Origin of the sequence: Pseudomonas sp. WS 5411 (assembly GCF_012985595.1) — a bacterium.
GTDB classification, from domain to species: Bacteria; Pseudomonadota; Gammaproteobacteria; order Pseudomonadales; family Pseudomonadaceae; genus Aquipseudomonas; species Aquipseudomonas shahriarae.
Map to the genome: position 1 here is coordinate 57,132 of NZ_JAARMC010000007.1, position 112,913 is coordinate 170,044.

Annotated in this window: 109 protein-coding genes and 1 pseudogene (1 of these 110 only partly in view); 53 read left to right on the forward strand and 57 right to left on the reverse strand. The window is 60.4% G+C overall.

Going from position 1 to position 112,913, the window contains the following annotated elements:
• Together HBR93_RS12950 and HBR93_RS12955 are read left to right on the forward strand one after the other, a co-directional pair.
• Positions 1–610: the 3' portion of a tetratricopeptide repeat protein gene (locus tag HBR93_RS12950; protein WP_169960442.1), read on the forward strand. 374 nt of this gene lie to the left of the window's left edge; only the last 610 of its 984 coding nucleotides appear in the window; its start codon lies beyond the left edge, outside the window; the stop codon is at positions 608–610.
• Positions 607–1,572 (forward strand): DMT family transporter, encoded by a 966-nt coding sequence (locus HBR93_RS12955; RefSeq protein WP_262377293.1) that lies wholly within the window; start codon positions 607–609, stop codon positions 1,570–1,572. The genes HBR93_RS12950 and HBR93_RS12955 overlap by 4 nt, the downstream gene beginning before the upstream one ends.
• A 452-nt stretch (positions 1,573–2,024) precedes the next feature.
• Here the strand turns inward: HBR93_RS12955 and glmS are convergent, their stop codons facing one another.
• The 21 genes from glmS to rpmH all read right to left on the reverse strand — a co-directional run bounded on the left by glmS (position 2,025) and on the right by rpmH (position 22,318).
• Positions 2,025–3,857 carry a glutamine--fructose-6-phosphate transaminase (isomerizing) gene (gene glmS / locus HBR93_RS12960; RefSeq protein ID WP_115129334.1) on the reverse strand — a complete coding sequence of 611 codons (1,833 nt, stop codon included), beginning with the start codon at positions 3,855–3,857 and terminating at the stop codon, positions 2,025–2,027.
• A gap of 10 nt (positions 3,858–3,867) precedes the next feature.
• Complete coding sequence (locus HBR93_RS12965; RefSeq protein WP_029290123.1) at positions 3,868–4,635, reverse strand: DeoR family transcriptional regulator; 768 nt, start codon at positions 4,633–4,635, stop codon at positions 3,868–3,870.
• Positions 4,636–4,863: 228 nt separating this feature from the next.
• Positions 4,864–6,231, reverse strand: a complete 1,368-nt coding sequence (glmU, locus tag HBR93_RS12970) for a bifunctional UDP-N-acetylglucosamine diphosphorylase/glucosamine-1-phosphate N-acetyltransferase GlmU (protein ID WP_169960443.1) — start codon at positions 6,229–6,231, stop codon at positions 4,864–4,866.
• Between the two features lie 123 nt (positions 6,232–6,354).
• Positions 6,355–6,771, reverse strand: coding sequence for a F0F1 ATP synthase subunit epsilon (locus tag HBR93_RS12975; protein ID WP_057439300.1), 417 nt, complete (start codon positions 6,769–6,771; stop codon positions 6,355–6,357).
• A gap of 44 nt (positions 6,772–6,815) precedes the next feature.
• On the reverse strand, positions 6,816–8,192 hold the full coding sequence (gene atpD, locus HBR93_RS12980; protein ID WP_015886645.1) for a F0F1 ATP synthase subunit beta: 1,377 nt from the start codon (positions 8,190–8,192) through the stop codon (positions 6,816–6,818).
• Between the two features lie 27 nt (positions 8,193–8,219).
• Positions 8,220–9,080, reverse strand: a complete 861-nt coding sequence (gene atpG / locus HBR93_RS12985; protein ID WP_057439299.1) for a F0F1 ATP synthase subunit gamma — start codon at positions 9,078–9,080, stop codon at positions 8,220–8,222.
• Positions 9,081–9,130: 50 nt separating this feature from the next.
• Positions 9,131–10,675 carry a F0F1 ATP synthase subunit alpha gene (atpA, locus tag HBR93_RS12990; protein ID WP_029290137.1) on the reverse strand — a complete coding sequence of 515 codons (1,545 nt, stop codon included), beginning with the start codon at positions 10,673–10,675 and terminating at the stop codon, positions 9,131–9,133.
• Between the two features lie 21 nt (positions 10,676–10,696).
• Positions 10,697–11,233, reverse strand: coding sequence for a F0F1 ATP synthase subunit delta (locus tag HBR93_RS12995; protein ID WP_057439298.1), 537 nt, complete (start codon positions 11,231–11,233; stop codon positions 10,697–10,699).
• A 12-nt stretch (positions 11,234–11,245) separates the two neighbouring features.
• Complete coding sequence (locus HBR93_RS13000) at positions 11,246–11,716, reverse strand: F0F1 ATP synthase subunit B (RefSeq protein WP_008439543.1); 471 nt, start codon at positions 11,714–11,716, stop codon at positions 11,246–11,248.
• 56 nt (positions 11,717–11,772) lie between these two features.
• The gene (gene atpE / locus HBR93_RS13005; protein WP_002555987.1) at positions 11,773–12,030 is read right to left on the reverse strand and encodes a F0F1 ATP synthase subunit C; all 258 of its coding nucleotides are present in this window, start codon (positions 12,028–12,030) and stop codon (positions 11,773–11,775) included.
• Positions 12,031–12,163: 133 nt separating this feature from the next.
• The gene (gene atpB, locus HBR93_RS13010) at positions 12,164–13,033 is read right to left on the reverse strand and encodes a F0F1 ATP synthase subunit A (protein WP_049710820.1); all 870 of its coding nucleotides are present in this window, start codon (positions 13,031–13,033) and stop codon (positions 12,164–12,166) included.
• Between the two features lie 16 nt (positions 13,034–13,049).
• Complete coding sequence (locus tag HBR93_RS13015; RefSeq protein WP_010565865.1) at positions 13,050–13,457, reverse strand: F0F1 ATP synthase subunit I; 408 nt, start codon at positions 13,455–13,457, stop codon at positions 13,050–13,052.
• A gap of 148 nt (positions 13,458–13,605) precedes the next feature.
• The gene (locus HBR93_RS13020; protein ID WP_057439295.1) at positions 13,606–14,478 is read right to left on the reverse strand and encodes a ParB/RepB/Spo0J family partition protein; all 873 of its coding nucleotides are present in this window, start codon (positions 14,476–14,478) and stop codon (positions 13,606–13,608) included.
• Positions 14,479–14,487: 9 nt separating this feature from the next.
• Complete coding sequence (locus HBR93_RS13025) at positions 14,488–15,285, reverse strand: ParA family protein (RefSeq protein WP_005792605.1); 798 nt, start codon at positions 15,283–15,285, stop codon at positions 14,488–14,490.
• Positions 15,286–15,303: 18 nt separating this feature from the next.
• Positions 15,304–15,948 (reverse strand): 16S rRNA (guanine(527)-N(7))-methyltransferase RsmG, encoded by a 645-nt coding sequence (rsmG, locus tag HBR93_RS13030; RefSeq protein WP_057439294.1) that lies wholly within the window; start codon positions 15,946–15,948, stop codon positions 15,304–15,306.
• Positions 15,945–17,837 carry a tRNA uridine-5-carboxymethylaminomethyl(34) synthesis enzyme MnmG gene (gene mnmG, locus HBR93_RS13035; RefSeq protein WP_169960444.1) on the reverse strand — a complete coding sequence of 631 codons (1,893 nt, stop codon included), beginning with the start codon at positions 17,835–17,837 and terminating at the stop codon, positions 15,945–15,947. The genes rsmG and mnmG overlap by 4 nt, the downstream gene beginning before the upstream one ends.
• A 552-nt stretch (positions 17,838–18,389) precedes the next feature.
• Positions 18,390–19,760 carry a tRNA uridine-5-carboxymethylaminomethyl(34) synthesis GTPase MnmE gene (gene mnmE / locus HBR93_RS13040; protein WP_057439293.1) on the reverse strand — a complete coding sequence of 457 codons (1,371 nt, stop codon included), beginning with the start codon at positions 19,758–19,760 and terminating at the stop codon, positions 18,390–18,392.
• A gap of 79 nt (positions 19,761–19,839) precedes the next feature.
• Positions 19,840–21,522, reverse strand: coding sequence for a membrane protein insertase YidC (yidC, locus tag HBR93_RS13045; protein ID WP_057439292.1), 1,683 nt, complete (start codon positions 21,520–21,522; stop codon positions 19,840–19,842).
• Positions 21,523–21,524: 2 nt separating this feature from the next.
• The gene (gene yidD / locus HBR93_RS13050) at positions 21,525–21,770 is read right to left on the reverse strand and encodes a membrane protein insertion efficiency factor YidD (RefSeq protein ID WP_010465488.1); all 246 of its coding nucleotides are present in this window, start codon (positions 21,768–21,770) and stop codon (positions 21,525–21,527) included.
• Positions 21,763–22,167, reverse strand: coding sequence for a ribonuclease P protein component (gene rnpA / locus HBR93_RS13055; RefSeq protein ID WP_029290189.1), 405 nt, complete (start codon positions 22,165–22,167; stop codon positions 21,763–21,765). The genes yidD and rnpA overlap by 8 nt, the downstream gene beginning before the upstream one ends.
• 16 nt (positions 22,168–22,183) lie before the next feature.
• On the reverse strand, positions 22,184–22,318 hold the full coding sequence (gene rpmH / locus HBR93_RS13060) for a 50S ribosomal protein L34 (protein ID WP_003213577.1): 135 nt from the start codon (positions 22,316–22,318) through the stop codon (positions 22,184–22,186).
• Between the two features lie 585 nt (positions 22,319–22,903).
• Here rpmH and dnaA point away from each other — a divergent pair.
• Genes dnaA through gyrB form a run of 4 tightly spaced genes read left to right on the forward strand, consistent with a single transcriptional unit; the run spans position 22,904 to position 29,113 of the window.
• Entirely contained in the window at positions 22,904–24,424 is a 1,521-nt protein-coding gene (gene dnaA / locus HBR93_RS13065; RefSeq protein ID WP_120734385.1) for a chromosomal replication initiator protein DnaA, read from the forward strand.
• A gap of 39 nt (positions 24,425–24,463) precedes the next feature.
• The gene (gene dnaN / locus HBR93_RS13070) at positions 24,464–25,567 is read left to right on the forward strand and encodes a DNA polymerase III subunit beta (protein ID WP_057439291.1); all 1,104 of its coding nucleotides are present in this window, start codon (positions 24,464–24,466) and stop codon (positions 25,565–25,567) included.
• Positions 25,568–25,587: 20 nt separating this feature from the next.
• Positions 25,588–26,691 carry a DNA replication/repair protein RecF gene (gene recF, locus HBR93_RS13075; RefSeq protein ID WP_029290195.1) on the forward strand — a complete coding sequence of 368 codons (1,104 nt, stop codon included), beginning with the start codon at positions 25,588–25,590 and terminating at the stop codon, positions 26,689–26,691.
• Between the two features lie 4 nt (positions 26,692–26,695).
• The gene (gene gyrB, locus HBR93_RS13080; RefSeq protein WP_057957871.1) at positions 26,696–29,113 is read left to right on the forward strand and encodes a DNA topoisomerase (ATP-hydrolyzing) subunit B; all 2,418 of its coding nucleotides are present in this window, start codon (positions 26,696–26,698) and stop codon (positions 29,111–29,113) included.
• Between the two features lie 99 nt (positions 29,114–29,212).
• Here the strand turns inward: gyrB and HBR93_RS13085 are convergent, their stop codons facing one another.
• Entirely contained in the window at positions 29,213–29,932 is a 720-nt protein-coding gene (locus HBR93_RS13085) for a response regulator transcription factor (protein ID WP_057439289.1), read from the reverse strand.
• An 843-nt stretch (positions 29,933–30,775) separates the two neighbouring features.
• Here HBR93_RS13085 and HBR93_RS13090 point away from each other — a divergent pair.
• Both HBR93_RS13090 and HBR93_RS13095 read left to right on the forward strand, forming a co-directional pair.
• Entirely contained in the window at positions 30,776–31,765 is a 990-nt protein-coding gene (locus tag HBR93_RS13090) for a FecR domain-containing protein (protein WP_057439287.1), read from the forward strand.
• A 6-nt stretch (positions 31,766–31,771) separates the two neighbouring features.
• On the forward strand, positions 31,772–34,090 hold the full coding sequence (locus HBR93_RS13095; RefSeq protein WP_057957874.1) for a CHASE2 domain-containing protein: 2,319 nt from the start codon (positions 31,772–31,774) through the stop codon (positions 34,088–34,090).
• Between the two features lie 155 nt (positions 34,091–34,245).
• On the opposite strand, the gene HBR93_RS13100 is transcribed toward HBR93_RS13095, so the two are convergent.
• The 4 genes from HBR93_RS13100 to glyQ all read right to left on the reverse strand — a co-directional run bounded on the left by HBR93_RS13100 (position 34,246) and on the right by glyQ (position 38,642).
• The gene (locus tag HBR93_RS13100; RefSeq protein ID WP_169960445.1) at positions 34,246–35,016 is read right to left on the reverse strand and encodes a lysophospholipid acyltransferase family protein; all 771 of its coding nucleotides are present in this window, start codon (positions 35,014–35,016) and stop codon (positions 34,246–34,248) included.
• 82 nt (positions 35,017–35,098) lie between these two features.
• Positions 35,099–35,638, reverse strand: coding sequence for a D-glycero-beta-D-manno-heptose 1,7-bisphosphate 7-phosphatase (gene gmhB, locus HBR93_RS13105; RefSeq protein WP_169960480.1), 540 nt, complete (start codon positions 35,636–35,638; stop codon positions 35,099–35,101).
• Positions 35,638–37,692 carry a glycine--tRNA ligase subunit beta gene (gene glyS / locus HBR93_RS13110; protein WP_169960446.1) on the reverse strand — a complete coding sequence of 685 codons (2,055 nt, stop codon included), beginning with the start codon at positions 37,690–37,692 and terminating at the stop codon, positions 35,638–35,640. Before glyS ends, gmhB begins: the two co-directional genes overlap by 1 nt.
• Complete coding sequence (glyQ, locus tag HBR93_RS13115; RefSeq protein WP_003213601.1) at positions 37,689–38,642, reverse strand: glycine--tRNA ligase subunit alpha; 954 nt, start codon at positions 38,640–38,642, stop codon at positions 37,689–37,691. Before glyQ ends, glyS begins: the two co-directional genes overlap by 4 nt.
• 81 nt (positions 38,643–38,723) lie before the next feature.
• Between glyQ and tag the strand changes: the two genes are divergently transcribed.
• Both tag and HBR93_RS13125 read left to right on the forward strand, forming a co-directional pair.
• Complete coding sequence (tag, locus tag HBR93_RS13120; RefSeq protein WP_169960447.1) at positions 38,724–39,281, forward strand: DNA-3-methyladenine glycosylase I; 558 nt, start codon at positions 38,724–38,726, stop codon at positions 39,279–39,281.
• Between the two features lie 40 nt (positions 39,282–39,321).
• Positions 39,322–40,209, forward strand: coding sequence for a lysophospholipid acyltransferase (locus tag HBR93_RS13125; protein WP_169960448.1), 888 nt, complete (start codon positions 39,322–39,324; stop codon positions 40,207–40,209).
• 136 nt (positions 40,210–40,345) lie between these two features.
• On the opposite strand, the gene HBR93_RS13130 is transcribed toward HBR93_RS13125, so the two are convergent.
• Genes HBR93_RS13130 through HBR93_RS13155 form a run of 6 tightly spaced genes read right to left on the reverse strand, consistent with a single transcriptional unit; the run spans position 40,346 to position 45,160 of the window.
• Positions 40,346–40,657, reverse strand: coding sequence for a hypothetical protein (locus HBR93_RS13130; protein WP_057439283.1), 312 nt, complete (start codon positions 40,655–40,657; stop codon positions 40,346–40,348).
• An 18-nt stretch (positions 40,658–40,675) separates the two neighbouring features.
• Positions 40,676–42,049: a Trk system potassium transporter TrkA gene (trkA, locus tag HBR93_RS13135; RefSeq protein ID WP_057957876.1), complete on the reverse strand. Its 1,374-nt coding sequence runs from the start codon at positions 42,047–42,049 to the stop codon at positions 40,676–40,678.
• Between the two features lie 23 nt (positions 42,050–42,072).
• A complete protein-coding gene (rsmB, locus tag HBR93_RS13140) occupies positions 42,073–43,383 on the reverse strand; it encodes a 16S rRNA (cytosine(967)-C(5))-methyltransferase RsmB (protein ID WP_115127074.1) in 1,311 nt (436 codons plus the stop codon).
• Positions 43,383–44,333, reverse strand: a complete 951-nt coding sequence (gene fmt / locus HBR93_RS13145) for a methionyl-tRNA formyltransferase (RefSeq protein ID WP_169960449.1) — start codon at positions 44,331–44,333, stop codon at positions 43,383–43,385. Before fmt ends, rsmB begins: the two co-directional genes overlap by 1 nt.
• Positions 44,334–44,390: 57 nt before the next feature.
• Entirely contained in the window at positions 44,391–44,897 is a 507-nt protein-coding gene (def, locus tag HBR93_RS13150) for a peptide deformylase (protein WP_005783383.1), read from the reverse strand.
• Positions 44,885–45,160: a hypothetical protein gene (locus HBR93_RS13155; protein ID WP_128593095.1), complete on the reverse strand. Its 276-nt coding sequence runs from the start codon at positions 45,158–45,160 to the stop codon at positions 44,885–44,887. The genes def and HBR93_RS13155 overlap by 13 nt, the downstream gene beginning before the upstream one ends.
• On the opposite strand from HBR93_RS13155, the gene dprA reads away from it, so the two are divergent.
• Both dprA and HBR93_RS13165 read left to right on the forward strand, forming a co-directional pair.
• Complete coding sequence (gene dprA, locus HBR93_RS13160; RefSeq protein ID WP_169960450.1) at positions 45,161–46,255, forward strand: DNA-processing protein DprA; 1,095 nt, start codon at positions 45,161–45,163, stop codon at positions 46,253–46,255.
• Between the two features lie 54 nt (positions 46,256–46,309).
• Complete coding sequence (locus tag HBR93_RS13165; protein WP_057957880.1) at positions 46,310–46,867, forward strand: L-threonylcarbamoyladenylate synthase; 558 nt, start codon at positions 46,310–46,312, stop codon at positions 46,865–46,867.
• Between the two features lie 122 nt (positions 46,868–46,989).
• Here HBR93_RS13165 and HBR93_RS13170 read toward each other — a convergent pair whose 3' ends face one another.
• Positions 46,990–47,967 carry an NADPH:quinone reductase gene (locus HBR93_RS13170; RefSeq protein ID WP_169960451.1) on the reverse strand — a complete coding sequence of 326 codons (978 nt, stop codon included), beginning with the start codon at positions 47,965–47,967 and terminating at the stop codon, positions 46,990–46,992.
• Positions 47,968–48,126: 159 nt separating this feature from the next.
• On the opposite strand from HBR93_RS13170, the gene hemF reads away from it, so the two are divergent.
• Both hemF and aroE read left to right on the forward strand, forming a co-directional pair.
• On the forward strand, positions 48,127–49,059 hold the full coding sequence (gene hemF / locus HBR93_RS13175) for an oxygen-dependent coproporphyrinogen oxidase (RefSeq protein WP_169960452.1): 933 nt from the start codon (positions 48,127–48,129) through the stop codon (positions 49,057–49,059).
• Positions 49,059–49,883 carry a shikimate dehydrogenase gene (aroE, locus tag HBR93_RS13180; protein WP_169960453.1) on the forward strand — a complete coding sequence of 275 codons (825 nt, stop codon included), beginning with the start codon at positions 49,059–49,061 and terminating at the stop codon, positions 49,881–49,883. The genes hemF and aroE overlap by 1 nt, the downstream gene beginning before the upstream one ends.
• Positions 49,884–49,930: 47 nt before the next feature.
• Here the strand turns inward: aroE and HBR93_RS13185 are convergent, their stop codons facing one another.
• The 3 genes from HBR93_RS13185 to betC form a co-directional block, all read right to left on the reverse strand.
• The gene (locus HBR93_RS13185; RefSeq protein ID WP_169960454.1) at positions 49,931–51,493 is read right to left on the reverse strand and encodes a SulP family inorganic anion transporter; all 1,563 of its coding nucleotides are present in this window, start codon (positions 51,491–51,493) and stop codon (positions 49,931–49,933) included.
• 81 nt (positions 51,494–51,574) lie between these two features.
• Positions 51,575–52,492 carry a choline ABC transporter substrate-binding protein gene (gene choX, locus HBR93_RS13190; RefSeq protein WP_169960455.1) on the reverse strand — a complete coding sequence of 306 codons (918 nt, stop codon included), beginning with the start codon at positions 52,490–52,492 and terminating at the stop codon, positions 51,575–51,577.
• Between the two features lie 19 nt (positions 52,493–52,511).
• Positions 52,512–54,026: a choline-sulfatase gene (gene betC / locus HBR93_RS13195; protein ID WP_115127082.1), complete on the reverse strand. Its 1,515-nt coding sequence runs from the start codon at positions 54,024–54,026 to the stop codon at positions 52,512–52,514.
• Positions 54,027–54,129: 103 nt separating this feature from the next.
• On the opposite strand from betC, the gene HBR93_RS13200 reads away from it, so the two are divergent.
• The 6 genes from HBR93_RS13200 to HBR93_RS13225 all read left to right on the forward strand — a co-directional run bounded on the left by HBR93_RS13200 (position 54,130) and on the right by HBR93_RS13225 (position 59,851).
• A complete protein-coding gene (locus tag HBR93_RS13200; protein ID WP_115127083.1) occupies positions 54,130–55,080 on the forward strand; it encodes a LysR family transcriptional regulator in 951 nt (316 codons plus the stop codon).
• 31 nt (positions 55,081–55,111) lie between these two features.
• A complete protein-coding gene (locus tag HBR93_RS13205; protein WP_057444830.1) occupies positions 55,112–55,438 on the forward strand; it encodes a DOPA 4,5-dioxygenase family protein in 327 nt (108 codons plus the stop codon).
• Positions 55,439–55,601: 163 nt separating this feature from the next.
• On the forward strand, positions 55,602–56,567 hold the full coding sequence (locus HBR93_RS13210; protein WP_169960456.1) for a 2-dehydro-3-deoxygalactonokinase: 966 nt from the start codon (positions 55,602–55,604) through the stop codon (positions 56,565–56,567).
• Between the two features lies 1 nt (position 56,568).
• On the forward strand, positions 56,569–57,189 hold the full coding sequence (locus HBR93_RS13215; protein WP_169960457.1) for a 2-dehydro-3-deoxy-6-phosphogalactonate aldolase: 621 nt from the start codon (positions 56,569–56,571) through the stop codon (positions 57,187–57,189).
• Between the two features lie 46 nt (positions 57,190–57,235).
• Entirely contained in the window at positions 57,236–58,384 is a 1,149-nt protein-coding gene (dgoD, locus tag HBR93_RS13220) for a galactonate dehydratase (protein ID WP_032857121.1), read from the forward strand.
• A gap of 150 nt (positions 58,385–58,534) precedes the next feature.
• Positions 58,535–59,851 (forward strand): MFS transporter, encoded by a 1,317-nt coding sequence (locus tag HBR93_RS13225; RefSeq protein ID WP_057957887.1) that lies wholly within the window; start codon positions 58,535–58,537, stop codon positions 59,849–59,851.
• A gap of 138 nt (positions 59,852–59,989) precedes the next feature.
• Here the strand turns inward: HBR93_RS13225 and trpA are convergent, their stop codons facing one another.
• Together trpA and trpB are read right to left on the reverse strand one after the other, a co-directional pair.
• Positions 59,990–60,799 (reverse strand): tryptophan synthase subunit alpha, encoded by an 810-nt coding sequence (gene trpA, locus HBR93_RS13230; RefSeq protein ID WP_057439273.1) that lies wholly within the window; start codon positions 60,797–60,799, stop codon positions 59,990–59,992.
• The gene (gene trpB, locus HBR93_RS13235) at positions 60,799–62,025 is read right to left on the reverse strand and encodes a tryptophan synthase subunit beta (RefSeq protein WP_057957888.1); all 1,227 of its coding nucleotides are present in this window, start codon (positions 62,023–62,025) and stop codon (positions 60,799–60,801) included. Before trpB ends, trpA begins: the two co-directional genes overlap by 1 nt.
• A gap of 109 nt (positions 62,026–62,134) precedes the next feature.
• On the opposite strand from trpB, the gene HBR93_RS13240 reads away from it, so the two are divergent.
• Entirely contained in the window at positions 62,135–63,031 is an 897-nt protein-coding gene (locus HBR93_RS13240; protein ID WP_057439271.1) for a LysR family transcriptional regulator, read from the forward strand.
• Here the strand turns inward: HBR93_RS13240 and HBR93_RS13245 are convergent.
• Positions 63,028–63,354 carry a DUF883 family protein gene (locus HBR93_RS13245; RefSeq protein WP_003170746.1) on the reverse strand — a complete coding sequence of 109 codons (327 nt, stop codon included), beginning with the start codon at positions 63,352–63,354 and terminating at the stop codon, positions 63,028–63,030. The genes HBR93_RS13240 and HBR93_RS13245 overlap by 4 nt on opposite strands.
• Positions 63,355–63,509: 155 nt before the next feature.
• Here HBR93_RS13245 and HBR93_RS13250 point away from each other — a divergent pair, with 155 nt between their 5' ends.
• Together HBR93_RS13250 and HBR93_RS13255 are read left to right on the forward strand one after the other, a co-directional pair.
• Positions 63,510–63,725 carry a dodecin gene (locus tag HBR93_RS13250; RefSeq protein WP_057439270.1) on the forward strand — a complete coding sequence of 72 codons (216 nt, stop codon included), beginning with the start codon at positions 63,510–63,512 and terminating at the stop codon, positions 63,723–63,725.
• A 115-nt stretch (positions 63,726–63,840) separates the two neighbouring features.
• On the forward strand, positions 63,841–64,065 hold the full coding sequence (locus HBR93_RS13255) for a DUF1161 domain-containing protein (RefSeq protein ID WP_057439269.1): 225 nt from the start codon (positions 63,841–63,843) through the stop codon (positions 64,063–64,065).
• 68 nt (positions 64,066–64,133) lie between these two features.
• Here HBR93_RS13255 and HBR93_RS13260 read toward each other — a convergent pair whose 3' ends face one another.
• Positions 64,134–65,135 (reverse strand): LLM class flavin-dependent oxidoreductase, encoded by a 1,002-nt coding sequence (locus HBR93_RS13260; protein ID WP_169960458.1) that lies wholly within the window; start codon positions 65,133–65,135, stop codon positions 64,134–64,136.
• Positions 65,136–65,347: 212 nt separating this feature from the next.
• On the opposite strand from HBR93_RS13260, the gene HBR93_RS13265 reads away from it, so the two are divergent.
• The gene (locus HBR93_RS13265) at positions 65,348–65,779 is read left to right on the forward strand and encodes an OsmC family protein (protein WP_169960459.1); all 432 of its coding nucleotides are present in this window, start codon (positions 65,348–65,350) and stop codon (positions 65,777–65,779) included.
• 149 nt (positions 65,780–65,928) lie between these two features.
• The gene (locus HBR93_RS13270) at positions 65,929–66,168 is read left to right on the forward strand and encodes a DUF1161 domain-containing protein (protein WP_057439267.1); all 240 of its coding nucleotides are present in this window, start codon (positions 65,929–65,931) and stop codon (positions 66,166–66,168) included.
• Here HBR93_RS13270 and HBR93_RS13275 read toward each other — a convergent pair whose 3' ends face one another.
• Positions 66,169–66,597 (reverse strand): hypothetical protein, encoded by a 429-nt coding sequence (locus tag HBR93_RS13275; RefSeq protein ID WP_169960460.1) that lies wholly within the window; start codon positions 66,595–66,597, stop codon positions 66,169–66,171. It abuts the gene before it with no gap.
• Between the two features lie 87 nt (positions 66,598–66,684).
• Between HBR93_RS13275 and HBR93_RS13280 the strand changes: the two genes are divergently transcribed.
• Positions 66,685–67,728, forward strand: coding sequence for an aminopeptidase (locus HBR93_RS13280; RefSeq protein WP_169960461.1), 1,044 nt, complete (start codon positions 66,685–66,687; stop codon positions 67,726–67,728).
• Positions 67,729–67,812: 84 nt separating this feature from the next.
• On the opposite strand, the gene HBR93_RS13285 is transcribed toward HBR93_RS13280, so the two are convergent.
• Together HBR93_RS13285 and HBR93_RS13290 are read right to left on the reverse strand one after the other, a co-directional pair.
• Complete coding sequence (locus tag HBR93_RS13285) at positions 67,813–68,472, reverse strand: HAD family hydrolase (protein ID WP_057957890.1); 660 nt, start codon at positions 68,470–68,472, stop codon at positions 67,813–67,815.
• A complete protein-coding gene (locus HBR93_RS13290; protein WP_057439265.1) occupies positions 68,469–69,011 on the reverse strand; it encodes a gamma carbonic anhydrase family protein in 543 nt (180 codons plus the stop codon). The genes HBR93_RS13285 and HBR93_RS13290 overlap by 4 nt, the downstream gene beginning before the upstream one ends.
• Before the next feature lie 101 nt (positions 69,012–69,112).
• On the opposite strand from HBR93_RS13290, the gene prlC reads away from it, so the two are divergent.
• The 8 genes from prlC to HBR93_RS13330 all read left to right on the forward strand — a co-directional run bounded on the left by prlC (position 69,113) and on the right by HBR93_RS13330 (position 79,311).
• Entirely contained in the window at positions 69,113–71,164 is a 2,052-nt protein-coding gene (gene prlC, locus HBR93_RS13295) for an oligopeptidase A (RefSeq protein ID WP_057439264.1), read from the forward strand.
• The gene (locus HBR93_RS13300) at positions 71,161–71,436 is read left to right on the forward strand and encodes a YheV family putative zinc ribbon protein (RefSeq protein ID WP_057439263.1); all 276 of its coding nucleotides are present in this window, start codon (positions 71,161–71,163) and stop codon (positions 71,434–71,436) included. The genes prlC and HBR93_RS13300 overlap by 4 nt, the downstream gene beginning before the upstream one ends.
• A 291-nt stretch (positions 71,437–71,727) precedes the next feature.
• Positions 71,728–72,480: a gluconate 2-dehydrogenase subunit 3 family protein gene (locus HBR93_RS13305; RefSeq protein ID WP_169960462.1), complete on the forward strand. Its 753-nt coding sequence runs from the start codon at positions 71,728–71,730 to the stop codon at positions 72,478–72,480.
• Positions 72,481–72,482: 2 nt separating this feature from the next.
• A complete protein-coding gene (locus HBR93_RS13310; RefSeq protein WP_115127087.1) occupies positions 72,483–74,267 on the forward strand; it encodes a GMC family oxidoreductase in 1,785 nt (594 codons plus the stop codon).
• A 12-nt stretch (positions 74,268–74,279) separates the two neighbouring features.
• On the forward strand, positions 74,280–75,575 hold the full coding sequence (locus HBR93_RS13315) for a cytochrome c (protein ID WP_169960463.1): 1,296 nt from the start codon (positions 74,280–74,282) through the stop codon (positions 75,573–75,575).
• 81 nt (positions 75,576–75,656) lie between these two features.
• Positions 75,657–76,715, forward strand: coding sequence for a PA0069 family radical SAM protein (locus tag HBR93_RS13320; protein ID WP_057957894.1), 1,059 nt, complete (start codon positions 75,657–75,659; stop codon positions 76,713–76,715).
• A 231-nt stretch (positions 76,716–76,946) separates the two neighbouring features.
• A complete protein-coding gene (locus tag HBR93_RS13325; RefSeq protein WP_057957895.1) occupies positions 76,947–77,678 on the forward strand; it encodes a carbonic anhydrase in 732 nt (243 codons plus the stop codon).
• A gap of 85 nt (positions 77,679–77,763) precedes the next feature.
• Complete coding sequence (locus tag HBR93_RS13330) at positions 77,764–79,311, forward strand: SulP family inorganic anion transporter (RefSeq protein ID WP_115127089.1); 1,548 nt, start codon at positions 77,764–77,766, stop codon at positions 79,309–79,311.
• Positions 79,312–79,397: 86 nt separating this feature from the next.
• Here HBR93_RS13330 and HBR93_RS13335 read toward each other — a convergent pair whose 3' ends face one another.
• Complete coding sequence (locus HBR93_RS13335; RefSeq protein ID WP_057957897.1) at positions 79,398–80,045, reverse strand: hypothetical protein; 648 nt, start codon at positions 80,043–80,045, stop codon at positions 79,398–79,400.
• Between the two features lie 367 nt (positions 80,046–80,412).
• Between HBR93_RS13335 and coxB the strand changes: the two genes are divergently transcribed.
• The 4 genes from coxB to HBR93_RS13355 all read left to right on the forward strand — a co-directional run bounded on the left by coxB (position 80,413) and on the right by HBR93_RS13355 (position 84,782).
• On the forward strand, positions 80,413–81,540 hold the full coding sequence (coxB, locus tag HBR93_RS13340) for a cytochrome c oxidase subunit II (protein ID WP_115127091.1): 1,128 nt from the start codon (positions 80,413–80,415) through the stop codon (positions 81,538–81,540).
• Between the two features lie 58 nt (positions 81,541–81,598).
• Positions 81,599–83,188: a cytochrome c oxidase subunit I gene (ctaD, locus tag HBR93_RS13345; RefSeq protein WP_169960464.1), complete on the forward strand. Its 1,590-nt coding sequence runs from the start codon at positions 81,599–81,601 to the stop codon at positions 83,186–83,188.
• A 120-nt stretch (positions 83,189–83,308) separates the two neighbouring features.
• Complete coding sequence (locus tag HBR93_RS13350) at positions 83,309–83,860, forward strand: cytochrome c oxidase assembly protein (protein WP_057439257.1); 552 nt, start codon at positions 83,309–83,311, stop codon at positions 83,858–83,860.
• A 34-nt stretch (positions 83,861–83,894) separates the two neighbouring features.
• Complete coding sequence (locus HBR93_RS13355) at positions 83,895–84,782, forward strand: cytochrome c oxidase subunit 3 (RefSeq protein WP_057957900.1); 888 nt, start codon at positions 83,895–83,897, stop codon at positions 84,780–84,782.
• 4 nt (positions 84,783–84,786) lie between these two features.
• On the opposite strand, the gene HBR93_RS13360 is transcribed toward HBR93_RS13355, so the two are convergent.
• Positions 84,787–84,990 (reverse strand): twin transmembrane helix small protein, encoded by a 204-nt coding sequence (locus HBR93_RS13360; protein WP_017528731.1) that lies wholly within the window; start codon positions 84,988–84,990, stop codon positions 84,787–84,789.
• Positions 84,991–85,075: 85 nt separating this feature from the next.
• On the opposite strand from HBR93_RS13360, the gene HBR93_RS13365 reads away from it, so the two are divergent.
• Genes HBR93_RS13365 through HBR93_RS13385 form a run of 5 tightly spaced genes read left to right on the forward strand, consistent with a single transcriptional unit; the run spans position 85,076 to position 88,984 of the window.
• On the forward strand, positions 85,076–85,816 hold the full coding sequence (locus tag HBR93_RS13365; RefSeq protein ID WP_057439256.1) for an SURF1 family protein: 741 nt from the start codon (positions 85,076–85,078) through the stop codon (positions 85,814–85,816).
• Positions 85,782–86,375: a hypothetical protein gene (locus HBR93_RS13370; RefSeq protein ID WP_115129339.1), complete on the forward strand. Its 594-nt coding sequence runs from the start codon at positions 85,782–85,784 to the stop codon at positions 86,373–86,375. Before HBR93_RS13365 ends, HBR93_RS13370 begins: the two co-directional genes overlap by 35 nt.
• Before the next feature lie 10 nt (positions 86,376–86,385).
• Positions 86,386–87,465, forward strand: a complete 1,080-nt coding sequence (locus tag HBR93_RS13375) for a COX15/CtaA family protein (protein WP_128593083.1) — start codon at positions 86,386–86,388, stop codon at positions 87,463–87,465.
• Positions 87,453–88,352 carry a heme o synthase gene (cyoE, locus tag HBR93_RS13380; RefSeq protein ID WP_057444836.1) on the forward strand — a complete coding sequence of 300 codons (900 nt, stop codon included), beginning with the start codon at positions 87,453–87,455 and terminating at the stop codon, positions 88,350–88,352. Before HBR93_RS13375 ends, cyoE begins: the two co-directional genes overlap by 13 nt.
• Positions 88,349–88,984 (forward strand): SCO family protein, encoded by a 636-nt coding sequence (locus HBR93_RS13385; protein ID WP_057439255.1) that lies wholly within the window; start codon positions 88,349–88,351, stop codon positions 88,982–88,984. Before cyoE ends, HBR93_RS13385 begins: the two co-directional genes overlap by 4 nt.
• A 166-nt stretch (positions 88,985–89,150) precedes the next feature.
• On the opposite strand, the gene HBR93_RS13390 is transcribed toward HBR93_RS13385, so the two are convergent.
• Genes HBR93_RS13390 through HBR93_RS13400 form a run of 3 tightly spaced genes read right to left on the reverse strand, consistent with a single transcriptional unit; the run spans position 89,151 to position 91,656 of the window.
• Positions 89,151–89,924 (reverse strand): MetQ/NlpA family ABC transporter substrate-binding protein, encoded by a 774-nt coding sequence (locus HBR93_RS13390; protein ID WP_057444837.1) that lies wholly within the window; start codon positions 89,922–89,924, stop codon positions 89,151–89,153.
• A 50-nt stretch (positions 89,925–89,974) separates the two neighbouring features.
• Complete coding sequence (locus HBR93_RS13395) at positions 89,975–90,649, reverse strand: methionine ABC transporter permease (RefSeq protein WP_029290333.1); 675 nt, start codon at positions 90,647–90,649, stop codon at positions 89,975–89,977.
• On the reverse strand, positions 90,649–91,656 hold the full coding sequence (locus HBR93_RS13400) for a methionine ABC transporter ATP-binding protein (protein ID WP_057439253.1): 1,008 nt from the start codon (positions 91,654–91,656) through the stop codon (positions 90,649–90,651). Before HBR93_RS13400 ends, HBR93_RS13395 begins: the two co-directional genes overlap by 1 nt.
• A gap of 265 nt (positions 91,657–91,921) precedes the next feature.
• Here HBR93_RS13400 and katE point away from each other — a divergent pair.
• Positions 91,922–94,068: pseudogene (katE, locus tag HBR93_RS13405) on the forward strand (catalase HPII).
• Positions 94,069–94,134: 66 nt separating this feature from the next.
• On the opposite strand, the gene HBR93_RS13410 reads toward katE, so the two are convergent.
• Genes HBR93_RS13410 through HBR93_RS13425 form a run of 4 tightly spaced genes read right to left on the reverse strand, consistent with a single transcriptional unit; the run spans position 94,135 to position 96,952 of the window.
• Positions 94,135–94,854 (reverse strand): PA5502 family lipoprotein, encoded by a 720-nt coding sequence (locus HBR93_RS13410; protein WP_120731142.1) that lies wholly within the window; start codon positions 94,852–94,854, stop codon positions 94,135–94,137.
• 37 nt (positions 94,855–94,891) lie between these two features.
• Positions 94,892–95,680, reverse strand: coding sequence for a zinc ABC transporter permease subunit ZnuB (gene znuB / locus HBR93_RS13415; RefSeq protein ID WP_029290341.1), 789 nt, complete (start codon positions 95,678–95,680; stop codon positions 94,892–94,894).
• Positions 95,673–96,458, reverse strand: coding sequence for a zinc ABC transporter ATP-binding protein ZnuC (znuC, locus tag HBR93_RS13420; RefSeq protein ID WP_057444838.1), 786 nt, complete (start codon positions 96,456–96,458; stop codon positions 95,673–95,675). Before znuC ends, znuB begins: the two co-directional genes overlap by 8 nt.
• Positions 96,458–96,952: a Fur family transcriptional regulator gene (locus HBR93_RS13425; protein ID WP_169851371.1), complete on the reverse strand. Its 495-nt coding sequence runs from the start codon at positions 96,950–96,952 to the stop codon at positions 96,458–96,460. Before HBR93_RS13425 ends, znuC begins: the two co-directional genes overlap by 1 nt.
• Positions 96,953–96,998: 46 nt before the next feature.
• On the opposite strand from HBR93_RS13425, the gene HBR93_RS13430 reads away from it, so the two are divergent.
• Positions 96,999–97,928 (forward strand): zinc ABC transporter substrate-binding protein, encoded by a 930-nt coding sequence (locus HBR93_RS13430; protein ID WP_169960465.1) that lies wholly within the window; start codon positions 96,999–97,001, stop codon positions 97,926–97,928.
• A gap of 109 nt (positions 97,929–98,037) precedes the next feature.
• Here HBR93_RS13430 and HBR93_RS13435 read toward each other — a convergent pair whose 3' ends face one another.
• Together HBR93_RS13435 and HBR93_RS13440 are read right to left on the reverse strand one after the other, a co-directional pair.
• Complete coding sequence (locus HBR93_RS13435; RefSeq protein ID WP_169960466.1) at positions 98,038–98,991, reverse strand: homoserine kinase; 954 nt, start codon at positions 98,989–98,991, stop codon at positions 98,038–98,040.
• Positions 98,992–99,047: 56 nt separating this feature from the next.
• On the reverse strand, positions 99,048–99,338 hold the full coding sequence (locus HBR93_RS13440; protein ID WP_169960467.1) for a DUF2782 domain-containing protein: 291 nt from the start codon (positions 99,336–99,338) through the stop codon (positions 99,048–99,050).
• Positions 99,339–99,412: 74 nt separating this feature from the next.
• On the opposite strand from HBR93_RS13440, the gene polA reads away from it, so the two are divergent.
• Positions 99,413–102,208, forward strand: coding sequence for a DNA polymerase I (gene polA, locus HBR93_RS13445; RefSeq protein ID WP_169960468.1), 2,796 nt, complete (start codon positions 99,413–99,415; stop codon positions 102,206–102,208).
• A 267-nt stretch (positions 102,209–102,475) separates the two neighbouring features.
• Here the strand turns inward: polA and yihA are convergent, their stop codons facing one another.
• Positions 102,476–103,117, reverse strand: coding sequence for a ribosome biogenesis GTP-binding protein YihA/YsxC (gene yihA / locus HBR93_RS13450; protein ID WP_169960469.1), 642 nt, complete (start codon positions 103,115–103,117; stop codon positions 102,476–102,478).
• A 192-nt stretch (positions 103,118–103,309) separates the two neighbouring features.
• Between yihA and HBR93_RS13455 the strand changes: the two genes are divergently transcribed.
• From HBR93_RS13455 to HBR93_RS13480, 6 genes are all read left to right on the forward strand, one after another.
• Positions 103,310–103,600, forward strand: a complete 291-nt coding sequence (locus HBR93_RS13455) for a c-type cytochrome (protein WP_057439249.1) — start codon at positions 103,310–103,312, stop codon at positions 103,598–103,600.
• 46 nt (positions 103,601–103,646) lie between these two features.
• Positions 103,647–104,261 (forward strand): cytochrome c4, encoded by a 615-nt coding sequence (locus HBR93_RS13460; RefSeq protein ID WP_057439248.1) that lies wholly within the window; start codon positions 103,647–103,649, stop codon positions 104,259–104,261.
• Between the two features lie 189 nt (positions 104,262–104,450).
• On the forward strand, positions 104,451–105,086 hold the full coding sequence (gene dsbA / locus HBR93_RS13465) for a thiol:disulfide interchange protein DsbA (protein WP_057439247.1): 636 nt from the start codon (positions 104,451–104,453) through the stop codon (positions 105,084–105,086).
• 10 nt (positions 105,087–105,096) lie between these two features.
• The gene (locus HBR93_RS13470; RefSeq protein WP_057439246.1) at positions 105,097–105,975 is read left to right on the forward strand and encodes an endonuclease/exonuclease/phosphatase family protein; all 879 of its coding nucleotides are present in this window, start codon (positions 105,097–105,099) and stop codon (positions 105,973–105,975) included.
• Complete coding sequence (locus HBR93_RS13475; protein ID WP_169960470.1) at positions 105,972–108,059, forward strand: diguanylate cyclase; 2,088 nt, start codon at positions 105,972–105,974, stop codon at positions 108,057–108,059. Before HBR93_RS13470 ends, HBR93_RS13475 begins: the two co-directional genes overlap by 4 nt.
• A 90-nt stretch (positions 108,060–108,149) precedes the next feature.
• Complete coding sequence (locus tag HBR93_RS13480) at positions 108,150–108,926, forward strand: N-acetylmuramoyl-L-alanine amidase (RefSeq protein ID WP_169960471.1); 777 nt, start codon at positions 108,150–108,152, stop codon at positions 108,924–108,926.
• Between the two features lie 90 nt (positions 108,927–109,016).
• Here the strand turns inward: HBR93_RS13480 and HBR93_RS13485 are convergent, their stop codons facing one another.
• A complete protein-coding gene (locus tag HBR93_RS13485) occupies positions 109,017–110,804 on the reverse strand; it encodes a KinB sensor domain-containing domain (RefSeq protein ID WP_169960472.1) in 1,788 nt (595 codons plus the stop codon).
• Between the two features lie 10 nt (positions 110,805–110,814).
• On the reverse strand, positions 110,815–112,161 hold the full coding sequence (gene algB, locus HBR93_RS13490; protein ID WP_032862658.1) for a sigma-54-dependent response regulator transcription factor AlgB: 1,347 nt from the start codon (positions 112,159–112,161) through the stop codon (positions 110,815–110,817).
• Positions 112,162–112,556: 395 nt separating this feature from the next.
• Between algB and HBR93_RS13495 the strand changes: the two genes are divergently transcribed.
• Positions 112,557–112,841 carry a hypothetical protein gene (locus HBR93_RS13495; protein ID WP_057439242.1) on the forward strand — a complete coding sequence of 95 codons (285 nt, stop codon included), beginning with the start codon at positions 112,557–112,559 and terminating at the stop codon, positions 112,839–112,841.
• The last annotated feature ends 72 nt before the right edge of the window (positions 112,842–112,913 follow it).

The following is a 112,913-nucleotide window of genomic DNA, read 5'->3' on the forward strand; positions in this document are numbered from 1 at the left end:
TGGTAAGACGCCTAGATTAACGGCAGAATTTTCGTTTTGCGAACCACACATACCGCACACTCATGCCTTGTACTCCTACTACCTGGCAATAAAATCTTTTGTTTTGTGTGAAGACCAGTGCTTCCAAGAAGCCCTTGAACTGGGCCTTGAGGCGGTTAGGCTGATTCCCCATAACATCTACGGCATCCATGCTACTGCGCACGCACTGCATGAGATGGGCCGCTGGCAGGAACTTTCGAGTTTCCTGATCGACTGCAAGCCTGACTGGATCGAAAATAGCGGCATGCGCATGCACGTCTATTGGCACATGGCTATAGCCCACGAGCGATGCAACGAGGTCGAGCAGGCGCTCCTCATCGAGAAGCAAATCGCCGAAAGCGACGGCTTCGGCATCGAGCCCGAAGCGCACCGAGCAGGCTTAGACGTGCTCAAAGGCATTCTACTGTTCACCTTGAAGCGTTATCACGAAAGCCTGGCGCTCTTGCGTACCAGCCGAGACCAGTGGCCGTTGTTAGGAGGGAGCCGTGCCCAACGCGAAGTCCTTGATCTGACTCTCGAATACATAGAGCTCAAGACCCGACCGATCGTTGAAGAGAGGGCACCTGCATGACCAGCCATTCTCATCCACTGGTCCTTACTCCAGACAGCCTTACCTATCTTAAGCTTTCTCTGGTAGCAATGATCTGGGGAGGTACCTTTGTCGCTGGTCGGTATCTATCCGCAGACACACCCGCGCTATTAGCCGCCAGTGTCAGGTTTATATTCGCCGGAATCACACTTGGACTGTTCCTAGGTTTCTTTTTAAAAAAGAGCTTTGTCCGGCTTGATCGGTCGCAACTAGTCAAGATCGTAGGATTGGGATTTTGCGGAATTTATACTTATAACCTCTGTTTTTTTTATGGTCTACATTACACAGCAGCCTCCCGCGCGTCATTGATCGTAGCCCTGAATCCCGCCGTTATGGCTCTTTTCTCTTATGTGTTTTTCCGAGAAAAAATGTCTGCAATGAAAACCGCAGGCATTTTTCTTTGCCTGATAGGGGCGGCTGTCGTGATTTTCAATAAGTCGTCAGGCACATTAATCGTGGATAAAAACGACTGGCGCGGAGACCTTTTGATCTTTGGTTGCGTACTCAGTTGGGTCGCCTTCAGCGTGTTCGGTAAGTCGGTAGTCAAAGAAATCGGCGCCCTACATACGGTGACCTACTCCATCTTCGCGGGGGCCGCGATGCTGACGGCGACCGCTATCGTCACGGGTCAGTTCAATCAGGAATCACTGCGAGCTCTAACGCTTGCCGACTTTTCCAGCTTGCTGTACTTGGGTGCCATAGGCTCGGCGCTGGCATACATCTGGTATTACAAGGGTATCGAGCAGATCGGCGCAACACGTGCCGGAGTGTTCATCGCGCTCAATCCGCTGACGGCGGTGTTACTGGGTGCTCTTTTGTTGGATGAGCAGCTCAGCGCTCCCACATTTATGGGGGGCGCACTGATTATAGTGGGCATCATGATCTGCAATAGGCCAGCCCGCCCTCAATATAACTGCGAGATGAAGAACGTACGTACGCCATAATAAACTGAGTAAGTTATTTACCGTTTTAATTATCGAAACAGCCAGAGGGTCATCAACTAAACGACATTTTAAATCATCTACTTTTCGGACCAATCTACCTTTTCTACGCAGGCTATCCAGCAAACCTGCGAAGCTCCCATGCACCGTTGCTATGACGCCTATAATATCCAGGCTGTACATAACGTCAGGACGATAATCCGTGTTTGTATCTGAAATTTTTCTAGACTAATCAAGTACTCAATAGATCGCGTTTAGTTTTTCTTCAGAAATCTGCTTACGACTTGCCAATCTCCGCGATTTTTTTTGTAAATCTGAATCTGGAAGGTGAGCCGCAAGGTGCAGCACTCGGCACAAAAGGAGCGGGAGAGAAGATCGTCGCTTGGAGCCCTCGGAGGCTCCAAGCGAGACAGACTTTAATGTTTACGATCGCCCTTTCTCGTTACCGCTAAACATTACTCAACCGTCACCGACTTGGCCAAGTTACGCGGCTGGTCAACGTCCGTGCCCTTGAGCACCGCCACATAGTACGACAGCAACTGCAGCGGGATGGTGTAGAGGATCGGCGACAGGGTGTCGTGGATGTGCGGCATGTTGATCACGTGGGTGCCTTCGCCGTTGGTCATGCCGGCCTTTTCGTCGGCGAACACGATCAGTTGACCACCACGGGCGCGTACTTCCTGCAGGTTGGACTTGAGCTTTTCCAGCAGTTCATTGTTCGGCGCCACGGTGACCACAGGCATGTCGTCGTCCACCAGGGCCAATGGGCCGTGCTTCAGCTCGCCGGCAGGGTAGGCTTCAGCGTGGATATAGGAGATTTCCTTGAGTTTCAGGGAGCCTTCCATTGCCACTGGGTATTGCGCGCCACGGCCGAGGAACAGGGTGTGGTTCTTGTCGGCAAACAGTTCGGCGACTTTCTCTACGGTGCTGTCCATGGCCAGTGCTTCGCCCAGGCGGGTGGGCAGGCGGCGCAGTTCTTCTACCAGGGTGGCTTCTACACCTGCAGCCAACGTGCCGCGCACCTGGCCAAGGGACAGGGTCAGCAGCAGCAGGCCCACCAATTGGGTGGTGAAGGCCTTGGTGGAGGCTACACCGATTTCGCGGCCAGCCTGGGTCAGCAGGGTCAGGTCGGACTCGCGCACCAGGGAGCTGATGCTGACGTTGCAGATCGCCAGGCTTGCCAGGTATCCCAGCTCCTTGGCATTGCGCAGGGCTGCCAGGGTGTCGGCGGTCTCGCCGGATTGGGAAATGGTGACGAACAGGGTATCGGGCTGAACCACCACCTTGCGGTAGCGGAACTCACTGGCTACTTCGACCTGGCACGGGATGCCGGCCAGTTCTTCCAGCCAGTAACGGGCGACCATGCCGGCGTGGTAGCTGGTGCCACAGGCGACGATCTGCACATTGCGCACTTTGGCGAACAGCTCGGCGGCTTGCGGGCCGAAGGCGTTAACCAGGACTTGCTTGTCGCCAAGGCGGCCTTCCAGGGTGCGTTGCACCACGGCCGGTTGCTCGTGGATTTCCTTGAGCATGAAGTGGCGGAACTCACCCTTGTCGGCAGCTTCGGCGCCGTCGCGGTACTGCACGGCTTCGCGCTCGACGGAGTTGCCATCGACGTCCCAGATCGCCACGCTTTCACGGCGGATGTCGGCGATATCACCTTCTTCCAGGTACATGAAGCGGTCGGTGACCTGACGCAAGGCCAGTTGATCGGAGGCGAGGAAGTTCTCCCCCAGGCCCAGGCCAATCACCAATGGGCTGCCACTGCGAGCGGCAACCACACGGTCCGGTTGGCTGGCGCTGATCACAGCCAGGCCGTAGGCGCCATGCAGTTCCTTGACCGTGGCCTTGAGGGCGGTGGTCAGGTCACTGTGGTCCTTGAGCTTGTGGTTGAGCAGGTGGGCGATGACTTCGGTGTCGGTGTCCGAGGTAAAGACGTAGCCCTGGCCCTTGAGTTGTTCACGCAGCACTTCGTGGTTTTCGATGATGCCGTTGTGCACCACCGCAATATCACCGGAGAAATGTGGGTGTGCATTGCGCTCGCACGGTGCACCGTGGGTCGCCCAGCGGGTGTGGGCGATGCCCAGACGGCCCGCCAGGGGCTCACCGGCCAGGGCCTGTTCCAGTTCGCTGACTTTGCCCGGGCGACGCATGCGCTCCAGCTTGCCCGCGTTGCTGAAGACCGCCACGCCGGCACTGTCGTAGCCACGGTATTCCAGGCGCTTGAGGCCTTCGAGCAAAATGGCGGTAACGTTTCGTTCAGCGACTGCGCCTACAATTCCACACATGGTTTCTCTCCTAGATGACTGCCGCGCAAATCAGCGTAATGCCGCGGGCTTGAATCTGGTCGCGGGCCTCAAGCGGCAGGCGATCATCGGTAATAAGGGTATGGACGCTGCTCCAGGGCAGTTCCAGGTTGGGGATCTTGCGGCCGATCTTGTCGGATTCGACCATCACCACCACTTCACGGGCGACTTCGGCCATCACTCGGCTCAGGCCCAGCAATTCATTGAAGGTGGTGGTACCGCGCTGCAGGTCGATGCCGTCAGCGCCTATAAACAGTTGGTCGAAGTCATAGGAACGCAGCACTTGTTCGGCGACCTGCCCCTGGAACGAGTCCGAGTGCGGGTCCCAGGTGCCGCCGGTCATCAACAGCACCGGCTCATGCTCCAACTCACTCAGGGCACTGGCCACATGCAGGGAGTTGGTCATCACCACCAGGCCGGGCTGATGGCCCAGCTCCGGGATCATCGCGGCGGTGGTGCTACCGCTGTCGATAATGATCCGTGCGTGTTCACGCAAGCGCTTGACCGCCGCACGGGCGATGGCGCGCTTATGCACAGAAATCGGTTGGGCAGGATCGCCGACCAGTTCCTGGGGCATGGTGATGGCGCCACCGTAGCGACGCAGCAGCAAGCCGTTGCTTTCCAGCGCGGCCAAGTCCTTGCGGATGGTCACTTCGGAAGTTTCGAAACGTTTGGCCAATTCATCCACGCTCACTTCGCCCTGCTCGTTGAGCAAGGTGAGGATGTTGTGGCGTCGTTGTGGTGTATTTCGCTTCGACATGGTGATGATAAGTTTCGTTTCGAAAGATAACGAAGGCAATCAAAACCTATTGACGGGAAATCGTCAAGCGGCGGGTGCACTTTTTTGAAAACAACATAGATCCAATGTGGGAGCGGGCTTGCTCGCGAAGGCGGTGCATCAGATACACGTTCAGTGACTGACACTCCGTCTTCGCGAGCAAGCCCGCTCCCACAATGGAATGGCGTTGCTAATGAGGTTGTGGATAACTCAGGTCTTTTTGATTTTGACCGGGCGTTTCCAGCCGTCGATGTTGCGTTGGCGGGCGCGGGCCACTGCCAATTGCGACTTATCCACATCCAGGTTGATGGTTGAGCCTGCCGCGGTGTTTGAACCATCGCCAATGGTGACGGGCGCAATCAGTGAATTATTGGAGCCGATAAAGACGTCTTCACCAATCGTCGTCTGATACTTGTTGGCACCATCGTAATTGCAGGTAATGGCGCCGGCGCCAATGTTGCTGCGGGCCCCAATCACTGCATCGCCGAGGTAGGCCAGATGCCCTGCCTTCGCATCGTCGCCCATCCGTGCGTTTTTCAGCTCAACAAAGTTACCCACATGGGCCCTGGCGCCCAGCACACTGCCCGGGCGCAACCGCGCAAATGGCCCCGCATCGCTGGCCTCACCCATCACCGCACCGTCGATATGGCTGTTGGCCTTGACCACCACGCCTTTGCGCAGGGTGCTGTCCTTGATCACGCAGTTCGGGCCAATCACCACGTCGTCTTCGATGATCACGCGGCCCTCGAGGATCACGTTGATATCAATCAGCACGTCACGGCCCACGGTGACTTCGCCCCGTACGTCGAAACGCGCCGGGTCACGCAGTGTCACCCCCTGCGCCATCAGGCGGCGGCCTTCGCGCAGTTGGTAGTGACGCTCCAGTTCTGCCAGTTGCTTGCGGTCGTTGGCGCCCTGCACTTCCATCGGGTCGTGGGGCTGCTCGGTGGCAACCACCAAGCCATCGCTGACGGCCATTTCAATCACGTCTGTCAGGTAGTACTCGCCCTGAACATTGTTGTTCGACAGGCGGCCCATCCAGTCCGCCAGACGATCGGCCGGTACCGCTAGGATGCCGGTGTTGCCTTCAGTAATCGCCCGTTGTGCTTCGCTGGCATCTTTATGTTCGACGATGGCTGCAACCTTGCCGTCGGCATCGCGCACGATACGGCCATAACCGGTCGGGTCGTCCAGCTCGACGGTGAGCAGACCCATCTGGCCCGGTACCACGCGCTTGAGCAGGCGCTGCAGGGTTTCCACTTCGATCAGCGGCACATCCCCGTAGAGGATCAGCACGGTGTCGGCCTTGATGAACGGCACAGCTTGCGCGGTGGCATGACCAGTGCCCAGTTGCTTGTCCTGCAATACGAAATTCAAGTCGTCGGCTGCCAGACGTTCACGCACCGCATCGGCCCCGTGGCCAATCACGACGTGGATACGCTGTGGCTCCAGTTGCCGGGCGCTGTGGATAACATGGCCAAGCATGGAGTTACCCGCAACCGGGTGCAGCACTTTGGGCAGGGCAGAACGCATGCGGGTGCCCTGGCCTGCGGCGAGAATGACGATTTCAAGAGACATGAATGGCTACCAATCCTGGGCGGTCCGGCTTCAGACCAAAGAAGTGTTTTGCAAAAAAAGAAAAAGGGTAGCCGAGGCTACCCTTTTTAATCAATCGCGCATGAAGCATGACGGCTTGGCCGCTTACTTCTTGCGGATCTGCTGGAGCGTGCGCAGCTGGGCTGCAGCCTCGGCCAGACGTACAGCAGCAGCGCTGTAGTCGAAGTCCGCACCTTTTTCGTGCAGAGCCTTCTCGGCAGCCTTGACGGCTTCCTGAGCGGAGGCTTCATCCAGGTCGCCAGCACGTTGCACGGTGTCGGCAAGAACCTTGACCATGTTCGGCTGAACTTCGAGGAAACCACCAGAGATGTAGAACACCTCCTTTTCCCCGCCCTGCTTGGTCAGAGTAATCGGACCGGGCTTCAAGCTGGTGATCAGCGGTGCGTGGCCCAAGGCAATACCCAGGTCACCCAACTCGCCGTGTGCAATTACCATCTCTACCAGACCGGAGAAGATTTCCCCTTCCGCGCTGACGATATCGCAATGGACTGTCATAGCCATCTGATTGCCTCAACCTGATGAGCGCCCGTTTCCGGGCGCCTGGATTACAGTTTCTTGGCTTTCTCGATCGCTTCTTCGATGCCGCCGACCATGTAGAACGCTTGTTCTGGCAGGTGGTCGTAGTCACCGTTGAGGATGCCTTTGAAGCCAGCAATGGTGTCTTTCAGGGAAACGTATTTACCCGAGGCACCGGTGAAGACTTCAGCCACGAAGAACGGCTGCGACAAGAAGCGCTGGATCTTACGAGCGCGGGATACCAACTGCTTGTCGGTTTCCGACAGCTCGTCCATACCCAGGATCGCAATGATGTCCTTCAGCTCTTTGTAACGCTGCAGCACGTACTGAACGCCGCGAGCGGTGTCGTAGTGCTCCTGGCCGATCACGTTCGGGTCCAGCTGGCGCGAAGTCGAGTCGAGTGGATCGACCGCTGGGTAGATACCCAGGGAAGCGATGTCACGGGACAGTACGACGGTGGCGTCCAAGTGGGCGAAGGTGGTCGCTGGCGACGGGTCAGTCAAGTCATCCGCAGGTACGTATACCGCTTGGATCGACGTGATCGAACCTTCCTTGGTCGAAGTGATACGTTCTTGCAGAACGCCCATCTCTTCAGCCAGGGTCGGCTGGTAACCTACTGCCGAAGGCATACGGCCCAGCAGTGCGGATACTTCAGTACCGGCCAGGGTGTAACGGTAGATGTTGTCGACGAACAACAGAACGTCGTTACCTTCGTCACGGAACTTCTCGGCCATGGTCAGGCCAGTCAGTGCTACGCGCAGACGGTTACCCGGCGGCTCGTTCATCTGACCGTAGACCAGTGCCACTTTGTCCAGAACGTTGGAGTCCTTCATCTCGTGGTAGAAGTCGTTACCCTCACGAGTACGCTCACCCACACCGGCGAACACGGAATAACCGCTGTGCTCGATGGCGATGTTACGGATCAGTTCCATCATGTTTACGGTCTTGCCTACACCGGCACCACCGAACAGACCGACTTTACCGCCTTTGGCGAACGGGCAAACCAGGTCGATAACCTTGATGCCGGTTTCCAGCAGGTCGTTGCCGCCAGCTTGCTCGGCGAACGAAGGTGCTGGGCGGTGAATGCCCCAACGCTCTTCGGTATCGATCGGGCCAGCTTCGTCAATCGGGTTGCCCAGTACGTCCATGATCCGGCCCAGGGTCGCTTTACCGACCGGTACGGAAATGGCAGCGCCAGTGTCGACAACGTCCAGACCGCGCTTCAAGCCTTCGGTGGAACCCATCGCAATGGTACGAACTACGCCGTCGCCCAGCTGCTGCTGAACTTCCAGAGTAGTTTCCGCGCCTTGTACTTTCAGCGCGTTGTAGATGCTCGGTACGCTGTCGCGTGGGAATTCCACGTCGATAACGGCGCCGATGATTTGAACGATACGTCCGCTACTCATAGCTGGATCCTCTGAATATTTGAACCGTTAAACCGCGGCAGCGCCGCCGACGATTTCCGAGATCTCTTGGGTGATCGCAGCCTGACGCGCCTTGTTGTAGATCAGCTGCAAATCGCTGATCAGATCACCGGCGTTGTCGGTAGCGTTTTTCATCGCGATCATCCGCGCCGCTTGTTCAGCTGCGTTGTTCTCGACCACCGCCTGGTACACCTGCGACTCCACGTAGCGCACCATCAAGCCGTCAAGCAGCTCTTTGGCGTCTGGTTCGTAGAGGTAGTCCCAGTGGTGCTTGAGTTCCTGATCCGGGGTCGCCACCAGTGGAATCAATTGCTCCACGGTTGGCTGCTGGGTCATGGTGTTGATGAACTTGTTGGATACCACGGACAGGCGGTCGATCCGGCCTTCCAGGTATGCATCCAGCATCACCTTCACACTGCCGATCAAGTCATTGATCGACGGCTCTTCACCCAGGTGGCTGATAGCTGCAACGACGTTACCGCCGAAGTTGCGGAAAAAGGCCGCACCCTTGCTACCAACAACACACAGATCAATCTCGACGCCGTTTTCGCGGTTTACCGCCATGTCCTTGACCAGGGCCTTGAACAGGTTGGTATTCAAACCACCGCACAAACCACGGTCACTGCTCACTACCACATAACCTGCACGCTTGACGGCGCGCTCGATCATGAACGGGTGGCGGTATTCCGGGTTGGCGTTGGCCAGATGCCCAATTACCTGGCGGATACGCTCCGCATAAGGACGGCTAGCCGACATGCGCATTTGTGCCTTGCGCATTTTGCTGACCGCCACTTTCTCCATGGCGCTGGTAATTTTTTGCGTGCTTTTGATGCTCGCAATCTTACTGCGAATCTCTTTTGCGCCTGCCATGTAACACCTATCAGGTTAGCAAGCGGGAGCCTTGCGGCTCCCGCTGCGGCTTACCAGGTTTGGGTGGCCTTGAACTTCTCGATACCGGCTTTCAGGCCAGCGTCGATTTCGTCATTGAAGTCACCCTTCACGTTGATCTTGGCCATCAAATCGGCATGATCTCGGTTGAAGTAAGCAATCAGCGCTTGTTCAAAGCTGCCGACCTTGGCGATTTCGACGTCAGTCAGGAACCCACGCTCAGCGGCATACAGCGACAGCGACATGTCAGCGATCGACATTGGCGCGTATTGCTTCTGCTTCATCAGCTCGGTAACGCGCTGACCATGCTCAAGTTGCTTACGGGTCGCTTCGTCCAGGTCAGAAGCGAACTGGGCGAATGCCGCCAGTTCACGGTACTGAGCCAGAGCGGTACGGATACCACCGGAGAGCTTCTTGATGATCTTGGTCTGAGCGGCACCACCCACACGGGATACCGAAACACCGGCGTTCACAGCAGGACGGATCCCGGAGTTGAACATGGCCGATTCCAGGAAGATCTGACCGTCGGTGATGGAAATCACGTTGGTCGGAACGAACGCGGAAACGTCGCCAGCCTGGGTTTCGATGATCGGCAGTGCGGTCAGGGAACCGGTTTTTCCGGTCACTGCGCCGTTGGTGAACTTCTCTACGTACTCTTCGGAAACGCGGGATGCGCGCTCCAGCAGACGGGAGTGGAGATAGAACACGTCGCCTGGGTAGGCTTCACGGCCTGGTGGACGGCGCAGCAGCAGGGAAATCTGGCGGTAAGCCACTGCTTGCTTGGACAGATCGTCATAAACGATCAGCGCGTCTTCACCGCGGTCGCGGAAGAATTCACCCATGGTGCAACCGGAGTACGGTGCCAGGAATTGCAGCGCAGGAGATTCCGAAGCACTGGCAGCCACGATGATCGTGTTGGCCAGGGCGCCGTTTTCTTCCAGCTTGCGAACCACGTTGGCGATGGTCGATTGTTTCTGACCGATCGCTACGTAGACGCAGAAAATGCCGCTGTCTTTCTGGTTGATGATCGCGTCGATCGCCAGAGCGGTCTTACCGATCTGACGGTCACCGATGATCAGCTCACGCTGGCCACGGCCGACTGGGATCATGGCATCGACAGCCTTGTAGCCAGTCTGTACAGGCTGGTCTACCGACTTACGCCAGATCACGCCTGGAGCAACTTTCTCGACCGCGTCGGTCTCGGTGTTGCCCAGTGGACCTTTACCGTCAACAGGGTTACCCAGTGCGTCGACAACGCGACCCAACAATTCCTTACCAACCGGAACTTCCAGGATGCGGCCTGTGCACTTGGCGCTCATGCCTTCGGCCAGACTGGTGTACGCGCCCAATACAACGGCACCTACGGAGTCTTGCTCCAGGTTGAGGGCCATACCGTAGACGCCGCCCGGAAACTCGATCATCTCGCCGTACATTACGTCGGCCAGACCGTGAATCCGCACGATGCCGTCAGATACGCTGACGACAGTGCCTTCGTTACGGGCTTGGGAGGTCACGTCGAGCTTGTCGATGCGGCCCTTGATAATTTCACTTATTTCGGAAGGATTGAGTTGCTGCATTGCTCTGCTGCCCCTTCAAACTCAAGATTTCAATGCTTCGGCAAGATTCGCGAGTTTGCCGCGAATCGAGCCATCGATAACCAGGTCGCCGGCGCGGATGACAACACCCCCAATAAGGGATGGGTCTTCCGCAACTTGCAGGCGCACTTCCCGGTCGAGTCGTGCACTGAGAACCTTGGCGAGTTTGTCTTGCTGTTCTTGGTTCAATGCAAAAGCACTGGTCACTTCAACGTCTACCGACTTCTCTTGCTCGGCCTTGTACAGGTCGAACAGAGCGGCAATCTCCGGCAAAAGCGGGAGACGGTCGTTTTCGGCAACGACGTGGATGAAGTTCTGCACTTTCACATCAAACTTGTCGCCGCACACGTCAATAAACGTGGCGGCCTTGTCTGCGCTCGTCAGTCGCGGGGCCTTGAGCACGCGCTGCATGGTGTCGTCTTGCGACACTGCTGCAGCCAGGCCGAGCATGGCTGACCAAGAGGCCAGCTGCTGGTGGGCCTGGGCGTGCTCGAAGGCTGCCTTAGCGTAAGGTCGGGCCAACGTGGTCAATTCTGCCATGATCGCCCTCGCTTAAATTTCAGCAGCCAGTTTGTTTACCAGCTCCGCGTGCGCGTTTTGATCGATTGTGGCACCCAGGATCTTCTCAGCACCGCCGACGGCCAGAGCACCCAGTTGGGCACGCAGCGCATCTTTGACACCGTTCAATTCCTGTTCGATCTCGGCCTGAGCCTGAACCTTCACACGGTCAGCGTCGATACGGGCTTTTTCAACAGCCTCTTCAACAATCTGGTTACCGCGTTTCTTGGCTTGCTCAATGATTTCAGCTGCCTGAGCCTTCGCTTCGCGCAGTTGCTGACCCGCTTTATCTTGGGCCAACTCCAGGTCGCGAGCTGCTCGTGCGGCAGCGTCCAGTCCATCCGCGATCTTCTTCTGACGTTCGTGCAAAGCCGCGATGACCGGAGGCCATACGAACTTCATGCAGAAAACAACAAAAATCAAGAACGCTAAGGACTGACCAATAATGGTTGCATTAATGTTCACGCCAATACCTCGCTCGTTCGTTGCACAACACACCAATCACTCGAAAAAACGAGTGATTAACCGGCGAGTTGACCAACGAAGGGGTTCGCGAAGGTGAAGAACAGAGCGATACCAACACCGATCATGGTCACGGCGTCGAGCAGGCCGGCAACGATGAACATTTTAACCTGCAGCATTGGAACCATTTCTGGCTGACGCGCGGCGCCTTCCAGGAACTTGCCGCCCAACAGGCCGAAACCAATGGCAGTACCCAGGGCGCCCAGGCCGATCAACAGTGCAACAGCGATAGCGGTTAGACCAACTACAGTTTCCATCTTTCCTCCCGACTTTTACGTCGTATGGTTTAGGTTTTTTAGATTTTAAAGCGGTAAAACAAATCGTTTCATAGCCCTGGTGGGCCACCTTCCCGTTTCACCGGGAAGGACATCAGACTAGTCGAGACTGGTCTTAATGGTTCTCTTCGTGCGCCATCGACAGGTAGACGATGGTCAGCATCATGAAGATAAACGCCTGCAGGGTGATGATCAGGATGTGGAACACAGCCCACGCCCACTGCAGAACAATGCCCAGGCCGCTAAGCCAGAGCAGGCCGCTGCCGAACATCACAGCGATCAGGATGAACACCAGCTCGCCGGCATACATGTTGCCGAACAGTCGCAGAGCCAGGGAAATCGGCTTGGCGATCAGGGTGACAAATTCCAGCAGGAAGTTCACCGGGATCAGCAGGGCTTGAACGAAGATGTTCTTGCTGCCGAACGGGTGCAGGGTCAGTTCGCCGATGAAGCCGCCGATGCCCTTGATCTTGATGCTGTAGAAAATGATCAACGCGAATACCGACAGGGCCATGCCCAGGGTAGCGTTAGGGTCAGTGGTCGATACCGCGCGGAATGGGATGTGCGGGTCGCCGGAGATCAGGATGGCCAACTGAGGAATCCAGTCGACCGGGATCAGGTCGACGGCGTTCATCAGGAACACCCAGACGAAGATGGTCAGTGCCAGCGGTGCAATCACCGGGCTACGACCATGGAAGCTGTCTTTCACGCTGCCATCGACGAATTCGACCAATACTTCAACGAAGTTCTGCAAAGCACCTGGCTGACCGGAAGTCGCCTTCTTTGCCGCCATGCGGAAAATCAGGACGAAGATCAGACCCAATGCGACCGACCAGCCCAGAGTATCCAGGTGGAAAGCCCAGAAGCCCATTTCTTTGGCCTCTGCTGCGGAGTGGGCAAAGCCCCAGCCGCCGTTGGGAAGCTGACCGAAGGTCAGGTTCTGCAAGTGGTGCTGGATATAGCCCGAAGCGGTTGTTTCTGCCATGGTTGCCTCAAACGCCCTAAGGTTTCGAAAGTCTTGTTTTCATCAGCAGGGGAGCGAACCAGCTGACCAGTTGGGTCAACACGAAGACGCCGAATACAGCTAGCGGCGCCAATGGCTTCACACCTGCAAAGGTCAGTGCAAACAGCACTGCCGTCAAAATCAGTTTCCCTGCCTCGCCGGCATAAAAGGACCGGACGATAGCCTGGGCTGCCCGGGCGCCGGAAAACCGAAAGGCCCTGTGAGCAAAATACATATTGGGCAGCAAGGCTATCAGGCCTCCGCAGAGTCCTGAATATCCGGCTACGACCCCATGCCAGTACCAAAGCGCCAATGCGGCGATCAGCAAAATGACAAATTGGGCCAATAAAACCGGAAAAACGGCCAAGCGATGGAACGGCAACGTGTTTGGCGTGCGGGTTTCCATCACTCTTGCTCCTCAATGGTCGGCTGCCGGAAATCAATAACTTGGCATAATTTGTGCCGACAAAATGCGCGCAGAGTATAGGGGCGGTTCTGCCCCTATTCAACTGCCAGGTAGTGATTTCCGACTGCGCGCTACATAAGCAAATGTTTCAGCGGATGTGGGAAAGAACGCCCTGAAGCTCATCAAGGGAGTTATATCCGATAACCAATTGCCCTTTACCCTTCTTGCCGTGGCGAATTTGCACCGCAGAGCCCAGCCGCTCGGCCAGGCGCTGCTCCAGGCGCGCGATATCCGGATCAGTTTTGGTGGGTTCGACCGGTGCAGGTTTACCACTGAGCCACTGCCGAACCAGAGCCTCGGTCTGACGAACGGTGAGACCTCGTGCGACAACGTGTCGCGCCCCTTCAACCTGTTGATTTTCCGGCAACCCGAGCAAAGCGCGGGCATGACCCATTTCCAGGTCGCCATGGGACAGCATGGTCTTGATCACTTCCGGAAGCGCGATCAGGCGCAGCAGGTTGGAAACCGTGACACGGGATTTACCCACCGCGTCGGCCACTTCCTGCTGGGTCAGCTTGAATTCCTGCTGCAAACGCTGCAGGGCAATGGCTTCCTCGATCGGATTGAGGTCCTCACGCTGGATATTCTCGATCAGTGCCATGGCGATGGCCGTTTCATCCGGCACATCGCGCACCATCGCCGGGATGGTTTCCTGGCCGGCCTGCTGGCTGGCGCGCCAGCGGCGTTCACCGGCGATGATTTCAAACCGACCGCCGCCAATGGGGCGTACGACAATCGGCTGCATCACGCCCTGGGCCTTGATCGAGTTCGCCAACTCCTCCAGCGCCTGCGGGTCCATGTCTCGGCGCGGCTGGTACTTGCCACGCTGGATCAGGTCCAGGGGCAGGTGCTGCAGCTCACGGGAGTCGGCCTGCACCGCCTGCTCTTCCAGCGAAGTGACAGTCGGACCACTCAGTAGTGCATCCAGTCCACGTCCGAGACCTCGTTTCTTGACGGCCATGGGGATTCCTTAAGTTGGCTGGGCTGCAGCGGTGCGTGAGTTGCGACGTTGGCGACGAACCATCTCGCCGGCCAGCGCCAGGTAGGCAATGGCACCACGCGATGACTTGTCGTACGCCAGCGCGGGCATGCCATAGCTTGGCGCTTCGGCCAGGCGGATGTTACGCGGGATCACTGTGTCGTAAAGCTGGTCGCCAAAGTGTTCCTTGAGTTGCGCCGACACGTCGTTCATCAGGCTCAGGCGCGGGTCATACATGGTCCGCAGCAGGCCTTCGACCTTCAGGTTCGGGTTGAGCAACTCAGCGATACGCTTGATGTTATCCACAAGGTCGCTCAAGCCTTCGAGGGCGAAGTACTCGCACTGCATGGGGATGATCACCCCATCGGCGGCAACCAGTGCGTTGAGCGTCAGCATCGACAGCGACGGCGGGCAGTCGATCAAAATGTAATCGTAATTCTCGCGGATCGGCGCCAGGGCGCTGCGCAGACGGCTTTCTTTCATCTGCATTTCCAGCAGCACCACTTCCGCCGCGGTCAAATCGCGGTTGGCTGGCAGCAGTTGATAACCGCCGTGCTCGGAATAGTGCATGGCCTGGGCCAGGTCGCACTCGCCTATCAGCAAGTCGTAGACCGAGTTTTCCAGGCCGTGTTTATCCACACCGCTACCCATGGTGGCGTTGCCCTGTGGATCGAGGTCGATCAACAGCACCCGACGCTTGGTAGCGACCAGGGATGCTGCGAGGTTGATGCAGGTGGTGGTTTTACCCACGCCACCTTTCTGGTTCGCTATCGCGAATACCTTAGCCATTCTTGCTTGTGTTCCCAATCATGCCGTGCGGCGCAGTATCAGCAGATGGCGTTGGCCTTGGCAACCGGGTACGGCCAAGGCGTGTTCGCTATCGAGGTGGAAGTCTGCCGGCAATGCTAACAGCTCGTCGCTTGGATGAACGCCCTTCATTGCCAGCCAACGGGTGTTCAGGTCGCCCAGGTGGCGGGTCCAGTTGCTGAAGTTCTCCATGCTGCTGAAGGCCCTGGAAACAATTCCGTTGAAGGGCAGTTCAGGCGTGAAGGCTTCGACCCGGCTGTGGATAACTTGCAGGTTGTCCAGCTTGAGTTCGAGTTTGACCTGGGTCAGGAAACGGGTTTTCTTGCCATTGCTGTCCAGGCAGGTCACTTGCGACTCGGGAAACAGGATCGCCAACGGGATGCCTGGCATGCCACCACCACTGCCGACGTCCAGCCAGCGGCCGTTTTCGATAAATGGCATCACGCTCAAGCTGTCGAGCAGATGCCGCGAAACCATTTCATCGGGATCGCGCACCGCAGTGAGGTTGTAGGCCTTGTTCCACTTGATCAACAGGGCCAGGTAGCCCAACAGCAATTCGTGCTGGGTTTCGGTCAAGTGCACACCCAACTGGCGTGCACCTGTGGATAACTCTTCGGCGTGTTGCGAGGTGACCAACGAACTCAAGCGCTTTGCTCCAACTGACGGCCCGCGCCGCGTTTTTTCAAATGAATCATCAACAGCGAAATGGCTGCCGGGGTGACTCCCGGGATACGGGAGGCCTGGCCCAGGGTCTCGGGGCGAGTTATCCCCAGCTTGCTTTGAATCTCTTTCGACAACCCGGAAATACCGGTGTAGTCGATATCCACAGGCAGCTTGGTGTCTTCACTGGCGCGCAGACGAGCAATCTCGTCCTGCTGGCGGTCAATGTAACCGGCATATTTGGTCTTGATTTCGACCTGCTCGGCCACCTGTGGATCTTCTGCGCCGCCGCCCGTCACTTCGACCAGACCAGCGTAGTCGATTTCCGGACGGGACAGCAGGTTCAGCAGGTTGTACTCGTGGGTCAGTGGCGTGCCGAATTTTTCGGCAATGGCATCGCCCTGCTCCGTGCCCGGGCGGACCCAGGTACTTTTCAGGCGCTGCTCTTCCAGTTCGATGCTTTCGCGTTTTTTGCAGAACGCTTCCCAGCGCGCGTCATCGACCAGGCCCAGCTCACGACCTTTTTCGGTCAGGCGCAGGTCGGCGTTGTCTTCGCGCAGGATCAGGCGATATTCGGCCCGGGAGGTGAACATCCGGTACGGTTCCTGAGTACCCAGGGTAATCAGGTCGTCGACCAACACCCCGATGTACGCTTCATCGCGACGCGGGCACCAGCTGTCTTTGCCCTGGGCGCGCAATGCGGCGTTGGTCCCGGCCAGCAAACCCTGGGCGCCGGCTTCTTCGTAACCGGTGGTGCCGTTGATTTGCCCGGCGAAGAACAGGCCGCCGATCACCTTGGTTTCCAGGCTGTATTTCAAGTCCCGTGGATCAAAGTAGTCGTACTCGATGGCGTAGCCCGGACGCACGATATGAGCGTTTTCCATGCCGCGAATCGACTGCACGATCTGGATTTGCACGTCGAACGGCAGGGAAGTGGAAATCCCGTTCGGGTACAGCTCGTGGGTCGTCAAACCTTCCGGCTCGATGAAGACCTGGTGGCTTTCCTTGTCGGCAAAGCGGTGGATCTTGTCTTCGATCGACGGGCAGTAACGCGGGCCGATACCTTCGATCACCCCGGAATACATCGGCGAACGATCGAGGTTGGCGGCGATGATTTCGTGGGTACGCGCATTGGTGTGGGTAATCCAGCAGCTCACCTGTTTGGGGTGCTGCTCCTTGGAACCCATGAACGACATTACCGGGATAGGCGTATCCCCGGCCTGTTCGGTCATCACCGAGAAATCCACAGAACGCCCGTCGATACGCGGCGGGGTCCCGGTTTTCAGGCGACCGACACGCAGTGGCAGTTCGCGAAGGCGATGAGCGAGGGCAATCGACGGCGGATCACCGGCGCGACCACCGGAATAGCTCTGCATTCCGATGTGGATAAGTCCACCGAGGAAGGTCCCCGTGGTCAGCACCACGGATTCTGCGAAGAAACGCAGACCCATCTGGGTGACAACACCGCGCACCTGGTCCTGCTCGACGATCAGATCATCCGCTGCCTGTTGAAATATCCACAGGTTGGGTTGGTTTTCCAGGGTTTCGCGTACTGCCGCCTTGTACAAAATGCGGTCGGCTTGTGCCCGAGTAGCACGCACGGCCGGGCCTTTGCGGCTGTTGAGCACGCGAAATTGAATACCACCTTTGTCGGTAGCCATGGCCATCACACCGCCAAGGGCGTCGATTTCCTTGACCAGGTGGCTCTTGCCGATCCCACCAATGGCGGGGTTGCAACTCATGGCACCGAGGGTTTCCACGTTGTGCGTCAGCAATAGGGTTTTGACCCCCATGCGGGCTGACGCCAGTGCTGCCTCGGTACCGGCATGACCGCCGCCGATGACGATCACTTCAAAACGGGAAGGGAAATCCACCACGCACCTCGTGCCTGCTTATGTAGGTAATTAGGAATTGATTGGTTGAGCTGGTTTTAGAGCTTTGGCGGCAAGTATAGGGACTTAGCCCTTCCTAAAGAACCCTTTGCACAAAATTTAACCAGCTGTGGATGAATCACAGACAATAGAAATTAAAAGAGAGAAATTTATTAAATCTTTGTTTTTATGTTTATTTCTACTGAGCCTACTTTCTGTGGATAGATTGCTACAGCCCTTCATTTACGATGTGTACAGAGATTCAAAAGTCTGTGGTTAGGTGGCAAGGAGGCCCTTGGATAAGTGCTTTAAGCCTGTGGATTAAACAGGTGGTTATCCACAGAGGGGTTTTTACTCAGGTTTCGAGCCCTGTTATCAACTGGGCACAGGGGCGGTTATTCACAGGGCTTAATCCACAGAAAAGACTCAGCCGCGGTAAATTTCGCCCACGGCAAGGCCACCTCGGGGCGAGGTTATTGTCAGAAAATACGCGGGAGTGTCCTGAAACGGACAAAACAGACAGGCACGAATGGCCTGTCTGTGAACAACGAAGGGCTATTTACCGATGCAGAAACTGGAAAAGATCCTGCCGAGCAGGTCATCGGAACTGAATGCCCCGGTAATCTCCCCCAGAAGCTGCTGTGCCTGACGCAAATCCTCGGCCAGAAGCTCTCCTGCCCCTGCCAGGGTCAACTGCGCACGGCCGTGCTCAAGGGCTGCACTGGCATGGCGCAGGGCTTCCAGATGCCTGCGGCGAGCACTGAAGCTGCTTTCCGAGGTCTGTTCGTAGCCCATGCAGGCCTTGAGGTGATCGCGCAGCAGCTCCAGGCCATCACCGGCAGACTTGGCGCTGAGGCTGATGGTGACATGGCCATCTTCGCTGACCTCCAGGGCAATCGCCTCACCCGTGAGGTCCGCCTTGTTGCGAATCAGCGTGACTTTGGCCGGATCAGGCCGCTGTTCAAGGAATTCTGGCCACAGGGCAAAAGGATCGACGGCCTCCGGCGCGGTGGCATCCACCACCAGCAGCACCCGATCCGCTTCACCGATAGCCTTGAGCGCCCGTTCCACACCGATTTTTTCCACCTGGTCATCGGTATCACGCAAACCGGCGGTATCGACCACGTGCAGTGGCATACCATCAATGTGGATATGTTCGCGCAGGATATCCCGGGTAGTACCTGCAATCTCGGTAACAATCGCCGCTTCACGCCCTGCCAGGGCATTGAGCAGGCTGGACTTGCCAGCGTTGGGCCGGCCGGCAATCACCACGGTCATGCCGTCGCGCAGCAGTGCGCCCTGCCCGGCCTCCTTCAAAACTGTGGATAACTCGTCCCGCACTTTGTCCAGCATGGCCAGGACATGGCCATCGGCAAGAAAATCGATTTCTTCTTCCGGAAAATCAATCGCCGCCTCGACATAGATGCGCAAACTGATCAATTGCTCGGTGAGGTTATGCACACGCAGGGAAAACGCCCCCTGCAATGAGCGCAGGGCATTGCGCGCAGCCTGTGCAGAACTGGCCTCGATCAAATCGGCAATCGCCTCAGCCTGGGCCAGGTCGAGCTTGTCATTGAGAAACGCGCGCTCGCTGAATTCACCAGGCCGTGCAAGACGGCAGCCCAACTGCAGGCAACGCTGTAGCAGCATGTCGAGGACGATAGGCCCGCCATGTCCCTGCAGTTCCAGCACATCTTCACCGGTGAACGAGTTTGGGCCCGGGAAATACAGGGCCAGGCCCTCATCCAGTACCTCAAGATCCTCGCCGAAGAAAGGCCCGTAATGCGCATACCGGGGTTTGAGCTCACGGCCACTGATCGCTTTAGCGGCAATGCCGGCAAGCGGCCCGGAAATTCGAACGATACCGACACCGCCCCGGCCCTGAGCGGTGGCGACGGCAGCGATGGTTTCACGAGGAGCGCTCATCAGCGGTTTCCCAGACAAAAGTGACAGAATGCAAAACGCCCCACGAGGGGGCGTCTTGAGTGGTTATCCACAGAGTAAGTTACGCCTCGGCTTTTTTGGCAGCCGCTTCGATCTTACGTGTGATGTACCACTGTTGAGAGATCGACAACACGTTGTTGACCACCCAGTACAGAACCAGACCAGCCGGGAACCACAGGAAGAAGAAGGTGAAGATGATTGGCATCATTTTCATCACCTTGGCCTGCATCGGATCCGGAGGTGTTGGGTTCAGACGCTGCTGGATGAACATGGTGGCGCCCATGATGATCGGCAGGATAAAGAACGGGTCTTTGATCGACAAGTCAGTTATCCACAGCATGAACGGCGCCTGGCGCATTTCCACGCTTTCCAGGAGTACCCAGTACAGCGACAGGAACACCGGCATCTGCACCAGAATCGGCAAGCATCCACCCAGCGGGTTGATCTTCTCTTTCTTGTACAGCTCCATCATGGCTTGCGACATTTTCTGCCGGTCATCGCCATGTTGCTCTTTCAACGCAGCCAGTTTCGGTGCAACGGCACGCATACGGGCCATCGATTTGTAGCTGGCGGCCGACAGCGGGAAGAAAATCCCCTTGATCAGCATGGTCAGGAAGATGATCGACCAGCCCCAGTTACCGACGATGCTGTGGATATGTTGCAGCAACCAGAAGATTGGCTGGGCAATGAACCACAGGATGCCGTAATCCACAGTCAGTTCCAGACCTGGGGATAACTCCTTGAGGACGGCCTGGCTTTTCGGGCCGGCATACAAGGTGGCGCTGGTTTCAGCCTTGGCACCTGGCGCAACGGTCAACGCCGGGCCAGTGAAACCAATGATGTAGTTACCCTGGTTGTCCTTGCGGGTCTGGACCAGGTTGGCTTCGCCCCTGTTCGGGATCCACGCGGTTACAAAGTAGTGTTGCAGCCAGGCTACCCAACCACCTTGTACTGTTTCTTTCAGCGCGCCCTTGTCGATGTCTTTCATCGACACTTTTTTGTACGGCTCGTTACTTGTCCACAGGGCGGCGCCCAGGTAAGTCGCGGTGCCGGTGGCAGTGCTGGAAGACGGATCGGAGCTGCCATCACGCTTGAGCTGGGCAAACAGGTTGCCTGTCCAGGCCTTTTCGCTGGTGTTGTCGATCAGGTAAGTGACTTTCAGATCGTACAAACCGCGCGTGAAGCTGAAGCGCTTGATGTAATTGACGCCGTCGTGACTGAATTTCAGGTCGACGTTCAACTGGTTTTGGCCATCAGCCAGTTGATAAGTCTTCTGTTCGGTCGAATAAACCGGACGACCGGTAGCACGAGCATCAGGACCATCAGTGCCAGTCAGGCCGCTTTGTGCCAGATAAACACGCTCGCCACCATTGTCGAACAACTGGAAAGGAACATCCGGATGGTCTTGGCGACGTGGGTACAGTGGCAATTTCAGCTGGGCGATATCGCCGCCCTGTGGATCGATCGCCAGGTCCAGTACATCCGTTTTGACGTGGATGAGGTCTTTATTGGTGATGACCGCGTTATCTACAGGGGTGCTGGTATCGGCATTCGCGCTGGGTACATCGGCACTGGCGGAAGCATTGTTACCCAACGGTGCATCTGCAATAGCAGGAGCAGACTGATTGGTAGCAACATTCTGAGTCGGCAGGGCAGCCTGGCCATAGTCCTGGTTCCATTTCAGAACCATAACGTAGGACACGATTGCCAGGGCGACGATCAGGATCGTGCGTTTAATATCCATGATTACTCGGCCATCGAAGAAGAACGGGAGGTAGGGATAGGCGGAACCGGGTCATAACCACCGGGATTCCACGGATGACAGCGACCTAAACGACGAAAGGTCAGCCAGCCACCGCGCAGAAGGCCATGATTTTCTATGGCTTCATACGCGTAGCAGGAACAACTGGGGTAGAAACGACAGTGGCTGGCCATCAGCGGACTAATGGCATAGCGGTAAAACTGGATCGGAACGAGGGCCAGTTTACGCATCAGTGCTGTCTACCCCTACAGTTTCGGGGCTGACTGCTGGAGTCGGCTTGCTGGTGCGAGCCAAACGTTTCCAGAGCTTGCCGAAATGCTGAATCAATTCGGGGTTTTCTACGTCCCCCAAGCCTTTGCGCGCGACGATAACAATATCCCAACCAACCAGAGTGTCCTGGTGGAGGCGAAACGATTCGCGCATCAGACGCTTGAGGCGATTGCGCTCAACGGAGAGCTTTACGCTCTTCTTGCCGATCACCAACCCGAGACGGGGGTGATCCAGATCGTTGTTACGCGCAAGGAGCAGGAGATTTTTCCCCGGAACCTTGCCGGTGGGGGAGTCAAAGACTGCCTTGAAGTGCCGGGGGGTTAGCAGACGCTTTTCCCGACTGAAGTCCTGACTCACCACCAGTACCGGATTATCAAACTGCCAGACGCGCACGACCTTTGGCGCGGCGACGCGACAGGACAGCACGGCCGTTCTTGGTAGCCATGCGAGCACGGAAACCGTGGGTACGGGCGCGTTTGATGGTGCTTGGTTGGAAAGTACGTTTCATGGCGTGTTACCTGGTTCGTCCACAACGGGCCGGAATGGCCCCCGTTTTAAGAGACCGGGGATTCTAGAGAAAGCAAGCCTCTAGGTCAATTTCCAACCAGCTATTCCTTCAATTAGATATCTGAGGGCATCGAGACCGATTCCGGGCGGTTCGACTTTGACGAGCAATGCCATAGATATAAAAATAAAGAAGGAAGTTATTTAAAGCTTTTCTGTAAAGCATATAAAAGCTAGGGACGCGATCTTCTGTGGATAACTGCCTTGAGGCCATATTCCACGTGCTGTACAGAGAATGACAACACGGGGGAGAAACGGTGCTCTGCCTGTGCTGCGCTGTCGGATAAGCTGTGTGTGGAATGGGTAGTTATCCACAGGCCAGTTACCCACAGACTTTCGCCCCCACTTGTACAACGAGCTTAGGGGCGCTTATCCACAGAGCTTATGCACAGACCATTTGTCGCCTTTTTTACGCTTAAGGCATTGATTCTTGGCGGCCTCTGAGCAAGCTACATGTGGATAAGTGGACCGCTCGCCGCTACAATGGCGGCTGTTTTTGCCTCACCGGCTTTCAACTTAGGGGATATCCGTGTCAGTGGAACTTTGGCAGCAGTGCGTGGAGCTTTTGCGCGATGAGCTGCCTGCCCAGCAATTCAACACCTGGATCCGTCCACTACAGGTCGAAGCCGAAGGCGACGAGTTGCGTGTCTACGCACCCAATCGTTTTGTTCTCGACTGGGTCAACGAGAAGTACCTGAGCCGCGTTCTCGAATTGTTCGACGAACACGGCAACGGCATGGCTCCAGCACTCTCCTTATTAATAGGCAGCAAACGCAGCTCCGCCCCTCGCGCCGCGCCTAATGCGCCGCTGGCCGCCGCTGCATCGCACGCCCAGGCCGCTGCGGCGCCGGTTAACCACGCCCCCGCCCCCGCTGCGCCCGCCCCGAGCAAATCCGTGGCGCAAAAAAATGCGCCAGTGAGTGAAGAGCCGTCCCGCGACAGCTTTGACCCGATGGCGGGAGCCAGCTCGCAGCAGGCGCCGGTACGCGCCGAACAGCGTACGGTCCAGGTCGAAGGCGCGCTCAAGCACACCAGCTACCTGAACCGCACCTTTACCTTTGAAAACTTCGTCGAAGGTAAATCCAACCAGCTGGCCCGCGCTGCGGCCTGGCAGGTGGCCGACAATCCCAAGCACGGTTACAACCCGCTCTTCCTTTATGGCGGCGTTGGCTTGGGTAAGACGCACTTGATGCACGCTGTGGGTAACCACCTATTAAAGAAGAACCCGAATGCCAAGGTCGTGTACCTGCACTCGGAGCGCTTCGTGGCCGACATGGTCAAGGCGTTGCAACTCAATGCAATCAACGAATTCAAACGCTTCTACCGCTCCGTCGACGCACTGCTGATTGATGACATTCAATTCTTCGCGCGCAAGGAACGTTCCCAGGAAGAGTTTTTCCACACGTTCAACGCCCTGCTTGAAGGTGGCCAGCAGGTCATCCTCACCAGTGACCGGTACCCGAAGGAAATCGAAGGTCTGGAAGAGCGCCTCAAATCGCGCTTCGGCTGGGGCCTGACCGTTGCGGTAGAGCCGCCGGAACTGGAAACCCGGGTTGCGATCCTGATGAAGAAGGCCGATCAGGCGAAAGTCGATCTGCCTCACGACGCGGCGTTCTTCATTGCCCAGCGCATTCGCTCCAACGTGCGTGAGCTCGAAGGCGCGCTCAAGCGGGTCATCGCTCACTCGCACTTCATGGGCCGCGACATCACCATCGAGTTGATTCGCGAATCCCTGAAAGACTTGTTGGCGCTGCAAGACAAGCTGGTCAGTGTGGATAACATTCAACGCACGGTGGCCGAGTACTACAAGATCAAGATTTCCGACCTGCTGTCCAAGCGCCGCTCGCGCTCGGTAGCGCGTCCCCGTCAGGTGGCTATGGCGCTCTCCAAGGAGCTGACCAACCACAGCCTGCCGGAAATTGGCGATGTGTTTGGTGGTCGCGACCACACCACGGTCTTGCACGCGTGCCGCAAGATCAACGAACTTAAGGAATCCGACGCGGATATTCGCGAGGACTACAAGAACCTGCTGCGTACACTGACAACGTGATGAACACCAGCGCAGCTTATTAAGGCAAGGGACTAGACCATGCATTTCACCATTCAACGCGAAGCCCTGTTGAAACCCCTGCAACTGGTCGCAGGCGTCGTCGAGCGCCGACAGACCTTGCCGGTACTTTCCAACGTATTGTTGGTTGTCGAAGGCCAGCAGCTGTCGTTGACCGGTACCGACCTGGAAGTCGAACTGGTTGGTCGAGTACAGCTGGAAGAACCCGCCGAGCCCGGTGAGATCACCGTGCCTGCGCGCAAGCTGATGGATATCTGCAAAAGCCTGCCCAACGACGCGCTGATCGACATCAAGGTCGATGAGCAGAAGTTGGTGGTCAAGGCCGGCCGCAGTCGTTTCACCCTGTCGACCTTGCCGGCCAATGACTTCCCGACGGTGGAAGAAGGTCCAGGTTCGCTGACCTGCAGCCTGGAGCAAAGCCGCCTGCGCCGTTTGATCGAGCGCACCAGCTTCGCCATGGCCCAGCAGGACGTGCGTTACTACCTCAACGGCATGCTGCTGGAAGTCTCCGAAGGCATCATCCGTGCCGTGGCCACCGACGGTCACCGCCTGGCAATGTGTTCGATGAAGGCCGATATCGGCCAGCCGGACCGCCACCAGGTGATTGTGCCGCGCAAAGGTATCCTCGAACTGGCGCGCCTGCTCACCGAGCCGGACGGTAACGTCAGCATCGTCCTGGGCCAGCACCATATCCGTGCCACCACGGGCGAGTTCACCTTCACCTCCAAACTGGTAGACGGCAAGTTCCCGGACTACGAGCGCGTGTTGCCCAAGGGTGGCGACAAGCTGGTGATCGGTGATCGCCAGGCGCTGCGTGAAGCGTTCAGCCGTACAGCGATTCTTTCCAACGAGAAGTACCGGGGTATTCGCCTGCAATTGGCCAACGGCCAGCTGAAAATCCAGGCCAACAACCCGGAGCAGGAAGAGGCGGAAGAAGAAGTGGGCGTCGACTACAACGGCGGTTCCCTGGAAATCGGCTTCAACGTGAGCTACCTGCTGGACGTGCTGGGTGTGATGACCACCGAGCAGGTGCGTCTGATCCTGTCGGACTCTAACAGCAGCGCCCTGGTGCAAGAATCCGATAACGACGACTCGGCTTACGTTGTTATGCCGATGCGCCTGTAATCATGCTCAGCAGAAGCTAGATGTCCCTCAGTCGCGTCTCGGTCACCGCGGTGCGCAATCTGCACCCGGTGACCTTCTCTCCCTCCCCCCGCATCAATATCCTCCATGGCGCCAACGGCAGTGGCAAAACCAGCGTGCTGGAAGCCATTCACTTGCTGGGTTTGGCTCGTTCCTTTCGCAGCGCCCGCCTGTTACCCGTGATTCAGTACGAACAATTGGCGTGCACCGTGTTTGGCCAGGTTGAACTGGCGCAAGGCGGGCATAGTAGCCTGGGGATATCCCGTGATCGTCAAGGGGAGTTCCAGATCCGTATAGATGGGCAGAATGCGCGCAGTGCCGCACAACTGGCGGAAATCTTGCCCCTGCAATTGATCAACCCTGACAGCTTCCGCTTGCTGGAAGGTGCACCAAAAATCCGTCGGCAGTTCCTCGATTGGGGAGTGTTCCACGTGGAACCGCGGTTCATGGCCACGTGGCAGCGCCTGCAGAAGGCCCTGCGGCAGCGGAACTCATGGCTGCGGCATGGTACACTTGACGCCGCTTCGCAAGCGGCCTGGGACCGTGAACTGTGCCTGGCCAGCGACGAAATAGATGAATACCGCCGCACCTATATCAAAGCCTTGAAACCAGTCTTTGAACAGACCTTGAGTGAGTTGTTGGAACTCGAGGGCCTGACGCTGAGTTACTACCGTGGTTGGGACAAAGAGCGTGACTTGAGTGCAGTACTCGCCACCTCTTTGCAACGGGATCAGCAAATTGGCCACACCCAGGCAGGACCACAACGGGCTGATTTGCGCCTTAGGTTAGGCGCACATAATGCCGCGGATATCTTGTCCCGTGGCCAGCAGAAGTTGGTGGTGTGCGCGCTGCGTATCGCTCAGGGGCACTTGGTTAGCCAGGCCCGGCGCGGTCAGTGTATTTATCTGGTGGATGACTTGCCGTCCGAATTGGATGAGCAACACCGCCGCGCGCTATGCCGCTTGTTGGAAGACTTACGCTGCCAGGTATTTATTACCTGTGTAGACCACGAATTATTGAGGGAAGGCTGGCAGACGGAAACGCCAGTCGCTTTGTTCCACGTGGAACAAGGCCGTATCACCCAGACCCACGACCATCGGGAGTGAAGGCATGAGCGAAGAAAACACGTACGACTCGACCAGCATTAAAGTGCTGAAAGGTTTGGATGCCGTACGCAAACGTCCCGGTATGTACATTGGCGACACCGATGATGGTAGCGGTCTGCACCACATGGTGTTCGAAGTGGTCGACAACTCCATCGACGAAGCGCTCGCCGGTCATTGCGACGACATCAGTATCATCATCCATCCGGATGAATCCATCACCGTACGCGACAACGGTCGCGGCATTCCGGTAGATGTGCATAAAGAAGAAGGCGTATCGGCAGCAGAGGTCATCATGACCGTGCTGCACGCCGGCGGTAAGTTTGACGACAACTCCTATAAAGTCTCCGGCGGTTTGCACGGTGTAGGTGTGTCGGTGGTAAACGCCCTGTCGGAAGAACTGATCCTCACCGTTCGCCGCAGCGGTAAGATCTGGGAACAGACCTACGTGCATGGCGTGCCTCAGGCACCGATGGCAATCGTCGGTGATAGCGAAACCACCGGTACCCAGATTCACTTCAAGCCCTCGGCTGACACGTTCAAAAATATCCACTTCAGCTGGGACATCCTGGCCAAGCGGATTCGTGAACTGTCCTTCCTCAACTCCGGTGTGGGTATCGTCCTCAAGGATGAGCGCAGCGGCAAGGAAGAGCTGTTCAAGTACGAAGGTGGCCTGCGTGCGTTCGTTGAATACCTGAACACCAACAAGACTGCGGTCAACCAGGTGTTCCACTTCAACATCCAGCGTGAAGACGGCATCGGCGTGGAAATCGCCCTGCAGTGGAACGACAGCTTCAACGAGAACCTGTTGTGCTTCACCAACAACATTCCTCAGCGCGATGGCGGTACTCACCTGGTGGGTTTCCGTTCCGCACTGACGCGTAACCTGAACACCTACATCGAAGCTGAAGGCTTGGCGAAGAAGCACAAAGTCGCCACCACTGGTGACGATGCCCGTGAAGGCCTGACCGCGATTATTTCGGTCAAGGTTCCGGATCCGAAGTTCAGCTCCCAGACCAAAGACAAGCTGGTTTCTTCTGAAGTGAAGACCGCCGTCGAACAGGAAATGGGCAAATACTTCTCCGACTTCCTGCTGGAAAACCCCAACGAAGCCAAGCTGGTCGTCGGCAAGATGATCGACGCGGCGCGGGCTCGTGAAGCGGCGCGTAAAGCCCGTGAAATGACCCGCCGTAAAGGTGCACTGGATATCGCTGGCCTGCCGGGCAAACTGGCGGACTGCCAGGAGAAGGACCCTGCCCTTTCCGAACTGTACCTGGTGGAAGGTGACTCTGCTGGCGGTTCCGCCAAGCAGGGTCGCAACCGTCGCACCCAGGCCATCCTGCCGTTGAAGGGTAAGATCCTCAACGTTGAGAAAGCCCGTTTCGACAAGATGATTTCCTCTCAGGAAGTCGGCACCTTGATCACTGCCCTGGGCTGTGGCATTGGTCGCGACGAGTACAACATCGACAAGCTGCGCTACCACAACATCATCATCATGACCGATGCTGACGTCGACGGTTCGCACATCCGCACCCTGCTGCTGACCTTCTTCTTCCGTCAGTTGCCGGAGCTGATCGAGCGTGGCTATATCTACATCGCTCAGCCGCCGTTGTACAAAGTGAAAAAGGGCAAGCAAGAGCAATACATCAAAGACGACGACGCCATGGAAGAGTACATGACGCAGTCGGCCCTGGAAGACGCCAGCCTGCACTTGAACGACGAAGCCCCGGGCATCTCCGGTGGGGCGCTGGAGCGCCTGGTAAACGACTTCCGCATGGTGATGAAGACCCTCAAGCGTTTGTCGCGCCTGTACCCTCAGGAGCTGACCGAGCACTTCATCTACCTGCCGGCCGTGAGCCTGGAACAGCTGGGCGATCACGCAGCCATGCAGGATTGGCTGGCCCAGTACGAAGTGCGCCTGCGCACCGTCGAGAAGTCGGGCCTGGTGTACAAAGCCAGCCTGCGTGAAGACCGTGAACGTAATGTCTGGCTGCCAGAGGTCGAACTTATCTCCCACGGCCTGTCGAACTACGTCACCTTCAACCGCGATTTCTTCGGCAGCAATGACTACAAGACTGTGGTTACCCTCGGCGCGCAGTTGAGCACGCTGTTGGACGACGGCGCTTATATTCAGCGTGGCGAACGCAAGAAACAGGTCAAAGAGTTCAAGGAAGCCCTGGACTGGTTGATGGCAGAAAGCACTAAGCGTCACACCATCCAGCGCTACAAAGGTCTGGGCGAAATGAACCCGGATCAGCTGTGGGAAACCACCATGGACCCAGCCCAGCGTCGCATGCTGCGTGTGACCATCGAAGACGCCATTGGCGCGGACCAGATCTTCAACACCCTGATGGGTGATGCGGTCGAGCCACGTCGTGACTTCATCGAGAGCAATGCCTTGGCAGTGTCCAACCTGGACTTCTGATAACGCCATTGCGAAACCAAAAAAGGCCAACGTTTAACGTTGGCCTTTTTTATTGCCCAGATTTCGGGCGCTTCCAAAATGCTCCACGTGGAACATCGGCTATGCCGTAGCTGCGGTTACGCTCTCCAACCGGTAGCCATATCCATAGATGGTCAGCAACTGCCAACCCCGCTCTGGCGTAAGCCCCAGCTTGTTCCGCAGCCGATAGATATGGGTATCCAACGGTCGTGAAGACACCATCTCTTCATGGGTCCAGAAGCGTTCGTAGAGGTATTCCCGGGACAGCGGGCGAGCCAGGTTGGCAAACAGACAGCGTGCCAGGCGGTACTCCCGTTCGGTCAGGTTGATGGGACTGCCGGCGCGGGTGACGGTCAGTTCGGCATCGTCGAAGGTCAGGTCATTGAAGATCAACACTTCAGTGGCCGCAGATTTCTGCAGGCCGTGACGACGCAACACTGCACTCACCCGTGCTTTCAGTTCGTTCGGCCGAAATGGCTTACTGACATAGTCATCTGCGCCACTGTTCAACGCCTGGACGATATCGCTCTCGGCATCGCGGCTGGTGAGCATGATCACGGGAGGCGGCGCTTCCATGTGTTCACGGGTCCAGCGCAGGATGGCGATACCACTCAGGTCCGGCAGTTGCCAATCGAGCACCAAGAGGTCGAAGGTTTCCCGACGCAACTGGCGCAGCAGGTCTTCGCCGCGCTCGAAGCAATGCAGCGTCCATGGCTGCTCCGAGGCACTTGGGATTTGTCGCAGTGTCTGTTCCACCCGCCGCAATTCGGCAGGTTCGTCATCCAGTATCGCGACACGCATGGCAGGGTCCTTTCTTCTTGAAGAGTATTGCAACGGTTGAGGAGAGCGTACTGGTTCACCATTGAATCTGAACAATTATGGCCAGTTTCTCATGCCCCTCGCATCTCTCGGTACGCTGATATCAGATAGCCCTAAGGCCTTTAAACATCGTGTACCCAGCTGGAAAGATACCGGCTCAAGCCCCTCAGGAAAAGGATCAATGGCAATCAGGTTTTATGCACTGTCGGGACACGTGAGTCTCGTGCAGAAGGTCAGAGTGTGGGGAAAGATGTTGATACTGGTTGCGGCAACGGGTTTTGGGACGGAAATGGTAGATGCATGCAGTCCGGCACAGTCTGCGCCACTTGACGAAATTTCAGTGTACGCCGAGCCCGTAGACGGTCTTGGTTACGCTGGGCTCAGAGAGGTGGACGCCCCTCAGGCTTTTCAACACGGAAGTGTGCTCGACCAGGACCAACGTTGGATCTTCTGAATCTGAACAAATATTGCGCTACCGCCCTATGCACCACTCTTGTAGGTAAATTCTCTTTCGCTGAGTGACACACAGGGAGGGCGTGCGCGGGAAGCGCGCTCGATACAGGGACGTATTATCTGTAGACCGTGGTTCGCTACGGGCTGCTGTCGGAGGAATGTGAGGGACAGTATTTCTTCGATGTACATCCGGTTCGGCATCGTCGATCCGGCAGACACAGGGATGTGTCACCCTTCCTATTGCCTCATCCCTTCTACTACGGCTTTCGAGTTCGATGCGTCATCGGGTATCGTAGGCAAGCTTCAAGGTCCTGCCGCCGCAAGACGCTTTCTGAACGTACAGTCTGACGGACTTTTAGAACTAGAACCTTGATGAGTGCCATGACCCTCTTTCCTCGCCACTATTCCCTTTCTTCCCTGCTGGGCTCAAGCCTGGCCCTGGCGCTGGTTATCAACAGCCCGCAAATTCTGGCCAAGCCTGCACCTGTGCGTGCGCCCTACATTGATGACAACCTGATGTGCCGGGCACAACCGCTGCCGGCAGTGGTCCAGCACCTCAACGGTGAAGCCTGGAAGCTGGATGCCAAGGGCCGCCCCAGTGTGCTGGAAGAAGGCATGCTGATTGATGAACAGGAAAGCGTAAAAACCTCGCCGTCGGCGTTTGTCAGCCTGTTGCTGGGCGATGGTTCGCGGATTGTCCTGCCTTCCAGCTCGGAGGTGCGTTTGCACCTGGTGGAAGAACAGGCGATTCCCCAGGTGATCCTGCAACAAGGCCAGGTCGAGGCCTACGTGCTCAAGCGTACCAGCGACTATGACCGTTTTCAGATCGTGACACCCGTCGGCGTGCTCGGCGTGCGCGGCACGCATTTTCGTGTGCGTAACGACGATCAGCAATCGGTTGTAGAGGTGCTCAACGGCCAAGTGGCCGCCAGCCGCACCGAGCCGCTGCCCGTGGGCCGACAGGCCAAGAAAAAACCGCAGACGGGCCCGATTGAAGGTGAACTGAAGGTCGGTGCCCGACAAGGGGTTTTGCTCAAGCAGCAGGGCGAGTTGAAGACCATCGACCTATTGCCCGCCCCGCGTCTGATGGGCCAGGACGGCCAGAAAGGCGATGCGCCGGTCTGGACATTGTTCCTGCACCCGCAACCGGGTGCCCAGCGCTACCGTGCGCAAGTGGCCACCGATAAAACGTTCATGAATATCAAGCAGGAAAACTTCTCCAGTGAACCGCGCTTGAGCTTCACTGGACTCAAGGCCTCGTTTTATCACGTGCGCGTGTCGGCCTTTGATGAACAAGGACTGGAAGGAGAGGCAGGCGTTTATGACATCTTCTATTACCCCCCTGCCACCCGTGTGCAGTAGTACGCGGTGAAGTGGTGGCGCCGGGCTGAACAACGTCAGCCGACCCAGGCCCAACGCCTGTTCAACGGGTTGGTCCGGGAATGGCTGTGGATCAGCCTGCTGCTGCTACCAATGACGGCCCTGCTGTCCCTGAGTCCTGGGCTTTCCTTCAATAACCCGCTGTATGACAGCCTGCGGCGTCTGACGCCGTTGCCGGTGGACTCACGCATTCTGCTGGTGACCATTGATGACATGAGTCTCAAGGCGCTTGGCCAATGGCCGTGGTCGCGCCACCTGCATGCTGACCTGATTGACCGACTGAGTGCCGCCAAACCCGCCGGGATCCTGCTCGATGTGATCTTCAGCGAACCTGCGCGCGAGCCTGCCAATGATCAACGCCTGGCCCAGGCCATCTGCAATGCCGGCAATGTCCTGCTGCCGTTGATTCGCGAAGGCACGCCGCGCCTGGGGCAACCCCTCACGCAAATCCTCCCCGTGCAGCCCCTGCGTGATTGTGCCAGGGGGGTCGGCCATATCAACGTGGAAGCTGATAGCGACGGCATTGTGCGCAGCCTTTACTTGCGTGAGGGGCCGCCGGGGCAATTGGTCCCGCAGTTGGCGTGGCTGGCCTTCGAGCTGACTGGCCAGCCTGCGGATATGCCGGGGCTGTCAGTATCTTCTGATGCAACCGATTGGCAGCGGGACAACGCCATCCGCATTCCGTTTATCGCCGCCGACCATGGCTTTCCCAGCGTGCCGTACGTCAGCGTTCTGCGTGGCGAGGTCCCGGCTCAATTGCTGCGTGATCGGATCATCCTGGTGGGAGCGACCGCGCCGGGCATGGGCGATCGCTATGTGACGCCGCTTTCGGCCAGTGTCGGCACCACACCGGGCGTCGAGATCCAGGCCAATATCCTCAACGGGCTGCTGCAGGATCGCAGCATTACCGTCTTGCCTGGCTGGTTGGCCACCCTGCTGTCCACCTCGTGGGTGGCCTTACTGTTGGGCCTGCTGTTGTTGCGCCCGCGTTATGCCCTGTGGCTGACCCTGGGCTGCATGGGAGGTGCCCTCCTCGCTTCCTGGGGCATGTTGCGCCTGGGGCTCTGGTGGTCGCCAGCGGCCACGCTGATCGGCATGCTGCTGGGCTATCTGGTCTGGAACTGGCGCCGCCTGAGCGTAATCCTTGCCTACTTCGGCTGGGAACTGGCGCGCCTCGACAGCGAGCCCAAGGTGCTGCCGGAACGTCGTCGTGCCGCCGTCAGCAAGGGGGACGTGTTGCAGGGTCGTATCGTGGCCCTGGAGCAAGCCGTCAGCCGTACCCGCGATACCCGGCGTTTTATGGCCGATGGCCTGGAATGCCTGCCCGTGGCTACGCTGATTACCGATCCCGCAGGGGAGATCCTGCTGGCCAATCGGATCGCCCGTGATGTGTTTGGCAACGAGCTGATTGCCGAGAACCTGCTGGAGCAATTGACGGCATTGGGCTATCCACCGCTGCAGGGGCAGGTACGCCCGCCGCTGTCGGCCCTGGAAATTGTCGAGTTCCGCGATATTCAGCAACGCAGCCTGCGCCTGGAACTGGCCCCGCTGTTACCCGCTGACGGTGATGTGGCGCTGGGTTGGCTGTTGAGCCTGACCGACCTGAGTATCGAACGCGACGCCCAGCAGCAGCGCGAAACCCTGCTGCGGTTTCTCTCCCACGACTTGCGTGCACCCCATTCGGCAATCCTCGCGTTGCTGGATGTGCAGCGTCATGAAGCCTCAGACGTTGCGCTGGTATTTACCCAGATCGAACAGCAAGTGCGACGGGCATTGAATTTGACCGAATCGTTCGTTCAATTGGCCAAGGCCGAGTCCGATGGTTATCAGTTGGAGCCCAGCCTGTTTGCCATGTTGGTGCTCGACGCGTTTGACCAGGTGGTGCTGCTGGCCCAATTGAAAAATATCCAATTGGTTCATGACCTGGACGCGGCCGGTGAGGAAATGGTCCTGGCGGATCAATCGTTACTCACCCGTGCCTTGTTCAACCTGATGGAGAATGCGATCAAGTACAGCCCAGCCGGCACCACGGTGACGGTGCGCCTCGAACGCAACGAGCAATGGCTGACCTGTCACATCCAGGATCAGGGCTCCGGTATCGCGGCCGAGGAGCTTCCTGAACTGTTCAGCCAATACCGGCGGTTTGTTTCGGCTCAGGGCAGCGAAGGGTTGGGGTTGGGACTGAGCATGGTCAAGGCGGTAGTGGACCGCCATGGCGGCCGGATCGACTGTGAGAGTGTGGTCGGTCAAGGCACGGTTTTCAGTCTGCGACTGCCGTTGTGGGAAGAGTCAAACGGCTGTGCATAAAAAACCGGCCACGAGGGCCGGTCTTCAACGGTCGAAAAAACTTATGCACGTTTTTCGGTGTTTTATTAGCTTAAGAAATATGTAATAAAATCATAAGCCTACAAGCTAAAAAACGCACTTTGCCAACAAACCGTACACAGGTTATCCACAGAACGTCAGGTCACCGGCTGGTCTTCTGCAACCGGCACTGGCGGCAGCGAACCCATGGCCCGTTGCTGCGCTTCATTCCAGACGGCAGCGCGGTCATTGAGTGCCGCGATTGCACGCGGTCCTTCCCCTTCGGCATACATCGGTTCGCCGATCACCACGGTGATGGTGCCTTTACGCTTGGCCCAGCCTTCCTTGGGCCAGAACTTGCCGGCATTGTGAGCAATCGGCAGCACTGGCAGGTTGGCGTTGACCGCCAATGCCGTACCGCCCCGGGAGAACTTGCCTACAGTGCCAAAGGGCACGCGGGTGCCTTCCGGGAAGATCAGTACCCACACCCCATCCTTGAGCAGCTCGTCACCCTTCTTCGCCACATGCTTGAGCGCGGCCTTGGGGTTGTCGCGGTCGATGGCAATCGGTCGCAGCATGGCCATGGCCCAGCCAAAGAACGGTACGAACAGCAACTCACGCTTGAGCACCTGGCTCAGGGGCGAGAAATACGCAGAAAGGAAGAACGTCTCCCAAGTGCTCTGGTGGTTCGACAGGATCACGCAGGGCTGGTCCGGGACATTCTCGGCACCCTTGACCTCGAAACGGATGCCCAGAAACACCTTGCTCAGCCACAACGCACAGCGGCACCAATAGACGTTGATAAAGCGATAGCGCGCCTTGAACGGCAAAAAGGGCGCAATAAAAAAGCTCAGGGTGCACCAGAGAAACGAACTGGTGCCCAGCAGCAGGTAAAAGAAGAAGGTTCTGATGGCCTGCAAAATCGACATGGCAGCATTTACCGTTGCGGGACAACGCCCGCCTGTTAAAAGTGCACTCCCGAACAATCCTTGGTCAGGAAGTCGAGGGCGACTAGTTGTTGATAAGTTCTGCGGCAACCGCCGCCAGATCGTCAAAAATCAAGGTGCCTACCGGCAGGTTTTTCGCCTGGGTCTTGTCGCCTTTCCCGGTCTTTACCAAAACTGGCTGAGAGTCGACGGCTTTGGCCGCCTCCAGGTCACCGAGACTGTCCCCGACGAACCATATCCCAGCCAGGGGCACCTTGTAATGTTCTGAAATGATTTTCAACATGCCAGGCTTGGGTTTGCGGCAATCGCAGCCCTCATCCGGCCCGTGGGGGCAGTACACCACCAGCCCCACCTCACCGCCCTGCTCCGCCACCAACGCGCGCAGGCGCGCATGCATGGCGTCCAGGGTGGCGATGTCGTAGTAGCCGCGGGCAATGCCGGACTGGTTGGTAGCAATGGCTACCGTCCAGCCGGCCTTGCTCAACTGCGCGATGGCCTCGATCGAGCCGGGCAGTGGGATCCACTCCTCCACCGACTTGATGTAGGCGTCGGAGTCGTAGTTGATCACCCCGTCCCGATCGAGAATCAGCAGTTTCAACATGATCAGCTCAGCGTCGAAATGTCAGCGATATTGACGAACAAGCCGCGCAGGCGCGCCAGCATGGCGTAGCGGTTTTTCCGCACGCTGGCATCTTCGGCATTGATCATCACCGCTTCGAAGAACGCATCCACCGGCTCACGCAAGGTAGCCAGGCGCGCCAGTGCTTCGGCGTAGTTGCGCTCGGCGATCAGCGGCTTCACGGCGTTTTCTGCCTTGGCGATAGCCGAGTTCAGCGAGAACTCCTTGGCATCGGCAAACAGGCCAGGGTCGACATCCGCATTGCCCAGGCCTTCGGCCTTGCTCAGCAGGTTCGACACGCGCTTGTTCACGGCAGCCAGGGCGTCGGCTTCCGGCAGCTTGCGGAACGCTTGTACGGCTTGCACACGCTGGTCGAAGTCCAGTGCCGAGCCGGGTTGCAGGGCACGTACCGACAGGTAGACGGAAACGTCCACGCCTTCGTCTTCGTAGCGCGCACGCAGGCGGTCGAATACGAACTCCAGCACTTGCTCGGCCAGGCCGGCTTGCTTGACCTTGCTACCAAACTGGCCGACGGCAAATACCACGGCCTGGGTCAGATCGAGGTCCAACTGCTTGTCGATCAGGATGCGCAGCACGCCCAGGGCCGCACGGCGCAGGGCATACGGGTCTTTGCTGCCGGTCGGCAACATGCCGATGCCGAAGATACCGACCAGGGTGTCCAGCTTGTCAGCGATGGCCACCGCGGCACCGGTCAGGGTGGTCGGCAGCTCGGCGCCAGCACCGCGCGGCATGTACTGCTCGTTCAGGGCCAGGGCGACGTCTTCAGGCTCGCCGTCATTGAGCGCGTAGTAGTAACCGGCAACGCCTTGCATTTCCGGGAACTCGCCGACCATCTCGGTAGCCAGGTCGCATTTGCACAGCAGGCCCGCACGTGCCGCCAGGGTGGCGTCGCCGCCAATGCGTGGCGCGATATAGGCCGCCAGCTTGGAAACCCGCACAGCCTTGTCGTAGACGCTGCCCAGCTTCTCTTGGAACACCACGTTTTGCAGGCGCAGGTTGAAGTCTTCGAACTTCTGCTTCTTGTCTTGCTTGAAGAAGAACTCGGCGTCAGTCAGGCGCGGGCGCACGACTTTCTCGTTACCGGCGATGATCTGCTGCGGGTCCTTGCTCTCGATGTTGGCCACGGTGATAAAGCGCGGCAGCAACTTGCCGTCCACATCCAGCAGGCAGAAATACTTCTGGTTGTCCTGCATGGTGGTGATCAGGGCTTCTTGCGGCACATCGAGGAAGCGCTCTTCGAACGAGCACACCAGCGGTACCGGCCATTCAACCAGCGCGGTCACTTCGTCGAGCAGGCTTGGCGGCACGATGGCCGTGCCTTCCTGCAGGCGGGCCAGCTCTTCGGTGCGCTTGCTGATCAGCTCGCGACGCTCGTTGGCATCCGCCAGCACATAGGCTGCACGCAGGTCGTTGAGGTAGTTGGCCGGCGAAGTGATGCGCACGTTTTCCGGGTGGTGGAAGCGGTGGCCACGGGAGTCGCGGCCGGCCTTCTGGGCCAGGATAGTGCAGTCGATGACTTGATCACCGAGCAGCATCACCAACCATTGGGTCGGACGTACGAATTCTTCCTTGCGTGCACCCCAGCGCATGCGCTTGGGGATCGGCAGGTCATTGAGGGAATCTTCAACGATGGTCGGCAACAGGCTGGCGGTTGGCTTGCCCTTGATGACCTGGCTGAAACGCAGTTTCGGGCCGCTCTGGTCGATCTCGCTCAGCTCGACGCCACACTTCTTGGCAAAACCAAGGGCTGCCTGGGTCGGGTTGCCTTCGGCATCGAAAGCGGCCTGGCGTGGCGGGCCGTCGAGGTTGATGTTGCGGTCCGGCTGCTGGGTTTCCAGCGCGGTCAGCAATACCGCCAGGCGACGTGGCGCGGCGTAGACCTTCTTGGCTTCAAACTTCAGGCCGGCAGTCTGCAGGCCTTTTTCGATACCGGCCAAAAATGCATCGGCCAGGGTGTTCAGGGCCTTGGGTGGCAGCTCTTCGGTGCCCAGTTCAACCAGGAAATCTTGAGCACTCATTGTGCAGCCTCCAGCTTAGCCAACACTTCATCACGCAGGTCCGGGGTTGCCATCGGGAAGCCCAGCTTGGCGCGAGCCAGCAGGTAGGCTTGGGCGACGGAACGCGCCAGGGTGCGTACACGCAGGATGTATTGCTGGCGCGCGGTTACCGAGATGGCACGGCGGGCGTCCAGCAGGTTGAAGGTGTGGGATGCCTTCAGGACCATTTCGTAGCTCGGCAACGGCAGCGGCTGATCCAGTTCGATCAGGCGCTTGGCTTCGCTTTCGTAGAAGTCGAACAGTTCGAACAGCTTCTCGACGTTGGCGTGTTCGAAGTTGTAGGTCGACTGCTCCACTTCGTTCTGGTGGAACACATCGCCGTAGGTCACTTTGCCGAACGGGCCGTCAGCCCACACCAGGTCGTAGACCGAGTCCACGCCTTGCAGGTACATGGCCAGGCGCTCGAGACCGTAAGTGATCTCGCCGGTCACCGGGTAGCACTCGATGCCGCCCGCTTGCTGGAAGTAAGTGAACTGCGTGACTTCCATGCCGTTGAGCCAGACTTCCCAGCCCAGGCCCCAGGCGCCGAGCGTTGGCGATTCCCAGTTGTCTTCGACGAAACGAATGTCGTGGACCAACGGGTCCAGGCCGACATGTTTCAGCGAGCCCAGGTACAGCTCCTGGAAGTTGTCCGGGTTTGGCTTGAGGACGACCTGGAACTGATAGTAGTGCTGCAGGCGGTTGGGGTTTTCGCCGTAGCGGCCGTCAGTCGGGCGACGACTGGGCTGCACATAAGCGGCGTTCCAGGTTTCCGGGCCGATGGCCCGCAGGAATGTTGCGGTGTGGAAAGTGCCGGCGCCTACTTCCATATCGTAGGGCTGAAGTACCACACAACCTTGCTCGGCCCAGTATTGCTGGAGGGCGAGGATCAAGTCTTGGAAGGTACGCACGGCTGGCGTAGGCTGGCTCACAAAATTCACCTGTTACTTGGGCTGCGATTTAAAGGGCGGGAGTATACCCGATTCGGCCCCGCCACCACTCCCTGGAGCCTTATGCCACGCTGCTTTTGGTGTTCTGAAGATCCGCTGTACATGGCTTATCACGATCAAGAGTGGGGAACGCCGCTGCGCGATGCGCAGGGTTTGTTCGAGTTGCTTTTGCTCGAAGGGTTCCAGGCGGGCCTGTCCTGGATCACCGTTTTACGCAAACGCGAGCATTATCGAAAGGTCTTGTTCGGTTTTGATCCAACGCGCCTGGCGCAGTTGAGCGATGCCGAGATCGAGCAGTTGATGCTCGACCCAGGCATTGTGCGCAACCGCTTGAAACTCAATGCCACCCGGCGCAATGCCGCGGCCTGGCTGGCGCTGGAGGATCCGGTGGGGTTGCTCTGGTCGTTTGTCGGCGGCGTGCCCAAGGTCAATCATTTCAAGGATCGCAGCCAGGTCCCGGCGATTACGCCAGAGGCCGAAGCCATGAGCAAAGCCCTCAAGAAAGCCGGTTTTACGTTCGTCGGCCCGACTATCTGCTACGCCTTCATGCAGGCCTCAGGCATGGTCATGGACCACACCCAGGACTGCGACCGTTACGCGGACTTGGTCAACGCCGGTTAGAATGGCCGCTTTGCGCACCACACACGATCAGGAGTGACCTGTGGAAAAGTTAAAAGGCGCCTTGCTGGTAGGCGCTCTGCGATTGTTTGCCCTGCTGCCCTGGCGCGCTGTGCAAGCCGTGGGTTCGGCGATTGGCTGGATCATGTGGAAAACCCCCAACCGCTCCCGCGACACGGTGCGGATCAACCTCTCCAAGTGTTTCCCGGACATGGACCCGGCTGAGCGTGAGCGCCTGGCGGGCCAGAGCCTGATGGATATCGGCAAGTCCCTGACCGAAAGCGCCTGCGCCTGGATCTGGCCGGCCCAGCGCTCCATCGACCTGGTGCGCGAAGTCGAAGGCCTGGAAGTGCTGCAGCAAGCCTTGGTCTCGGGCAAAGGCGTGGTCGGCATCACCAGCCACCTGGGCAACTGGGAAGTGTTGAACCACTTCTATTGCAGCCAGTGCAAACCGATCATTTTCTACCGCCCGCCCAAGCTCAAGGCAGTGGATGACCTGCTGCGCAAGCAACGCGTGCAACTGGGCAACCGGGTGGCGGCGTCGACCAAGGAAGGCATCCTCAGCGTGATCAAGGAAGTGCGCAAGGGCGGCCAGGTGGGGATTCCCGCGGATCCGGAGCCGGCGGAATCGGCCGGGATTTTCGTACCGTTCTTCGCCACCCAGGCGCTGACCAGCAAGTTCGTGCCGAACATGCTCGCCGGCCATAAGGCGGTGGGTGTGTTCCTGCATGCCCTGCGGCTGCCGGACGGCTCGGGCTACAAAGTGATCCTGGAAGCGGCGCCGGAAGACATGTACAGCACCGACACGGCCACCTCCTGCGCGGCGATGAGCAAGGTGGTGGAGCGTTATGTCGGCGCCTACCCGAGCCAGTACATGTGGAGCATGAAGCGCTTCAAGAAACGCCCGCCAGGCGAGGCGCGTTGGTACTGATTCGCGACTGACTCAAGGTCGATGCAAAACCAATGTGGGAGCGGGCTTGCTCGCGAATGCAGAGTCTCAGTCACTGAATGTGTAGCTGATACACCGCATTCGCGAGCAAGCCCGCTCCCACATTTGTGATCTCCATTCAGGCTTGGCGATCGAGTTTTTTCAGGAACACCGTCATCTCTTTCTCGGCCTGCTTGTCGCCGTGGGCCTGGGCCGCTGTAATCCCCTGCTCCCATGCCTGGCGTGCTGCGCTTTTATCGCCCAGCGCAGCGTGTGCCTTGCCCAGCAGCTTCCACGCCGCCGAATACTTCGGGTCAAACCCGACGCACCTCTGCAAATGCTCGGCCGCCTTGGCGTTGTCTTTCAGGTCCAGGTAACCCTTGCCCAAGCCAAAGCGCAGCAGCGAGTTATCCACACCCTTGGCGAGCATTTTTTCCAGGGATTCGAGCATGTCGGTCTCTCCGTCAGATCAGAAAAAGCTCAACCCCACGTGGAACAGCTTCTCCACATCGCGGATATGTTTTTTATCCACCAGGAACAGAATCACATGGTCACCCGTGGCGATCACCGTGTCGTCATGGGCGATGATCACTTCTTCATCGCGGATGATCGCGCCAATGGTGGTGCCCGGTGGCAAACCGATATCGCGAATCGCCCGGCCGATCACCTTGCTCGACTTGGAGTCACCATGGGCAATCGCCTCGATGGCTTCCGCCGCGCCGCGGCGCAATGAGTGCACGCTGACGATATCGCCGCGCCGCACGTGGGCCAGCAAAGTGCCGATGGTGGCCAGTTGCGGGCTGATGGCAATGTCGATGTCGCCGCCCTGGATCAGGTCCACATAGGCCGGGTTGTTGATGATGGTCATCACCTTCTTCGCCCCCAGCCGCTTGGCCAGCAGCGATGACATGATGTTGGCCTCGTCATCGTTGGTCAGGGCCAGGAAGATATCCGCGTCGGCGATATTTTCTTCCATCAGCAGGTCACGATCCGACGCGCTGCCTTGCAGCACCACCGTGCTGTCGAGGGTATCGGACAAGTAGCGGCAGCGCGCCGCGTTCATCTCGATGATCTTCACCTGGTAGCGGCTTTCGATGGCCTCGGCCAGGCGTTCGCCAATCTGCCCGCCGCCGGCGATGACAATGCGCTTGTAGCTCTCGTCGAGCCGGCGCATTTCGCTCATCACGGCACGGATATTGGCCTTGGCGGCGATGAAGAAGACTTCGTCGTCGGCTTCGATCACCGTGTCGCCCTGGGGCAGGATCGGCCGGTCGCGGCGGAAAATCGCGGCTACGCGGGTTTCCACATTCGGCATATGTTCGCGCAGCTGGCGCAGTTGCTGGCCCACCAGCGGCCCGCCGTAGTAGGCCTTGACCGCCACCAGTTGCGCCTTGCCTTCGGCAAAGTCGATCACCTGCAGCGCACCGGGGATTTCGATCAGGCGCTTGATGTAGTGGGTGACCACCTGCTCCGGGCTGATCAGCACGTCCACCGGAATCGCGTCGTTGTCGAACAGCCCGGCGCGGGTCAGGTAGGCCGCTTCACGCACCCGGGCGATCTTGGTCGGGGTGTGGAACAGGGTGTGAGCGACCTGGCAGGCGACCATGTTGGTCTCGTCACTGTTGGTCACCGCCACCAGCATGTCGGCATCGTCGGCACCGGCCTGACGCAACACAGTGGGGAACGAGGCGCGGCCCTGGACCGTGCGGATATCCAGGCGGTCACCCAGGCCACGCAGGCGTTCGGCGTCGGTGTCGACCACAGTAATGTCGTTGGCTTCACTGGCCAGGTGCTCGGCCAGCGTACCGCCGACCTGCCCTGCGCCGAGGATGATGATCTTCATCCGGTCACTCCCTTAAAAATCATTCAACCGCGTGCAGCGGCAATCTTGATCAGCTTGGCGTAATAGAAGCCATCGTGCCCGCCTTCCTGCGCGAGCAACTGGCGGCCGTGGGGCTGCTTGATGCCGGCGGTGGTGGCAATGTCCAACTCCCGCGCGCCGCTGGTGCGGGCGAGGAAGGCTTCGATCACTTCGGTGTTTTCGGTCGGCAACGTCGAGCAGGTGGCGTAGAGCAGGATGCCACCGACCTCCAGCGTCGGCCACAACGCGTCCAGCAACTCGCCTTGCAGCACAGCCAGGGCGGCGATGTCGTCGGGTTGGCGGGTCAGCTTGATATCCGGATGGCGGCGGATAACACCGGTGGCGGAACATGGCGCATCCAGCAGGATGCGCTGGAACGGCTTGCCATCCCACCAGGTGGCGGTGTCGCGCCCATCGGCGGCAATCAGCTCGGCGTCCAGGCCCAGGCGAGCAAGGTTTTCGCGCACGCGTACCAGGCGCTTGGCTTCCAAGTCGACGGCGACGACGCCGGCCAGGCCGGGCTCGACTTCCATGATGTGACAGGTCTTGCCGCCCGGCGCGCAGCAGGCGTCCAGCACCCGTTGGCCCGGCGCCAGGTCAAGCAGGTCGGCGGCCAGTTGCGCGGCTTCGTCCTGCACGCTGATCCAGCCTTCGGCAAAGCCTGGCAGGCTGCGCACATCGCCTGCGGTCTCCAGCACGATGCCGTCCTGGCTGTACACACAGGCGCTGGCATTGATGCCGGCCTCTGCCAGTAATTGGAGATAGGCATCGCGGCTGTGATGGCGACGATTGACCCGCAGAATCATTGGCGGGTGGGCATTGTTGGCAGCGCAGATGGCTTCCCACTGCTCTGGCCAGAACGCCTTGAGGGATTTTTGCAGCCAGCGCGGGTGCGCAGTGCGCACTACCGGGTCGTGTTCGAGCTCGGCCAGCAACCCCTCGCTTTCGCGCTGGGCGCGGCGCAGCACGGCATTGAGCAAGGCCTTGGCCCATGGCTTTTTCAGTTTGTCGGCGCAGCCTACGGTTTCGCCGATGGCGGCGTGGGCCGGCACCCGGCTATAGAGCAATTGGTACAGCCCCACCAGCAGCAACGCCTCGACGTCGGCATCGGCGGCCTTGAACGGCTTTTGCAGCAGCTTGGCCGCCAGCGCCGACAGACGCGGCTGCCAGCGGGCGGTGCCAAAGGCCAGGTCCTGGGTGAAGCCGCGATCACGGTCTTCGACTTTATCCAGTTGCACCGGCAACGAGCTGTTCAGGGAAGCCTTGCCGTTGAGCACGGCGGCCAGGGCCTTGGCGGCGGCCAAACGCGGGTTCATCAAGCGTCCACTCCGAGGATGATGCCGGGGGCAAATTTCTCACGACGGCTGTTGAACAAATCACTGAAGTTCAGCGCCTTGCCACCGGGCAATTGCAGACGGGTCAGACACAGTGCCTGTTCGCCGCAGGCCACCAGCAGGCCTTCCTTGCTGGTGCCGATGATTTCACCGGGGGCGCCGCTGCCTTCGGCCAGGGTGGCGGCGAGGACTTTCAAGGCTTCGCCATTGAGGGTGCTGTGGCAGATCGGCCACGGGTTGAAGGCGCGTACCAGGCGCTCCAGCTCCACGGCCGGGCGGCTCCAGTCGATGCGTGCTTCGTCCTTGTTCAGCTTGTGGGCGTAGGTGGCGAGGCTGTCGTCCTGCACTTCACCCTGCAAGGTGCCAGCAGCGAGGCCGGCAATCGCCTCTACCACCGCAGGCGGGCCCATCTCGGCCAGGCGGTCGTGCAGGCTGCCGCCGGTGTCTTGTGCGGTGACGGGCGTGGTGACCTTGAGCAGCATCGGCCCGGTGTCCAGGCCGGCTTCCATGCGCATCACGGTCACGCCGCTTTCGGCGTCACCGGCTTGCACCGCGCGCTGGATCGGCGCCGCACCGCGCCAGCGCGGCAGCAGCGAGGCATGGCTGTTGATGCAGCCCAGGCGCGGGATATCCAGCACCGCCTGGGGGAGGATCAGGCCGTAGGCCACCACCACCAGCAGGTCCGGCTGCAGCGCGGCCAGTTCAGCCTGGGCCTCGGCATTGCGCAGGGTTGGCGGTTGCAGCACGACAATGCCGTGTTCCAGGGCAAGCTGCTTGACCGGGCTGGGCATCAGTTTTTGCCCACGGCCGGCCGGGCGATCCGGCTGGGTGTACACCGCGACGATTTCATAAGGGCTGGCAAGCAGGGCCTTGAGGTGTTCGGCGGCAAATTCAGGGGTGCCGGCAAAAACGATGCGCAGTGGCTCGGTCATGGGAAACGTCTCACAAAAGAAAAAGGCTTGCCGGAGCAAGCCTTTGAAAGAAGGGAATCAAGCTTGCTGGCGATGCTTCTTTTCCAGTTTCTTCTTGATCCGGTCGCGTTTGAGCGTGGACAGGTAATCGACAAACAGCTTGCCGTTGAGGTGGTCGCACTCATGCTGGATGCACACCGCCAACAGGCCTTCGGCAATCAGCTCGAAGGGTTTGCCATCGCGGTCCAGGGCCTTGATCTTGACGCGCAGCGGGCGCTCGACGTTCTCGTAGAACTCCGGCACCGACAGGCAGCCTTCCTGGTATTCGCCCATCTCGTCGGTCAACGGCTCGAACTCCGGGTTGATGTACACCCTCGGTTCGCTGCGGTCTTCGGACAGGTCCATGACCACCACGCGCAGGTGCACGTTGACCTGGGTCGCGGCGAGGCCGATGCCCGGTGCTTCATACATTGTTTCAAACATGTCATCGACCAACTGACGAACCTTGTCGTCCACTACGGCCACCGGTTTGGCGATAGTGCGCAGGCGCGAGTCCGGGAATTCGAGGATGTTCAAAATAGCCATAAGCGTAATTGCTGCACATGTGAGGTAAAGGCAAATCGGCGTCGGGACACCCGCACGGCCGGTGTGAAACGCTCGCAGGCCGCGAAGGCCAGGCATTTCACGCGAACCCACATAATAAAGGAGATTGCCCCCATGAGGAAATCGCTACTCGTCTTCAAAACAGGCGGCCCGGTTGGGCGGCAATAACCAGTTGCAATAATTAGCCTGCTAAAGAAGTTACCAACAGAGTTATCCACAGCTTGTTCCTGATCAAGGATGATCATATGTCAGTCATTCATACTCCGAATATTTCCCCTGCCGAGCTCGAAGCCCGCCTGCGTTTGCACCGTATGCCGGAGCTGGGGCCAAGGCGTTTTAAAACATTGATCGAGGCCTTTGGCTGCGCCTCAAAAGCCATCGGCGCGCCAGCCAGTGCCTGGCGCTCCCTGGGATTGCCGGCGGCCTGCGCCGAAGCCCGGCGCAGTGCGCAAGTGCGTGATGGCGCCAGCGCCGCATTGGCCTGGCTAGAGCGCCCGGCCCAGCATTTGTTGATGTGGGACCAGCCCGACTACCCAGCCTTGCTGGCCGAACTGGACGATGCGCCGCCGTTATTATTCGTGGCCGGCACGCCCACGATCCTGGAAAAACCGCAGTTGGCCATGGTCGGCAGCCGACGCGCTTCGCGCCCCGGAATGGACACGGCGGCAGCCTTTTCCCGCAGCCTGGCGAGCGCCGGTTTTGTCATCACCAGTGGGTTGGCCCTGGGAATTGATGGGGCCGCCCATCAGGCGGCATTAGATGTCGGAGGGCAGACTATCGGGGTGCTGGGCACCGGCCTGGAAAATTTTTATCCACAGCGCCACCGCCGGCTCGCCGAGGCAATGATTGCTCAGGGCAGCGCGGTGGTTTCCGAGTTTCCGCTGGACGCCGGGCCTCAGGCTGGAAACTTCCCACGACGCAACCGCATTATCAGTGGTCTGTCCCTGGGCGTGCTGGTGGTGGAAGCCAGCGTGGCCAGCGGCTCGCTGATTACCGCGCGGCTGGCCGCCGAGCAGGGGCGCGAGGTGTATGCGATACCGGGCTCGATTCATCATCCGGGGGCCCGGGGCTGCCATCAGTTGATCCGTGACGGTGCGGTGTTGGTGGAAACCATCGAACACATTCTTGAAGGGTTGCGCGGCTGGCAGGCGTTGTCGCGGCCCGCGCCGGTGGCCGTGACCCACCCGCTGGTGGCGCTGCTGCACGCGGCGTCCCAGACCAGTGAAAGTTTGGCCATTGCCAGCGGGCAAAGCCTGTCCCAGGTGTTGGTGAGCCTTACCGAACTGGAGCTGGAGGGCCGGGTGATCTGTGAAAGCGGCCGCTGGCTCGCGCGCAGTTAGGTTTTGTTACGAAGATCGGTAAACTGCGCAGAGCTTTAGTCCGGAGAGTGAGTAATGGTCAACAGGTGGCGTGTGCAACAAGCCGCACGAGAAGTTCGCGCAGGCGCGGTGATTGCCTATCCGACCGAGGCCGTGTGGGGCCTGGGCTGCGACCCGTGGAACGAAGAAGCGGTGGATCGCCTGCTGGCGATCAAGGGCCGCTCGGTGGATAAGGGCTTGATCCTGGTCGCCGACAATATCCGGCAATTCGATTTTCTATTCGAAGACTTCCCGGACACCTGGATCGACCGCATGGCCAGTACCTGGCCGGGGCCCAACACCTGGCTGGTCCCCCACCAGGACCTGCTGCCTGAATGGATTACCGGTAAGCACGACACGGTAGCGTTGCGGGTCACTGATCACCCTCTGGTGCGGGATTTGTGTTCGCTGGTGGGGCCACTGATCTCCACCTCGGCCAACCCCCAGGGCCGGCCGGCGGCGCGCACGCGGATCCGGGTAGAGCAGTATTTCCGGGGGCAGGTAGACCTGGTGCTGGGGGGGCGTCTGGGTGGGCGCAAGAACCCTAGTTTGATTCGGGATCTGGCGACGGGCGAGGTTCGGCGCCCGTCCTGAGACCCAGGCGTGGCTATCGCGAGCAAGCTCGCTCCCACATTCGACCGATTTCCAGCATGGGAATGCGCTCGAATGTGGGAGCGGGCTTGCCCGCGATAGCGGTCTGCCAAACCACCGAGATCCTATGGCAACAAAATGGTCGACCCCGTCGTCCGCCGCCCCGACAACTCCACCTGCGCCTTCGCCGCGTCCGCCAGGGAATACCGCTGGTTGATATCTATGCGCACCTTGCCGCTTTCGATCATGCCAAACAGATCGTCAGCCATGGCCTGTAGGTTCTGTGGCGTATTGGCGTAGGTCGCCAGTGTTGGCCGGGTGACATACAGCGAGCCTTTGGCGGCCAGAATCCCCAGGTTCACCCCCTCCACCGCGCCCGACGCATTGCCGAAACTCACCAGCAGGCCACGGGGCGCGACGCTGTCCAGCGAGGCGAGCCAGGTGTCCTTGCCGACGCCGTCGTACACCACCGGGCACTTCTTGCCGTCAGTCAGTTCCAGCACCCGCTGTGGGACATTTTCCTGGCTGTAGTCGATGGTTTCCCAGGCGCCGAGGGATTTGGTCAGGGCGGCTTTTTCCGGCGAACTGACCGTCCCGATCAGCTTCACGCCCAGGGCCTTGGCCCATTGGCAGGCCAGGGAGCCGACGCCGCCGGCAGCGGCGTGGAACAGGATGGTTTCGCCGCCTTTCAACTCATAGGTCTGGCGCAGCAGGTACTGCACGGTCAGGCCCTTGAGCATGGCGCCGGCGGCTTGCTCGAAGCTGATGGCGTCCGGCAGGTGCACCAGGTTGGCCGCCGGCAACACATGCAGCTCGCTGTACGCACCCAGAGGGCCGCTGCCGTAGGCCACGCGGTCGCCGACCTTGAACTGGCTGACTTCGCTGCCCACCGCATCCACCACGCCCGCGCCTTCTGCGCCCAGGCCCGAGGGTAGGGCCGGCGGTGCGTACAAGCCGCTGCGGTAATAGGTGTCGATGAAGTTCAGGCCAATGGCCTTGTTCCGCACCCGGACCTGCTGTGGGCCTGGTTCCGCTGGCGTGTAGTCCACATACTCAAGTACTTCGGGGCCGCCATGGGCGCTGAACTGGATACGTTTGGCCATCTGCTCTCTCCTCAAGTCTGTTTCGCCAAAGGCTCCTATCGGACTCTTATGCTTGATCTTCGTCAACTGTGGCAGCGCCCGGCGCGGTGGTATCCTGTGCGCCCTTTGCCGCCGACGCCCAATGGCCTCGCGTAGCTTTGCCCGATTCAAGGTGATGCCATGACTACCCGCACCGAGGCTGTAAAAGCCTACCTGCTCGACCTGCAAGACCGCATTTGCAGCGCCCTGGAAACCTTCGAGGCCGATACGCGCTTTATCGAAGACGCCTGGACGCGCCCAGCCGGCGGCGGTGGCCGCACGCGGGTAATCGAGAACGGGAGCGTGATCGAAAAAGGCGGCGTTAACTTTTCCCACGTGTTCGGCAGCGGCCTGCCACCGTCCGCCAGTGCCCACCGCCCGGAGCTCGCCGGTCGCGGTTTTGAGGCCCTCGGCGTGTCCCTGGTGATCCACCCGCATAACCCCCATGTGCCGACGTCCCACGCCAACGTGCGATTTTTCATCGCCGAGAAAGAAGGCGAAGAGCCGGTGTGGTGGTTCGGTGGCGGCTTCGACCTGACGCCCTACTACGCCAACGAAGAAGACTGCATCCACTGGCACCGCGTGGCCGAGCAGGCCTGTGCGCCATTTGGCGCGGACGTTTACCCGCGCTACAAGGCCTGGTGCGACAGCTACTTCCACATCAAGCACCGCAACGAGCCCCGGGGCATTGGCGGCCTGTTCTTCGATGACTTGAACGAGTGGGACTTCGACACCTGCTTCGCCTTTATCCGCGCCATTGGCGACGCCTACAGCGACGCTTACCTGCCGATCGTCCAGCGTCGCCAGGCGATGGCCTACACCGAGCAGCAGCGCCAGTTCCAGGAATTCCGCCGTGGGCGCTACGTGGAATTCAACCTGGTCTACGACCGTGGCACGCTGTTCGGCCTGCAATCGGGCGGGCGTACCGAGTCGATCCTGATGTCGCTGCCACCGCAAGTGCGCTGGAGCTATGACTGGAAGGCCATTGCCGGCAGCGAAGAAGCGCGCCTGACCGACTACTTCCTGCAAGACCGTGACTGGCTCGGCCTTGCTGCGCCCAAGGCGGCCAGCTGATGGATCGTTATGTGGTGTTCGGCAACCCCATCGGCCACAGCAAGTCGCCGCTGATTCATCGCCTGTTTGCCGAGCAGACCGGCGAGGCGCTGGACTACAACACGCTGCTGGCGCCGCTCGAGGATTTCACCGGCTGTGCCCGTGAATTTTTCCTGCAAGGGCGCGGTGCCAACGTCACCGTGCCATTCAAGGAAGAGGCCTACCGCCTGGCCAACGCCCTGACCGAGCGTGCGCAGCGCGCAGGCGCGGTGAATACCCTGAGCAAGCTGGCCGATGGCAGTCTGTTGGGCGACAACACCGATGGCGCCGGCCTGGTGCGCGACTTGACCGTCAACGCCGGCCTGAGCCTGGCGGGCAAGCGCATCCTGCTGCTCGGTGCCGGCGGCGCGGTACGCGGCGCCCTGGAACCACTGCTGGCGCAACAGCCGGCCTCGCTGGTTATCGCCAACCGCACCGTGGAAAAAGCCGAGCGGCTGGCCGAACTGTTCGATGACCTGGGGCCGGTGTCTGCCAGCGGTTTCGATTGGCTGAGTGAACCGGTGGACCTGATCATCAACGCCACTTCGGCCAGCCTGTCAGGCGATGTACCGCCGATTGCCGGCAGCCTGGTCGAACCGGGCAAGACCTTTTGCTACGACATGATGTACGCCAAGGAGCCGACCGCATTCTGCCGCTGGGCCACTGAACACGGTGCGGCGATGGCAATGGATGGCTTGGGCATGCTGGTGGAGCAGGCGGCGGAAGCCTTCTACCTGTGGCGCGGGGTGCGGCCGGATTCGGCGCCGGTGCTGGCTGAACTGCGCAAACAACTGGCGGCTAACTGATTCTAATGTAGGAGCTGGCCAGCCAGCTCCTACAGTTTTTGACCGTGTCAGTCTTCGAAAAGGATCGGGCACTTGTCGGCCCCCTCCAGCTTCCTCAACTCCTCCACCACTTGCGGCCGGGCCCGGCGCAACGTCAGGCTGCGCCCCAGGCCCCGCAATCGCCGCGCCTCCTGGTGCAGCATCTCCACCCCGGAATAGTCGATAAAGTTGATCTGCTGCGCCTCGATCACCACCCGCTGGCCTTGCAGGCGCTGCAAGCGCACTTGCAGGTAATGGCTGGCGCCAAAGAAGATCGAGCCACCGACCCGCAGCACATCGTCTTCCCCATCGCGCCATTGCTGGACCCGTGGCTGTGAGGTGCGCTTGAGGTAGAAGAACAACGATGCCAGCACGCCGGCATAGATTGCCGTTTGCAGCTCCAGCAGCAAGGTAGCCAGGCAGGTCAGGCCCATCACCACACACTCGGCACGGCTGACCCGCCACAGTGCGCGGATGCCACGATGGTCCACCAGGCCCCAGCAGATCAGCAGAATGCTGGCGGCCATACTCGGGATCGGGATATGCGCAATCAACGCCGCGCCAAACAGCGCAAACAGTGCCACCCATAACGCCGAAAACACCCCCGCCAGCGGCGAACAGGCGCCCGCCTCGTAACTCAGGCCCGAGCGGGTGAAGGAACCGGCCGACAGGTAGCCGGAGAAAAATCCGCCGACGATATTGGATAACCCTTGGGCACGTACTTCCTGATTGGCATCGAGCAGTTGTTGCGAGCGCGCCGACAGCGAGCGGCCAATCGACAGGCTGGTCACCAACCCCAGCATGCCCACCGCCACGGCACTGGGTAGCAGGCGCAGGATCATGTCCAGGTCCAGCGGCAACGGGCTGAACGGCGGCAGTTGGCCAACAAATGAGCTGACCCGCGCCACATGCCCGAACATCGCCGGCCACACCCACGTCGCCAGGCTGCCCAGGGCCAGGGCAATCAACAAGTTCGGCCAGCGCGGTACGCAGTATTTAAGCAGCACGCCCACCAGCAAGGTGCCCAGGCCAAGGGCCAGTGACGGGCGATCCCACTCGCCGCCGTGGTCGATCAGCGCCAGCAGGCTGTTGATCGCCGTGGCCTGGCTGGGCAGGTCGAGCCCCAGCAGGTTCGGCAACTGGCCCAGGGCGATGACCACTGCCGCGCCGAGGGTGAAGCCGAGGACGACTGAATGGGAGACGAAATTGACCAGCGCACCAAAGCGCAGTATGCCCAATAGCCATTGGAATACGCCGGCAAGCAAGGTCAGTAACAGAATCAGGGTGATGTAGTCCTGCGAGCCCGGCACCGCCAGCGGGCTGATGCTGGCGTAGAGCACGATGGAAATCGCCGCCGTCGGACCGCAGATCAAATGCCAGGACGAACCCCACAGGCAGGCAATCAGCACCGGGATGATTGCCGCATACAAGCCGTATTCGGGGGGCAGGCCGGCGATCAGGGCGTAGGCGATGGATTGCGGCAAGGCCAGCACCGCGCCGCTGAGGCCGACCAACGCATCCCGGCCGACGCTGGCGCGGGTCTGGCGCGGCAGCCAGCGCAGGAAGGGGAAGAGTGTATGGGGCCGGGGCATTGGGCAGCTCAGGTCAAAAAAGTTTGAGTCAGGGTATCAGCACAAACACTGCCCTGTGGGCGCTGGCTTGTGTGGGCGCTGTCAAAGCCTGGCCTTGACCGCCGCCAATGCCTCCTGGCCATCCAGGGTTTTGACTCCCTCCAGCCACTGCTCCAGCACCGCCGGATTGGCCTTGATCCATGCCTTCGCCGCGTCGGCATTGCTGACCTTGTTGTTCGCCACCTCGGCCATGATGCTGTTCTCCATGTCCTGGGTAAACGTCAGGTTGGTCAGCAGTTTCGCCACATTCGGGCAGGCTTGTGCATAACCCTTGCGGGTCAGGGTGTACACGCTGCCGGTGTCGCCGAAGTATTTTTCGCCGCCCTTGAGGTAGCGCATCTTCAACTGCACGTTCATCGGGTGAGGCGTCCAGCCGAGGAAGGTGACGAAACGCTCGCGCTTCACCGCCCTGGACACCTCGGCGAGCATCGCCTGCTCACTGGATTCGATCAGCTTCCACTGGCCGAGGTCGAAGTCGTTTTTCTTGATGATCTCTTGCAGCGACAGGTTGGCCGGCGCGCCGGAGCCGATGCCGTAGATCTTCTTGTCGAACTTGTCGGCGAATTTATTCAGGTCGGCAAAATCATGCACGCCGGCCTCCCACACATAGTCCGGCACCGCGAGGGTGAACTCGGTGCCCTCGAGGTTTTTCGCCAGTTGCACCACGTCGCCATTGGCCACGAACTTGTCGTAGAAGCCCTGCTGCGCCGGCATCCAATTCCCCATAAACACATCCACCTGGCCGTCCTTGAGCCCGCCAAAGGTGATCGGCACCGCCAGGGTATCGACCTTGGCCTTGTAACCCATGCCGCTCAGTAAAAAACCAGTGATGGCGTTGGTGGCGGCAATATCGCTCCAGCCGGGGTCGGCCATTTTTACCGTCTCGCAACGGGCGTCGGCGTACACCTGGCTAGCACTCAATAGCAGTACGGCACTCACGGCTGTGGATAACTTTTGCATGGCCTTCCCCTCACTGGATTTATTGGTTTTGGCAGGGTTGTGGATAACGTGCCTTGCGCTCCAGATCGTCGAGGTCGATATGGTTGCGCATGTACTGCTGGCTGGCGTCTACCAGCGGCTGGTGATCCCAGCTCTTGAGTTTGCCCAGTGTCAGCGCCTCGTATACCAGGCGCCGGCGGCGCTGGCTGGCGAGCACTTGCTGGTGGATCGCGGGCATGTCCCATTTGGCTCGCGCCTCGACCAGGAAGGCGTCGAACAGCGCACGGTGGGCCGGCGACTGGCTGAGTTCTTCCTGCTCACGGGGGTCGTTGTGTACATCGAACAGCAGGCAAGGATCGTCCTCGCTGTAGATGAATTTGTAGGCGCCCCGGCGAATCATCATCAGTGGGCCGATGGTGCCTTCGGCCATGTATTCGCCGAACACCTCGTCATGCCCGCCCTGCCCTTGCAAGTGCGGGACCAGCGAGCGGCCATCCAGGGGCAGGTTGGCGTCGAGTTCACCGCCGGCCAGCTCCACCAGGGTCGGCAACAGGTCGGCAGTGGACACCGCCGCACTCACCCGCCCGGCCTGGAATTGCCCCGGCGCACAGACCAGTAGCGGCACCCGAGCGGCCATTTCAAACCAGTGCATTTTGTACCAGAGCCCACGCTCGCCGAGCATGTCGCCGTGGTCGCCGGAGAACACAATGATGGTGTCCTCGGCCAGGCCAGTGTCCTGCAGGGTTTGCAGGAGTTTGCCGACATTGCTGTCGATGTAGCTGCAGGCACCGAAGTAGGCGCGCCGCGCATCGCGGATCTTATCCACAGGCAGCGGCTTGTCCCACAGGTCGTAGACCTTGAGCAGGCGCTGGGAATGGGGGTCCAGCTCGGTCTGGGCCGGGGTTGTAGGCATTGGGATGTCACTGTCGTCGTACAGATCCCAGAACGGTTTGGGAATGGTGTACGGGTCGTGGGGGTGGGTCATGGACACCGTGAGGCAGAACGGCTGGTCGCCGTCCTCGCGAATATGGTCGAACAGGTACTGCTGGGCCTTGAACACCACCTCTTCGTCGAAATCCAGCTGGTTGGTACGCACACACGGGCCGGCTTGCAGCACCGACGACATATTGTGATACCAGGTGGGGCGCACGTCGGGCTCATCCCAGTTCACCGCCCAGCCGTAGTCGGCGGGGTAGATATCGCTGGTGAGGCGCTCTTCATAGCCGTGCAGCTGGTCGGGCCCGCAGAAATGCATCTTGCCCGACAGCGCCGTGCGATAGCCGAGGCGGCGCAGGTAGTGGGCGTAAGTCGGGACGTCGGCGGGGAAATCCGCCGCGTTGTCGTAGGCGCCGATCTTGCTCGGCAACTGGCCGCTGACCAGGGTAAAGCGCGACGGCGCGCACAGCGGGCTGTTGCAGTATGCAGCGTCGAACACCACGCCCTGGGCGGCGAGGCGGCTCAGGTTGGGCAGTTTGATCGGCGAAGGCCCGTAGAACGGAAGCAACGGCGCGGCCATTTGATCGGCCATGATGAAAAGAATGTTCTTGCGCTTCATGGTCTCTCGGCATTCCATAGTCAGTGTTTATGCGATTGAGCATGCAGGCCATGGAAACCGTGGTAAAGCCCATGAAAAGCAATGTCTAGGATAAGCACCGCTTATGTATAAAGCCCTGGGTAACCTGTCGCTGGATCTGTTGCGGGCCTTTGAAGCCGCCGCCCGTCATCGCAGCTTCACCGCGGCGGCCATGGAGCTGGGCACCACCCAGCCGGCTGTCAGCCAGCAGATCAAGCGCCTGGAAGAACAACTGGCGGTGCGCCTGTTTGATCGCATCTACCGTGGCATCGAACTGACGGACGCGGGCATGCTGCTGTTCGAACATGTTCAGGCCGGGTTGCAGAGCATTGATACGGGCCTGGGCGCGATCACAGAGCAGGACCAGCACGAAGTGTTGCAAGTGGCGACTGACTTCGCCTTCGCTGCCTATTGGCTGATGCCACGTCTGCATCGCTTTCACGAAGCCAACCCACAGGTGGATGTGAGCCTGGTCACCAGCGAGCGCAACCACGCGACCTTGCGCAGTGATATCGATGTGGCGGTGTTGTTTGGCGATGGGCGTTTTCGCCAGGGCCACAGCCAGTGGTTGTTCAACGAGGAAGTGTTCCCGGTGTGCAGCCCGCAACTGCTCAAGGGCCGCACTGCACCCCTGTCGCTACAAAGCCTGCAGGAACTGCCGCTGTTGCACCTGCGCCAGGAAAACAACAGCCAGTGGTTCGACTGGAACGGGGTGTTTCGCGAACTGGGGATCACCGCCGCACCAACCCCGGGGCCGCTGCGTTTCGACAATTACACCCTGCTGATCCAGGCGGCGATTGCCGGCCAGGGTGTGGCCATCGGCTGGCGCCATCTGGTGGATAACCTGCTGGAGCAGAAGTGGTTGTGCCGGCCGATTGGCGACACGGTGATCTCGCGCTTTGGATATTACGTGGTGTTGCCCCAGCGCAAGCGCCGCGGGCAGCTGATCGAACGGTTTGTCGAGTGGCTGGCGGCGGAGCAGGCCAGCAGCGCGCAGCCCCTGGCCGGGCTGGCCCTGCCGTCGATTGCGGTCTAGGATCGGCCGATCAACGAGTCCGGAGCCTGTCATGCAACGTATCAAGGGCTACCACGCCCATATCTACTTCGACGCCAGTACGATCGACCAGGCGCGCACGCTGTGTGAAGACGCGGCGGCCATCTTCCCGCTGCGCATGGGGCGCATGCATGAGCGCCCGGTGGGCCCGCACCCGGATTGGAGCTGCCAGCTGGCGTTCGACCCGCAGTACATCGGCGTGGCGCTGCCGTGGCTGGCGCTCAATCGCAATGGGTTGGTGGTGTTTCTGCACCCGGATACCGGCGATGACCTGAAGGACCACACCGACTACGCGATCTGGATGGGGGCCATGCGCCCGTTGGATCTGTCGATTTTTTAACCAGTTACTGTCAGCTGAATCCTCACGTTCCTGTGCGATGAAAAGTACGGGGGCGTGGGGATTTTCTTTATCTTGTTCCACTATATGGGATTGATATTTATATATTGAGATATTTCAAACCTTAGGTTTATAGTCGGCCATCTGTCACATTCCAGGTGAAGCGATGCCGGCGCAATTGATCGCGCTCGATTGGGGTACCAGTTCCCTTCGTGCTTATAAGCTCGGCCCCGGTGGCCAGGTCCTCGAACAGCGCTCGCTGGCGTCGGGGATCATGCATTTGCCCAGCGAACCACGGGTGATTGCCGGCATTCACTGCAGCGATGGGTTTGAACTGGCGTTTGATGACGCCTGTGGCGACTGGCTGGCTGCCCAGCCCGATCTGCCGGTGATTGCCTGCGGCATGGTCGGCAGCGCCCAGGGCTGGGGCGAAGCGGCCTATCGCAAGACGCCGGTCGACGTCGCCAGCCTCGGCCAGGCCCTGCACAAGGTACGCAGCCTGCGCGGTGTCGATGTGCATATCGTGCCCGGCGTGATCGAGCAGGTTGGCTTGCCCAACGTGATGCGCGGCGAAGAAACCCAGGTGCTCGGCGTGCTGCAAAGCCTGCCAGCCTGCGCTGAGTTATTGATCGGCCTGCCCGGCAGCCATTCCAAATGGGTCGAGGTGGTCGAAGGCCGCATCACCCACTTTGACACCTTCATGACCGGTGAACTGTTCGCGGTGCTGAGCACGCACAGCATTCTGGGGCGCACGCAAAAGAGCGCCGGGCAGTTCCAGGCCCAAGCGTTTGATCGAGGCGTGCACGTGGCGCTTTCAGCGGATGGCCAGCGTGGGGTGCTGTCGACCCTGTTCAGCGCGCGCACCCTCGGGTTGACCGCTGAACTGACCCCTGAGCAGCAACCCGACTACCTGTCCGGCCTGCTGATCGGCCATGAACTGGCCGGCTTGCCCGACCGTGCACGCATCCCGTCGATCATCCTGGTCGGCGCCAACGCCCTCTGCGCCCGTTACCAGCGCGCCCTCGCCCTGTGTGGTTTCAGCCACGTCAGCCTCGCGCAAGAAGCAACTCAGCGCGGCCTGTGGCAACTGGCACTGGCCGCCGGGCTCATTCAACCTGCAATCGAGGCCTAACATGCTCAAGCAAGCACTCACTCAAAACGGTTTGATCGCGATCTTGCGGGGCTTGTGCCCGGATGAGGCCGCAGCTGTCGGCCAGGTGCTGTACCAGGCCGGGTTCCGGGTGATCGAAGTGCCGCTCAACTCGCCCGATCCCTACACCAGCATCCGCACCCTGCGTGAGACGTTGCCCGCCGATTGCCTGATCGGTGCCGGCACCGTGCTGACGCCCGAGCAGGTGGAGCGGGTGAAGGCGGCGGGTGGCCAGGTGATCGTTATGCCCCACAGTGATGCCAAGGTGCTGCGCGCCGCAAAAGCCGCGGGCCTGTACCTGTCGCCCGGGGTCGCGACGCCCACCGAAGCTTTCGCCGCCCTGGCCGAAGGTGCCGATGTGCTGAAGCTGTTCCCGGCCGAGCAAATGGGCCCGGCGGTGGTCAAGGCCTGGCTGGCGGTGCTGCCGGCCGGCACGGTCCTGCTGCCGGTGGGCGGGATTACCCCGGACAACATGCAAGTGTTCGTCGACGCCGGGGTCAAGGGCTTTGGCCTGGGCTCCGGGCTGTTCAAGCCCGGCATGAGTGTCGAGCAGGTGGCGAGCCGTGCCCAGGCGTATGTCGCTGCCTGGAACGCCTTGAACTGAGTGTGCCTGGCGCCCAGGCGCTGCATCCGACAAGAGAGATAAGCAGATGAAAATCACCAAACTGACCACCTTTATCGTGCCGCCGCGCTGGTGCTTCCTCAAAGTGGAAACCGACCAGGGTGTGACCGGTTGGGGCGAGCCCGTGGTTGAAGGCCGCGCCCACACCGTGGCGGCCGCGGTCGAGGAGCTGTCCGACTATTTGATCGGCAAAGACCCACGCAATATCGAAGATATCTGGACCGTGCTGTATCGCGGCGGCTTCTACCGGGGCGGTGCGATTCATATGAGCGCCCTGGCCGGCATCGACCAGGCCTTGTGGGACATCAAGGGCAAGGCCCTCGGGGTGTCGGTCAGCGACCTGCTGGGCGGCCAGGTGCGGGACAAGATCCGTGTCTATTCGTGGATCGGCGGTGACCGCCCGGCTGACACCGCCCGTGCGGCCAAGGAAGCCGTGGCCCGTGGGTTTACGGCGGTGAAGATGAATGGCACCGAGGAGCTGCAGTTTCTCGACACCTTCGACAAGGTCGACCAGGCCCTGGCCAACGTCGCCGCCGTGCGCGATGCGGTCGGCCCGAATGTCGGCATCGGCGTGGACTTCCATGGCCGCGTGCACAAGCCCATGGCCAAGGTGCTGATGAAAGAGCTGGACCCGTACAAGTTGATGTTTATCGAAGAACCGGTGCTCAGCGAAAACTACGAAGCGCTCAAGGAGCTGGCGCCCCTGACCAGCACCCCGATTGCCTTGGGTGAGCGGCTGTTCTCACGCTGGGACTTCAAGCGCGTGCTCAGCGAAGGCTACGTCGACATCATCCAGCCGGATGCGTCCCATGCCGGCGGCATCACCGAAACCCGCAAGATCGCCAACATGGCCGAAGCCTACGACGTGGCCCTGGCCCTGCACTGCCCGCTGGGGCCGATTGCCCTGGCGGCGTGCCTGCAGCTGGACGCGGTTTGCTACAACGCGTTTATCCAGGAGCAAAGCCTGGGCATTCACTACAACGAGAGCAATGACCTGCTCGACTACGTGCGCGATCCGGGAGTTTTTGATTACGACCAAGGCTTCGTGAAGATCCCCAACGGGCCGGGCCTGGGGATTGAGATCAACGAGGAATACGTGATCGAGCGCGCGGCCATTGGTCACCGCTGGCGCAACCCGATCTGGCGGCATGCCGATGGCAGCTTTGCCGAGTGGTGATTTTCACCTGATGGCACGTGGTCAGTGTGGGAGCTGGCTTGCCTGCGATAGCAATCTTAAATGTTCCGCCGCCATCGCAGGCAAGCCAGCTTCCACTTTCAACCCGGTAGCCGTTAACCGACCTCAATAAACATAATAAGAGGCTCCCCCATGCACCCTGAAACCCTCACCGGGCAGGCGTCTTTAGTCACGCCCAGCCGCAAGCGTTACTTCATCATGGTCCTGCTGTTTATCACGGTGGTGATCAACTACCTGGACCGCAGCAACCTGTCAATTGCCGCGCCAGCCCTGACCAGTGAGCTGGGCATCGACCCGGTGCATGTCGGGCTGATTTTTTCGGCGTTCGGCTGGACCTATGCCGCCATGCAAATCCCCGGCGGCTGGCTGGTGGACCGGGTGCCGCCGCGCATTCTGTACACCGCCGCCCTGCTGTTATGGTCGATTGCCACGGTGATGCTGGGCTTTGCTGCGAGCTTTATCGCGTTGTTCGTGTTGCGCATGGCGGTGGGTGCCCTGGAAGCGCCGGCTTATCCGATCAACAGCCGGGTCGTCACCAGTTGGTTTCCCGAGCGCGAGCGTGCCACGGCCATTGGTTTCTACACGTCCGGGCAGTTCGTCGGGCTGGCGTTCCTCACCCCGGTGCTGGCCTGGTTGCAGCACCACTATGGCTGGCACATGGTGTTTATCAGCACCGGCGCGGTGGGCATCCTCTGGGCGCTGGTGTGGTACGCGGTGTACCGCGAGCCGCGGGACTTCAAAGGGGTCAATAGCGCAGAAATCGAGCTGATCCGCGCAGGCGGCGGCCTGGTGGACCTGGACGCACAAACTGCCAAGCGCAAGGCGCCCTTCAGTTGGGTCGACCTGGGGATCGTGCTGAGCAAGCGCAAGCTGTGGGGCATCTACCTGGGCCAGTTCTGCCTGAACTCGACCCTGTGGTTTTTCCTGACATGGTTCCCGACCTACCTGGTGAAATATCGCGGCATGGACTTCATCAAGTCCGGCCTGCTCGCCTCGCTACCCTTCCTCGCGGCCTTTGTCGGGGTGTTGTGTTCCGGGCTGTTTTCCGACTGGCTGATCCGCCGTGGCACCTCGGTGGGGTTTGCGCGCAAGTTGCCGATCATCAGCGGCCTGCTGATTTCCACGGCAATCATTGGCGCCAACTTCGTCGATTCGACGCCACTGGTGATTGCGTTCCTGGCGGTGGCGTTTTTCGGCAACGGCCTGGCGTCGATCACCTGGTCGCTGGTCTCGACCCTGGCGCCGGCGCGGCTGTTGGGGCTGACTGGGGGAGTGTTCAATTTCATCGGCAACCTGGCGGCGATCACCACGCCGATCGTCATTGGCTTTCTGGCCACGGGCGATTCGTTTGCGCCGGCGATTACCTACATTGCGGTGCTGGCGCTGCTGGGGGCGCTGTCCTACATACTGCTGGTGGGCAAGGTCGAGCGCATCGAGCTCAAGGAATAGATACCTATCCGCTAGGGGCCTGTGGCGAGGGAGCTTGCTCCCGTTGGGGCGCGAAGCGGCCCTAAAATGGGACTGCTACGCAGTCCAACGGGAGCAAGCTCCCTCGCCACAACAGCCCGCTTGCCCAGAGCAAGAATCTTACTTGCGAGCGTTACGCACACCTTCCGACAGCGCTGCACACAGGCTCAACACCCCGTCAATCGCTTGCTGGTCGTTGCTGGCATTGGCGATGTGGTCGATCAGCGCCGACCCCACCACCACACCGTCCGCCAGGCGGGCGATGGCGGCGGCTTGTTCCGGGGTGCGGATGCCGAAGCCGATGCTGATCGGCAGGTCGGTATGCCGGCGCAGGCGGCCGACGGCTTCTTCCACGTGCTCCAGGGTGGCGGCACCGGCACCGGTCACACCGGCCACCGACACGTAGTACACAAACCCGGAGCTGCCGTTGAGCACGGTGGGCAGGCGCACATCGTCAGTGGTTGGCGTGGTCAGGCGGATAAAGTCGATGCCCGCGGCCTGGGCCGGGTCGCACAGTTCGCTGTTATGTTCCGGTGGCATATCGACCACGATCAGGCCATCGACGCCGGCCTCTTTTGCGTCACTGATAAACCGTGGCACGCCGTACATGTGGATCGGGTTGAAGTAGCCCATCAGCACCAGCGGTGTATCAGTGTTGCCCTTGCGGAACTCGCGCACCATCTGCAGGGTTTTCGCCAGGTTCTGCTTGGCGCCCAACGCACGGATATTGGCCAGCTGGATCGCCGGGCCATCGGCCATGGGGTCGGTGAAAGGCATGCCCAGTTCGATCACATCGGCGCCGGCTGCCGGCAAGCCCTTGAGGATCGCCAGGGAGGTGTCATACCCCGGGTCGCCAGCGGTAACGAAGGTCACCAGGGCGGCGCGGTTTTGTTCCTTGAGTTGCGCAAAGCGGGTTTGCAGGCGGCTCATCAGTGTTTCTCCTGCTTGGCGGTTTCCATATGGTGCATAACGGTCTGCATGTCCTTGTCGCCACGGCCTGACAGGTTGACCACCATCAGGTGATCCTTGGGCAGGGTCGGGGCGCGCTTGAACACTTCGGCCAGGGCGTGGGCGCTTTCCAGTGCCGGAATAATCCCTTCCAGGCGGCAGCATTTGTGGAAGGCGTCGAGGGCTTCGTCGTCGGTTACCGAGGTGTACTGGACGCGGCCAATGTCGTGCAACCATGCGTGCTCAGGGCCGATGCCGGGGTAATCGAGGCCCGCAGAGATCGAGTGGGCGTCGATGATCTGGCCGTCGTCGTCCTGCAACAGGAAGGTACGGTTGCCGTGCAGCACGCCCGGTACGCCGCCATTGAGGCTGGCCGCGTGCTTGCCGGTTTCGATGCCGTAGCCGGCGGCTTCAACACCAATGATCTCCACGCTGGTGTCATCGAGGAACGGGTGGAACAGGCCCATGGCATTCGAGCCACCGCCGATGCACGCCACCAGGCTGTCCGGCAGGCGGCCTTCCTGGGCTTGCAACTGGGTGCGGGTTTCCTTGCCGATCACCGCCTGGAAGTCGCGCACCATCGCAGGGTATGGGTGCGGGCCGGCCACGGTGCCGATCAGGTAGAAGGTGCTGTCGACGTTGGTTACCCAGTCGCGCAGGGCTTCGTTCATCGCGTCCTTGAGGGTACCGGTGCCGGCGACCACTGGGATCACTTCGGCACCCAGCAGCTTCATGCGAAACACGTTGGCCTGCTGGCGCTCGATATCGGTGGTGCCCATGTAGATCACGCATTGCAGGCCAAACCGCGCGGCGACGGTGGCGGTGGCCACGCCGTGCATGCCGGCGCCGGTCTCGGCGATGATGCGTTTTTTGCCCATGCGCCGCGCCAGCAGGATCTGGCCGATGCAGTTATTGATCTTGTGCGCGCCGGTGTGGTTCAGCTCTTCACGCTTGAGGTAGATCTTGGCGCCGCCGCAGAACTCGGTCAGGCGCTCGGCGAAATACAGCGGGCTTGGGCGTCCGACGTAGTCGCGCTGGAAGTAGGCCAGTTCTTCGTTGAAGGCCGGATCGACTTTGGCCGCTTCGTATTCGCGGGCCAGGTCGAGGATCAACGGCATCAGGGTTTCCGCCACGTAGCGGCCGCCGAACGCGCCAAACAGGCCGTTGGCATCAGGGCCGTTGCGTAAATCGGTCTGGGACTGAGTCATGGTGCGCTCCAGGATGAAGAGGTGGGAGAGGCAATGACGGCCACTCTACCCCTGACGCTGTACCGTGAAAACCGATAAGATCGCCGCAACCTGTCAGGAAAACTCACAGATGAGCCGAGACCTTCCACCCCTTAACGCCCTGCGTGCGTTCGAAGCCACTGCCCGCCTCAACAGCGTCAGCCAGGCTGCCGAGCAATTGCATGTGACCCACGGTGCCGTCAGCCGACAACTGAAAGTGTTGGAAGAACACCTTGGGGTGAGTCTTTTCGTCAAGGATGGGCGTGGCATTAAACTCACAGATGCCGGGGTGCGGCTGCGCGATGCCAGCTTCGAGGCGTTCGAGCGCCTGCGGGATGTGTGCGGGGAACTGACCCAGAGCAGCGCTGATGCGCCGTTTGTTCTCGGCTGTTCCGGCAGTTTGCTGGCGCGCTGGTTTATTCCACGGCTGGGGCGCTTGAATGCGGATTTGCCGGATTTGCGCCTGCATCTATCAGCGGGCGAAGGTGATCTTGACCCCAGACGGCCGGGCTTGGATGCCTTGCTGGTGTTTGCCGAGCCGCCGTGGCCGGCCGATATGCAGGTGTACGAGTTGGTCAGCGAGCGGATCGGCCCGGTGATGAGCCCGCACTTTGCCCATTACCAGGCCCTGCGCCAGGCGCCCGCCCAGGCCTTGCTGGGTGAAGCCCTGTTGCACACCACCTCGCGCCCGCAAGCCTGGCCCAATTGGGCGCAGCACCATGGCATCGACGCCAGCGCGCTTAAGTACGGCCAGGGTTTTGAGCATTTGTATTATTTGCTGGAGGCGGCCGTAGCGGGCCTGGGGGTGGCGATCGCACCGCAACCGCTGGTGGCGGAGGACGTGCGTGCCGGTCGCCTGGTTGCGCCGTGGGGTTTTAGTCAAACCCCGGCGCAACTGGCGTTGTGGCTACCCAAGCGCGCCGCGGATGGGCGCGCCCGGCAGTTGGCGCAATGGCTCAAGGCTGAGCTTGCGCGCCAACCGGTTTAGTCACCGCGTTTGCACAGCAGGTAGGCCGCCAGCAGGCCCAGTGCGCCAACGGCAACGCCGGCGGTGGTCCAAGGGTGCTCCTGGGCATAGTCACGGGTGGCAACCCCGGTTTCGCGGATTTTCACTTTGCTTTCTTCGTAGGCATCGCTGATCAGATGGCGGGAGTGCTTGAGGGCATTCTCGGCATTGCTTTTCAGGGCCTTGAGGGTTTTGCGCGACTCGTCGGATGCATCGTCCTTGAGGCTCTCAAGGGATTTGAGCAGGCTCGAAATCTCGGCTTCCATGCTTTCCAATGACGCTTTGCGTAAAGAGGTGTTGGCCATGTGGGCTCTCCTGGAGTGAATGAGTAACGTGTGTTGATTCCGACTGCGGGGGTTTCAGAAAGTGCAGTAAATCTGAACTTTCAGGTGAGAAGAGTCGCCAGAAGCAGTACGAAGAATCACTGCTAGGCTGTATTCATCGACCCAGGAGAGCACTCATGACTGATCATCACACCTACAAAAAAGTCGAACTGGTGGGCTCGTCCCCAACCAGCATCGAGGACGCCATCAACAATGCCCTGGCCGAGGCCAACAAGAGCATCAAGCACCTGGAGTGGTTTGAGGTCACCGAAACCCGTGGCCACATCAAGGACGGCAAGGCCGCGCACTTCCAAGTGACCCTCAAGGTGGGCTTCCGTATTGCCAATAGTTGATCGGCACGGTTGAACTTGCACGCTGGCCGATTGCCATAACCTGCGCTACACCCTTTGGGCGCCGATACCCTGCGTGTCGGCGTACATTTTTTGATCAGCGCAAGGAAAGTAACGGATGAAAAAGTTTCTGTTAGCGGTAGGTTTGTTGAGCCTGGCAGGTACAGCCCTGGCGGCTGGCAAACCTTGTGGCGAGCTGAAAAGCGAAATCGACGCCAAGATCCAGGCCAATGGCGCTTCCGGGTACACCCTGGAAATTGTCGATAAAGGCAGCGCAACCAACGGCGAAGTGGTCGGCAGTTGCGAAGGTGGTACCAAGGAAATCGTCTACAACCGCGGGTGATCCCGTGGTAGCAACCAACTGTGGGCGTTGTCGAGCCTCGCCAAGGCTCGACAACGCCCACAGGGGTTTTAGCCCTTCATCACTTGTGCCAGCAGCTCGTAGGAATGAATCCGATCAGCATGCTCGTACAGGTCGCAGGTAAAGATCAGCTCATCGGCACCGGTCTGCTCGATCAACACCTCCAGCTTGGCGCGAATCTTCGCCGGGCTCCCCACCATTGCCAGGCCTAGAAAACTACCTACCGCGTCTTTCTCATGGGGCAGCCACAGGCCGTCCATGCTGTCGACTGGCGGGCGCTGGACCAGGCTTTGCCCACGCATCAGCGCGAGGATCCGTTGGTAGACCGACGTGGCCAGGTAATCGGCCTGTTCATCGGTATCGGCGGCCACCAGCGGCACCCCGAGCATCACATAAGGCTTGTCGAGCACCGCCGAAGGCTTGAAGTGATTGCGATAGACGCGAATCGCCTCATGCATCATGCGCGGTGCGAAATGGGAGGCGAAGGCGTAGGGCAAACCGCGCTCGCCGGCCAGTTGGGCGCTGAACAGGCTGGAGCCGAGCAGCCAGATCGGGACGTTGGTGCCGGTGCCCGGCATGGCGATCACCCGTTGGTCGGGGGTACGCGGGCCCAGGTAGGCCATCAACTCGGCCACACCTTCCGGGAAGTCATCGGCGCTGCCGGAGCGCTCGCGGCGCAAGGCGCGGGCGGTCATCTGGTCGGAGCCGGGTGCGCGGCCCAGGCCCAGGTCGATCCGGCCGGGGTAGAGGCTCTCCAGGGTGCCGAACTGTTCAGCGATCACCAGTGGCGCATGGTTGGGCAGCATCACGCCGCCTGCGCCGACCCGGATGGTCGAGGTGCCGCCGGCCAGATAGCCCAGCAGTACCGAGGTCGCGGAGCTGGCGATGCCATCCATATTGTGGTGCTCGGCTACCCAGAAACGGGTGTAGCCGAGCTTTTCCACATGCTGGGCCAGGTCCAGGGAATTGCGCAGCGACTGCGCCGGGCTGCCATTGGCGCGCACCGGTACCAGGTCGAGGGTCGAGAACTTTACATCGGACAGTGGTTTCATAAGCCTGCTTCTCCATAGGGGCGCAGGCTTGTGACGAACCAAAACCTGCCGCTTCATGTGCATGTTCTATGCAATGTGGGCATATACCCGAGATTCAATAGTGGGCATGAAATTTCCTACTAATCCACTTGGTTTTTCCGACGGGGTGAACTTTGCCAGAGGTTCTATCCTCAGAACCTTACTGATGCACAACCACTGCTTGGGAGATCGCTATGAGTATCGTGAAAAAAGCCTCCGCACACTGGGAAGGCGACCTGAAAACCGGTCTGGGCTCTATCTCGACCGAAACCGGCGTACTGCGCGAAGCCCCCTACGGCTTCAAGGCACGTTTCGAAGGCGGCAAGGGCACTAACCCTGAAGAACTGATCGGCGCGGCCCATGCCGGTTGTTTCTCCATGGCCTTTTCCATGATTCTCGGTGATGCCGGGCTCAAGGCCGACAGTATCGACACCCAGGCCGAAGTGACCCTGGACCAGGTGGACGGTGGTTTTGCGATCGCAGCGGTTCACCTGATCCTCAAGGCCAAGATTCCCGGCGCGAGCCAGGCGCAGTTCGATGAACTGAGCAAGAAGGCCAAGGAAGGATGCCCGGTGTCCAAGGTGCTGAATGCCACCATCACCCTGGATGGCACCCTCGTCAGCTGACCCTGCGCAGGTCCAATGTGGGAGCGGGCTTGCTCGCCCCCCACATTTTGTTCTGCGTTAAATCAGAACTCGCGTTTCGCAAATGTGGTCTCATACCCATGCAGCCTTTGGCGCACACCCGTGCGCAGCGCATTTAGGGAGCTTCACACATGAAACGTTTTGCCTTGGCGATTATCTGCGGTGTTTTGGCCACATCGGCAATGGCCGCACCGAAAGACTGTGAAGAGCTCAGGAAAGAGATTGAAGTCGGCCTACAGGCCAAGGCAATCCCGTCCTACACCCTGGAAATCATCACCGCCGAAGAAGCCAAGAATCATGACGAAGCCATGATCGTCGGCTCCTGCGAAAACGGCACCAAGCGCATCATCTACCAGCGCAACGATGACTGATCAGGGAATGCAGTTGATGCTGCGTTCCTCGGCCAGCAACTGACGCTGGGCGTCATACAGCCGGATGTTCGGGGTAAAGCCCAGCGAGCGCCCTTCCAGGCGGTAGCGTTGGCCGGCCTGGAACTGGTCATATTGCAGGGTGATAAAACAGGTGCGCTCCTGGGGCTGGTTCAGCCCGCCACCCAGGCCCGCCCCGGCATACACTTCAAAATCAAAACGCACCATCAACTCATGGCTGCCCGCTGGCACCTGGAAGTAGCGCCCATCGTCCAGGGCCTTGCCGTCCAGGCGTTGCGCCATGACCAGCTTGGCGCCCGGCGTCGGCGTGGCGAAATCGACCCAGGCCTGTTGCGGGTCGGCGGACGGGATTGGCGCGGAGGTACAGGCGCTGAGAAAAATCGCCGCCAAGGGAAGCAGGAGCTGACGCATAGTGGGCACTCAACCGTAGGAATGGTATGAGCATAACCCCTGCCGGCCAGTTAGTCTGGCGGGCCAATGACTCTGGAGCGGTTTGACATGGTGTGGCGTTTCTTGGCGGGGCTGATGTGCCTGTGGCTCGGCGGTTGCTCCAGTGTCAGCTACTACAGCCAGCTGGCCAGCGGCCAATGGCAGTTACTGCAGGCGCGGCAGCCGGTGGCCGAAGTGATTGCCGATCCGACGCGCCCGCAAGTGTTGCGTGAGCATTTGGCGCACTCCCAGAAGGCGCGCACCTTCGCCAGCCAACAGTTGCACCTGCCTGACAATCAGAGCTATCGCCTGTATGCCGATATCGGCCGGCCGTATGTCGTCTGGAATGTCTTCGCTACATCAGAATTTTCCTTGTTACCCCAGAACCATTGCTTCCCGATTGCCGGATGTGTGGCCTACCGTGGTTATTACACTCAGGGTGCGGCGCGGGGCGAGGCGGCGTTGTTGCAACTGCGTGGCATGGATGTGTCGATTGGCGGGGTCGAGGCCTATTCCACCCTCGGCTGGTTCGATGACCCGATCATGAGTTCGATGATGCGTTGGGGTGAAGAGCGCCTGGCCACGGTGATTTTTCACGAGCTGGCGCACCAGCGCTTTTATGTGAAGGACGACACCGAGTTCAATGAGTCGTTTGCCACCTTCGTCGAGCAGGAAGGCACCCGGCAATGGCGCGCGGCCCGTGGCCTGGCGCCTGCGAGTGAATCGACCTTGAAGCAGCGCGACCAGTTTATCCAGTTGATCCTCGACACCCGCAGCCGCCTGGAGCGCCTGTATGCGCAGCCGTTGGCCGCCGATGCCATGCGCCAGGCCAAGGCCGCCGAGTTCGAGCGCTTGCGCAGTGATTATCGGCAGATGCGCGACAGCCAGTGGGGCGGCGACAAGCGTTATGACGCCTGGATCAATCAGCCGATGAACAATGCGCGGTTGTTGCCGTTTGGGCTGTATGACCAGTGGGTGCCGGCGTTTGCGGCGTTGTTCCGCCACGAGGGTGGGGATTGGCTGAGGTTCTACGGTGCCGTGGAGCAGTTGGGGCGCTTGCCGGTGGAGCAGCGCAAATTGGCGTTGCGGCAGTTGGAGGGGCGTGACCTTTAGGGCCCCATCGCAGGCAAGCCAGCTGCCACATGTTGATGTGTGAACACCGCCAATGTGGGAGCGGGCTTGCCCGCGATAGCGGTCTCAAGCCCGCCGCAAAAACGCCTGATGCATCTCGTCCAGCGTCTCAAAATGCCAGCGCGGCGCTTCAGCACTCAACTCTGCAAAACTGCCAAACCCATACCCTACCGCCGCTGCATCCAGGCCATTGCTACGTGCGCCGATCAGGTCGTGCTTACGGTCGCCGATCATCAAGGTACTGGCCGGGTCCAGCCCTTCCTCGTGCATCAAGTGGGCGATCAGTTCGACCTTGTTGGTGCGCGTGCCGTCCAGCTCACTGCCGTAGATCACCTTGAAGTGCTTGGCGAAATCGAAATGCCGGGCGATCTCCCGGGCAAATTCCCACGGCTTGGAGGTGGCCACATACAGCTGGCGACCCTGGCCATTCAACGCTTCCAGCAATGGCATGACCCCGTCGAATACCCGGTTTTCATAGAGCCCGGTGACCTTGAAGCGTTCGCGATAGAAATTCACCGCCTGCCACGCCCGGGCCTCGTCGAAATCGTAGAACTGCATAAAGGCCTGCAGCAACGGCGGGCCGATAAAGTGTTCAAGCTTGGTCAGGTCCGGCTCATCAATGCCCAGCTTGGCCAAGGCGTATTGGATCGAGCGGGTGATGCCTTCCCGTGGGTCGGTCAGGGTGCCGTCCAGGTCAAATAGAACCGTCTGGTAATCCAGGGTCATTGGTCGAATCCCTCTGCCAGGTGCAGGTCCTTGAGCTTCACGTAGTTCGCGGCGCTATAGGTGAAAAAGGCGCGTTCCTTGTCAGAAAGCGCGCGAACTTGTTTAACCGGGCTGCCCACATACAAAAAACCGCTTTCAAGTTTCTTGCCCGGCGGCACCAGGCTGCCGGCACCGATGATCACATCGTCTTCAACCACCGCGCCGTCCATCACAATGCTGCCCATGCCGATCAGGATGCGACTGCCGACGGTACAGCCATGCAGCATGACCTTGTGGGCGATGGTCACGTCGTCACCGATCAGCAACGGGAAACCGTCAGGATTGAAAGGGCCGGCGTGGGTAATGTGCAGCACGCAGCCATCCTGCACGCTGGTGCGCGCGCCGATGCGGATACGGTGCATGTCGCCGCGAATCACCGTCAGCGGCCAGACCGAGCTGTCGGCGCCGATTTCGACATCGCCGATCACCACCGCCGAAGCATCGACGAAAGCCCCGGCGCCGAGGGTTGGCGTGTGATTCTGATAGGTGCGAAGGGTCACGATAGCCTCTCTCTGTTTGGTTGATAGCTGCGGTGGACGTTGATTGTAATTAAGATGGCCCCATCTTTGTCTTACCTGTTTCTTCAGCCAAGGTGCCAACCGTGAGCGCGAACAACCCTCTTTTGCAGTCCTACGACCTGCCGCCGTTCTCGGCGATCCGTGCCGAGCACGTCCAACCGGCCATCGAACAGATCCTGGCAGACAACCGCGTCGCCATCGAAGGCATCCTGCAAAGCCAGGGAAAAAATCCGACCTGGGCTGGCCTGGTCCTGGCCATGGATGAACTCAACGACCGCCTGGGCGCGGCCTGGAGCCCGGTCAGCCACCTCAATGCCGTGTGCAACAGCGCCGAACTGCGCGAAGCCTATGAGGCCTGCCTGCCGGCATTGAGCGCCTATTCCACCGAGATGGGCCAGAACCGCGAGCTGTTCCAGGCCTTCGAAGCCCTGGCCAACAGCCCGGAAGCGGCCGGTTTCGACGTGGCGCAAAAAACCATTCTGGAGCACGCGCTGCGCGACTTCCGCCTGTCGGGTATCGACCTGCCGCCTGAGCAGCAGAAGCGCTATGCCGAGGTGCAGAGCAAACTCTCCGAACTGGGCAGCAAGTTCTCCAATCAATTGCTCGACGCCACCCAGGCCTGGACCAAGCACGTCACCGACGAAGCCACCCTGGCCGGCCTGACCGACTCAGCCAAAGCGCAAATGGCTGCTGCGGCCCAGGCCAAAGGCCTCGACGGCTGGCTGATCAGCCTGGAGTTCCCCAGCTACTACGCGGTGATGACCTACGCCCACGACCGCGCCCTGCGTGAAGAAATCTACGCGGCCTACTGCACCCGCGCGTCGGACCAGGGCCCGAATGCCGGTCAGAACGATAACGGCCCGGTGATGGAACAGATCCTCGACCTGCGTCAGGAATTGGCCCAACTGCTTGGCTTCGCCTCTTTCTCCGAACTGAGCCTGGCCACCAAAATGGCCGAATCCAGCGACCAGGTACTGAGTTTCCTACGTGACCTGGCCAAGCGCAGCAAGCCATTTGCCACCCAGGACCTGCAGCAGCTCAAGGCCTACGCTGCCGAACAAGGCTGCGCCGACCTGCAAAGCTGGGACAGCGGTTTCTACGGTGAAAAACTGCGTGAACAGCGCTACAGCGTGTCCCAGGAAGCCCTGCGTGCCTACTTCCCGATCGACAAAGTGCTGGGCGGGCTGTTTGCCATCGTCCAGCGCCTGTACGGCATCGAGATCGCCGAGCAAAAAGGCTTCGATACCTGGCACCCGGATGTCCGCCTGTTCGAAATCAAGGAAAACGGCCAGCACGTCGGCCGCTTCTTCTTCGACCTGTATGCCCGCGCCAACAAGCGTGGCGGTGCCTGGATGGACGGCGCCCGTGATCGTCGGCGTACCGCCGAGGGTGTGCTGCAAAGCCCGGTGGCCAACCTGGTGTGCAACTTCACCCCGGCCGACAGCGGCAAGCCTGCCCTGCTGACCCACGATGAAGTCACCACCCTGTTCCACGAATTCGGTCACGGCCTGCACCACCTGCTGACCCGCGTCGAACACGCGGGCGTGTCCGGTATCAACGGTGTGGCCTGGGATGCGGTGGAGTTGCCGAGCCAGTTTATGGAGAACTGGTGCTGGGAGCCGGAAGGCCTGGCGCTGATTTCCGGTCACTATGAAAGTGGCGAAGCATTGCCCCAGGACCTGCTGCAAAAAATGCTCGCGGCGAAGAACTTCCAGTCCGGCCTGATGATGGTGCGCCAACTGGAATTCTCGCTGTTCGACTTTGAGCTGCACGCTACCCACGGCGATGGCCGCAGCGTGGCGCAGGTGCTCGAAGGCGTGCGCGACGAGGTGTCGGTGATGCGTCCTCCGGCCTACAACCGCTTCCCCAACAGCTTCGCGCATATCTTCGCCGGTGGTTACGCGGCGGGGTACTACAGCTACAAGTGGGCCGAGGTGTTGTCGGCGGATGCCTTCTCCAAGTTCGAAGAAGACGGCGTGCTCAATGCCGAGACTGGCCGGGCGTTCCGCGAGGCGATCCTGGCCCGTGGCGGTTCCCAGGCGCCGATGGTGCTGTTCGTCGACTTCCGCGGACGCGCACCGTCGATTGACGCACTCTTGCGCCACAGCGGCCTGAGTGAGGACGCAGCAGCATGAGTGACGGGCCTGTGATCACCAAAAAGCAATTTATCGCCGGGGCCGTGTGCCCGGCGTGCAGCGAGCCGGACAAGTTGAAGATGTGGACCGAAGACAATGTGCCCCATCGCGAATGCGTGGCCTGCGGCTATACCGACACGCTCAACGACCAGGGTTTGTCGGTGCCCAAGGAATTGGGCACGCGGGTCAATACCTCGGCGTTGAAAGCGCCGGCGGACCCCAAGGTGCAGGCGGTGCAGTTCTTCCCTAATCCGAAGCTGAAAAAAGACTGACGGGCCTTACTCCGTCCAACCTGTGGGAACAGGCTTGTGTAGGAGCTGGCTTGCCTGCGATAGCATCACCTCGGTGTCACTGATACACCGAGGCGTCTGCATCGCAGGCAAGCCAGCTCCTACATGAGCCTGTTCCCACATTTTTTTGCGCGCATTTCTCGATTTTCCTGGCTGAAACGGTTCTCTCATTCCTTAGCCTGCTATCATTTGTAACCATTGATTACATCCAAAACGACAAGCCGCTCCATGAAGCGACTGCTCAAACCCGTGACCACATGATGAGGTGCCACCATGTCTGATCAAGATCGAGACAACCCCCGGCGTGACTTTTTGCGCAAATCCTTGACCTTGATCCCGGTGGTCACGGTTGCCAGCACTGGCCTTGGCGGCTCGATGCTGATGGCCACGCCCGAACCTGCCCAGGCCAGCCCGGCCAGTGCGCCCGCCAGCGAAAAGGCCTACGAGCCGAGCTACTTCACCGCTGAGGAGTGGGCCTTTATCAACGCCGCCGTCGCGCGTTTGATCCCTGCTGATGCCCAAGGCCCAGGCGCTTTGGAAGCCGGCGCGCCGGAATATATCGACCGGCAGATGAACACCCCCTACGCCAGTGGCGCCCTGTGGTTTATGCAAGGCCCGTTCAATGCCGACGCCCCGCCCGAGATGGGCTGGCAGAGCAAACTGGTGCCCAGGGAGATCTATCGCCTGGGTATTGCCGCCACGGATTCCTGGTCGAAAGCGTTCAACGGTAAAACATTTGCTGGGCAAGACAGCGCTACCCAGGATGATTTGCTGCGTCGCCTGGAGGCGGGCGGTGCCGAAACCGGCGAGCATTTCGCGGCGGTCCCGCCGAAGATTTTCTTCAATTTGTTGCTGCAAAACACCAAGGAAGGGTTCTTCTGCGACCCGATCCACGGCGGCAACAAAGGCATGGTCGGCTGGACCATGATCGGCTTCCCCGGCGCCCGCGCCGATTTCATGGATTGGGTTGAACGCAACGAGCAATACCCCTTCCCGGCTGTTTCCATCCGCGGCGAGAGGGCATAAACGTGGCGACCATCATGAAGAAAGTGGATGCGGTTATCGTCGGCTTCGGCTGGACAGGCGCGATCATGGCCAAGGAACTGACCGAAGCCGGCTTGCACGTGGTAGCGCTGGAGCGCGGCCCGATGCAGGACACCTACCCGGACGGTAATTACCCACAGGTGATCGACGAACTGACCTACAGCGTGCGCAAAAAGCTGTTCCAGGACATCTCCAAGGAAACCGTGACCATTCGCCATAGCGTGAATGACATTGCCCTGCCCAACCGTCAGTTGGGCGCCTTCCTGCCGGGTAACGGCGTAGGCGGCGCGGGCCTGCACTGGTCGGGTGTGCATTTCCGGGTGGACCCCATCGAATTGCGCATGCGCAGCCACTACGAAGAGCGCTACGGCAAAAATTTCATTCCCAAGGACATGACCATCCAGGACTTCGGCGTCAGCTACGAAGAGCTGGAGCCGTTCTTTGACTACGCCGAAAAAGTCTTCGGCACCTCCGGCCAGGCCTGGACCGTCAAAGGCCAACTGGTGGGTGAAGGCAAGGGCGGCAACCCTTATGCGCCGGATCGCTCCAGCCATTTCCCACTGGAGTCGCAGAAAAACACCTACTCGGCGCAGCTGTTCCAGAAAGCTGCCGCCGATGTGGGCTATAAGCCCTACAACCTGCCTTCGGCCAATACCTCGGGGCCCTACACCAACCCCTATGGCGCGCAGATGGGGCCGTGCAACTTCTGTGGTTTTTGCAGCGGGTATGTCTGCTACATGTACTCCAAGGCATCGCCCAACGTGAACATCCTGCCGGCCCTGCGCCAGGTGCCGAACTTTGAGCTGCGGCCAAATTCCCACGTGCTCAAGGTCAATCTCGACAGCACCAAGCGCAAAGCCACTGGCGTGACCTATATCGACGCCCAGGGCCGGGAGATCGAGCAACCGGCGGACCTGGTGATTCTTGGCGCCTTCCAGTTCCATAACGTGCGCCTGATGCTGCTCTCGGGCATCGGCAAGCCCTACGACCCGATCACGGGCGAAGGGGTGGTGGGCAAGAACTTCGCCTACCAGAACATGGCCACCATCAAGGCCTACTTCGACAAAGACGTGCATACCAACAACTTCATCGGCGCTGGCGGCAATGGCGTGGCGGTGGACGATTTCAACGCCGATAACTTCGACCATGGTCCCCATGGCTTCGTCGGCGGCTCGCCGATGTGGGTCAACCAGGCGGGCAGCCGGCCGATTGCCGGCACCTCCAACCCGCCGGGCACGCCGGCCTGGGGCAGTGCGTGGAAGCGCGCCACCGCCGATTACTACACCCACCAGGTGTCGATGGACGCCCACGGCGCCCATCAATCCTACCGGGGCAACTACCTCGATCTGGATCCGGTTTACCGTGATGCCTACGGCCTGCCGCTGCTGCGCATGACCTTCGACTGGCAGGAAAACGACATCAAGATGAACCGCTTCATGGTCGAAAAAATGGGCAAGATCGCCGAAGCGATGAACCCCAAGGCGATTGCCGTGCTCGGCAAGAAGGTCGGCGATCACTTCAACACCGCGTCCTACCAGACCACCCACCTCAACGGTGGCGCGATCATGGGGACCGACCCGAAGACCAGCGCGTTGAACCGCTACCTGCAGTGCTGGGATGTGCACAACGTGTTTGTCCCAGGTGCATCTGCTTTCCCACAAGGCCTGGGCTACAACCCTACGGGCCTGGTGGCGGCGCTGACCTATTGGTCGGCCCGGGCGATTCGCGAGCAGTACCTGAAAAACCCCGGCCCGCTGGTTCAGGCATAAGGAGCGACGACCATGAAAGCATTTGTTATCGCGACCCTGGCCCTGTTCAGCAGTTGCTCGGTGAGCGCGGCTGAAACTGATCTGATCAAACAAGGCGAATACCTGGCCCGCGCCGGTGACTGCGTGGCCTGCCACACCGCCAAGGGCGGCAAGCCGTTTGCCGGTGGCCTGCCGATGGAAACCCCGATCGGCGTGATCTACTCCACCAACATCACCCCGGACAAAACCGGCCTGGGGGACTACAGCTTTGAAGACTTCGACAAGGCCGTGCGCCATGGCGTCGCCATAAGTGGTAGTACCCTTTACCCGGCGATGCCCTACCCGTCTTACGCTCGCGTCAGCGAAACCGATATGCAGGCGCTGTATGCGTACTTCATGAAAGGGGTGGAGCCGGTCGCCCAGCCGAACCAGGACAGCGACATTCCCTGGCCCTTGAGCATGCGCTGGCCCCTGGCCGCATGGCGCTGGATGTTCGCACCCGAGGTGGCGGACTACCAGGCCCCGGCCGATGCCGACCCGATAATCAGCCGTGGCGCCTACCTGGTGGAAGGTCTCGGCCACTGTGGCGCCTGCCACACCCCGCGCGCTCTGACCATGCAGGAAAAGGCCCTGAGCGCGTCTGAAGGTTCTGCGTTCCTGTCGGGCAGTGCGCCGCTGGAAGGCTGGATCGCCAAAAGCCTGCGCGGTGACCACAAGGATGGCCTGGGCAGTTGGAGCGAAGAGCAACTGGTGCAGTTTCTCAAGACCGGCCGCAGTGATCGCAGTGCGGTGTTTGGCGGCATGAGCGACGTTGTAGTCCACAGCATGCAGTACATGTCTGAAGACGACCTGACCGCTATCGCCCGTTACCTCAAGAGCCTGCCGGCAGTCGACCCCAAGGATCAGCCGCACCAATACGACAAGCAGGTGGCCGAGGCGCTGTGGAAGGGCGATGACAGTCGGCCGGGCGCGGCGGTGTACATCGACAACTGCGCGGCCTGCCATCGTACCGATGGTCATGGCTATACCCGGGTGTTCCCGGCGCTGGCGGGCAATCCGGTGTTGCAGACGGCGGATGCCACATCGTTGATCAACATTGTGTTGAATGGCGGAACCCTGCCGGCCACTCACGCCGCGCCTTCCACCTTCACCATGCCGGCCTTTGCCTGGCGCCTGTCGGATCAGGAAGTGGCGGATGTGGTGAGTTTTATCCGTGGCAGCTGGGGTAACCAGGGCGCGCCGGTGAAGGCTGGCGACGTGGCCGACCTGCGCAAAAGCGATAAACACACCACCTCGGGCGACGATCTGGGGCAAGTGACGAGTCACTGATTCAGCCTTTGCCGCCCAACGGCACTGGTCAGAGACGCTGCGCCTCGATACTGTATATAAAAACAGTATCGAGGCGCTTGTATGTCCACTCCTCTGCCGCCGCGCGGGCGAGGCACCGCCACCAACCTGCACAATCGCTTTGCGCCCACGGTCAGTGTGGCCGAGGACGACGGTTGGTATCAGGAAGTACCGCCGACCCAGGGCACCGAAGTGCGCATCGAGACGGCGAAGACCATCATCACCCGCAACACCTCGCCGGACCTGCCGTTCGACCGCTCCATCAACCCTTACAGGGGGTGTGAGCACGGTTGTATCTATTGTTATGCGCGGCCCAGCCATGCCTATTGGGACATGTCCCCGGGCCTGGACTTTGAAACGAAGCTGATCGCCAAGAGCAACGCCGCCCAGGTGCTGGAGCAACAATTGTCCAAGCCCGGCTATGTGTGTGCGCCGATCAATTTGGGCTCCAATACGGACCCGTATCAACCGATCGAACGTGAATACCAGATCACCCGGCAAACCCTGGAGGTGCTGCTGCGCTATCGCCACCCGGTGACTATCGTGACCAAGGGGTCGTTGATCCTGCGTGACCTTGACCTGCTCACGGAGCTGGCCCGCCAGCGGCTGGTGGCGGTGATGATCAGCCTCACCAGCCTGGACGATGAACTCAAGCGCATCCTCGAGCCCCGTGCGGCGGCGCCCAAGGCGCGGCTGCGGGCGATCCGGGTAATGCGCGAGGCGGGTATCCCGGTGGGTGTGCTGTGTTCGCCAATGATTCCGATGATCAACGACAGTGAACTGGAAAGCCTGCTGGCCGAAGCCCATGCCGCCGGGGCGCAGAGCGCGGCCTATATGATGCTGCGCCTGCCCCTTGAAGTAGCGCCGCTGTTCGAGGAATGGCTGGCGGCCCATTATCCGCAGCGAGCGGCCCATGTGATGAGCCTGGTCCGCCAGGTACGTGGCGGGGAAGTCTATGACAGCCGCTTCGGCGTGCGCATGCGCGGTGAGGGGCCGTTTGCCGATTTGCTGGCGCAACGATTTGCCAAGGCGATCAAGCGCTTGGGGCTCAATCGTCGGGAAGGGTTTAATCTTGATTGCAGTGCATTCTGTCCGCCCGGCAGGCAGCTGGCTTTGTTGTAGACTGATACAAAAGCGCGTGTTGCCCGGCCAGGGTGGTCGCGTTTTGACATCACTGAAACCCGCGAGATAGAGCGGTTGATTCAGTTTGAGTTAAGTTTCGGCAGGTACCTTGTTCATCAAGTGACTGGTGGGTCGGCGGCACTGGCTGGGTGGTTTCCATGTGTTGTTTCCCGGTGATCGCGCGTCGACCTCAACTACAAGACTCTCCTGCCCCAACCACGAGGATGAATCATGAGTGACAAGGATAAACAGCCGTTGGCTGCGTCGGCTTCAGCCCCTCACGAGGCGGAGTCCGCCGATGCAGCGCTGCAGCACATTGTTGATGGTTTTTTGCATTTCCATAATGAGGTCTTCCCCCAGCAGGAAGAGCTCTTCAAGAAGCTCGCCACGGCCCAGAGCCCACGGGCGATGTTTATCACCTGTGCCGACTCGCGCATTGTTCCGGAACTGATCACCCAGAGCTCCCCGGGCGATCTGTTCGTGACCCGTAACGTAGGTAACGTCGTGCCGCCTTATGGGCAGATGAACGGCGGTGTGTCCACGGCCATCGAGTACGCGGTGCTGGCGCTGGGCGTGCAGCACATTATTGTCTGCGGCCACTCCGATTGTGGCGCCATGCGGGCAGTGCTCAACCCCCAGAGCCTGGAAAAAATGCCCACGGTCAAAGCCTGGCTGCGCCACGCCGAAGTCGCCAAGACCATGGTCCAGGACAACTGTGATTGCGCCAACGAAGGCGAAAGCATGCAGGTGCTGACCGAAGAAAACGTCATCGCCCAGTTGCAACACTTGCGCACCCACCCCTCCGTGGCATCGCGCATGGCCAACGGTCATTTGTTTATCCATGGCTGGATCTACAACATCGAGACCAGTGAAATCAAAGCCTACGACGCGGATCAGGCCACATTCCGGCCGTTGAGCGGTTCCGGACCGATCCCTTCGGCGACGCCCAAAGCGCGCTTCTAAAACAATCCCCTGCCGGGTAATGCGATGGCTGCCATGGATGCAGCCAGGCCTTGCCACGCCCGGCGAATGCCTCGGGAGAGTCATCATGCGTGCAGCTCAATTAAAAACAGTGCTGCCACGGGAGCTGTTGGCTTCGGTGGTGGTGTTTCTGGTGGCCTTGCCCTTGTGTATGGGGATCGCCATTGCCTCGGGCATGCCCCCGGCCAAGGGCCTGCTTACCGGGATCATTGGTGGCCTGGTGGTGGGCTGGCTGGCCGGTTCGCCCCTGCAAGTCAGCGGGCCGGCGGCCGGCTTGGCGGTGTTGGTGTTCGAACTGGTGCGCCAGCACGGCATGCTGATGCTCGGGCCGATCCTGTTGTTGGCCGGCTTCCTGCAACTGGTGGCCGGGCGCCTGCGCCTGGGCTGCTGGTTCCGGGTGACGGCGCCGGCGGTGGTCTACGGCATGCTGGCGGGGATCGGAGTGTTGATTGTCCTGTCGCAGGTCCATGTGATGCTCGATGGGGCGCCCAAACCCTCCGGGCTGGATAACCTCGCCGGCTTTCCCGCCGCAGTGGCCCAGGCCATTCCCAGCCTGGGTGGCGGGCTCGGTTGGCAAGCCGGTCTGCTGGGCCTGGCGACCATGCTGGTGATGTGGTTGTGGGACCGGTTTCGCCCGCAAAAACTGCGTTTTGTGCCGGGGGCATTGCTCGGCGTGGGCCTGGCGACCGCGACCAGCCTGGCGCTGGCCTTGCAGGTCAAGCGCGTTGAGGTGCCAGAAAACCTTGCCGACGCAATTGATTGGCTGCGCCCCAGCGACCTGTTGAACCTGGCCGACCCCAACCTGTTGATCGCGGCCTTCGCGGTGGCCTTTATTGCCAGTGCCGAAACTCTGCTCTCGGCGGCAGCAGTGGACCGCATGCATAACGGCCAACGCTCGGACTTCGATAAGGAGTTATCCGCCCAGGGTGTAGGCAACATGCTGTGCGGTCTGGTGGGCGCATTGCCCATGACTGGTGTGATTGTGCGCAGCTCGGCCAACGTCCAGGCGGGGGCGACCACGCGTTTGTCGGCGATGTTCCACGGTCTCTGGCTGCTGGCCTTTGTGTTGCTGCTGTCGAGCGTGCTGCAGAGCATTCCGGTGGCGAGCCTGGCGGGTGTGCTGGTGTACACCGGGATCAAGCTGGTGGACCTCAAGGCGTTCCGTGGCCTGGGGCGCTATGGCCGGATGCCGATGTTCACCTACGCGGCCACGGCCCTGGCGATCATCTTTACCGACTTGCTGACGGGCGTGCTGGTGGGCTTCGGCCTGACCCTGGTGAAACTGGCGTGGAAGGCATCACGCTTGAAAGTCAGCCTGGTCGACCTGCCCGAGGACGGTGAAATGGAGTTGCGACTGGTGGGGGCGGCGACCTTTCTCAAGGTGCCTGCATTGACCCAGGTGCTGGCGACCGTGCCGGCGGGTACGACCGTGCATGTGCCGCTCAATAACCTGAGCTACGTGGACCATTCGTGTCTGGAGTTGCTGGAGGAATGGGGGCGGGCCAATGCGGCGAAGGGTTCGAAGTTGGTGATCGAGGCGCGGGGGTTGAAGCGTCGTTTGGAAGGGCGGATACGTACCACGACGCGGATTGGTTCGGCCCCATCAGTGGGCTGACGAAACCGGATAAAAAAATGTGGGCGCGGCGGTGCGACGATTCGACTTGCCCGCTCCCACATTTGTTCTATGCCTGGCAGGAAAACTCAGGCCGGCTGATCCAGCTCCAACTCCACACCCAACTGGCGCGACAGGCACGGCCAGCGTTTCCACGCGGCTTCCGTTGCCGGGCTCTTGAGCTGCTCGCGATAGGCCTCGACGGACTCCAGGGCGAAGCTCTCTTCATTGAGCATTTCATCCACCGCCAGGTGCACGGCTTCGTCCAGCTGATTGGCGAAATCTTCGCCGATCAACTGGTGGGCAATCACATTGGCAACGGTGGTGTCCGCCGGAATCAAGGGCTGGCCGAAATGCTTGATATACAGATCGTTGACTTCTTCCACCAGCCGATGGGCCAGGTAGGCCTCGTCCAGCAGGCCGTTCAGGCCTTCATGGGCGGCCAGGATCGCGGGTGGCTGCAGAAAGAAATGCTCGGCAATTTTCAGCACCGGCTTGATCTGGCTTTCAATTCCGGCTTCCCGGGCCACGTCGTTGGCGGCATCCAGCAGGTCCGGGACCTGGGCGATGTAGGCGCTGACGAAACGTGTCATCACCGCGTTACGATCACCCTCGGCCAGGGAAATGGCCGAGTGCAGGTGCGGTAACTGTGCGTCCAGTTGTTTAGCCAACAGGCCGGTGGATGCTTCGTGTTGATGGGCACGGGAAATCTGCTCGCGCAATGCGGCGGTGTTCATGAAAGCTCCAGTAATACGGGCGTAGGAAAGGGGATTGCATAAGGTAGCTCGTTTATACGAGCCCCTAAGATGCATTTGTCATAATTATTTCATGGTTATGCATCGCTGTTATATCGAATCGCCATCGTTCGTCGGATAGGCCTTCAATCTGCGGGCTGGCCAGCGCCGTTCGTCTCTTTTCACTGATTTGCCCCCTCACATTGCGGGGTCGCAGTCGCTGTCTATACTCGGGGATGTACGCAATTAGCTGATGACGCCCGACTGCATTAGGCAGGCAAGGCTTGGCGGATGTAAGCAGTTTGGAAGCCGCCCCCTTGGCCGCAGGTGCAAACCGGCGGGATAACAAGAACGATAAGGGGAACCCGCAATGACGCGACATCCACATGTTTGGATGGGCTTACTCTTGTGGTCAGTATTCAGCCAGGCGCAGGCCGCCTGGACGGTGAATATGGCACCAGGGGCCACGGAAGTCAGTCACGCCGTATTCGACCTGCACATGACCATTTTCTGGATCTGTGTGGTGATCGGCATCATCGTGTTTGGCGCCATGTTCTGGTCGATGATTATGCATCGACGTTCCACGGGCCAGGTGGCGGCCAAGTTCCACGAAAGTACGACGGTGGAAATTCTCTGGACCGTGGTGCCCTTGCTGATCCTCGTCGCCATGGCCATTCCGGCGACCAAGACCCTGATCAACATCTACGACAGCAGTGAGTCGGATATCGATATCCAGGTCACCGGCTATCAGTGGAAGTGGCACTACAAATACCTGGGCCAGGACGTCGAGTTCTTCAGCAACCTGGCCACCCCCGCCGAGCAGATCCATAACCAGGCCACCAAGGGCGAACACTACCTGCTGGAAGTCGACCAGCCGCTGGTGCTGCCAGTGGGCGCCAAGGTGCGCTTCTTGGTGACTGCCGCCGACGTGATCCACTCCTGGTGGGTGCCGGCGTTTGCGGTCAAGCGCGATGCCATCCCCGGCTTCGTCAACGAGGCCTGGACCCGGGTCGAGAAGCCCGGCATCTACCGTGGCCAGTGCGCGGAGCTGTGCGGCAAAGACCACGGCTTCATGCCCATCGTGGTCGAGGTCAAGTCCAAGGCCGACTACGCCACCTGGCTCGGCGAGCGCAAGGAGGAAGCTGCCAAGCTCAAGGAGCTGACCTCTAAAGAGTGGACGCTCGAAGAGCTGGTGGCCCGTGGCGACAAGGTCTACCACACCGCCTGCGTGGCCTGTCACCAGGCCGAAGGCCAGGGCTTGCCGCCGATGTTCCCGGCGCTCAAAGGCTCGAAGATCGCCACTGGACCGGCGGCAGACCACCTGAGCATCGTCTACCACGGCAAGCCCGGTACAGCGATGGCGGCCTTCGGCAAGCAACTGTCGGAAGTCGATATTGCGGCGGTCGTGACTTACGAACGTAACGCCTGGGGCAACAACAAAGGCGACATGGTCACGCCTAAAGACGTGCTGGCCATCAAACAGGCGGAAAGCAAATGAACCTCTTCATTGCGTATGCCCTGAACCGCCCCGCCCATCCGCTTGCAGGAGAACGGTCATGAGCACTGTGATTGATGACCACGGTCATGCCGATGACCACGCCCACGGTCCCGCCAAGGGCTTGATGCGCTGGGTGCTGACCACCAACCACAAAGATATCGGGACCATGTACCTGTGGTTCAGCTTCGCCATGTTCCTGCTGGGTGGTTCGTTCGCCATGGTGATCCGCGCCGAGCTGTTCCAGCCGGGCCTGCAGATCGTCGAGCCGGCGTTCTTCAACCAGATGACCACCATGCATGGCCTGATCATGGTGTTTGGCGCGGTGATGCCGGCGTTTGTCGGCCTGGCCAACTGGATGATCCCGCTGATGATCGGCGCGCCGGACATGGCCCTGCCGCGCATGAACAACTTCAGCTTCTGGCTGCTGCCGGCGGCGTTCCTGCTGCTGGTCTCGACGTTGTTCAGCCCGGGCGGTGGGCCGAACTTTGGCTGGACCTTCTACGCCCCGCTCTCTACCACTTACGCCCCGGAAAGCGTGACGTTCTTTATCTTTGCCATCCACCTGATGGGCATCAGCTCGATCATGGGCGCGATCAACGTGGTCGCGACCATCCTCAACCTGCGCGCACCCGGCATGACCCTGATGAAGATGCCGCTGTTTGTCTGGACCTGGCTGATCACCGCCTTCCTGCTGATTGCAGTGATGCCGGTACTGGCCGGTTGCGTGACCATGATGCTGATGGATATCCACTTCGGCACCAGCTTCTTCAGCGCCGCTGGCGGCGGTGACCCGGTGCTGTTCCAGCATGTGTTCTGGTTCTTCGGCCATCCCGAGGTGTACATCATGATCCTGCCGGCCTTCGGTGCCGTCAGCTCGATCATCCCGACCTTCTCGCGCAAGCCGCTGTTTGGCTACACCTCAATGGTCTACGCCACGGCGAGTATCGCGTTCCTGTCGTTTATCGTGTGGGCGCACCATATGTTCGTGGTGGGCATTCCGTTGGTGGGCGAGTTGTTCTTCATGTACGCCACCCTGCTGATCGCGGTGCCCACCGGGGTCAAGGTGTTCAACTGGGTCAGCACCATGTGGCAAGGCTCGCTGACCTTTGAGACGCCGATGCTGTTTGCCGTGGCCTTTGTGATCCTGTTCACCATCGGTGGCTTTTCCGGGCTGATGCTGGCCATCGCCCCGGCGGACTTCCAGTACCACGACACCTACTTTGTGGTGGCGCATTTCCATTACGTACTGGTGCCCGGCGCAATCTTCGGGATCTTCGCCTCGGCCTACTACTGGCTGCCGAAATGGACCGGCCACATGTACGACGAAACCCTGGGCAAGCTGCACTTCTGGCTGTCGTTCGTGGGGATGAACATGGCGTTCTTCCCCATGCACTTCGTGGGGCTGGCCGGGATGCCGCGGCGGGTGCCGGACTACAACCTGCAGTTCGCCGACTTCAACATGGTGTCGTCGATTGGCGCTTTTATGTTCGGTGCCACGCAGATCTTCTTCCTGTTTATCGTGATCAAGTGCATCCGTGGCGGCCAGCCGGCACCGGCCAAGCCGTGGGATGGCGCCGAAGGGCTGGAGTGGAGCATTCCTTCACCGGCGCCCTACCACACCTTCACCACGCCGCCGGAGGTCAAATGAACCCGGTCATGAAAACACTCCCGATCCCCTGTGGGAGCGGGCTTGCGCGCGATGGCGGCCTCAAGACCCCTGCAGAGCTTGAGGGCCTCATCGCGAAGCCAGCTCGCCCAGGTGGGCGTCATGGCTGACTCCGTACCTCTCAACCGCCTGGTCACGCGCCTGCTCATCCTGGTGCTGGCGATGTTCGCCTTCGGCTTTGCCCTGGTGCCGATCTACGACGTGATGTGCAAAGCGTTTGGCATCAACGGCAAGACCGCCGGGCAGTACGAGGGCTCGCAGGTGGTCGACCCCTCGCGCCAGATACGGGTGCAGTTCCTGTCGACCAATGCCATCGATATGGTCTGGGAATTCCACTCCAGGGCCGACGAAATCGTGGTCCATCCCGGTGCGGTCAACGAGATGGTGTTCGTGGCCTTCAACCCCACCGACAAGCCGATGACAGCCCAGGCGATCCCGAGTATTTCCCCGGCCGAAGCGGCGATGTACTTCCACAAGACCGAGTGTTTTTGCTTCACCCAGCAAGTGCTGCAGCCGGGAGAGCGCATCGAGATGCCGGTGCGCTTCATTGTCGACCGCGACATGCCCAAGGATGTGAAGCATTTGACCCTGGCGTACACGCTGTTCGATATCACTGCGCGCCAACCGCCCGTGGCTGTCCATACCGGCGGCTAGGCGTGCCTGCGGGCTCGATTAGGAGAACGGATACATGTCGACTCATGATACGTACTACGTACCAGCGCAAAGCAAATGGCCAATAATTGCCACGTTTGGGCTGTTGATCACCGTGTATGGCCTGGGTGTGTGGTTCAACGACCTCAAGGCGGCGCGCCCGGAATCCCACGGCCCGCTGATCTTTTTCGTCGGCAGCCTGCTGCTGGCCTACATGATGTTTGGCTGGTTTGGCGCGGTGATCAAAGAAAGCCGCGCCGGCTTGTACAGCGCGCAGATGGACCGCTCGTTCCGCTGGGGCATGACCTGGTTCATCTTTTCCGAGGTCATGTTTTTCATCGCGTTCTTTGGCGCGCTGTTCTATGTGCGGCATATGTCGGCGCCGTGGCTCGCCGGTGAGGGCTCCAAGGGCATTGCCCATATGCTGTGGCCCAACTTCGAGTTCGCCTGGCCGCTGCTCAACAACCCGGATCCCAAGCTGTTCCCGGCGCCGGAAGGCACCATCAGCCCGTGGGGCTTGCCGTTGGTCAACACCATCTTGCTGGTGAGCTCCAGCGTGACCATCACCATCGCCCACCACGCCCTGCGCAAGGGCCATCGCGGCGCGCTGAAGATCTGGCTGGCGATCACCGTGTTGTTGGGGGTGGCGTTCCTCGGCTTCCAGGCCGAGGAATATATCCACGCCTATAAAGAGCTGGGCCTGACGCTGGGGTCCGGGGTGTATGGCGCGACGTTCTTCATGCTCACGGGCTTTCACGGCGCCCACGTGACCATCGGCACGATCATTTTGTTCGTGATGCTGATGCGCATCCTCAAGGGGCATTTCAATGCCGAGCACCAGTTCGGTTTCGAAGCGGCCAGTTGGTATTGGCACTTTGTCGACGTGGTGTGGATCGGGTTGTTTTTCTTCGTCTACGTGCTGTAGCGACTTACCAGGGGGCGTGGGAAACCAGCTGGCCGCTGAAGAACCCCCAGGTGATCAGTGCCAGGGTGATCACGGCCAGCACCACACGCACGGTCAAGGCGGTGACGAGGCGATTGGAGTGGCCTTCGTCCTTGACCAGAAAGAACAAGCCACTGAACAGGCTCACAACGGTAGCGATCAGCATCAGGGCAATAGCGGCTTTGAGCATGGTCAGGCTCCAGGGCTCTTTATTTTGAGGGGCGGGCAATGAGATTCAGTATAGCCAGCGCAGCATCGACCTTCGCGGTAACGCCATGAAACGCTTTCGCCCCGGGATTGCACCGACCCTGGTGGTGCTGGTGTTGCTGCCGTTGATGGTGTTCCTGGGTTTTTGGCAGTTGTCCCGTGGCCAGGAAAAACAGGCGCTGCTCCAGAGTTACGCCGAGCGCCGGGCGGCGCAGCCTCTCAGCGTTGCGCAACTGGCGGCGGTGGCTGATCCGGCCTTTCGCCGGGTGCAGTTGCGCGGGGAGTTCGATGCCGGGCACAGCGTGCTGCTGGATAACCGAATGCGCGACGGCAAGGCCGGCGTCGAGTTGCTGCAACCCTTTCATGACCAGGCCAGCGGCCAGTGGCTGTTGCTCAATCGCGGCTGGCTGCCGTGGCCGGATCGGCGCACGCCGCCAGCTTTCACCACCCCCGACCAACCTTTGAATATCAACGCCTGGGTGTATGTCGCCCCCGGCGAGACGTTCCAGCTACACGCCGACCCGGCAGCCGCGCAATGGCCGCGCCTGCTGACGGCGCTGCACCCGCAGGCGCTGTGGGCCGAGCTGGAGCGCAGCGGGTTTGCCTTTGAACTACGGGCCGAAGCGGGCCCGGCGACTTATGAAACCCAATGGCCGGTGGTGGCCATGGGGCCGGAAAAACACGTGGGGTATGCCGTGCAGTGGTTCGCCATGGCGCTGGCGCTGCTGGGCCTTTACCTCTACCTCGGCTGGCACAACGCAAGGGAGAAGCACCATGGGAGCGGCCATGAATCCACTCAACATGTCTGACACGCCAGCGGCACCCAATCGCAGCAAGGGGCGCTGGCAACTGATCCTGATCCTGCTGATGGTGATCGGCCCGATGGTGCTGGCGACCCTGATGTACAAGTGGCAGTTCTGGGTGCCGGATAACCGCAGTGATCATGGCGAGATGATCGGCAACGGCCAGACCCGCGCCGATATCGGCGTACAGGCCGACGAGGGGCGCTGGCAATTGCTGGTGACCGCACCCGCGGCCTGCGCCGCCGATTGCCAGCAGTTGGTCTACCTCGCACGCCAGCTGCAGATCGGCCTGGGGCGTGATGCGTCCCGTGCCAGCCATGCCCTGGCCAGTGCGCAGCCGGTCAGCGCCGCGTACGAGGCCAAGCTCAAAGCCGAATACCCGCAATTGCGGCGCTTGCCCCTGGACCTGCCGACCTTCAAGCAAAATGCCGCCGCGCCGGGCGATGCGCAACTGTGGATCGTTGACCCCCACGGCAACCTGGTGCTGCGCTATGACGCGCGGGTCAAGGGCAAGGATCTGCTCAACGACCTGCGCCACCTGCTGAAACTGTCGAATATCGGATAAGGGCATCGTCATGGCCAAACCTGGATTTCGCCTCGCGCTGTTTGCCACCCTGCTGGCGCTGATTGTGGTGCTGCTGGGCGCCTACACGCGCCTGACCCATGCCGGCCTCGGTTGCCCGGACTGGCCGGGTTGCTATGGCTTTATCAGCGTGCCGAAAAGCGAGGCCCAGTTGGCCCATGCCGAGTTGCACTTCCCGGACACGCCGGTGGAGGCCGACAAGGGCTGGAACGAGATGGTCCATCGCTATGCGGCGGGCACCCTGGGGTTGTTGATCGCGCTGTTGGCCACCCGCGCCTGGACCCATCGCCGGCATCCGGGGCAGCCGTTGAAGCTGCCGCTGTTCCTGCTGGTTGTGGTGTTTGCCCAGGCAGCCTTTGGCATGTGGACGGTGACGCTCAAGCTCTGGCCGCAGGTGGTCACTGGGCATTTGCTGGGTGGCTTCGCGACGTTAAGCCTGTTGTTTCTGTTGACCCTGCGTCTGTCCGGGGTGTTGCCGGCACTGATCGTGCCCCGGCGTTTGCAGTATTGGGCCACCGCCGGCCTGGTGCTGGTGATCGGGCAGATCGCCCTCGGTGGCTGGGTCAGTTCCAACTATGCGGCGGTGGCCTGTATCGACTTGCCGACCTGCCATGGCGAGTGGTGGCCGGCGGCGGATTTTGCCAATGGCTTTCACCTGACCCAGCATATCGGCCCCAACTATCTGGGCGGGCAACTGGACAGTGATGCGCGTACGGCGATTCACCTGACCCATCGCCTGGGCGCGCTGGTGGTGACTGTGGCGCTGCTGGGCCTGGCCTGGCAGCTCAAGGCGGTGGGCATGACCCGCCTGGCGGGCCTGCTGCTGGTCGCCCTGGCCGTGCAGATCGGCCTGGGCCTGAGCAATGTGTACTTTCATTTGCCGCTGCCGGTGGCGGTCGCCCATAACGCCGGCGGTGCAGCGTTGCTGCTGACCCTGGTGCTGGTCAATTACCACGCCCGTACCAGCCTGGTGCGGGTCCGCCATCAAGTGCCGTTCGGTTGGCGCTTCAGCCCGCGCAAGCACGTGTCGGGTCTGATTACCCTTAAAGGAGAGATGCCATGGCGACCTTGATTGGCGAGCGTCACAGCCAGGCGATCTGGCGCGACTACCTGGAGCTGACCAAGCCCAAGGTGGTGGTGCTGATGTTGATCACCTCGCTGGTGGGTATGTTTCTCGCCACCCGCGCCGGGGTGCCGTGGACGGTGCTGATCTTCGGCAACCTGGGGATTGCCCTGTGTGCCGGTGGCGCGGCAGCGGTCAACCATGTGGTGGACCGGCGCATCGACGCGCTGATGGCCCGCACCCATAAGCGGCCGCTGGCGGAAGGCCGGGTGTCGCCGGCCGCCGCGCTGACATTTGCCCTGGCGCTGGCGGTGGCCGGGCTGGGCTTGTTACTGGCGTTTACCAACCCACTGGCGGCCTGGCTGACATTGGCCTCGCTGCTGGGCTATGCGGTGATCTACACCGGTTTTCTCAAGCGGGCGACGCCGCAGAACATCGTGATCGGCGGCCTGGCCGGCGCGGCGCCGCCGTTGCTCGGTTGGGTGGCGGTCACCGGGCATGTGAGTGCCGAGCCGTTGTTGCTGGTGCTGATTATCTTCGCCTGGACCCCACCGCACTTCTGGGCCCTGGCCATCCATCGCAAGGAGGAGTACGCCAAGGCCGATATCCCGATGCTGCCGGTGACCCACGGCGAGCACTACACCAAGGTGCATATCCTGCTCTACACCTTCGCGCTGCTGGCGGTGAGCCTGATGCCTTATGTGATCCATATGAGCGGGCTGTTGTACCTGGGGTGTGCGCTGGTTCTGGGCGCGCGCTTTCTGCAATGGGCCTGGGTGCTGTACCGTGGCAGTCGGCCGCACGCGGCGATCAATACCTTCAAGTACTCTATCTGGTACCTGTTTTTGCTATTTATCGCCCTGCTCGTAGACCACTACTTATTGTTGAACCTATGACTCGAACTCAAAAAACTGTCTTTATCCTGGTGGCCCTGGTGGCGTTGATCATGGGCCTGACCGTCAACAAAGTGCTGTCTGGCAAGGGCCAGGGCGACCCCACGGCATTGATCGACGCGGGCATTATCCTGCTGCCGCAAAGCCGCCAGCTGCCGCCTGTGACCATGACCAACCAGGACGGCCAGCCGGTACTGGTCAATGAGTTGAAGGGCAAGTGGAGCGTGCTGTTCTTTGGCTACACCTTCTGCCCGGACATTTGCCCGACCACCCTCGCCCAGCTGCGGCAAATCAAGAGCGAGCTGCCCAAGGACGTGGTGGATAAGCTGCAGGTGATCCTGGTCAGCGTTGACCCGCATCGCGACACGCCGACTCAGCTCAAGCAATACCTGAGCTACTTCGATCCGCAATTTGCAGGCCTGACCGGGGCGAATGTGGAAGAGGTGCAGAAGGTCTCGAATGCCGTGAGCATTCCGTTCATTCCGGCGGATACCAGCAAGCCGAACTACACCGTCGACCATAGCGGCAACCTGGCGTTGATCGGCCCGGACGGCACCCAGCGCGGGTTTATTCGTGCGCCGTTGAACAACCAGAAGCTGGTGGCGCAGTTGCCAGGGTTGTTGCAGCGCAACTGAGCCGAACGGCTATTTTGCTGACCATACAAAACAAATGTGGGAGCGGGCTTGCTCGCGATAGCATCACCGCGGTGTAACTGATACACCGCGGCGCCTGCATCGCGAGCAAGCCCGCTCCCACATAAAGCTGCTCCCACATTCTGATCTGCGGTGTGTTGGAGACCGATCAGAACGCCGGCAGGATCGCGCCTTTGTACTTCTCGTTGATGAATTTCTTCACTTCCGGGGTCTTCAGGGCTTTGACCAGCTTCTGCACCGCGTCCGAATCCTTGTTGTCCTCGCGGGTCACCAGGATGTTGACGTAAGGCGAGTCGTTGCCTTCGATCGCCAGGGCATCCTTGGAAGGGTCCAGCTTGGCTTCCAGGGCGTAGTTGGTGTTGATCAGCGCCAGGTCGACCTGGGTCAGCACGCGCGGCAGGGTGGCGGCTTCCAGTTCGCGGAATTTCAGGCCTTTTTCGTTGCCGGTGATGTCCTTGATGGTCGACAGGATATCGGTCGGGTTCTTCAAGGTGATCAGGCCCTGGTTGGCCAGCAGCAACAGCGCGCGGCCGCCGTTGGTGGCGTCGTTAGGGATCACTACATTGGCACCGTTCGGCAGCTCGGCCAGGGTCTTGTACTTGCTGGAGTACGCGCCCAGTGGCTCCAGGTGCACGCCGGCGACGCTGACCAAGTGGGTGCCCTTGGCCTTGTTGAACTCATCCAGGTACGGCTGGTGCTGGAAGAAGTTGGCGTCCAGGCGCTTCTCGGCCACTTGTACGTTCGGCTGCACGTAGTCGGTGAACACCTTGACCTTCAGGTCCACGCCTTGCGCGGCCAGGGCCGGCTTCACGAATTCAAGGATTTCCGCGTGCGGCACCGGTGTGGCGGCGACCGTCAGGGTCTCGGCGGCATGGGCGGAAAACGCGGCAACCGCGGCGAAAGCAACCAGTAGTTTTTTCATCCAACAAGCTCCTTGTTCGGGCATCTGCCGGCGGGGGCCGGCAATCGCCTTTATTTTCGAGAGTAGTGTGTCACCAGCTTATCGCCGATGGTTTGCAGAATCTGCACCAGCACAATCAACATCACCACGGTCACGACCATGACGTCATCCTGGAAGCGCTGGTAGCCATAACGGATCGCCAGGTCGCCCAGACCGCCGGCCCCCACCACACCCGCCATGGCGGTGTAGCCCACCAGGGCAATGGCGGTCACGGTGATTGCAGCAATGATGCCCGGCTTTGCCTCGGGCAGCAGCGCCTTGGTGATGATCTGCCGTGTGGTGGCGCCCATGGCCTGGGTCGCCTCGATGATGCCGCGATCGACCTCGCGCAGGGCGGTTTCCACCAGCCGTGCGAAGAACGTCGAAGCGCCTACCACCAGCGGTGGAATCGCACCGGCGACGCCCAGCGAAGTGCCGGTGAGGAACACCGTGGTGGGGATCATCACGATCAACAGAATGATAAACGGCAGAGAGCGGATAGCGTTGACCACGAATGCCAGGGCGGCATAAGTGGTTTTCTGCTCCAGCAACTGCCGTGGGCTGAAAAGAAACAGCAGGATGCCCAGTGGCAGGCCGACCAGCACGGTGAAAAACAGCGAGGTGCTGAGCATCAGCATGGTGTCGCTGGTGGCAACCCAGATATCAGCCCAGTCGACGTTGTCGAAGTAATGCAGTAGCACGTCCATTAACGCAGGACCTCCATATGCACATCGGCTGCGGTAAAGCGCGCGAACGCCGCTTCCATGTCACCGCCGGTGATGGCCAGGGTCAGTTGCCCGTAAGGGGTATCTTTGATGTGGTCGATACGACCGGCGAGGATGCTGTAGTCCACACCCGTTTCGCGGGCGACGGTACCCAGCAGTGGCGCGTAGGTCGCTTCGCCCTGGAACGTCAGGCGCACGATGCGGCCTGGCACATGGGCGAACACATCACGCTGCTCGCCTTCATCGACCTGCTCGGCTTCCTGCACAAAACGCTTGGTGGTCGGGTGCTTGGGGTGCAGGAACACGTCGGCCACCGGGCCTTGCTCGACAATCACCCCGGCGTCCATCACGGCGACCTGGTCGCAGACACGGCGGATCACGTCCATTTCATGGGTGATCAACACGATGGTCAGCTTCAACTCGCGGTTGATCTCGGCCAGCAGTTGCAGGACCGAGGCGGTGGTCTGCGGGTCGAGGGCACTGGTGGCTTCGTCGCACAGCAGGATTTTCGGTTTGGTGGCCAGGGCGCGGGCGATACCGACGCGCTGCTTCTGGCCGCCGGACAACTGCGCCGGGTACTTCTTGGCATGGTCTGCGAGGCCGACCCGGTCCAGCAGCTCGGCCACGCGCGCATCAATCTCGCGGCGCGACAGTTCGCCCGCCAGGGTCAGTGGCAGCGCGACGTTGTCGGCGACGGTCTTGGAGGCCAGCAGGTTGAAGTGCTGGAAGATCATCCCGACCTGCTGGCGGAAACGGCGCAGGCCGTTGGCATCCAGGGCGGTGACTTCTTCGTCATCGACCTTGATCTGGCCGCCCGAAGGCTCTTCCAGACGATTGATCAGGCGCAGCAGGGTACTTTTTCCCGCGCCGGAATGGCCGATGAGGCCAAACACCTGGCCGTTCTCGACGCGCAGGCTGGTGGGGTGCAGTGCGGGAATATCCTTGCCGGCGACCCGGTAGGTTTTATGGACGTTATGAAACTCGATCACGTAGCGAACCTTGTGGGGCGCATTGAAAAGGGATCAGCGGTTAGCCGGGCGCGCATTTTAGCCTGTCCGTATAGCGTTTCTTAGCATTTATTTCGTATTCAACCAGCGATTTGGCAATAACGCGATCAAAGGTCATAAAAAAGGAACGGTAAAAAATCCCGTCAGTCACTACTTAAGCAACTCGATTTCCCGGGTGCCGTGCCCGGGGTTTTGCTCACACGAGCCAGGGACCGCTCTGGCCTACGCAAACGAGGAGTTTTGTCTGATGAGTACCAAAAAACCCGCTACGCCGCCCAAGAGCGAGCTTGCAGGCACCGATACCCTGGACCGTGGCAACACCAATGCCAAGCTGCAAAGCCTGGAAAAATTCCGTTCCGACGCCACTGGCCGGGCGCTGCGCACCAACCAGGGGGTGAAAATCTCCGATAACCAGAACACCCTGAAAGCCGGCGCCCGGGGGCCTTCGTTGCTGGAAGATTTCATCATGCGTGAAAAAATCACGCACTTTGACCATGAACGTATCCCGGAGCGCATCGTGCACGCCCGCGGCACTGGCGCCCATGGCTACTTCCAGACCTATGAAAACCATTCGGCGCTGACCAAGGCGGGTTTCCTGCGTGACCCAGGCCGTAAAACCCCGGTGTTCACGCGTTTTTCCACAGTGCAGGGCCCGCGTGGTTCAGGCGATACGGTGCGTGACGTGCGCGGCTTTGCCGTGAAGTTCTTCACTGACGAAGGCAACTTCGACCTGGTGGGCAACAACATGCCGGTATTTTTCATTCAGGACGCGATCAAGTTTCCTGACTTCGTGCATGCGGTAAAGCCTGAGCCGCACAACGAAATTCCTACCGGCGGCTCGGCTCACGATACGTTCTGGGATTTTGTCTCGCTGCAGCCGGAATCGGCGCACATGGTGATCTGGGCGATGTCCGACCGCGCCATTCCAAAAAGCCTGCGCAGCATGCAGGGTTTTGGGGTGCACACGTTCCGTCTGGTGAATGCCGAGGGTCAATCCAACTTCGTCAAATTCCACTGGCGCCCGACAGCGGGTACCTGCTCCCTGGTGTGGGACGAAGCGCAAAAATTGGCCGGTAAAGATACCGACTACCACCGTCGCGATCTGTGGGATGCGATCGAGATGGGCGATTACCCGGAGTGGGAACTGGGCGTACAGGTGATTCCGGAAGATAAGGAGCACGCGTTCGATTTCGATATCCTCGACCCGACCAAGTTGATTCCGGAAGAGTTGGTGCCCATCACCCCGCTAGGCAAGATGGTGCTTAATCGCAACCCGGACAACTTCTTCGCTGAAGTTGAACAGGTCGCGTTCTGCCCAGGCCACATCGTGCCGGGTATCGACTTCTCCAATGATCCGCTGCTGCAAGGTCGGTTGTTTTCCTACACCGACACACAGATCAGCCGTCTAGGTGGCCCGAACTTTCACCAGTTGCCGATCAACCAGCCGCTGACGCCCCTGCATAACAACCAGCGCGATGCCATGCACCGCAGCACCGTCGATAAAGGCCGCGCGTCCTATGAGCCGAACTCTATTGATGGCGGCTGGCCGAAAGAAACCCCGCCGGCAGCACAGGACGGCGGTTTCGAGTCGTACCCGGAGCGCATCGACGCGCACAAGATCCGTGAGCGCAGTGAATCGTTCAGCGACCATTTTTCCCAGGCACGCCTGTTCTTCAACAGCATGAGCAAGCACGAGCAGGAGCACATCATCGCGGCCTACAGCTTTGAGCTGGGCAAGGTCGAGCGTGAGTTTATCCGCGCGCGTCAGGTCAATGAGATCCTGGCCAATATCGACCTGGGCCTGGCCAAGCGCGTGGCCGAGAACCTGGGCCTGCCGGCGCCGAAAAAAGGCACCGTGCCGGTGCGCAAGACTGCGCCGGAGCGTTCGCCGGCCTTGAGCCAGGCCAACCTGCTGTCGGGGGATATCAAGACGCGCAAGGTGGCGATCCTGGCGGCCAATGGTGTGGATGGTGCCGCGATTGCCGCGCTGAAAAAGGCGCTGGCCGCAGAAGGCGCCCATGCCAAGTTGCTTGGGCCGACCTCGGCGCCGGTGACCACCGCCGATGGCAAGAGCCTGGCGGTGGATGCCTCGATGGAAGGCCTGCCGTCAGTCGCGTTTGATGCGGTGTTTGTGCCGGGTGGGGCGAAGTCGATCCAGGCGTTGAGCGGCGACGGCGTGGCGTTGCATTGCATTACCTGCTGGAGGCGTACAAGCATTTGAAGGCGATTGCCTTGGCGGGTGAGGCGAAGCAGTTGCTGCAGGTGCTCAAGCTGGAGGCGGATGCGGGGTTGATTGTCGGCGGGGATGCCAAGGCGTTGAAGGCGTTTATTGCGGCGATTGCCCAGCATCGGGTCTGGGAACGCGAGCCTAGGGCCAAGGCGGTTCCGGCTTAAGTCATTGGTAGTTTGATAGGGCGCCATCGCGGGCAAGTCGAATCGTCGCACTGCCCGCGATTGGCTTCAGTCGGCTTTACGCGGAATCAACACAACCTGCGCCGGAATATGCCTGAGGATCTGCCGATGAATCTTCAGGTCGTACCCTGAATCAATCCGCTTCACCCGTTTAGTCAGCAGCGTGCTCAACCACGGGTAATCCTCGGTGCGCGGCACCTGGATGCTCACATCACACTGGTAATTCACCACATCGGTGGCGATGGCATCCAGTTGATGGCGCAATTCCTGGATATCCGTGAGGTTCAGCGCCACCGTGGTGCTTTCGGCGGTGGGGTCGATGACCTTGGCTGGCGGCTTGGCTTCGGCAGCTTTCAGGGCGGCTTCGGCTTTATCCAGCTCGGCCTTGCGCGCGTGGGCGATGGCGTTGTTGACCCCACCGGTCAGCGCGGGAGCCTTGGGCATCAACGCCCGGGCGCGGCTCAAGGCCGTAGCGGCGGCGTTGACATCGCCTTTTTGCAGGACGATCTGGCTGCGCTGCAAATAGGCCTCGGCCAGTTGGCGCTGATACGGCTCGAGTGCCGGGTCGTCGGGCGATTGGGCCTGCAACGCGGCGAGTTGGTCCTCGGCGGTGGCCAGCTCACTGCTGGCCAGGTTTTGTTCCAGCTGTGCAATGGCCACAGCGCGCGCATCCGGCACCTCGGGGGCGACGGGCGGGGTGCTTTGGCAGGCGCCCAGCAGCAGGGAAAATGCGGCAAGGAGCAGATAACGGGAGGTGAACGGCTTCATTCCTGCGACTCTCTAATTGCGCAAAAAGCGAGCAAGTCTACACCCCTCGACGGGGCAGGACAAAACTCAGCAGAAACAGTGCGGCGGCCGTGACCACAATCGACGGCCCGGCCGGGGTGTCCTTGAACCAGGACAGTGCCAGGCCACCACACACGGCAAGCATCCCCAGCAAACTGGCGCCAACCGCCATCTGTTCCGGCGAGCGTGCATGACGCTGGGCGGCGGCGGCGGGGATGATCAATAGCGACGTGATCAACAATACGCCGACTATCTTCATTGCGACAGCAATCACCACCGCGATCAGCAACATCAGGGTCATGCGCAGCGCTGGTACGGGCAGGCCTTCGACAGTGGCCAGCTGTTCGTGGACGGTAATTGCCAGCAGCGGCCGCCACAGGGCTACCAGCAGAATCAGTACCGCAGCGCTGCCGCCGAGAATCCAGGCGAGGTCCGTGGGGCTGATGGCCAGCAGGTCGCCGAACAGATAGGCCATCAGGTCGATCCGCACTTCATGCATAAAGCTCAGCACCACCAGGCCCAGGGACAAGGTGCTCGGCGCGAGGATCCCCAGCAGCGTGTCCGAGGCCAGTGGCTGGCGCTGTTGCAGGGTCACCAGCAGCACCGCCAGCAGCAGGCAGCCGACGGTCACGGCAATGGTCGGGCTGACGTCCAGCAAAAAGCCCAGGGCCACGCCGAGCAAGGCGGCGTGGGACAAGGTGTCGCCAAAGTAGGCCATGCGTCGCCAGACCACGAACGAACCCAACGGGCCCGCCACCAGCGCCAGAGCCAAGCCTGCAAGCAGGGCGTAGAGCAGAAAATCAGCCATGCTTGCAGCCATCTCCGTGGACGTGGGTATGAGGGGCAGTCGGATCGGCGACCACGGCGCCATGCAGGTCGTGGGCATGGTCGTGACGGTGGTGGTAGATCGCCAGGCTCTGGGCGTTTTTGCCGAACAGCTCGACGAAGGCCGGGTCGCCGCTGACCTGCTCCGGGTGGCCGGAGCAGCAGACGTGGCGATTGAGGCAGACCACTTGGTCGGTGGTGCTCATCACCAGGTGCAGGTCATGGGACACCATCAGCACGCCGCAGCCATGCCGGTCGCGCAGGCGGGTGATCAGGCTGTAGAGCTCGGCCTGGCCGGCGACGTCGACGCCCTGCACCGGTTCATCGAGCACCAGCAATTCGGGTTCGCGCAGCAGGGCGCGGGCCAGCAGCACGCGCTGCATTTCGCCGCCGGAGATGCTTTGGACCGGGCTGTCGATGACCTGCTCGGCACCCACTTCCTTGAGCGCAGCCTGGGCGCGAGTGCGGTCCACGCCCGGTACCAGGCGCAGGAAACGCAGTACCGAGAGCGGCAAGGTCGGATCGACGTGCAGTTTTTGCGGCATGTAGCCGATGCGCAGCTTGGGCTTGCGCCAGACACTGCCGCTATCGGGCTTGAGCAGCCCCAGTACCGCGCGTACGAGGGTGGTCTTGCCGGCGCCGTTGGGGCCGATCAGGGTGACGATCTGCCCCGGCTCGACGCTCAGGTCAATGTTGTCCAGCACGTTCTGGTCGGCGAACGTGACGCCGACCTGTTCCAGGCGGATCAGCGCAGTGCTCATCAAGCCCCCTGGCAGCCCGAGCAGATGCCAACCACTTCGACGGTCTGCCCTTCGACTCGGAAGCCGACATCGCCGGCACTCTTGATAATCGCGTCGCTGATGCTTTTTTGTTCAAGTTCGATGGCGGCGTGGCATTCGCGGCAGATCAGGAACTGGCCCTGATGCGCATGTTCCGGGTGGTTGCAGCCGACAAACGCGTTCAACGAGGCGATGCGGTGCACCAGGCCATTTTCCAGCAGGAAGTCTAGCGCACGGTACACCGTGGGCGGCGCGGCGCGGCGACCGTCCTGCTCGCTGAGCACGCCGAGAATGTCGTAGGCACCCAGTGGCTTGTGGCTCTGCCACACCAGTTCCAGCACCCGCCGACGCAGGGCGGTCAGGCGCAGGCCTTGGCGTGCGCACAGGGCATCGGCCTCCGACAGTGCGTTGTGCACGCAGTGAGAGTGGTCGTGGGGACGGCTGGCAAGCGGTGTTTTAGGCATGAGCGGCGACAGATATTTGTGAGAGACGTTATTATGTTACCCGTTCCTGCTGACTTGAGTGCTTATCGTGTCCCGACTTTTTGCCGTTTTTGTCGTATTTGTCACCAGTTTATTGATTGCCGGGGCTGCCCAGGCCGAGGTTCGGGTGCTCACCAGCATCAAACCCTTACAGCTGATTGCCGCCGCTGTGCAGGACGGCGTGGCGGTTCCAGAGGTGTTGCTGCCTCCGGGAGCCTCGCCGCATAACTACGCATTGCGCCCATCCGACGTACGGCGTGTGCAATCGGTGGATCTGCTGTATTGGATCGGTCCGGACATGGAAGGCTTCCTGCCACGGGTCCTCAAGGGTCGCAACTTGCCCACAGTGGCCGTGCAGGAACTGCCGGGCCTGAAGCTGCGGCATTTCGCCGAAGATCATCACTCCCATGGCGAAGAAGCCGACGATCATGATCACGATCATCGCCCCGGCAGCCTGGATGCCCACTTGTGGTTGTCGCCGGTGAATGCGCGGGTGATTGCGGCCAGGATGGCGGCGGACTTGAGCGCGGCTGACCCCGCCAACGCAGAGCGCTACCAGAGCAACCTGCAAGTGTTCAACGGGCGCCTGGACGCCTTGGACCTGCGTTTGAAAGCGCGCCTGACGGGGATCGCCGGCAAGCCTTACTTCGTGTTCCACGAAGCCTTCGACTACTTTGAAGATGCCTACGGCCTCAAGCACACCGGCGTGTTCAGCGTGGCCGCCGAGGTACAACCCGGCGCCCAGCATGTGGCGGCGATGCGCACCCGCTTGCAGGAAGTGGGCAAGACCTGCGTGTTCAGCGAGCCACCCTTGCGCCCGCGCCTGGCCGAGACCCTGGTGGCTGGCCTGCCGGTGAAACTGGCGGAGTTGGATGCCCTGGGCGGCTACACCCCGGCCACGGGCCAGGGGTATGAGCAGTTGCTGGAGAAACTGGGTAACGATTTGGCAGGGTGCCTGGAGTCGTTGTAACCGACGACATAGAACCCCTGTGGGAGCGGGCTTGCCCGCGATAGCGGTGTATCAGGCGCTGATAGGCGACTGACACGCCCTCATCGCGGGCAAGCCCGCTCCCACAGCGTCAGAGGGCGAGCGGCAGTTGGAGAGTGGCCTGCTGGCGCTGCTCCAGTCGTTGCTGGAACTCCACTGGATCGTGAATCAGCACGTCCTGCCCGGCAAATGACTCGGCAGCAATCAGCCGTGACAGCCAAAACCGCACACACGCCACGCGCAACATGGTCGGCCACAGCTCGGCTTCCTTGGCGCTGAACGGCCGCAGTGCCGCGTAGGCGCCCAGCAGTGCGCGGGCGCGATGGCCGTCGATCACCCCGGCGGCGTCCGAGCACCAGTCATTCAGGGCAATCGCCACGTCGTACAGCATCGGCCCGGAGCACGCGTTGTAGAAGTCGATCAACCCAGTCAGGTGGGTGCCTTCGAACATCGCGTTGTCGCGAAACAGGTCGGCGTGGAGGTTGGCGCGGGGCAGCGTGAGGATCTGTTCCTTGTGTTGCTGGATTTCATCCAGTGCCGTTTGCAACAGCTGCTGCTGGTGGGCGTCGAGGTGCGAAATCAGCTGCGCGCCCTCCTCGAGCATCCAATCCAACCCACGATCGGTCTTGCGCTCCAGCACCTTGTCGCCCTGGGTGGCCAGGTGCAAGTGGCCGAGCAACTCGCCTACTTGCACGCAATGCTGGGCGTTGGCGTCCTGGATGTGCTTGCCCGCCAGGCGCGGTTGCAGCAGCGCCGGCTTGCCTGCCAATTCGCGCAGGGCCACGCCGTCGGTGGTGCGCAGGGCGTAAGGCACGGGCAGGTCGGCGTCGTGGAGTACGTCGAGCAGTTCGATGAAGAACGGCATTTCGTCCACGGGGCCGCGTTCAACCAGTGTCAGGACAAATTCGCCCTGTTCCAGGCTGATAAAGAAGTTGGTGTTTTCGCTACCAGCGGCAATCCCCTGGAAATCGAGCAGGCGGCCGAGCCCGTAAGGGGCGAGAAAGGTTTCCAGCTCGGGCCGAGCCAGGGGGGTGAACACAGACATGGTTAAAACTGCCAGTACGGGCGCCGCGGGCCGCAGCGCCGATTAAAATTAAGAAATCATTTCCATTCGAAGATCTTCCATGACGGGATCAGCATATCCGGCTGGTCCGAGCGGATGAAGTTCGCATCGGTTCCGTCCGCGCGCACCAGAAAATACGGTTTGCCGCCCTTGGGCGTTACCTTGATTGCGTACAGGAAGCCGTTTTGGCGGAATTCCTGGATGGTCTTGTCGCCTTCCGTGCGAATGGTGACTTCCGGATCGCCCGAAGGAGCATCGTCTGCCGCTATGGCAGCCATCGGAGCGAGTGCAATCAGGCCGGTCAACAGCAGGCGATTGAATGTGCGCATGATAACCTTGTCCCTTTGTTGTCAATGGTCCGGCTATTCTAGCGCCAGACCCGCCGAAAAGGTTGATCCTGCTCATGAGCCAAGCCCCCCTCGTCCTGGTGGACGGTTCTTCATATCTGTACCGCGCCTTCCACGCGCTGCCGCCGCTGACTACATCCAAAGGCCTACCGACCGGTGCGGTCAAGGGCGTGTTGAACATGCTCAAAAGCCTGCGCAAGCAGTACCCGGACAGCCCGTTCGCGGTAGTGTTCGACGCCAAGGGCGGGACATTTCGCGATGACATGTACGCCGAATACAAGGCCAACCGCCCGAGCATGCCCGATGACATGCGCGTGCAGATCGAGCCGCTGCACCAGAGCGTGATCGCCCTGGGCTTCCCGCTGCTGTGTGTCGAAGGTGTCGAGGCCGACGACGTGATCGGCACCCTGGCCCGCAGCAGTGCGGCTGCCGACCGCCCGGTGGTGATCTCCACGGGTGACAAGGACATGGCGCAGTTGGTCGATGGGCACATTACCTTGGTCAACACCATGACCGGTAGTGCCATGGATGTGGACGGCGTAAAGGAGAAATTTGGTGTCGCTCCCGAGCAGATCATCGACTATCTGGCGCTGATGGGTGATTCCTCCGACAACATCCCGGGTGTTCCCGGTATCGGTCCTAAGACCGCTTCGGGACTGCTGGTCGGTGTGAACGGCGGATTGAAAGAGCTTTACGAGCAGCTCGATATTGTCCCGAGCTTGCCGATCCGTGGGGCCAAGACCCTGCCGGCCAAGCTGGAAGAGCACAAAGAGATGGCGTTCCTGTCCTACCAGTTGGCGACCATCAAGGTCGACGTGCCCCTGGATGTTGGCCTGGAAGACTTGCACCTGATCGAGCCGGATCGCGAGAAGCTGCTTGAGCTGTACACCCTGCTGGAGTTCAAGAGCTGGATCGATGAGCTTCAGCGTGATGCCAAGCGGGTCGAGCTCAAGGCTGCCGCTGACGTTGCACCGGCTCAGGTTGCAGTTGCGGCCCAAGCGCCTGTGGCCCCGGTCGAAGCGCAGTACGAGACCATCCTCGACCAGGCTCGCTTTGACGTCTGGCTGAAAAAACTCAATGACGCGAAGTTGTTTGCCTTTGATACCGAAACCACCGGTGTCGACGCCCAGCAGGCGCAACTGGTGGGGGTTTCATTTGCGGTGCAGGCCAATGAAGCGGCCTACATCCCGCTCACCCATTCCTACATCGGCGTGCCCGAGCAACTGGACCGCGATACGGTGTTGTTGGCTCTCAAGCCGCTGCTGGAAGACCCTAACAAGCTCAAGGTCGGTCAGCACGCCAAGTTCGACATGAATATCCTGGCCAATTGCGCCATTGGCGGCGACCCGGCGCACGGCATCACCGTGCGCGGCATCGCCTTCGACACCATGCTCGAATCCTACGTGCTGAACTCCACCGCGACCCGGCACGACATGGACAGCCTGGCGAAGAAGTACCTGGAGCATGACACCGTCAGCTTCCAGGACATCGCCGGCAAAGGCGCCAAACAGCTGACCTTCGACCAGATTGCCCTGGAGCAGGCCGGCCCCTACGCTGCTGAAGATGCCGATGTGACCCTGCGCCTGCACCTGGCCCTGTACGAACAACTCTGCGCCTTGCCGAGCCTGGCCAGTGTGCTGACGGATATCGAGATGCCATTGGTGCCGGTACTGGCGCGGATCGAGCGCCAGGGTGCCCTGGTAGATGCCGCGCTGCTCGGCGTGCAGAGCATCGAGCTGGGCAACAAGATGGTGGAACTGGAGCGTCAGGCGTATGAGATCGCCGGCGAGGAGTTCAACCTGGGTTCGCCCAAGCAATTGGGGGCAATCCTCTACGAAAAACTCGGGCTGCCGGTGTTGAAGAAGACTGGCAAGGGCCAGGCCTCTACCGCCGAGGAAGTGCTGGCCAAGTTGGCCGAAGATGACTATCCATTGCCTAAGGTGCTGATGCAGTACCGCAGCATGAGCAAACTCAAAAGCACCTACACCGACCGTTTGCCCGAGCAGATCAACCCGCGCACGGGGCGGATCCACACCTCTTATCATCAGGCCGTGGCCGCTACCGGGCGTTTGTCGTCCAGTGATCCGAACCTGCAGAACATCCCGGTGCGCACCGCCGAAGGCCGGCGGATCCGCCAGGCGTTCGTTGCGCCCAAGGGCTACAAGCTGCTGGCGGCGGACTACTCGCAGATCGAGCTGCGGATCATGGCGCACCTGTCCAAGGACGAGGGCTTGCTCAACGCCTTCCGCGACAACCTGGATGTACACACGGCCACGGCGGCCGAGGTGTTCAAGGTCGAGCTGGGTGAGGTCACGTCCGACCAGCGCCGTAGCGCCAAGGCGATCAACTTCGGCCTGATCTACGGCATGGGCGCGCAGAAGTTGGGCAAGGATATTGGCGTCGATACCAAGACGGCCAAGGCCTACATCGATGTGTACTTTGCCCGCTACCCAGGGGTGCGCGAGTACATGGAGCGCACCCGTGCCCAGGCATCCGACCAGGGCTATGTGGAAACCCTGTTCGGGCGCCGCCTGTATCTGCCGGATATCCACTCCAACAAGCCCCAGGAGCGCGCGGGCGCAGAACGTACCGCGATCAACGCGCCGATGCAGGGCACTGCCGCCGATATCATCAAGAAAGCCATGGTCAAGGTCGACAACTGGCTGACGGAGTCGGGGTTGGACGCCAAGGTCATCCTGCAGGTACACGATGAATTGGTACTGGAGGTCCGCGAAGACCTGGTGGCTGAGGTCAGCGAGAAGATTCGCGAGCACATGAGCGGTGCGGCGAGCCTGGATGTGCCGCTGCTGGTGGAAGTCGGGGTGGGCGATAACTGGGACCAGGCGCACTGATCATCTGGCAGTGCTGCGGCATGACGTCGCAGCACTGCCTATAGATCGGAAAGCTCCGAGGGTTATTTCCAATAGTTTTTCCGGGCGCCGGAACTTAACCCATGAAAAGTCACTCAGAGTTACTGAATGGGTGGTGAAGCCCTTCAATGCTCCTATGTTGTGTTAAGTGTTGGCAGATATCTGGACCCCGCCCTAGCGGTCCGGAACTTGGACCCCGAACTTCCCCTCCCCATACGAAGTCCGGGGTTTTTTTTGCCTGCAGAAAAGTTACTCGGCGATTTCCGCGCCCTTGTCCGCCAGCTCCATCCAGCCTGCCAGTACGGTATAGGCGTCTTCCAGGCCCATGCGCTTGGGCGCCGAGAACAGCTGGATAGTGATCGCATCACCCCAACCCTTACGGATTTCGGCCTGCACTTTGAGCAAGGTGTTCTTGGCTGCGCCGTAGGTCAATTTGTCGGCCTTGGTCAGCAAAATATGTATTGGCATGCCACTGGCGACCGCCCAATCGAGCATCAACAGGTCGAAATCGGTCATTGGATGACGGATATCCATCATCAGGATCAGCCCTTTCAGGCTTTCGCGGCCACCCAGATAGGCTTCCAGGTGACGCTGCCAGTGCAGCTTCAATGGGATAGGTACTTTTGCGTAACCGTAGCCCGGCAGGTCGACCAGACGCCGATCATCGTCTAGCTTGAAGAAGTTGAGCAGCTGTGTGCGGCCCGGGGTTTTCGAGGTGCGAGCCAGGCTGGCATGGGTCAGGGTGTTGAGCGCGCTGGACTTACCGGCGTTGGAGCGCCCGGCGAAGGCCACTTCAAAGCCTTCGTCGTCGGGGCATTGGTCGACTTTGGCGGCGCTGAGCATGAACGTGGACTGTTGGCACAGACCGAGGATGGGGTTCTTGAGTTGCATGGGATTTCCGATGTGGGCGGTGCCGGGAATGGGTGCGGCAAGTAGTGTCGTTCCCGTTTCAGTGGCGCCAGTATATAATGCCGCAGATTTTGTGTGTGCTTTGTCCCAGCGAAGGATGAAGTTCACGGGAGCGATAGACCTTTATTGCGCATTAGAACGCAAAACGCTTCCAAACCCTGAAAAGGTCGACGTATGACCCAGTGGCTGCTAGCTGTCGGTGTCCTGATACCACTTTACAGTGCGCAGGCTACACAGGATCCGGAAGCTGTGTACAACCGCGTTTGTGCGGCTTGTCATGCCGGGCAGTTGCCAATGGCCCCCAAGCGGGGTGACCAGGCAGCCTGGGCGCCGAGGCTGGCGCAAGGCATGGATACGCTGGTGCAGCATGTGACCCAGGGTTTCAAGGCGATGCCGCCGCGTGGTTTGTGCATGGAATGCCGTGCCGAGGATTACCAGGCCATCATTGTTTTGATGAGCGAGTAGACCCGGTCCATAACTCTATAACCTTTAGCCGTAATTGGATTAGCTGATGAACAAATTGATCGTGAGTCTGCTGTTGACCTTGGGCATCACTGGTGTTGCCCATGCTGCAGGTGACGCTACTGCTGGCCAGACAAAGGCCGCCGTATGTGGTGCCTGCCATGGAGCGGATGGCAACAGTCCGTTACCCAACTTTCCAAAACTGGCGGGCCAGGGTGAGAAATACCTGACCAAGCAGATGCACGACATCAAGGACGGCAAGCGAACGGTATTGGAAATGACCGGCATGCTGACCAATCTCAACGATCAGGACCTGTCGGATATCGCGGCGTATTTCGCCAGCCAGGCAGGCAGCGTGGGGGCGGCGGATCCAAAACTGGTCGAACGTGGTGAAAAGCTGTTCCGTGGCGGCGACCTCGACAAAGGCCTGCCGGCCTGTACCGGCTGCCACTCTCCGGATGGCTCGGGTAACGCCGCAGCAGGCTTCCCGCACCTGGGTGGCCAGCACGCCCAGTACATTGCCAAGCAACTGACTGATTTCCGCAAGGAAGAAGCCGGCCGTGCCAACGATGGCGATGCAATGACCATGCGTACGATTGCGCGCAAACTGAGTGACGAAGACATTGCAGCGGTAGCCAGCTACATCCAGGGCCTGCACAAGTAAGGTGCGCAAGACCGGGGGTACATCAGCGGTAACGTTAACGCTCGATTAATCCGTCGATGCAAGCATAAAAAGGGTGGCTGAGGCCGCCCTTTTTTGTGGCCGCTACCGTTACACTAACGAACTCATGCCCGTGTAGACCTGTCATAAAAAAGGTCGCGCGAGGCGACTTTATTTGTCCAGGAGTAAAGCATGCGTAAATTGATCCTCAGCGCCGCTCTCGTCACTGCCAGCCTGTTCGGCATGACCGCCCAAGCCGCCGATGTGCCGCTTGAAGCGGGCAAGACTTATGTTGAATTGGCCAATCCGGTGCCGGTTTCCGTGCCGGGCAAGATCGAAGTCGTAGAGCTGTTCTGGTATGGCTGCCCGCATTGCTACTCTTTTGAGCCGACCATCAACCCTTGGGCCGAGAAGCTGCCTTCGGACGTGAACTTCAAGCGCCTCCCGGCCATGTTCGGCGGCCCTTGGGATGCCCACGGCCAGATGTTCCTGACCCTGGAAGCCATGGGTGTGGAGCATAAGGTCCACAACGCGGTGTTCGAGGCAATCCAGAAACAAGGCAAGCGCCTGACCAAGCCTGAGGAAATGGCTGACTTCCTCGCCACCCAGGGCGTGGACAAGGACAAGTTCCTGACCACCTTTAATTCCTTTGCCATCAAGGGCCAGATCAAACAGGCCAAAGATCTTGCGCAGAAGTACGGCGTGCAAGGCGTTCCAACCCTGATCGTCAACGGCAAGTACCGCTTTGACCTGGGCTCCACAGGTGGTCCTGAAGCGACCCTGAACGTTGCCGACCAGTTGATCGCCAAAGAGCGCGCAGCCAAGTAAGGGGCTCGCCATGCGTCGCTGGGGTACTGAACGAGTGGTTGGCCTGCATGATCCGCAGGTCAACGAACACCACCTGACGTCCACCGGCCTGCCGGCGGATAGCCGGCTGCGCTTACTGAGCTTCAATATCCAGGTAGGCATCAGTACCGAAAAGTACCGCCACTACCTGACCCGGGGCTGGCAGCATCTGCTGCCCCACAACGGTCGGGCCGGCAATCTGCAGAAGATTGGCGACCTGCTGGGCGATTTCGACCTGGTGGCCCTGCAGGAGGCCGACGGTGGCAGCCTGCGTTCAGGCTACGTCAATCAGGTCGAACACCTGGCCCAGCTCGGTGCTTTCCCTTACTGGTACCAACAACTCAATCGCAACCTCGGCCGACTGGGCCAGCACAGCAATGGCGTGCTCAGCCGGTTGAAGCCCTCGGTGATCGAAGACCATCCACTGCCGGGCCCGAAAGGGCGCGGGGCGATTCTGGTGCGCTTCGGCGAAGGGCCCGAGGCGCTGGTGGTGGTCATGATGCACCTGGCGCTGGGGGCGCGTACCCGGACCCTGCAGTTGGCCTACATCCGTGAGCTGATTGGCGATTACAAACACCAGGTGCTGATGGGGGACATGAACACCCACGCCAGCGACCTGTTGCAGAATTCTCCGCTGCGCGACCTCGGGCTGCTGGCGCCGCAGGTCGAAGCCACGTTCCCCAGTTGGCGTCCGCAACGCTGTCTAGATCACATTCTGTTAAGCCCGACCCTGACGCTGGAACGCGTGCAGGTGCTGGCGCAGCCCATTTCCGATCACCTGCCGGTCGCGGTAGAGATTCGTCTGCCGGGTTCGCTCACGGCTGATGCATTACCCGCGTTGAGCCCCGGCCCTCGCGGACCCCTTGCATGAGCGACGACGCCCAGCGCTGGAAAGAAAAATACCTGTTAAGCATCGAGCAACAAGAAAAGCTCGAACGTCGTTGGGCTGCGCGCCTCGACTTGCTGCGTCGTGGGCTGGTGCGCAGCACGCTGGCGGCCGAAGGCACGGATCGGGCCGTGGACCAGTGTATGAAAGAGATGCGCGATGTGGTGCGCACCGATGACATGGACGCCGCGCTCGCCGCCTTGTTGCCACGCCTGGAAAAGGCCGTGCTGGACTCCGAGCAGCGCCGTGAAACGCGGGTGGATCAGATCAGTACGGCGCTGACCGCCTTGGTCTCGCAATTACAGGCCCTGCCCTTGCCCCGGGAAGTCAGTCGCCCGCTGAAGAGCTTTGCCAAGCAGTTGGATAGCCGAGTCGGCCAGGCGCGGGAAATTCCCCTGCTGCTCAGTGAGTTGAGCGGTCTGCAAGGGCAGGCCCTGAGTAATCTTGAGTCGGATGACGAACCTGCTCGTCCAGGTTTGTTGCAGCGCCTGTTTGGTGGCAAGGAGGCGGGTACAGAGGTTGCGCCGGTTGAGCCCGCTGTTTCTCCGCCTTCCCGGCAACCCCCTGCGGTAGCACCAAGCCCGGCCACCCCGGTGGTTGAGGATGCGCCCGAGCTGGCCCAGGCCCTGCGTGCCTTCGCGCCACAAGCCCAGGCCCCGCAGCAGCCGGTACTTGAAGTTGCACCTGCACCTGCACCTGCACCTGCACCTCAGCCTGTGGCGCCTCGGGTTGATGTGGATGAGCGTGTGGCATCAGTGCCCGAGGATGGCGCTCCTCGCTTATCACCCGTCGAGACGCTCGCGGTCGCCATCGAAACCCCGGAACCGCCCCGACCTGTCGAAGTGAGCCTTGCCCCGCTGCCTGAACGGGCTGTCGCTGCGGCGGTAGTTGCGCCCGAGGTCCTGCCCCTGGTGCCGCAACCGGCCGAGATCGGCAGTCTGTCATTGCCGCCTGTGCTGGACGACGAATCGGCAGAGGTTGATCCTGAGGCGCTGTACGCCCTGCCCGATTCCCCCGAGCCGTCCTACAGCTCTGTCGCCAAACATATCGAAGACACCCTGCTCGGCCTGCTGGGCGACCTCGCTCTGCCCGAGCGGCACCGGCCCCAGGCGCAAGCCATGCGCGAACGCCTGGCCCAAGGGCTGAATTGGTACGAACTGCTACCGATCCTCGATGACCTGGCGGTATTGATGCTGGCCATCACCGATAGCGGCCAGCATGAGTTCGAGGCCTACCTCAAGCATCTCAACGAGCGGCTGGAAGCCTTCCAGAGCAACCTGCAGGCGGCCAGCGACGGGCACGCCGACAGCCGCAGCGCCGCGCGCGAGATGGACACGCAAATCCGTGAACAGATGGATGGCTTGCAAAGCAGTGTCCAGGAAGCGGCCGACCTCGATGACCTCAAGCAAGTGCTGGAAAGTCATCTTGAGGGGCTGTTGGGTGCCATGGATGAGCATCAAAGGCAGCGTGACCAGCGTGAACATGAAGTCGCCGCGCGGTTGCAGGGTTTGGCCGAGCGGGTGGCGAGCATGGAGCAGGAGGCCCAGGGCTATCGGGACCACCTTGAGGTGCAGCGCCAGAAAGCCTTGATCGACCCGCTCACTGGATTGCCCAATCGTGCGGCCTGGAGCGAGCGCCTGGAGTACGAGGTCAATACCTGGCATCAACAGGGCAACAGCCTGTCGTTGGCGATGCTCGACCTCGACCACTTCAAGCGCATCAATGACAGCTACGGCCATCTGGCGGGCGACAAGGTGCTGAAAATCATCGCCACTGTATTGAGCAAGCACCTGCGCCCGACGGACTTTATCGCACGGTTTGGCGGTGAGGAGTTTGTGCTGCTGATGCCGGATTCGGCGTTGGGCGGTGCGCTGGAACTCGGCGAACGCCTGCGGGCGGCCATCGAGGCGTGCCCGTTTCACTTCAAGGGCGAGCGGGTGACCATTACGATGTCCATCGGCATGGCGCAGTTCCAGCCTGGAGAGCGCAGCGACCTGGCACTCAAGCGCGCGGACGAGGCGTTGTATCGAGCCAAGGCGGCCGGACGTAACCAGGTGCAGGCGGCCTGAAAATTTGTTCGATTTTGTATTGCCGGCCGCTGGCCGGCAAACCGTACGTTACACTGTTGCATTATCGTCTTTAGCGTACTGTCTGTTGCCATGAAATTTCTAGTTACTGCTCTACTGTTCCTCACCCTCGCAGGTTGTGCGAGTGGCCCGCGGCTGGATACCAGCCACCCATCGGTGAACTTCGATCATCGTATCCAGTTCGTCGTCCTGCACTACACCGCTACCAACCTTCAAAGCTCGCTGGCGCTGTTGACCAAAGGCCAGGTCAGCAGCCACTACCTGATTGGCGATGATGCCCGCGCAACCATCTATAAGCTGGTGGATGAAGACAAGCGCTCCTGGCACGCCGGAGAGAGCGAGTGGATGGGGCGTACCTGGCTCAACTCCAGCTCCATTGGCATCGAGATCGTCAATCCGGGTTATCGCGACACGCCAACAGGTCGGGTGTGGTATCCGTACTCCGAGGCGCAGGTCCAGTCCCTGGTGACCTTGCTCAAGGACATCAGCCAGCGCAACCGGATCAACCCGCGATTCATTATTGGTCATAGCGATATCGCGCCTGGCCGCAAACTCGATCCGGGTCCATTGTTCCCGTGGAAGCGCCTGGCTGATGAAGGTCTGGGGATCTGGCCCGAGGCCCAGGCGGTTGCGCGGTATCAGGCCGAGTACGCCGGGCAGTTGCCGAGCATTACCTGGTTCCAGGAAGAGTTGGCACGCCTGGGGTATGCCACGCCGCAAACCGGTGAATTGGATGTGGCGACACGGCGTGTACTGGCCGCCTTCCAGATGCGCTTCCGGCCGGCGTTGTTCGACGGTACGCCGGATGCGCAAAGTGCAGCGATCCTGCGGGTGCTGAACCACCGCTAAGGTCTTTTAGCGCTGCGCGCAATTGAGGTGGGAGCCGTCGAGCTCCCACCTTTGATCGTTGCCGCCCTTGAGTGGCGTGCTGACTGATAGTTACAGCGGCAACGCCATATAGAACTGCGTGCCCTGCCCCGGCCGGGAATAGACCCCCATCCTGCCGCCGTGCAGTTGCACGATCTCCTTGCACAGCGCCAGCCCCAGGCCGGCGCCGCCTTTCTTGCGGCCTACCTGGACAAAAGGTTCGAAAATCCTGCCCTGCTGGCCATAGGCTATGCCTTCGCCGTTGTCCTCCACGCTGATGATCAGCCGTTCGCCATGGCGCCGCGCTTGCAAGCGAATCTGCCCGCCTTCGCTGGTGTGGCGTAGGGCATTGCCCAGCAGATTGTCGAGGACTCGCTCCAATTGCGCCCGGTCGGCGTGTAGCCTGGGTAGTTGCGCCTGTGCCTCTATCACCAGGTCGATGTTTTGCGCATTCGCCAGTTCGGCAAAACGCGCGCGGGCATGTTCGAGCAGATCGTTGGTGTCGCAGGGCGCCAGGGTGAGTTTTTGCAGGCCGTTCTGATAGCGGGAAAAGTTGAGCAAGTCGTTGATCAGTTGCATCAAGCGCTGCATTTCTTCATTGACCGTATTCAGCAGGTCGGCTTCGCGCGACTTGGCGGGGAACTTCGCCCGTTCCTGGAACAGCCCGAACGCCATGTGCATACCGGTGACCGGCGTGCGCAGTTCATGGGAGGCCCGCAGCACGAATTCGCTGCGCACCCGCTCGAAGGCCCGTTGCTCGGTCACGTCATGCAATACCATCACCGCGCCGAGGATGTGCCCCTGGTGGTGGCTGACTGGCGTCATGCTGTAGGTCAGCAGGCGTGATTCGCCTTCGACTTCCACTTCCAGGTCGTCAGGTGCGCGCTCCAGGTTGCCGCCGCGCAGCACCAGATGCAGTTGCTCATCCAGTTCCGGGCGCTGTAACGCTTCGCCCAGGCCCTCTCCCAGGCGGGTCTCGTCCCAACCCAACTGGCGCTGGGCGACCGGGTTGAGGTGTTCAAGACGGCCTTGGCGGTCGATCATCAGCAAACCGTCGTCGATGCTGTCGAGCACGGCCTGCAAGCGTTGCTGGCCGGCGAGCAATTCATCGACGTTCGTGGCCTGATGCTGGCGCAGGGCTTCGGCCATGATGCCAAAGCGCCGGGTCAACAGGTTCATTTCTGCAGCTGAAGAAATAGGCAGCGTGACATCGAAATTGCCTTGGCCGATTTTATCGGCAGCCTTGGCCAGCGCCTCGATCGGCCCGCCAAAGCGCCGGGCGATGCCATGGGCGGTGATGAACCCGATAATCAGCACTGCCAGCCCCACCAGCCCGAGCAGGCCGGCGATCCACAAGGCTCGCTCACGCGATTGCCGCACGGTGTCGCTGATGTTTTCCAGCGCGGTTTTGTGTTCGCTGATCAGCCCATTGCGCAAGGCGTTGAAGCTGGCGGTAAGTTTTGCGTTATTGCGCAGGGACGGCGGCGTACTTTCATTTTCGTCGAAGGCTTCGATAAACCTCAGGTAATCGGCCTTGGCCTGAGTGAGACCGCCGATCCTGTCCACACTTTTCTCATGGGCGATGCCTTGGTCCAGCAGCTTGAAATACTCCTGCTTGGATGTATTCAGCGCGACCGGGTCCGGGGTGTCGTTGAGCATCAGGATCAACTGGTCGCCCAGGGTCTGGCGCAGCTTGAGTCCCAGGTCCAGGGTAATGAAGTTGCTGCGGATCAGGGACTCCTGGGTCTTGGCCATTTGCATGACACTCACCAGCCCCAGCAGCAACCCAAGCAGGGCCACGGTGATCAGCGCAGAGATACTCAGGAACAGCCGCGTGCGCAGTTTCATCGCCAACTTCATAAGGTGCAGCTCACAGGTTGTATTGCTTGCGTTTGCGATACAGCGTCGATGCATCAATGCCCAGGGTCTTGGCCGCCTGGTCCAGGGTATCGCTGGTGGCCAGGACGGCGCCGATATGGGCCTTTTCCAATTCATCCAGGCTCAACGCCGCACCAATACGCGGGGAGTTGTTGGTCGGTTGCTCGGCCATCCCCAGATGGCTGATTTCGACTTTCTCCTGGGCGCAGATGATGCTCGCGCGTTCTACGACGTTGCGCAGTTCGCGGATATTGCCCGGCCAACGGTAGTTGAGCAGGGCTTCACGGGCCTCATCGCTGAAGCCGCGAGCCGGCCGCGCATACTCTTTGACGAAGCGCGCCAGGAAGCGGTCGGCAAGGGCGAGGATATCTTCGCTGCGCTCGCGCAGGGGCGGCAGATGCAAGGTGATGACGTTCAGCCGATACAGTAAGTCTTCGCGAAAACGCCCATCGCGCACCATGTCTTCAAGATTCAGGTTGGTCGCTGCCAGGATGCGCACATCGGCGCGCCGAGTGACTGGGTCGCCGACCCGTTCATATTCCTTGTCCTGGATGAAACGCAGCAACTTGGGTTGCAACGTCAAGGGAAAGTCGCCGATCTCGTCGAGAAACAGCGTACCGCCGTCCGCCTGATTGACCCGCCCCAAGGTGCTTTCGCTGGCGCCGGTAAAGGCCCCGCGACTGTGGCCGAACAGCTCGCTTTCCATCAGTTCGGCGGTCAGGGATGGGCAGTTGATCGTGACGCAGGATTTTTTCGCCCTTTTACTCCAGCCATGAATGGCCCTGGCCAGCTCACCTTTACCCGTACCGGATTCACCGAGGATCAGGATATTGGCATCGGTGCCGGCCACTTGGCGGGCGGTTTCGAGCACCACCATCATCGACGGGCTATGGGAGTCGAGGCCATCCTTGGGCTGGCGTACTTCGCCTTCCAGCGCTTCGAGGCGTGCCGACAGCTGGCGCACTTCCAGTTGCTTGGCGGTGGCCAGGCGCAATTGGTCCGGGCTGCACGGCTTGACCAGGTAATCGGCCGCGCCCGCCTGGATCGCATCCACGGCAGTATCGACGGCGGAGTGGGCGGTGACGATCACCACGCGCATCCAGGGCGCCTGGATCCGCATTTGCGCCAGCACATCCAGGCCGTTGTCTTCGCCCAGGCGCAGGTCCAGAAAGCACAGGTCGAACACCTGGCGCTGCAACAGGGCATCGGCCTGGGCCGCGCTGTTGGCGGTGGCGACGGTATAGCCTTCATCTTCCAGGCAGTAGCGGAAGGTGCGGAGGATCGCGGACTCGTCGTCCACTAAAAGAATGCGGCCTTGAAGTTCCTTGGCTGATTCCATCTGTCCCGCGCTCCTTAAATTAAGAATGATTGATCTTGGTTAGTCCCGGAATAATCGGGCAAGTTGCATGGTTTATTCTGATTGATTCAAGGCCCTATCGCGCAGCTATCTAAGACCCTTCCTACTTATATGCCTGGGCAGTGGGTTTTTGACCCTTCTTGATGCTTCGGCAGCCCCACTGCCCGTTCTGATCCCTTGATCCGACCAACGACCATCGTGCATTTCGCACGGTGAGGATAGGCGCATCGTGCAGGATGCTGCTGAGAAGAAAACCAATGATCTTATAAGCTACTGATTTTATTGGTTTTTATTCTGCGAAAAAACTGGCACGCACTCTGCAATATCTCTCTTACAAGCGTGATTAACGAACAAAACAAATGCGGGAGAGATTCAGGATGACTCGCCAAAGCCTCAAGCCATTGCGTGTATCGCCGCTGCGCCTTCAACAGGGTCTGTTCGCCAGCCTTGCGTTGATGGTGACCTTGATCGGTGGCCAGCAGTTACAGCATTGGCAGCAGAGCCAGGCGTCCACCCCGCAGTTCGAACGCGCACCCATGACGCAGACCCATTTCCGTTCCGTTGGCAGCTCCAGCGCCGACGTGGCAACCCCACGCATGATGGCCGTTGAACAGGACATCGCCCTGTACGACGAACCTGTCCAGGAACGCTGGGTGTTCTAGGCACGAACCTGCCGCCCCGTTGGGTCGCGACAGGATGGCTACACAGCAGTCACTTCTATAGACGCAAAAGGA

Excerpts from the sequence above, each read along its gene's own strand:
- HBR93_RS12955 (WP_262377293.1), top strand. The coding sequence starts at position 607 with ATGACCAGCCATTCTCATCCACTGGTCCTTACTCCAGACAGCCTTACC.
- glmS (WP_115129334.1), bottom strand. The coding sequence starts at position 3,857 with ATGTGTGGAATTGTAGGCGCAGTCGCTGAACGAAACGTTACCGCCATT.
- HBR93_RS12965 (WP_029290123.1), bottom strand. The coding sequence starts at position 4,635 with ATGTCGAAGCGAAATACACCACAACGACGCCACAACATCCTCACCTTG.
- glmU (WP_169960443.1), bottom strand. The coding sequence starts at position 6,231 with ATGTCTCTTGAAATCGTCATTCTCGCCGCAGGCCAGGGCACCCGCATG.
- HBR93_RS12975 (WP_057439300.1), bottom strand. The coding sequence starts at position 6,771 with ATGGCTATGACAGTCCATTGCGATATCGTCAGCGCGGAAGGGGAAATC.
- atpD (WP_015886645.1), bottom strand. The coding sequence starts at position 8,192 with ATGAGTAGCGGACGTATCGTTCAAATCATCGGCGCCGTTATCGACGTG.
- atpG (WP_057439299.1), bottom strand. The coding sequence starts at position 9,080 with ATGGCAGGCGCAAAAGAGATTCGCAGTAAGATTGCGAGCATCAAAAGC.
- atpA (WP_029290137.1), bottom strand. The coding sequence starts at position 10,675 with ATGCAGCAACTCAATCCTTCCGAAATAAGTGAAATTATCAAGGGCCGC.
- HBR93_RS12995 (WP_057439298.1), bottom strand. The coding sequence starts at position 11,233 with ATGGCAGAATTGACCACGTTGGCCCGACCTTACGCTAAGGCAGCCTTC.
- atpE (WP_002555987.1), bottom strand. The coding sequence starts at position 12,030 with ATGGAAACTGTAGTTGGTCTAACCGCTATCGCTGTTGCACTGTTGATC.
- atpB (WP_049710820.1), bottom strand. The coding sequence starts at position 13,033 with ATGGCAGAAACAACCGCTTCGGGCTATATCCAGCACCACTTGCAGAAC.
- HBR93_RS13015 (WP_010565865.1), bottom strand. The coding sequence starts at position 13,457 with ATGGAAACCCGCACGCCAAACACGTTGCCGTTCCATCGCTTGGCCGTT.
- HBR93_RS13020 (WP_057439295.1), bottom strand. The coding sequence starts at position 14,478 with ATGGCCGTCAAGAAACGAGGTCTCGGACGTGGACTGGATGCACTACTG.
- HBR93_RS13025 (WP_005792605.1), bottom strand. The coding sequence starts at position 15,285 with ATGGCTAAGGTATTCGCGATAGCGAACCAGAAAGGTGGCGTGGGTAAA.
- mnmE (WP_057439293.1), bottom strand. The coding sequence starts at position 19,760 with ATGAGCGCTCCTCGTGAAACCATCGCTGCCGTCGCCACCGCTCAGGGC.
- yidC (WP_057439292.1), bottom strand. The coding sequence starts at position 21,522 with ATGGATATTAAACGCACGATCCTGATCGTCGCCCTGGCAATCGTGTCC.
- yidD (WP_010465488.1), bottom strand. The coding sequence starts at position 21,770 with ATGCGTAAACTGGCCCTCGTTCCGATCCAGTTTTACCGCTATGCCATT.
- rpmH (WP_003213577.1), bottom strand. The coding sequence starts at position 22,318 with ATGAAACGTACTTTCCAACCAAGCACCATCAAACGCGCCCGTACCCAC.
- dnaN (WP_057439291.1), top strand. The coding sequence starts at position 24,464 with ATGCATTTCACCATTCAACGCGAAGCCCTGTTGAAACCCCTGCAACTG.
- recF (WP_029290195.1), top strand. The coding sequence starts at position 25,588 with ATGTCCCTCAGTCGCGTCTCGGTCACCGCGGTGCGCAATCTGCACCCG.
- gyrB (WP_057957871.1), top strand. The coding sequence starts at position 26,696 with ATGAGCGAAGAAAACACGTACGACTCGACCAGCATTAAAGTGCTGAAA.
- HBR93_RS13085 (WP_057439289.1), bottom strand. The coding sequence starts at position 29,932 with ATGCGTGTCGCGATACTGGATGACGAACCTGCCGAATTGCGGCGGGTG.
- HBR93_RS13090 (WP_057439287.1), top strand. The coding sequence starts at position 30,776 with ATGAGTGCCATGACCCTCTTTCCTCGCCACTATTCCCTTTCTTCCCTG.
- HBR93_RS13100 (WP_169960445.1), bottom strand. The coding sequence starts at position 35,016 with ATGTCGATTTTGCAGGCCATCAGAACCTTCTTCTTTTACCTGCTGCTG.
- glyS (WP_169960446.1), bottom strand. The coding sequence starts at position 37,692 with ATGAGTGCTCAAGATTTCCTGGTTGAACTGGGCACCGAAGAGCTGCCA.
- tag (WP_169960447.1), top strand. The coding sequence starts at position 38,724 with ATGCCACGCTGCTTTTGGTGTTCTGAAGATCCGCTGTACATGGCTTAT.
- HBR93_RS13130 (WP_057439283.1), bottom strand. The coding sequence starts at position 40,657 with ATGCTCGAATCCCTGGAAAAAATGCTCGCCAAGGGTGTGGATAACTCG.
- trkA (WP_057957876.1), bottom strand. The coding sequence starts at position 42,049 with ATGAAGATCATCATCCTCGGCGCAGGGCAGGTCGGCGGTACGCTGGCC.
- rsmB (WP_115127074.1), bottom strand. The coding sequence starts at position 43,383 with ATGAACCCGCGTTTGGCCGCCGCCAAGGCCCTGGCCGCCGTGCTCAAC.
- fmt (WP_169960449.1), bottom strand. The coding sequence starts at position 44,333 with ATGACCGAGCCACTGCGCATCGTTTTTGCCGGCACCCCTGAATTTGCC.
- def (WP_005783383.1), bottom strand. The coding sequence starts at position 44,897 with ATGGCTATTTTGAACATCCTCGAATTCCCGGACTCGCGCCTGCGCACT.
- HBR93_RS13155 (WP_128593095.1), bottom strand. The coding sequence starts at position 45,160 with ATGATCATCCTTGATCAGGAACAAGCTGTGGATAACTCTGTTGGTAAC.
- dprA (WP_169960450.1), top strand. The coding sequence starts at position 45,161 with ATGTCAGTCATTCATACTCCGAATATTTCCCCTGCCGAGCTCGAAGCC.
- HBR93_RS13165 (WP_057957880.1), top strand. The coding sequence starts at position 46,310 with ATGGTCAACAGGTGGCGTGTGCAACAAGCCGCACGAGAAGTTCGCGCA.
- HBR93_RS13170 (WP_169960451.1), bottom strand. The coding sequence starts at position 47,967 with ATGGCCAAACGTATCCAGTTCAGCGCCCATGGCGGCCCCGAAGTACTT.
- hemF (WP_169960452.1), top strand. The coding sequence starts at position 48,127 with ATGACTACCCGCACCGAGGCTGTAAAAGCCTACCTGCTCGACCTGCAA.
- aroE (WP_169960453.1), top strand. The coding sequence starts at position 49,059 with ATGGATCGTTATGTGGTGTTCGGCAACCCCATCGGCCACAGCAAGTCG.
- HBR93_RS13185 (WP_169960454.1), bottom strand. The coding sequence starts at position 51,493 with ATGCCCCGGCCCCATACACTCTTCCCCTTCCTGCGCTGGCTGCCGCGC.
- choX (WP_169960455.1), bottom strand. The coding sequence starts at position 52,492 with ATGCAAAAGTTATCCACAGCCGTGAGTGCCGTACTGCTATTGAGTGCT.
- betC (WP_115127082.1), bottom strand. The coding sequence starts at position 54,026 with ATGAAGCGCAAGAACATTCTTTTCATCATGGCCGATCAAATGGCCGCG.
- HBR93_RS13200 (WP_115127083.1), top strand. The coding sequence starts at position 54,130 with ATGTATAAAGCCCTGGGTAACCTGTCGCTGGATCTGTTGCGGGCCTTT.
- HBR93_RS13205 (WP_057444830.1), top strand. The coding sequence starts at position 55,112 with ATGCAACGTATCAAGGGCTACCACGCCCATATCTACTTCGACGCCAGT.
- HBR93_RS13210 (WP_169960456.1), top strand. The coding sequence starts at position 55,602 with ATGCCGGCGCAATTGATCGCGCTCGATTGGGGTACCAGTTCCCTTCGT.
- HBR93_RS13215 (WP_169960457.1), top strand. The coding sequence starts at position 56,569 with ATGCTCAAGCAAGCACTCACTCAAAACGGTTTGATCGCGATCTTGCGG.
- dgoD (WP_032857121.1), top strand. The coding sequence starts at position 57,236 with ATGAAAATCACCAAACTGACCACCTTTATCGTGCCGCCGCGCTGGTGC.
- HBR93_RS13225 (WP_057957887.1), top strand. The coding sequence starts at position 58,535 with ATGCACCCTGAAACCCTCACCGGGCAGGCGTCTTTAGTCACGCCCAGC.
- trpA (WP_057439273.1), bottom strand. The coding sequence starts at position 60,799 with ATGAGCCGCCTGCAAACCCGCTTTGCGCAACTCAAGGAACAAAACCGC.
- trpB (WP_057957888.1), bottom strand. The coding sequence starts at position 62,025 with ATGACTCAGTCCCAGACCGATTTACGCAACGGCCCTGATGCCAACGGC.
- HBR93_RS13240 (WP_057439271.1), top strand. The coding sequence starts at position 62,135 with ATGAGCCGAGACCTTCCACCCCTTAACGCCCTGCGTGCGTTCGAAGCC.
- HBR93_RS13245 (WP_003170746.1), bottom strand. The coding sequence starts at position 63,354 with ATGGCCAACACCTCTTTACGCAAAGCGTCATTGGAAAGCATGGAAGCC.
- HBR93_RS13250 (WP_057439270.1), top strand. The coding sequence starts at position 63,510 with ATGACTGATCATCACACCTACAAAAAAGTCGAACTGGTGGGCTCGTCC.
- HBR93_RS13255 (WP_057439269.1), top strand. The coding sequence starts at position 63,841 with ATGAAAAAGTTTCTGTTAGCGGTAGGTTTGTTGAGCCTGGCAGGTACA.
- HBR93_RS13260 (WP_169960458.1), bottom strand. The coding sequence starts at position 65,135 with ATGAAACCACTGTCCGATGTAAAGTTCTCGACCCTCGACCTGGTACCG.
- HBR93_RS13265 (WP_169960459.1), top strand. The coding sequence starts at position 65,348 with ATGAGTATCGTGAAAAAAGCCTCCGCACACTGGGAAGGCGACCTGAAA.
- HBR93_RS13270 (WP_057439267.1), top strand. The coding sequence starts at position 65,929 with ATGAAACGTTTTGCCTTGGCGATTATCTGCGGTGTTTTGGCCACATCG.
- HBR93_RS13275 (WP_169960460.1), bottom strand. The coding sequence starts at position 66,597 with ATGCGTCAGCTCCTGCTTCCCTTGGCGGCGATTTTTCTCAGCGCCTGT.
- HBR93_RS13280 (WP_169960461.1), top strand. The coding sequence starts at position 66,685 with ATGGTGTGGCGTTTCTTGGCGGGGCTGATGTGCCTGTGGCTCGGCGGT.
- HBR93_RS13285 (WP_057957890.1), bottom strand. The coding sequence starts at position 68,472 with ATGACCCTGGATTACCAGACGGTTCTATTTGACCTGGACGGCACCCTG.
- HBR93_RS13300 (WP_057439263.1), top strand. The coding sequence starts at position 71,161 with ATGAGTGACGGGCCTGTGATCACCAAAAAGCAATTTATCGCCGGGGCC.
- HBR93_RS13305 (WP_169960462.1), top strand. The coding sequence starts at position 71,728 with ATGTCTGATCAAGATCGAGACAACCCCCGGCGTGACTTTTTGCGCAAA.
- HBR93_RS13315 (WP_169960463.1), top strand. The coding sequence starts at position 74,280 with ATGAAAGCATTTGTTATCGCGACCCTGGCCCTGTTCAGCAGTTGCTCG.
- HBR93_RS13320 (WP_057957894.1), top strand. The coding sequence starts at position 75,657 with ATGTCCACTCCTCTGCCGCCGCGCGGGCGAGGCACCGCCACCAACCTG.
- HBR93_RS13325 (WP_057957895.1), top strand. The coding sequence starts at position 76,947 with ATGAGTGACAAGGATAAACAGCCGTTGGCTGCGTCGGCTTCAGCCCCT.
- HBR93_RS13330 (WP_115127089.1), top strand. The coding sequence starts at position 77,764 with ATGCGTGCAGCTCAATTAAAAACAGTGCTGCCACGGGAGCTGTTGGCT.
- HBR93_RS13335 (WP_057957897.1), bottom strand. The coding sequence starts at position 80,045 with ATGAACACCGCCGCATTGCGCGAGCAGATTTCCCGTGCCCATCAACAC.
- coxB (WP_115127091.1), top strand. The coding sequence starts at position 80,413 with ATGACGCGACATCCACATGTTTGGATGGGCTTACTCTTGTGGTCAGTA.
- ctaD (WP_169960464.1), top strand. The coding sequence starts at position 81,599 with ATGAGCACTGTGATTGATGACCACGGTCATGCCGATGACCACGCCCAC.
- HBR93_RS13350 (WP_057439257.1), top strand. The coding sequence starts at position 83,309 with ATGGCTGACTCCGTACCTCTCAACCGCCTGGTCACGCGCCTGCTCATC.
- HBR93_RS13355 (WP_057957900.1), top strand. The coding sequence starts at position 83,895 with ATGTCGACTCATGATACGTACTACGTACCAGCGCAAAGCAAATGGCCA.
- HBR93_RS13360 (WP_017528731.1), bottom strand. The coding sequence starts at position 84,990 with ATGCTCAAAGCCGCTATTGCCCTGATGCTGATCGCTACCGTTGTGAGC.
- HBR93_RS13365 (WP_057439256.1), top strand. The coding sequence starts at position 85,076 with ATGAAACGCTTTCGCCCCGGGATTGCACCGACCCTGGTGGTGCTGGTG.
- HBR93_RS13370 (WP_115129339.1), top strand. The coding sequence starts at position 85,782 with ATGGGAGCGGCCATGAATCCACTCAACATGTCTGACACGCCAGCGGCA.
- HBR93_RS13375 (WP_128593083.1), top strand. The coding sequence starts at position 86,386 with ATGGCCAAACCTGGATTTCGCCTCGCGCTGTTTGCCACCCTGCTGGCG.
- cyoE (WP_057444836.1), top strand. The coding sequence starts at position 87,453 with ATGGCGACCTTGATTGGCGAGCGTCACAGCCAGGCGATCTGGCGCGAC.
- HBR93_RS13385 (WP_057439255.1), top strand. The coding sequence starts at position 88,349 with ATGACTCGAACTCAAAAAACTGTCTTTATCCTGGTGGCCCTGGTGGCG.
- HBR93_RS13390 (WP_057444837.1), bottom strand. The coding sequence starts at position 89,924 with ATGAAAAAACTACTGGTTGCTTTCGCCGCGGTTGCCGCGTTTTCCGCC.
- HBR93_RS13395 (WP_029290333.1), bottom strand. The coding sequence starts at position 90,649 with ATGGACGTGCTACTGCATTACTTCGACAACGTCGACTGGGCTGATATC.
- HBR93_RS13410 (WP_120731142.1), bottom strand. The coding sequence starts at position 94,854 with ATGAAGCCGTTCACCTCCCGTTATCTGCTCCTTGCCGCATTTTCCCTG.
- znuB (WP_029290341.1), bottom strand. The coding sequence starts at position 95,680 with ATGGCTGATTTTCTGCTCTACGCCCTGCTTGCAGGCTTGGCTCTGGCG.
- znuC (WP_057444838.1), bottom strand. The coding sequence starts at position 96,458 with ATGAGCACTGCGCTGATCCGCCTGGAACAGGTCGGCGTCACGTTCGCC.
- HBR93_RS13435 (WP_169960466.1), bottom strand. The coding sequence starts at position 98,991 with ATGTCTGTGTTCACCCCCCTGGCTCGGCCCGAGCTGGAAACCTTTCTC.
- HBR93_RS13440 (WP_169960467.1), bottom strand. The coding sequence starts at position 99,338 with ATGCGCACATTCAATCGCCTGCTGTTGACCGGCCTGATTGCACTCGCT.
- polA (WP_169960468.1), top strand. The coding sequence starts at position 99,413 with ATGAGCCAAGCCCCCCTCGTCCTGGTGGACGGTTCTTCATATCTGTAC.
- yihA (WP_169960469.1), bottom strand. The coding sequence starts at position 103,117 with ATGCAACTCAAGAACCCCATCCTCGGTCTGTGCCAACAGTCCACGTTC.
- HBR93_RS13455 (WP_057439249.1), top strand. The coding sequence starts at position 103,310 with ATGACCCAGTGGCTGCTAGCTGTCGGTGTCCTGATACCACTTTACAGT.
- HBR93_RS13460 (WP_057439248.1), top strand. The coding sequence starts at position 103,647 with ATGAACAAATTGATCGTGAGTCTGCTGTTGACCTTGGGCATCACTGGT.
- dsbA (WP_057439247.1), top strand. The coding sequence starts at position 104,451 with ATGCGTAAATTGATCCTCAGCGCCGCTCTCGTCACTGCCAGCCTGTTC.
- HBR93_RS13470 (WP_057439246.1), top strand. The coding sequence starts at position 105,097 with ATGCGTCGCTGGGGTACTGAACGAGTGGTTGGCCTGCATGATCCGCAG.
- HBR93_RS13475 (WP_169960470.1), top strand. The coding sequence starts at position 105,972 with ATGAGCGACGACGCCCAGCGCTGGAAAGAAAAATACCTGTTAAGCATC.
- HBR93_RS13480 (WP_169960471.1), top strand. The coding sequence starts at position 108,150 with ATGAAATTTCTAGTTACTGCTCTACTGTTCCTCACCCTCGCAGGTTGT.
- HBR93_RS13485 (WP_169960472.1), bottom strand. The coding sequence starts at position 110,804 with ATGAAGTTGGCGATGAAACTGCGCACGCGGCTGTTCCTGAGTATCTCT.
- algB (WP_032862658.1), bottom strand. The coding sequence starts at position 112,161 with ATGGAATCAGCCAAGGAACTTCAAGGCCGCATTCTTTTAGTGGACGAC.
- HBR93_RS13495 (WP_057439242.1), top strand. The coding sequence starts at position 112,557 with ATGACTCGCCAAAGCCTCAAGCCATTGCGTGTATCGCCGCTGCGCCTT.